We start from the raw sequence: 113,233 nt of genomic DNA on the forward strand, positions 1-113,233 counted from the left end.
AGCCTGTCGATGAAACCTGGAGTCGGCTGCGGCATCTGGGTGCCCGCCGCGAACAACTGCTGGTCGAGATGGTCGCACAGATCCAGCAGATCCGAGCCCTTCTCGAATGCGTGTGGCCGGCTGCGCTCGAGGCTGCCCAGCAGCCCTTCAAGTCACGGACCTGGATGGCAGCACTGCGAACGATCTGCGGCCGTGACGGCGGCGATTTCGCCCGCACTCGCCGGTTGGGCCGAGGCCGGCTCGAACGCCTCGTCCGCGGCGAGGTTACCCGTGGCGGCGCGAAGCGGCCGTGCTTTCGGATCACCGGAAAACTTTTTGCGGCACTGGACGATCCGGCCGGGGTGCTCGCCCACCGCCGCGGAGCCCTGGAACGGGTGCACCTGTTGCTCGAAGACTGGGCCGAAAGCAAACGGCGCCTGGCCGATACAGAGGCCCGAATGACCGGCGTGCTCGACGAGCTTCGGCTCACCGATCTGGTCACCTCGATCGTCGGGTTGTCCGCCGTCGGTGCCGCAGCGATCTTGGCCGAAACCGGCGACCCCACACGGTTTCCCACCGCCCGAGCGGTAGTCAAACACGCTGGTCTTGCGCCCCGGGAGAAGAAATCCGGTACCTTCACCGGCCGCGCCCGGCTCACCGGGGCGGGTCGCCCCGGACTGCGGCTAGTGCCGCGTCAAGCAACCTTCGGTAGGTAATCCGGCAGCCGGATCTTGGAGTTGACGGCGAACTCGCGCTTGGGCTGGGCGTGTTGGTTGTGCCAGCGGAGGTAGGCGCCGATCGCGGCGTCCTGTTCGCCGTGGCTGCAATGGTCGGTGCCGTTGAGAGCGAAGTAGCGCAACGCCGCGAATTCGGACTCGATCCAGTTCAACCACGACGAATAGGTCGGCAGGAACACCAGTTCCACGTCGTTGGCTGCGGCCCAGTCCCGGACCTCGGCTCGCTTGTGCGGGGAGAAGTTGTCGGCGATGACGTAGAGCTTGTCCCCGGGCCAGCGCTCCCGCAGCGACTTCAACAACGCCAGAAACTCCTGCCACCGCTTACGATCCCGGATCCGATAGTGGATCTTCCCGGTAGCCAGATCCAGAGCACCGAGTAGGTGCCGCACACCCTGGGTGCGGTGATAGGTCGCCCGCAACCGTTTCGGGCTTCGTCGCGGAAACCAGCCACGACCAGTGCGGGGTTGCAGGTTGAGCGGCCCGAACTCGTCCACGCAAACCACCCGCCCATCGGCCGGCGGATGATCGTAGAGGTCGAGGACGCGGTTCATCTTGGCAGTGAACTCCGGATCGGTACCGGCTTTCCAGGTCTTGGTGGTCTGCCACGACACCCCCTCGGCTTTGAGGATCTTGCGCAGAGTCTCGCGGCTGATATCGGCGATCTCGTTGGTGACCAGTACTTCTCGCAGTTTCGACAGACTCCACACCGAGAACGGCCAGCCCAGGTCCCGCGGACAGCACCGAGCGATGCAAGCGATGCGTTCACGCGCCGCCCGATCCACCTTCTTCGGCCTGCCCGCGCTCCATTTTGGGTCCAGAGCCTCGAACCCCCGTTCGTTGAACTCGTGGATCACTTGCCGCACATAAGCTTCGCTGACCTGCATCAACCTCGCGATCGCGGGGACCGGCTGCCGCTGCGCCGAGGCCATCACCACGATCGCACGTCGCGTCCTGATCGGTTGTCTGCTCGTCTTCGTGATCTTCTGCAACCGGCGCCCCTCTTCCGGGGTCACCGCTCGCACAAACACTTCCGGCCTCCGGGCCACCGGCACCACCTCCACCGGCAGCATCACCGGCCACGTGCCCACGATCAACTCGACACCCGGTTACCGGGGCAACCTACTTAGACGAGGCACTAGCTGCCTGGCGAGGCGTGTGGGGCACCCAACGCGCCAACCCGGTCTATGCCGCCCGCTATCAGCATCTGACCACCCGAGAGACGAACCGGCTCACTCCTACCCAGGCTCAGGCCGTGATCGCCGCGGCGATCCTGCGCCAACTCCACGCCGTGGTCACCACCCGCCAACCCTGGAACCCACACATCGCCACCCACGGAACCACAACAACAAGCACCGCCACGATCTCCAACGCCGCCTGACCAGGCGAACCATCGAGCGAGTCGGTCGGGGCGAGCCCTACGCGGCATCGAGACACACGCTGATCTCGTCGCACATCATGGGCAGCCCCGACCTGTCGTCACACAACCCGATTACACGCTGCCGGGAACCAATCCCATTACCGCTATGCCGGGACGACGACAGCCAAGGGCTGTCGCTTCCGTCTGAAGACTGGATCTGTCCCACTTTGCGTGATCTTCAGCCGGTCCAGCCACCTCACGCCGTGCGGTCGGTCAATGCAGTATCGCGGGCTCAGCACGGGTTTGTGATCATGGATCCGCGGGCATGGCGATGACCTGGTGTTGATCGTTGTAGATGATCTGTCCAAGTGAATTGGAGTCCAGGCGGACCCATCCGGTGCCGTGGGCGTCCAGGATTGCCAAGTAGCCACTGACGCCTGCAATCAGCTGGGTGGCCGACGCCTTGAACCAGGCGGTAGCACCCGGGTGACGACGCCGGTCGTAGATGGACGGATGTGCTTGTGCTGGATCGATCAGATTCGCTTGGTACCAGGCATTTTGGCGTTGGCGAAACTGTTCCTGCTGGTCAGTGAGACGCCCTGACCAGGACAAGCCGTTGACCAAGGCGAAGACGCCAGGGTAGCGACCGTGCCGATTCGGTGCTGCCGACTGGAATCGCACGAACAGTCGATTCGGCTCACCGGTGACGAAAGCGGGGTCCATGGAACTGATGCTCTCCGATGAGTTGTCGAAGTGCGAACGGGCACTTAATGATCGATGATGGTGCCGGTGTTCTGATCTTGGACCGCTGAGGGTCCTGTTCCCGCACCTGGACGGCCTGGAGATCGATGGCGTGCACGCGGTCGGGCGCCGGATGCGGATTAATGTCAGCACTCGAGACCAGCCTGCTGCCTGTCCCGGCTGCGGCACGTTGTCATACCGGGTCCACAGTCGCTACGAGCGACGGTTGTCCGACACGGCGATCACCGGTCGGGAGGTGCTGATCGGGCTGCGTGTACGTCGGTTGTTCTGCGATAACTCCGACTGCGGCAGAAGGACTTTCGCCGAGCAGGTGCCGGGCCTGGCCGCTCGGCATGCCCGACGTACAACCATGCTGCAGCGCCTGTTGTGTGCGGTCGCGCTGGCACTGGGAGGCCGCCCGGGCGCTCGGCTGACACGGCATCTGGCCGCCACGGTCAGCCGGATGACGCTGCTGCGGCAGATCCGGGCACTGCCCGATCCGGACCGAGGAACGCCTCGCGTGCTCGGCGTCGATGACTTCGCGCTGCGCCGGGGACATCACTACGGCACGATCCTGATCGACATCGAGACCAGGCGCCCGGTCGACGTGCTCGGCGACCGCACTGCCAACACACTGGCTGACTGGTTGCGGGTCCATCCCGGTGTCGAGATCGTCTGCCGTGACCGGGCCGGCGCCTATGCCGACGGCGTGGCGGCCGGAGCACCCGACGCCGTGCAGGTCGCGGATCGATGGCACATCTGGCACAACCTCGGTGAAGCGGTCGAGCGCACGGTGGCCCGATACCGAGATTGCCTGGACACGGCGAACGAAGGGGATTCCGACATCGAGCCAGCGATCATGGACCGAGAGGATGTCGGTATCGAGCAGCCGATGTCTGCCGTCTGCGAGCGACCGACGAGCAGGACGGACAAGACTGCCATCCGAACTCGCGAACGCCATGGCGCGGTCCACGCGCTCCTCGCCGACGGCGTGAGCCTCCGGGCCATCGGTGTCCAGCTCGGTCTCGCCCGGGGAACCGTTCGCCGCTTCGCCCGCGCCGCCACCGTCGAGGAGTTGCTGGTCAACAACGGCACCGGGCGGCGTCGGAGTCTGTTGGAGGAGTTCAAGCCCTACCTGCATCGGCGATGGAACGAAGGCTGCACCAACGCAACTCAGCTGTTCCGCGAAATCCGGGACCTCGGCTACTGTGGCGGCGCGAAGATCCTGCTCAACTACCTGCAGCCATTCCGTGCGGCCGGCTACATTCCCCGCACAGTCCGCAAGAAGCCGTCGGTCCGTCGCGTCGTCGGCTGGATCATGAGCGACCCAGCCGGCCTCGACTCCGACGATCAGCAGCGGCTCGATGCGATCCTCTCCGTGAGCCCCGAACTCACTGCCCTGGTCGGACATGTCCGGGCCTTCGCAACGATGATGGGTCAGTTACGTGGTCGGGAGCTGGAGCGATGGATCGCCGCCGTCGAAGCCGACGACCTACCCGCTCTGCATTCGTTCGTCCGTGGCCTGCGCCGCGACCAGGACGCCGTCACCGCCGGCTTGACGCTGCCCTGGAGCAGCGGGCCAGTCGAAGGGCACGTCAACCGGATCAAGATGATCAAGCGCCAGATGTTCGGGCGAGCAAAACCGGACCTCCTCCGGAAACGAATCCTGTTGAGCGACTGAGCAACCCGCCCGAAAAAATCACGAAGTTCGTGCCAGATCCACGATTCAACCGGAGTTGACAAAGGGCACCGACCGAACCGCTTGACACAAAACGACTTACGCTGATGTGCGGATGTTCGTTGTCAGACATCGCACCAAACGTCGGTCTACCCGCGACCGTTGACGCCTAATGTCCAAGCGCCTTCGCGGTCGGGAATCCCACGGAGTGCTAACTCGATCGCCAACGATCGCCACGCCATCTACCTTCAGCTGCATGATCTACCCAGGTGGGGATTCGGCGTCGCGGGTGGCGCAGCAGGCGAACATAGCGCACGAAGATTGGATGCAGGACTGGCCTATCGAGGTATCCGATCCGGCACGGCTCGATGAATTCGTTGATCTGTTGCTCGCGAACAAGGCGGATTGGGAGCTGAGCTTCTGGTTGCTGGATCTGGTCCTCGAATCGGCGGAGGACGATCTGCCCGAACGAACCGAGCCGTTGGTCGACGCTCTGGTCGCGGTTTGGGAGGCCACAGAAGCGCCAGGAATTGCGCAGAGGCTCGAGTACTGGGCGTGCCTGGACGCATCCGATCCTGACGAGATGTTCTTCGTGAGCCTGCTGGTACGGGAAGCGCGTCGGCGGATCGGCCACAACACTCGATGAGACGACGGGGTGAGCTTGTCGGCATGCGCGGCGTAGGCCGGCGGCGGACCGGCGGGCGGGTTCGGGCAGCGCTCGCAGCGGCATGACAGTGCGTTGGCATCCAGTGGATACTCACGGCCTCGTGAGAGCATCTGACCGTGAAAGCTTTGAAGGCCAACGTAATCCGATGGGAAGAGGACGGTTGCCTTCCCTTGGTTGAGATTCAGTTCCCTTGACCGACGGCAAGACGGCCACACTGATCGAGAAGACGGTGATGTTCGAGGGCGTGGACGACCTGACCGCCACGACGTGACGGGATCTCAGAATGAGTGGCGGTGACGTGGCTGATCCGCCATGGTTCTGAGATTCTTTACTTGTCGCTGCGACTACCGGCCGACCACCTGTACGCGACAGGCCCGATGAGCATCGCACGATCGAGCATTTCCGGTATGAACCGCACCTGGGTGAGCTTCGCGGCCAAGGCGAAAGCTCTCGGCAAGGCAGCAAAGTAGTCGTCGCCGTCATCCCCGTCATCCCCGTCGTCCCAGTCATGCGCGTCGTCCCGCATGTCCAGCGTCATGCCGAGTTCCCGCATGAACCCATTGAGCCGGTCGGGCTCGGAGCCGTATCGAATGTGGGGGCACTCCAAGGGTTTGTAGCCCGTGACAAGCGTGCCGTCGATCGCGTACGCGAAGCTGTCTTCGGCGTAGGCGTGCCGAGTGATGGCCAGTACCTCACAATCACGCGACAATTCGGCCAGGACATCGGGGAGCGTGGCCATCCACCCGAACGGCTCGATGGCCACGCTCCACTCACCGGCCTGCAAAACACCCACGGTGTCACCCTCGGATCCTCCGTCGGTTTTGAAGGAGAACTCGCTGGCCTGCTTTATAAGCCCATCGAAGCCCGATTCCTGGCCGTGGTCCTCGCCGCGGCTGAAGCGGCACACCACCTCCGACGGGTCGAGCCCGCGGAAGAAGGCTACGGTGAAGATCTCGCCCGGCCAGCGGTCATTGCCGTTGTGATCGATGAGCCACTGGAATGGGGCCAACGGGTCGGAAGTCGCCATACCGTGCATGATGGCAGGTGTTACCGACAATCGGCGGCCTCGTTTCTTCCTTCGCCAGAGGACAATTCGAGACACCGCGCTCATTACGGCTTTGCCTTGGCGTAGAGGCCGACGGCCCGTACCCGTTCTGTCGCGATTTGTGTCCTCCGTCGAGCCCTAGCTTCCGCAGGATTGTCGCTGGACACCGCCGCGCGGATGAATGGCGGCGGCGTCGTCGACGGCTTCACGCGCACCCCGGGCAGCGGCAGGGGCCGCGCGGCACTGACGCCACTCGGCCTACTTCGAACCGGATGTCCCCGGGGTTGCACGATCGCCCCTCAAAGGTATTGGTCCGGACGCTGGAGGTCAGATCGATGAAGATGTCACTCATGTGACGCGTGCGTCTCGGGACAGGGAGCGACCACCTCTGCCTGCGCGGTAATCGGCTACTTAACACTGGTGCCAGGGCCTGATCCCGGCCAGGATCGGGTCCAGGTACCCGGTGAGAAGCTCCCTAATCGGCTGCCCACCTGCCTCATTGGTGTGGCTCTCACATGGCTTGCGTCTCACCGGGTGCCGTGCCGGGAATGGCTGAAGAGGGGTTTGCCCAGCTCGAAGTAGCGGTGCCTTCCCGCACGGACCTCACACGCCGACACCGGAAGGACCCACTGGTGACAGTCATCATCGGAATGGACCCGCACAAACGCTCAGCCACGATCGAGATCATCGACCCCACCAGCACGATACTGGCCACAGGCCGATACGGCACCGACAACGCCGGCTACGCCGAAATGCTCACCACAGCAATGAAATATGTGGATCGGGTGTGGGCGATCGAGGGCTGCAACGGCATCGGCCGACACCTCGCCCACCGCCTGGTCCACGACGGGGAAACCGTGATCGACGTGCCGGCAAAACTCTCGGCACAGATTCGAGTGTTCGCGACCGGCAACGGCCGCAAAACCGACCCCGTCGATGCGCACTCGGTGGCGTTGGCGGCGTTGCGGTCACCGGATCTGCGCCGCGTGCAAGCGGATTCGGAGCTGATCGCGTTGGGCATGCTCGCCGATCGCCGCGACGAGCTCGGCCGTGCTCGCACCGACACCGTCAACCGGCTGCACCGGTTGCTGCTGGAACTGCTGCCTGGTGGGGCAAAGAAGTTCCTGACCGCGACCCAAGCCCGCAAACTGGTTGCGACCGTGAAGCCCCGCGATCCGGCGGGCAAGGTCCGGCGCCGCCTGGTCGTGGAGTTGATCGGCGAGTTGGAAACGATCGATCGCAAGATCAAGGCCGCAGACAAAGAACTGCGCCAGCTCGTCGCCGAGCATGGATCCACTCTGGTCGATCTGAACGGGATCGGTCCGGCCGGCGCGGCTCGGCTGCTCGCCGATGTCGGTGACATCCACCGATTCCGGGACCGGAATCGGTTCGCGTCCTGGAACGGCACTGCACCGTTGGACGCTTCCTCTGGTCAGCAGCAACGACATCGGCTCTCCCGCGCCGGGAACCGGAAGATCAACCGGGTCTTGCACATCATGGCCGTCGTTCAACTACGCCGTCCCAGCGCGGGGCGCACCTACTTCGATCGCCGCAGGGCCGGGGGCAAGACGTCGATGGAATCGATGCGGGCATTGAAACGACGCCTGTCGAATGTCGTCTACGCACGCATGCTCGCCGACCAGCAACGTCGGGAAACGGCAAGCCCGGGAGGGCAATCGGGGGCGACTACTGACTCCAGCGCGACCGGCTTGACCCCGCACACCGGCCCTTCGGACAAGCCACAACCCGGACTCACCACCAACCAGAATAGCCCCGAGCTCCAATCCGCGCCTTGACACGAGAGGGGAGCCATGTGCGCGCGTTCGCTGGTGAGTCGACCCTGAGCGCAGGCCGCAGCCGGGCTTCGGTGCGCGCCAGCGGCGTGAGCGGATGCCGCGGGTGTGTGAGTCTCGCGTGGTATCCAGGCATCGCTCAGCTGGTTTCGGGCCCGGCGAGGCCGGCGTAGGGCACGGTCCGGTCCCGAGGCCGGGACAGATGCAATGCGGCATGGTAGTAGCCCTCGGTCTCCTTTCCCGTGGGGTCGGCGCCGGTCGCGGCGACGGCCGCGACGGCGTAGCGCTGTTCGTCGGGATCGGTGAATCGACGTTGAACGACCGTGCGTTCCGAATCGACCTCGGTGACCAACCCATGCTCGGCCAGAGCGTCGGCGATGGGCTGGTAGGAGCCGGTGCGCAGCACGAACGCGGCGACCCACACCGGCTCCTTTGCGGCGTACAGCAACTGGTGGATGGTGCGGGCGGTCAGGAAGCTCGCGCCACCGGTCACGGTGATCAAACCGGCGGCTCCGGCCGCGCGCAGCAGGGCCGCGGAAGCGGTGTCGGTCTCCAGATTCTCGGAGAAGCCGGCGTCGAGCAGACCCACGGCCAGCGCGTAGTCGATCGCCGGAGCGGCGATATCCAGCCCGACCACCGGCACGGCATCATCACGGCGACGAGCGGCGTAGAAGTCTTTGTCGGACTCGATCAGTTCGGCCGTGTCCAGCGCGGCCACCCCCGGGCAGGTATAGCGGGCGTACAGGTCGGCGAGGGTCAGGTGGTGGTTGAGCAACGCCGCATTGATGCCGTACGAGCAGCACAGGTCCAGCACCGTCACCGGTCCCGATCGTGCGCGTGCCGCGGCCAGACGGCGGTATACCCGTTGGGCATGCTGCGGGGTCTGGTAGTCGAACCGGCCGAGACCGCCGAAGAACCCCCGCGGGTCCGGCTGGTCATAGATGTCGTCGAAAGGTGTTCTGCCTCCAGGGATTTGCGTCATACCTCGATGTTGGCACGGCATTCGGCAGCAGGTGATCGCAAATGGATTCGCCACACTCGAGCAGCAGACCGGCGTCACCTCCCGAATCCACACTCGCCGACCGGTCCCATCCTCGGCCTCGGCCCTGCTGCGGTGGCGGCCCAGCGTGCTCGCCGATCCGCACAATCAGCTCCCGGAGGTTGACCAATCTGTCGTCACGGGCGAACCCGCGAGCCGCACGGGCTCCGTCTATCGACGGCTCTGGCTGCTCGGACATCGGCATGAGCGCGCGATCGCGAGATCAACTGTTGGCCAACGTTTGTCCCTGATCGAACGCCCGATATGCGGCATAGAAAGACGTTCTGCGCTGCGGTGTGGACGGGTGAACGTCCTCCTGATGCGCTTGTCGGGCTTGGTGTCCCATCGCAGGAGGAGGACGTTCATGGGTAACGGTAATGGTTTGTCGCGGGGTGATCGCAACCGAAACGCTCGTTTGGCGCGGCTTCGAGCGCTGGTCCCGGTCAACAATGCCATCGTCGGGATCGATCTGGCCGACCGCAAACAAATGGTCGTGGTGACCGATCACGACTCGAAAGTATTGGCCCGCAAAATATTCCGATGCCGTGCGTGGGACCTAGGGGTTGCGTTGGACTGGGCTGGCCAACGCGCAACCGCGGCGGGGTTCGCGGGTGTGACAGTGGCGTGTGAGCCGACCGGACATCGGTGGCGGGTGTTGGGACAGCTGGCCGCCGATCGTGGCATGGCGTTTGTGTGTGTCCAGCCGTCTATGACTTCGTGGTCGCGCCGTGCTGAGGATTTGACCTGCGACAAAACCGATGAGAAAGACGCGGTGCTGATCGCCCGGTTGACCGCGCAGTTGCGCTGCTATATCCCCGAACCTGTCGATGAGACCTGGGGCAGGCTGCGGCATCTGGGTGCTCGCCGCGAGCAGTTACTTGTCGATATGGTCAGCCAAATCCAGCAGCTGCGCTCACTGCTGGAATGCGTATGGCCGGCCGCACTCGATACCGCGCGACAACCGTTTCGGTCCCGCACCTGGGTCGCGGCGATGAGCGTGATCTGCGACCGCGACAACGGCGACCTCACGCGCACTCGCCGCCTCGGCTCGACCCGCTTCGAGCATGCGGTGCGCCGCGAGATCACCCGCCGAGGCGGTCAGAAGCCATCGCTGCGCATCACTCGAAACCTGTTCACCGCCCTCGGCGATCCGGCCGGAGTGATCGCGCACCGGCGCGGCGCGCTGGAACGAGTACAACTACTGCTGGGCGACTGGGCCGAAAACCAACGACGACTCACCGACACCGAGACTCGAATGATCAACGTGCTCAACGATCTTCGACTCACCGACCTGGTCACCTCCATCACCGGGCTCTCCGGCGTGGGGGCGGCGGCGATCCTGGCCGAAACCGGCGACCCCACCCGCTTCGCGACGGCCCGAGCGCTGGTCAAACACGCCGGGCTGGCACCACGAGAGAAACTCTCCGGCGCGTTCACCGGCCGCACCAAACTCACCGGCCAAGGCCGACCCAGCCTGCGCCTAGCCGCCTGGCGAGCCGTGTGGGGCGCCCAACGCGCCAACCCTGTTTATGCCGCCCGCTACCAGCACCTGACCGGGCGCGAAACCAACAAACTCACCCCTACCCAAACCCAAGCCGCTATCGCCGCGACGATCCTGCGCCACCTCCACGCCGTCATCACCACCGGCCAACGCTGGGATCCACAGACCGCAACCCACGACACACGACCCCCAATCCCGGTGGCCGCCTGAACATTACGGCGACCACCGAAGGGTCGGTCAGGGCGAGCCCCACGCGGCATAGAGACACACCGTGATCTCGACGCACATCACGGGCAGCCCCGTCCGTCGTCACCTCAACCCGATTACACGCTGCCGGGCTCAACCCCATTACCGCTATGCAGGGACGACGACGGGCGAGGCACCGACCGAACCGCTTGACACAAAACCACTTACGCTGATGTGCGGACGTTCCACAAAGTGCTTTCGCGGGCCGCGAGGAATCTGCCGAGCAGATCGAACAGGCCCTCGAGAACGTGTAGTTCCTGCTTCGGTCGGCTTGCACGGCAACCTGATTCAGGGCGGCGCGTTCAGTAGCGCAGGCTGGGCCGCAGATCCAGCGCGGCGCGGTCAGCTCCCGCTCCAGCCGCCGGTGTACGCGCCGCCCAGCAGGCGACGCCGGCGGCGGCGCTTGGCTTCCTGGTCGGGCCGGGGCGGCGTCGCTGCAGGCTGCTGCTGGGGCGGCTGTTCGGGGTCACGTTTGGTCTTGCGGAAGATTCCCATGTCGAGCTCCTGTTAGGTAGGGCGATTCGAAGCGATCAGCGGCCTCCGCCGAGGTTTCGAATCAGGACGTTGTGGCCGGGTCCGCGGGTGTCGCTGCGGCGACGATTTCCTGTAGGGCGGCGATATGGCCGGTGAAGGCTGCCCTTCCGTGCTCGGTCAGCCGGGCACGGACCTTGCGGCGGCTGCCGTCCAGGCGGCGTTCGGTGGCGATATAACCGGCGTCTTCGAGGGTGGCGAGCTGCTTGGACAGGGCCGAATCCGACAGCCCCAGGTGGTCTTTGAGGAAGGCGAACTCGGCCCAGTCGGCGGCTGCGAGTGTCGCGACCAGCGAGAGACGCGTGCTCGGGTGGATGAGTTCGTCGAAGCGGGCCTGCGTCACGCGCGCAACCAATGCCGCAGGACGCGAAGGATTTCCGGGCCGCCGAAGCCGATGATCGCCGCCACCAGCACTCCCGCCCAGATTCCGGGGTTGCGGTCGCCGTCCGCGTCCAGAGCCATCGCCAGGCCGATGGTGAGGGCGACGAGCGCGAACAGCATGCCCACAACCACGATCGGGGTGCGGCGTCCGGCCACGGCCGCGCTGACCTGCACCTGATCGGTGCGGCGACGCCCGTTGAGCAGCCGCGAGGCGACGAACGAGTGCCCGGCGCCGAAGATCAGTGTCGCGGCGATGATCAGCCATTGCGGCCCGAGGTCCCCGATCGCGCCGAGCACGACCCAGCCGGCGGCCATTGCCCACCAGTATCCGCGCGGCAGCCCGACCTCCTCGGCCACACGGCGGCGCGCCCGCTCGACCGTGTCCAGCGCGGCGCTTGCCTGATCCGGAGCGACGTTTTCCATGGTGAACTCACTTTCCCAGTAGGAAAGTGAGTCTCCACTTTCCTACTGGGAAAGTCAAGGGTCGAGGGTCGACCTGCCGCCCGGAATGATCGCGATCAGGACTGTCGAAGGGCGGCGCAGCTATCTATTCGGCAGCGTCGAATGCCCGCCTCGGCAGTATTCGACAAACTTGAACCCTGCGTCGCATCGGGCCGCGCCGTGCAGCGAAGGCTGCGCCGAGCGGGCGGGTGAGCGCGCTTACCCGGTGGGACCACCGGCCGCCTCCCGCCGCACCGTCTCCGCGATGCCGGAAAGTGCGGCGCGGAGCTGGCGGCGCTGCACGGTGGTCAGCGGGTCGAACACGAGTCGGCGCACATGTGCGACATGTCCCGGCGCGCTGTCAATCAGTTTCTGCGATGCGGGCACTGAAACGGCGCCTCTCCAACGTCGTCTAAGCAGGCATGCTCGACGACTAGCGCAGACGGGAAACGGCAAGCCCGGGAGGGCAATCGGGGGCGACTACTGACTCCAGCGCGACCGGCTCAACCCCGCATACCGGCACTTCGGACAAGCCACAACCCGGACTTACCGCCAACCAGAATAGCCCCGACCTGGAACCCACGTCTTGACACGAGAGGGGAGCCATGTGCGGACGTTGGTTGGGCGGGATGCTCGTCGCAGCGCTCTGGCGGGACTGGACGGGCGATTCCGGCCGCCCTGGGTAGGTGTTCAAGAACCGATCGATTCGCGGCGGTCCTGCCTATGCAGGTGCCCCGGCGCGCCCACCTCCGTTGCGGTCGTAATCGAGACAGCCGCCGGATATAGGCATCAGACTGTCTTTGGCGGGTGAACTGCGCTCGCCAACGTTCAAGGGCCACGGGAGGACTGGATATGACTGAGTCGCAATCCGAACTGACAGGCGCCGAACTGATCGTGATCCCGGCAACAGAGGTGGCGCCGGAGGATGTGGGCGCGTTGTCGGTTCGATACACCGATGGCGTGCCCGAATTGGTGCTCACCGGTGGGCGCGTCGTCCCGACGCTTCTCCCGGTCACCGATGGGGCCGGCAACCTGCTTGCCACGTACACGGCTGGCGCTGCTGAACCGGCAACGCCGATCCCGATAGTCGCGGCCCGTAATGGCCTCTACACGGCCGACATGACGGTCACATTCGACGCTGTCCCACGACCGTAAGCCCGTAACGCGTCTCTTGGGTCGGACTGGCCGCTGCCGGTGTATCCGTTGTGTCCGGTCCGCGCGGACGAGCATGGGAACCGCCGCCCGCGCCTCGTGTCGAGAATCGTTCGGTTGTTGCACACCGACCCAACCAGCGAATCCCCTGCGCCGTCGTGCCAGACGCTGTCGATTAAACGTGTCGAACAGACAACCCGTCCGACAAGATGAGCCGACCGATTCTCGGACAGCCGCCTGGTCGAAGTGCGCGCTCATCGGCAATATGGTGTGTTGCTGAAGCCGAGATGAACTCTGCCCGTTGATCTTTCGCGAACCCACGCCTGGCAGCTCCGGACCGCGCGGGTCGCGGCATTATCGCGCACTCGCGCTGACTGAAGTCAGCACGGATCGTTCTCATCACGACACGTCGAGTCCCGGATTCAGGGCGATCTCCTCGAGCAGCGCTAACGGCAGAAGCTCGGCGGGGGCGCCGGCGAAGGAGATTTCGATCTGTGTCCCGGACGGGCGGGTGACGGTGACCGTACGGTCAGTTCGCGGCGTGGACGCCAGCGCCGCACTTCGCTCTTCGTGGGTCTCGACCACAGTCCCGTCCGGCAGCCGCCGCCTCGCGCCGCCGTAAGAGGAAGTATCGGGCTCCTGCAGCAGGGGTTGCTCGGTGCTGATCACGATGGCCAACCGCGATTGCCGGCCGTGCGTGGTTACTTGAACCGCCTGGCACACGCCGCCGCCCCTCTCTCCTTGCAGCAGCGCCCCCAATGGCCGGTCCAGGGTCACACCGTCGAGCGGGATCTGCGCCAGCACCGCATCCCATCGACGAGCCTGGGCCTGATCGATCACCGCGCCGGATTTCGAGAAGGGCAGGCAGACCTCGGGCGGGCTCGACGTTCCGGGCGGAACCGGCGCGCTGATGCGTAGTTCGGGATCGGTCACGAGCGCGACGAGTTCATCGATGGCCAAGGGGACGGCTCGGAGACGGCCGCTGCCCTCAGCGGCTTGATCGGTGGCGTTCGCGTGGGCGACGGATCCGTCGGGCAGATAAGCGGTGGCGTCGCGCGTAAGGGTGCGAACCCCGTTGATCTCATACCAGGTGTCATCGGTATCGACGATCGTGCCATCGGGAAGGTGGCGCCGTTCGTCGAGTTCACCTGCGACGCACGGTGGAATCGGCTTGGTGGCTTGGCGCACGGTCACCGACAGCGCGCCCTCTCGGTCACTGCGCAGCAGCGTGGCGTTCGCCCTGGTCCATCCGCCGAATCCCTTGTTCTGCGTGGCATCGCCGAGGATCGGCTGGAACACCAGCGAGCGCGTTACCGGGGCGAAGGCGATCTCGACATCACCGGGCAGCCCATCCTGCAGCGCCTGCGTCATCGCGCCCGCCTTGGGACCGGAGAACCACGGATAGGACGGATTATCGTATTCGTATGTGACCGAGTGAACCATCCCGAACGTTTGCCCTTCCCGCGGAGGTTCCACGACATCCATGTCCACTGTCATCAGCGGTCCATTCTTGCCGCAAGCCATCCATTTCCCAGAGCTGGAAATCCCGGAGTCAGGTCCCGCACGCTGTGATAGCAGCTCGCTCATCGGCATTACCGGACGTTCACTGAGGGGGCCGGGTCACGGTTGACCCGGAAGAAAAGGGTCACGTTTGGGGATCTGGCACAAATTTGGTGATTGCGGATCCCGGGTTGTTCACTCGCTCAACAGGATTCGCTTTCGGAGGAGGTCGGTATTCGCTCGGCCGAACATTTGCCGTTTGAGCATCTTGATGCGGTTGACGTGCCCTTCGACCGTTCCGCTACTCCATGCCATGGTTAGGCCCGCGGTGACTGCGTCCTGGTCGCGGCGCAGTCCTCGGACGAACGAGTGCAGTGCCGGTTGATCGTCGGAGTCGACGGCGACCATCCACCGCTCGAGATCTCGACCGCGCCGCTCGCCCATGATCTCTGCGAAGGCGCGGACGTGCCCGGTGAGAGCGGCAAGTTCCGGACTGATCGCCAGGACCCGATCGAGACTTTCCTGGTGCTCGGGAACAAGGGCGGCGGGGTTGGTCATGATCCAGCCGACGACCTTCCGGACCGCCGGCGGTTTGCGTGGCGGGGCCGGGATATGCGCGAGGGCGCGGAAGGGGTGCAGGTAGTTGCGCACCATCCTCTCGCTGCCTTGGTAGCCGAGGGCTTTGATCTCTGAATCGACGCGAACAGCATCGTCATCGAACACATCCACGGAACCTATGGCGCCACAGGCGAACTGAATCCCCCCGGTGAGTCCGGGGACTTCATCTTCTGTGAAGGATGGAGCTGTGTCGTCGAGGAAGAAGTACCCGGCCGAGCTGCGCGAGCGGGCCGTGCGGATGTATGCCGAGGTTCGGGAGCAGCACGAGTCGGAATGGGCGGCTATGCGTGCGGTCGCCGAGCTGCTGGGTGTCGGGACACCGGAAACGGTCCGCAAATGGGTGCGGCAAGGCCAAATCGACACCGGTGCCCGCCCGGGCATCACCACCGACGAGTCCGCCGAGTTGAAACGACTGCGGCGGGAGAACGCAGAACTCAAGCGCGCCAACGCAATTCTGAAATCTGCGTCGATTTTCTTCGCGGCCGAACTGGACCGGCCACAGCGCTGACCGTCAAATACATCAGCGAATATCAGGGCCATCGTGAGAACGGTGGCCTGCGATGGGGTGTCGAGTCGATCTGCGCCGTGCTCACCGAGTTAGGCGTCGAAATCGCCCCATCGACCTATTACGAACACCGCAACCGGATCCCGACCGCACGGGAGCAGCGCGACGAGGAACTGAAAGTAGAGATCACACGGGTGCACACGCAGAACTACGGTGTCTACGGCGCGAGAAAGGTGTGGCTGCAACTCAATCGGGAACGGATCCGGGTCGCCCGCTGCACCGTGGAGCGGTTGATGCGCGAGCTGGGACTGCGTGGGGCGGTGCGGGGGCGGGTCAAACGCACCACGATCGCCGATCCGGCCGCGCCGCGGCCGGCGGATCTGGTGCAACGAAGATTCGCGCCCACGGCACCGAATCGGTTGTGGGTGGCCGACATAACCTATGTCCGGACGTGGTCGGGGTGGGTGTATGTCGCGTTCGTTGTCGATGCCTATGCCCGACGCATCCTGGGCTGGCGCACCGGAACGTCGATGACCACCGCATTGGTGCTCGACGCGATCGAGCACGCCATCTGGACGCGCGAACGCGACGGCTGGGATGTGAAAGACGTTGTGCACCATACGGATAGGGGGTCGCGATACGCATCTATTGCGCTCAGTGAACGACTCGCCGACGCCGGGATCCACCCCTCGGTCGGAGCGGTCGGATCCTCCTATGACAACGCGCTCGCCGAGACGATCAACGGTCTCTACAAGACCGAACTGATCAAACCACGCGGCCCCTGGCGCACGGTCGATCACGTCGAGTTGGCCACCGCCGAATGGGTGGATTGGTTCAATCACCGGCGGCTCTATCAACACTGCGGTGACATGCCGCCTGCCGCGATGGAGACCGCCTACTACTGTCAACAACCAGCCCAGCAAACCGCTGAGCTGTCACACCCGTAAGTCTCCGGACTCGCCGGGGCGGTTCAGGGAATGTGTTGTACCAGACCGGCTCTCCGCCTGGGCCGGTCCATTTGAAACCGTCGCGGGGGAAGTCGACCCACGACATCACCGGGCCACCGGACAGCTTTTGACAGTGTGGACAACTACAAGTTTCCCTGTCAAGTGCTTCTGTTCAGCGCTAGAGCGCATGCCCGGGTCGCTGTTCAGGTGGCAACATCGGTGAACCTGGATGGATGTCGAATCAGAAGTCTGACCTTGTGAGCGTGGTTGGCGAGCGCCGCCGATCGCCGTCTCGGATCGCGCTCAACGTGGCATGGTCCGAAATCGTGCGCGTGCTGAACGCACTATTCTGCCGATGAGCGAGCTGTTATCAGGGCATGCGGGACCCGACCCCGGGGTTTCCAGCTCTGGGAAATGGATTGCCTCAAGCGAGAATGGACCGCTGATGGGAGCGGACATGGATATCGAGGAAATGCTGGACCGGCTCGGTTCGGTGATCGGGCCGCCACCCGCGGGTGGAGTGGTTCCGGTTCCGTGGGAGCTCGGGCCCGAGGCGATCGGGTTCCAGCTACCAGCGGACTATCGGGCGTTCGTCGACCGGTACGGGATGGTGAGCATCAGCAACGAGCTGCACATCTGTACGCCCTCGACGGCGCCCAGTTCCCGGATCGGGGCGCCGCCCGGTTTCGAGGGATTCCTCTCTGAAACGACGTATCCCTACGCATACTGCGCCATGCTGGCCCAGGCCTACGAGGGCGGGGACTACGACGAGTGTCCGTATCCGCTGTTCCCGGCCGAGGGCGGGCTTCTGAAGTGGGGCAACAACTGGAACTCCGACCACTTCTTCTGGCTGATGCGTGGCCCGGACCCGGACCGGTGGCCAGTCGCCGCCAAGTTCGACTCGATGCTGATGTGGGACCTGTTCGAGGGCGGCTTCCTCGAGTTCGTGCTGGCCGCGGTGACGGAGCAGTATCCGTACTATAGGGACGTTGTTCCCGGCGGGATGACGCAGGTCGGCGATGGCCGTAGCTATCGCTCTCGTGGTGACTGGTCCAAGCGGCTGTGACAGCTGAACCCGCGAACATGGTCAACAGCTATACCCGGGGCGGCTTCGGCACGGTAACTCGAGGGTCGAGTCTCCATCGGGGGTGACGTGCTTCGTTTTGCGAAACTCGCTGAAATTACACCAAACGCACTAATCTGCCGCATAGTGCGCGGTTCAAAACGGCCGCAGCGGATTCCAAATCCGATCGTGAGGTCAGGCAGGTCTGGATCTTTTCAGGGTGCGCATCATCAGAGTGGAATTGATCAGTCCTGCGCACCGACGATCGGAGGCCAGGGAACGGCGTTGGGGCGGAAGCTTTGCCGCTCGGGCACCAAACCCGTGTGGTCGTCGAGGCTCATCATTGTCACACCGACCAGCTTCGCGTCACCGTCGTCCTGGGCACCCACGGAACTCCCGCAAACACCGCAGAAGCCACGCTGGGAATCGGGGAAGGTGTTGTACCAGACCGGTTCCCCGCCGGGCCCGGTCCACTCGAACCCTTCACGGGGGAAGTCGACCCACGACATCACCGGTGCACCAGACAATTTCTGGCAATGTGTACAACTACAAAGGTGGGGAAACGACAGGTTGCCCGATGCTTGGTACCTGATGTTGCCGCTTCTCTGCACCATGCAAGCGGACTCGCCGTCGACTGTGTGACAGAGTGGCGGTGCCTGCTCGGTGCCGTTGACGGCGAAGGGCTTTCGGTGCCGAGCATCGGCGCCGTGGACCGACAGCGCGTGGGCCTCGGATGAACGACGCATGGTGCCTAACAATAAGGAGCGATGTGAACGGCGGCTGTCTCTGCGGCAATATTCGGTTTTCCGCGACCGGCGACCCGGATTTTCCGCATTTGTGCTCGTGTGTGCACTGCCAGCGGCTTTCAGGTGCGCCGGTGATGTCATGGGTGTCTTTCCCGGAAGAAGGATTCGAGTGGACCGGTCCAGGTGGGGAGCCGACCTGGTTCGAGACGTTCCCGCAGATCTGCCGCGGGTTCTGCCCCTCCTGCGGATCGACCATGGCGTCCAAAGGCGACGAGGCCGGTCTGGTCGGGGTCACGATAATGGCGTTGGACGATCACGCCGACCTGGTGCCGGTCAAGCAGAGCTTTGCTCACAACGCGGTCTCGTGGCTGCCCCCGCTGGGATGACCTGGAGCCGCGCGCGGGACGGACACGCCTGTGCCCGTCCCGCGCGGCCGTCCCGGCCCACGAGGGCCAGTAGCGCGAAAAGTCACGCTTAGCGCCCGCGGGCGGCCCTTTGATGCCGAGATACGTTGTGCAACAAACGGTTCCCTGTCGCTGGCCGACGCCATCGGTCCATCTTCGAGAAAAGTCACGCTAGGGATCTACCGCAGATAATGAACCAGTATGTGTCGGGGTCGCACAGCAGGGCCGGTGCGGCGGTGACGGCGCGCAGGTAGTGGTCGATCATCCGGCGATCGGGGATGACTGCGCATGCTGCTCGTCCCCGCCATCATGAAACTGCTCGGCGACGACTGCTGGTGGGCGCCCGCCTGGATGAAACGCATCCAGCTTTCCGGCGGTGAGCGCTACCCGACCTGATGTCGGACGCCTTCGGCTCGGTCCGCGTGCACCGCCGCGACAATGCGCGGTTCGGCGGTGGGAGTCAGCCCTCGGCGGGGATCGAGCGCTGTTTCGGGTGATCGTTTCGAGTACGTGGCGGCACCCTTCGAGGGCGGCGGCCAGGTCGCCGGGGGCGTCTGCGGCACGGAACATCCAATCGCAGCCGTACACAGGTGGCTCAGCGTTCCGGTCCGGCGTCCAGCGCTGCCAGGGCGTTGCGGATGCCTTGCTCCATCACATCGTCGGCGAGCCGTCGGTCGGCGAGGGTGCGGGCGAGCTGCAGGGTCCCGACCATCAGGGCGTAGACGCTGAGCACCTTGACCCGAGCGGACCGCGGATCGCGTGGCGCCAGCCGGGCGGCGATGTCGTCGATGATCCCGAGAACGCTGTCGGTGTAGGCCTGTTTGGTCGGATCCGAGCACCGGCTTATCTCGTCGAGTAGGGCGGCGGACGGGCAGCCGTCCTCGGGGTTGTCGCGATGTTCGGGTGAGAGGTAGGTGCGCACCATCAGTTCGATCCCGGCGAGACCGGGTTCGAACGAGGTGAGCCACTCTCGCTGGCCGCGCAGTTGCTCGGAGACCGCGGTGGCGACCAGGTCCTGTTTGGACTCGAAATGGGCGTAGAAGGCGCCGTTGGTCAGGCCCGCGTCCTTCATGAGCGTGGCGACACCGGAGCCGTCGATGCCATCGCGCTTGAACCGGCGGCCGGCCGTCTCGATGATCCGTTGCTTTGTCGCCAGCTTGTGCTCTTTTGCGTACCGCATCACGTGCTCCTCCACTCGCGGGCCGTGTCAGCCCGTCACCCATGCTAGTACGATCATAATTCAATCCGCTCGAACCCTTGCGCGCATGGTTCACTCCGGCTTATGGTATTACGATCGTAATCTGAAAGGACGGAAGCCATGAAGCCAACATCTCCGCAGGTGGCGCTGGTGACGGGCGCATCCTCCGGCATCGGTAAGGCCACCACGCTCACCCTCGCGCACGCCGGTTTCACTGTGATCGGAACGAGCCGCGACACCTCGCGCATCGCCCCCGGCAACGGCGTGGCGTTCCTGGACCTCGACGTGACCAGTGACGGGTCGGTCGCCAGCGTCGTCGAGCAGGTGCTCGAACGCTTCGGGCGGCTCGACGTGCTGGTCAACAACGCCGGGCTCGGTATCAACGGAGCCGCCGAGGAGATCTCGATGGCCCAGACACAGAGCCTGTTCGACGTCAACGTCTTCGGCCTCATACGCATGACGAAGGCCGTCCTGCCGCACATGCGCACCCGCGGCAGCGGGCGCATCATCAATGTCTCCTCCGTCGCCGGTTTCGTGCCCAACCCCTTCATGGCCAACTATGTGGCGACCAAGCACGCGGTCGAGGGGTATTCCGAGTCGCTGGACCACGAAGTCCGGGAATGCGGCGTGCGGGTGCTGCGGGTCCAGCCCGGCCCGGTCAACACTTCGTTCGACGCCAACCAGATACAGGCCGACACCCTGCTGGCGGTCTACGCGCACCGACGAGGCGTGTTCGAAGATGTCATGAGGGAGACGATGCGCGGCGGCGAGGATCCCGCCGACGTCGCCAAGGTGATCGCCACCGCAGCCACCGACCCGAAACCGAAACTGCGCTACACCGCGGGTTCGACGGCCGCCCGCGTCAGCGTGCTGCGCCGCATCGCCCCCGCACGGGCCTTCGACAAGGGCGTTCGCAAACTCAACCGGATGGTGGACTGACATGCGGGCGTTCACCGTCGATCACTACGGAAAAACCGGCAACGACCTGCAGGCCGCGGACGTGCCGCAGCCTGCGATGGGCGAACGCGATGTGCTGGTCGAGGTTCACGCCGCAGGGGTCAACGTGCTCGATGCCAAGGTCCGCAATGGGGAGTTCAAGCTGATCCTGCCCTATCGCCTGCCGTTGATCTTGGGCAACGACGTGGCCGGTGTTGTGGTCCAGGTCGGCGCCCTGGTGCGGAAGTACAAGGTCGGCGACGAGGTCTACGCGCGACCGGACAAAGACCGCATCGGCACATTCGCGGAGTTCATCGCCATCCACGAAGACGACCTGGCTGTGAAGCCGAAGCGTCTCACGATGACGGAAGCGGCCTCGGTCCCGCTGGTCGGCTTGACCGCCTGGCAGGCGTTGATCGAAATCGCCGACCTGAAGAAGGGGCAGAAGGTCTTCATCCACGCCGGCTCCGGCGGCGTCGGAACATTCGCGATCCAACTGGCGAAGCATCTCGGGGCGACCGTGGCCACGACTACCAGCGCGGGCAACATCCACCTGGTCACCAGACTCGGCGCGGATGTCGTGATCGACTATCGCAAGGACGACTTCGAAACCGTCCTCCACGACTACGACGTGGTGATCAACAGCCTCGACAACGCGACGTTGATGAAATCCCTGCACGTGCTGAAACCGGGCGGAAAACTCATCTCGATCTCCGGCCCACCGGATCCCGACTTCGCCCGGGAAATCGGGCAGCCATGGATTCTGCGGCCGGTAATGTGGGTGCTGAGCCGCCGGATCCGCAAAGCCGCCAAGCGGCGCGGAATCACCTATTCGTTCCTCTTCATGCGGGCAAGCGGAGACCAACTCGACGAGATCGGTTCGCTGATCGACTCCGGGATCATCCGACCGGTCATGGACCGCGTCTTCCCCTTCGAAGCGACCAACGAGGCCATGGCGTACGTCGAAAAGGGGCGCACCAGAGGCAAAGTCGTCATCAAAGTGAAATAAACCATCAGGCAGGAGCTGACCATGACTGTGCTCGACACTTACCAGGACGCACCGACCAAGACCGTCGACATCGGCGGGGCGAAGTTCGCCTATCGGGAACTGGGACCGGAAACCGGCACCCCGGTGATCTTCCTCAACCATCTGGCCGCGGTCCTGGACAACTGGGACCCCCCGGTCGTCGACGGCATCGCCGCGCGACACCACGTGATCACCTTCGACAACCGGGGTGTCGGCGCCTCACAAGGCAAGACACCGCGCACGGTGACCGCGATGGCTCGCGACGCCATCGCCTTCATCCGCGCACTGGGCTACCACCAGGTCGACCTCCTCGGATTCTCACTCGGCGGCTTCGTCGCCCAGGTGATCGCCGAACAGGAACCACGACTGGTCCGCAAGCTGATCCTCGCCGGCACCGGCCCGGCCGGCGGCGAAGGCATCGACAAGGTCACTGCGATCACCCTGCTCGACACCTTGAAAGCCACACTGACCTTCAAAGACCCGAAGGAATATCTTTTCTTCACCCGCACGCCCAACGGAAAGGTAGCGGCCCGGCAGTTCGTGAACCGACTCAAGGAACGCGCGGAAAACCGGGACACAGCGATTTCCGTCACCGCATTCCGCAACCAGCTCAAAGCCATCCACACGTGGGGAGGGCAGAACCCGTCCGACCTCAGCCTCATCCACCATCCGGTCCTGGTCGCCAACGGCGACCAGGACCGGATGGTGCCCAGCAGCAATTCCACCGACCTGGCCGGGCGCCTGCCCAATGCCCATCTCACGCTCTACCCCGATGCCGGGCACGGCGGCATCTTCCAATATCACGACAAGTTCGTCGACGAAGCTGTCAATTTCCTCGACTCGTGATGTCCGGGCTCACGCCTTCGCCCGATTACGAAGTGCTGCTCTGCCGTGTGACTGATGAATCGGCTGGCGCAACGCGGGATTCGAAAGGACCCCTCACGCTGCCTCATCAATGCATCGGCTCGGCAGGCTCATTTGAATGCGGTCGGCGACCGGGAACGCCCAACGCGGCCTGCCGCCGGGATACTGCGGCGGCGTAGCCCGCACGGGTGTTACCAGCGAAGTCATTCCATGCCGTGGCGGTCCCGGGGTGCAAGTTGAGCAGGTCTGACAGCACAGGATGAGACCACCTACCGACACATTTCGGAAAGCACTGAGTGTCCACCGATTTCAGTCCTCGTCCGGGGCGTCCGGATCACGCAGCGCCCCGCGACAACGCCGGGAACCGGCCGTACTCGATGGCACCCTCATCCTGCACAGCCGCACATGAAACCATCAGCGGCACAGGCCCGCTCGTCATTCCAACGAATCAATCGAACAATAACGATCGGTCCGTCGAAAGCGGCGCTAAGCGTGACTTTTCTCGTCACTGGACCTCATGGGCCGTCCCCTAGCCAGCTCTAGGCGGTGGAGCCAGGGTGATCAACACCGGTTCGGCTGGCGCCAGCCGTGCCAATCGTTCTGTCTCCGAGCGTTTTTGCCGTAAGAACAACAGTGTCAGATCGATCCCTTCGATCTCGCCGAGCCAGGATTCCTGGGTGGCGCGTGCTCGCCGCTCAACCAGGTCAGCTTCGATCTCGGCCAACCGCGGCAACATCTTCGGATTGATGTTGAGCATTGGGCATCGTATGCAGGCGTGTTCATGTTGGCAGGCGGTGCCGTATGGGCGGGCGCAGCCGCCGAGTTCGACTTTGCGTTTGTCGAAGTGTTCTTGGAAGCCGTCCCATTCCTCAGCTGTCGGTTCACGGTATTCGTCAGCCGGCCGCGTCCGCCGCCTGTTCTCGAGGTGAGCCTGGTAGTGCATGACGACATCCTCATCGAATACCGCCACGTAGCCGCGGAAAGTTTCGAGGTTGAGATGACCGAGCAGGGCTGCGCCGATGTGAATCGGAAGCCCGCTGTTGGCGAGATCTGTAGCGAAGAGACGTCGCAAATCGTGGGGCGTGAAGTGAAGATCCTTGAAAGCGGGGTTGATCGCCGAGAGTTCCTTGCAGGTGTCGATAAGCCAGTTGAGAACCCCGCCGCGACTCAGGACTATGCGGTTCGCGCCGCTTCGCCTTTGAAACAGGTAGGGCATGGGCTCGCTCCATACCTTTTCGTGGTCGTCATATCGAGGAAGCAGAGCGATGCTGTCCGTCACGAGTGAGGCGTCGAATGATCTGGGCGACAATGTGAAAGAGCTCGGCTGACATGGGAATCACTCTTTCCCTGTCGGATTTGGAAGGCGCGATGACCAGCAGTGGGATGACCTCGCCGTTAGGCCGCCGATATTGCCGGATGCTCAGCTGAGTGAGTTCGACCAGCTCCTCGATCCGGATGCCCGACAAGCGAAGAATTTCGAGCGATGCCCACCGCCAGAAACAGTAATCCTCGTGCAGGGTGATGTTGATCCGTTCGCCGGTTTCACCGTCGAGAAGGCGGACCGCGATATGGTCGGGACTCATCATGTCGTGAGTGGTGATAATCCGTGTGTATTCACGGCCACGGTGTGTGAAAGGGTGATCGCGCTCCACTTGCGCCCCCGCCTCTAGAAGTGCGTGAGCGTTCTCGTATGCGGTTTCGACGGATTCGGTCAAGATCGGCAGTAGTGGTTGCAGCACCCGGGTCCTGTTGTCCATCCGCTCTTTCAGGCGGCGACGACGCTTCTTGAATCCCCGCAACTCGCCGTAAGGGATCGGGCATGGTGCCGCCCACCGCGCCCACGTTGCGGGGTCCTCAGCGGCCCAGCTGTGGATGTCCGCGTAGAAACTCCGGACTATCACCAAGATGCCGTGAGGATCGGTGCGTGGTCGCCGATCTCCGCGTGCGGTCTCGACCCAGTTGATGGTCTCGCGCCACTGCTCGTAGACGTGCTGCTCGATATGGAGCGTCTCCTGGGATGGGGCAATCGACTCGATCCTCGACCAGAAGTGCCCGGCCAGGGCCAGGACGATGCCAGACAGGGACGTGTAGTCCGAGTCGACCTGACGGCGAGTGAGGTAGTCGATCAACAGCTGCCGGATGCCCTCGTTCTGGATCTCGTAGCGGTCGACGCGTTGTTCGATCGACGGCCGTCCCCTGCGGATCAGCGCGCGCATTGTGGGCGGTGTGGATGAGGGGAAGTTCCCGGTGTCATGCAGGATCTGCCAGGCGAGTCCGCCAGCGAAGGAGGTCGTGTCACCTTTGGCACCGACTTTGAGGCCGTGGCAGCGGGTTTCGTGAGCGTAGTGCAGCAGAGCGGGCGGGGTCAGTTCGGCAAGCGAAATTCCCTGGACAGTGATGGCGCAGCAGATATCGAACAGGGCATGCAAGCGGGGGCCTCGCGGCAGATCGGTGCGCGATTCGACGTAGGCGAAGAGCCTGTCCAGCGCCGGATCTCGTTGCAAGGAACGGAATCCCTCGGGGTAGCTCGTGAACCGATTGGCGCGGAAACCGAGGAGCGAGGGCTGAACAACCCGAAGTCCGAACAAGGTTCTAATGGCGTGGTTGGCCATTGCTCGACGCTTCGCGTCATCCGGAAACAGGAGGGAGCCGACTCGGTCGGTTCCCTCATTGAAACCCGCGCTCTCCCAACGCTCTTGCCATGATGCTCCAGAGAATTCGAGAAGCCGCCCGAGAAGACATCGCAACGCTCGGCCGTGATTTCCTTGTGTGATCTTGTTGACGTCTGGCCATGCCCGTCGCATAGCTGCGTCGATGTCCTCGATCGAGGCGTGAGTCAGGTCGCCGAACGGCCGCGGCGGGTTCGGTGATGGTGGAGCCGGCGCGGCCTTGATCGCGGCGTCGAATCTGGTGCCGCCCTCCGGGCCCGGGTCGAGGAGCATCGGCGAAGCAGCCGATGCCACCAGCTACCCGAGGATCGCGAGCGAACTGGACCAACTCGCGTGAAAACGATGAAACCCCCCACCCGTATGTGGGTGGAGGGTTCGCGATCCCTCAAAGGGACGATGATGCGGCAACGGTAACAGTCGACCAGGGAAGGAGCAGCCGTGCACGAAGGCATCCGCGCCGACCCACCGAAAAGGCCCGAAACCGAGCACATGAACCCTGCTCAGTTCCAGGTGATGCGCGAATTCCTTGGCCTCACAGGCGCCGACCCTCGCACATCGACCTGACCATCTGCTCCAACTACGGCGTCGACGAGGCGGTCCGCGACCACTGCACTTGCCACCCATCGATCTGTCGGCTTGGCCCGTCGCCGTCACCGATCTACTCTTCCCGTCACGGGAATGGCGTCGTGACCTGCACGCCCGCCGCAGATGACTCCCCTTGCCGCGTCCGGTCGGGTACCCTTCAAACCATGGCCGACCAGGACGACCACGTCGAAGTTACCGAGCTGCGCGACGAGCGCGGCCAGGTCGTGCGCGTCCCGACCGCATTGCTGCGCAGCGGCCCCCCGCCCGCCTTCTTCGATGACGACGTTCGCGCCCAGGAGGCCGCCGCCGCCGAAGCCGCCCTCAGCCAGTATTCCCCCGAGGACATCGCCAAAGCTCGCGCCTGGTCACGTTCGATCGCCGCCGGCCTCGACAACGCGATGGCCGCAGGCGCCGCGTAAGTGAGTGCGACCGCCGACCACACAATCCTCGCCCACATAGCTTCACTTCCCGTCTACGGGGAAGTCCTGCTCGACGACTTCCGCAAACAGCGGCGAATCCTGGTGGTACCCACCGAATCCATGGCGCTCGCATCACGGGTCGCGGGAGACGACAGCCCCAGTCTGTCGATGCTGTTGCAGCGTCCGGCCACTGTGAAGTGGAGTGAGCTCGATCCGACTACGGCCTTGCGGCTCGGGCAACATGTTCCGCTGCTCGACCGGCTCGCGGAGTGGTCCATGGTCGCGCCGGTCGTCTGGGCCTCGCAACGGCACGACATTCCAGTCCTGACTCGCCAGCCAGAGCTGTACGAGGGCCATCACGTCATGGTCGTTCAGGCACCGTAAACCGAGATCCCTTCAGCTGCAACAAGTTCCAGCTGGTGGTCTCGGTCGATCATTAGAGCTACCGCGGCCCAGAGCCTGCCCGGCTGTCGCAGCTCCCGCACAATCACCTTCCAGCCGCATAACGCACGCCCCGGTAGCGTCTGGTGCGGACGCCCGGCTCCAGCCCTGGCCATCCATCCCGCTATGGACGGCCGCTGGTCGGGTCATGAGGCGGCACCGCCCGCGCTGAGCGCCATTGCCGGGTTTCGATTCGGCCCTGCCCATTCCCTGTCGAGATGGCGAACCCGACCAAAACGATAGCGGGGCTTCAGTCCACAGCTCGTGGATCCAGGACTGGACGGTCATGACAATCAGACGGGTCAGCGCCACAAAACATAAAGATCGGCAGGTCAACGTCCGCGGTACTGCGCTGGTTCAGGCTCGGGGTGGGGCCGGCCGAGGTAGGTTGATCGCCGAACATCGCTACGCCGCACCGGACTTCGCCGGTGGGTGTGCTTCTCGTCGTTCGTTTCACGCTTGTCTCACCCAACCTACTCGGGAGATCGATATGCGTTTTGGACGGTTCTTGTCGCTCGGTGTCGCCGCGCTCATGGCTACCGCGGTCAGCGGGGTCGGCGCGGCTACCGCGCAGCCCAGCGCGACGTGCGGCGGTGTGTCGTTCGCCGAGGACATGCTCAACGCCCACAACCAGCGGCGGGCCAAGCATCAATCGCCACCGTTGGTGCTGGACCCGACGGTCACGAGCACCGCCCAGAGGTGGGCGGACAAGTTGCTCAAGAAGCGCGAACTTGCACACTCGGTCGGCACCGGCTACGGCGAGAACCTGTTCTACATGATGGGGGACCAAGTTACCGGCTTCGGAGTGACCAAGGCGTGGTACGACGAGATCAAGGACTACGACTTCAACAACCCCGGATACTCCCAGACCACCGGACACTTCACGCAGGTGGTCTGGAAGAACAGCCAGCGGCTTGGAGTCGGGATCGCGTGCGACGGCACCCGAAGCTATGCCGTCGCCAACTATGACCCGGCCGGCAACATGGGCGGCGTCTCGAGCAGTGACACCAGTCAGCATTACCGAGAGAACGTGGGGCGCCCGAGCTGATACCGCAACGGCGGCAGCACCAACCGACTGGGAATCGCCCCGAACCCGTGGGGTTCCGATCCGCGACATCGTCGCCCGGCACGGATCCGGGCCGTGGCCAACCGAGGATCTCGGCAGCATGGTCATCGATCGACCGGCGGGCGTACCGCGTCCCATGGCACCCAATGCCGCAACGTCACCGCGGTCACGCCCGCATGGACCGGTGGAGTGCACGTATTCGGTTCGTGCACTATTCCGTCGGCGAGAAGACCGCTGGTGTCGACGGAGGTGGGGTCGCCATGGGCGAGTCCTCCGCGCGCGTGCCTGTCCGGAATGCGCTGTAATGCCGAGAAGCGCGCATCCCAGGTGGACACGCGCTTCTGCCGAATGCAGGCAGCGGGCGTCGCTACTTGATGCGGGCGACGTACTTGCCCGCCCCGTGACCCGATGCCAGCAGGTCGTGTGCGCCAGTGACGTCGTCCAGTGAGGGCAGTTCGGTGACCGGGAGCGAGAGTTCGCCCTCGGCGAGGTAATCGAGCACACGGCGGGTAGCGGCGGCGACCTTCTCCGGTGCGCCGGTCACGAGACTACGATGACTGAAGCCGGTGAGGGTCAGATTGCCGCCCAGCAAACGGCCGAAGGGTGGCAGGGAAGCGGGTGCGCCGCCCCCGGCATTACCGAACAACACGATTCGGCCGGTAGGGCCGGTGACCGCGAGATCCAGGTCCAGGGCGTCGGTGCCGAGCGGGTCGAGCACGAGGTCGACGCCGCGGCCGTCGTTCGACGCGCGGATCTGCTCGGCCAGGTCGCTGCCACGGACAAAGACGGTGTCGTAGCCAGGCACTGGCCGGCCCGCCCGGCTGACGGTGCCCAGGAGACGGCCACCACCGAGTAGCGGCACCAACTGTGCCACCGCGCTACCGATGCCACCAGCGGCGGAGTGGACCAGCACTGTGTCACCGGGGGTGAAACGTCCGGCTTCGGTGAGAAGCAGTAACGCGGTGGCCAGGCCGAGGGGGGCGGCGGCGGCCAGCTGCAACGGGACCGCGGCTGGCACCGGGACGGTGAGTTCGGCTCGGGCTGTGGTGACTTCGGCGAATCCACCACCGCCGAGCGCAACCGCGGCGACCCGGTCACCAACGGTGAGATCGGTGACCCCGGCGCCCAGTTCGCGTACGGTGCCGGCGATTTCCAGCCCCGGGCGGTATGGCCAGGACGACGCGTAGCCCGCATCGCCGCGGCGGGCCATCACGTCCATGAAGTTCAGTCCCGCGCAGGTGACGTCGATGCTGACCTCGCCCGCAGCCGGTCGAGGCGTGTCCACCTCGCGGATCTCCGAGTTTTCCGCGCCGCCGGGGGCGGTCATCACCAGTGCACGCATCTTCACTCCACAAACTCACTGCCGTTGGTCGAATCGATCACCCGTGAGGGCTCCACCTTCATACACGATGGCTTGTGCTGGGATATCGATGGCGGTGATCACGCCAGCAATTCGAGGCGAGGTGTCCGGTTGCGCGGCAATGATTTCACCGCGAGCGAGGACATTCTCATTCCGACCAACCCTCGGCCGACGAGCATCTGAGCCAGGCGCGTCACCATCCGCTACTGCCGCATATCGCGCGTGGCGCTGGCGCGACGTCCCCCCCTTTTTGATATGCCACTCGCATGGCCACGCTCTGCGGGCGCCGGCGAGTTCCGGAGACGAGGTCTGGAACATATGTGTAACGAGTGGTGAGCGGTGCCAACAGGCCGGGCTGATCGAGTACACCGAGCCCGAGGCCAGCATGCTCAAGAGCTGGTCGGACTCCGGCACCCCGTCACGCTATGGGCGGCAGCGCATGTGGTCGTGGCCGGGTGCTGCTCAGTGCAGAAGTACCGGCAGGCGGTCGTGCCCTTGGGCGATGAATCCGTTGGCGATGCCGAGTTCGTCAGGCGCGACGGCGAGTTTCATGTGCGGGAACCTCTCGAAGAGCGCGGGAAGGGCCACCTTGGCTTCCAACCGTGCCAGGGGTGCGCCCACGCAGTGGTGGGCGCCGTACCCGAACGCGAGGTGGTCCTTGTTCGGCCGTGTGGGGTCGAACCGATTCGCGCTGTCGCCGTGGATTTTCGGGTCGCGGCCAGCTGCTGCATAGCCGGCGAGGATCGGATCACCTGCACTGATTGCCACGCCGCCGAGGCGGGAATCTTTCACCGCGTAACGCAGCGGGATGTGCACGGCCGGCGCCTTGTATCGCAGGGTTTCCTCGATCACACTCGTCCAGTTCAGACGGCCGTCGAGCACGGCGGCTTGGTGATCGGGGTGGGTGAGTAGCAGGAATGTCGCCTGGTCGATCAGGTTCGCCGACGTCTCGTGCCCGGCGTTGATCGTCAGATAGAGCGTATCGACCAGTTCCTGTTCAGTGAACTCCTCGTCCGGATTGTCGACGAAGTCGGTGATGAGGGTGCTGGTCATGTCCTCACCGGGATTGTCCCGGCGGTATGTGACGAGTTCTTGCAGGAGCTCGATCATCTGCTTGTAGTTGGCTCCGGCTTCCGTTTCGCTCAAGGTGATGTCGAAGATGCCGTCCACGCATGTGCGTAGTGGGGCGGCCAGGTGCTCGGGCACTCCCATCAGCTCGTTGATCACACCGAGCGGCAGCGGGTAGGCGTAATGCTTGCGGATGTCCACGGGGTCGCCCGTTGGCCCGGACTCCAATCCCGTCACCAGCTCCTCGGCGATCGCCTGGATGCGGGGCTCCAGCGCCGCGGTGCGCTTGTTGGTGAACGCCGCCGTCAAGGGTTTACGGATCCGACGGTGTTCGGGTCCGTAAGCGGTGAACGCCGAGAAGGTATTCACCCAGTTGAGCAGTGGAAAGTCCTTGCCGATCTCCCCGTTGCGGAACGCCGGCCAGTGTTGGCGCGGGTCCTTGGAAACATCACGGCCGGAGAGGATTTCCTTGAGCTCGCTCGGCCCGGTCACGTACCACGCCAGCACCCCTCCCGGGAGTGCGACCCGAGTGACCGGGCCCCGCGCCCGGATGCGGGCAATCGTCCTCTGGATGTCCCGGCTGTCGGGATCGAGGACGATGAGGTCGGTGTCTTGCATGGGATCTCCTGGGCTGAGGTGGATTTCGGATTGCTACTGGACTATCGATTGCCGGTCGGGGGGCTTGGGGGGAAGGTGACCGGCAGCGCGGCCATCGCCCGGTGGAACGGTCCCGGCCGCCACTCCACATCGGCCGCGTGCACCGCCAAATACATCTCCGGGATCCTGTCAAGCAGCTGATCGATCGCGTCCTGCGCAACCAGATAGCCCATCTCCCGCGCCGGGCAGGCGTGCGGGCCGACGCCCCACCCCAGATGTGAACGGTTGCCGGTGCGGTCGCCGGTCCGGATTTCCGGGTCGTTGTTACAGGCGGCCATGCTGATCACCACCGGCTGACGCGCTGGCAACCAGACACCATCGATGAGGATCGGCTGCCGTGGATAGGTGATGCAATAGTTCGCCATCGGCGGATCGTTGAACAGCACCTCATCGAGCGCGTCCTTGGTGGACAGCGAACCGCCGACCAGACCGGCGCCGAACCTTTCGTCGGTGAGCATCCGCAGCAGCGCGTTGGTGATGAGGTTCAGCGGCGGCGAGATTCCGGCCGCGAACAACAGCACCAGCTGGTCCAGCATCTCCCCGTCATCCAGCCCTGCCGAATGCTCGATGAGCCTGCTGGTGACGTCGTCACCGGGTTCGGCGCGTTTGACATCGATGAGTTCTTTTAGCGCCTTCACCAGGATCCGGTTGCCGTTCTCGGCGTCGGCGCCGCTGTCGAACATCTTCGCCGCCCCCACAGCCGCGCGCCCGCTGATCTCGGGAGAACAGCCGAGGAGTGTATCGAGCACGTTGAAGGCGATCGGCAGCGCGTACTGGCTCACCACATCGCAGCTCCCGGCCGCGCAGAACGCGTCGATCAGCGGCCCGGCGAGTCAGCGACGACCGTGTTCAGTCCATACAGATCAACGCCGTCGAGCGCATATGCGATCGCCGACCTGTACCGCTCGTGCTCACTGCCGGCACTGCGAATCGCATTGCGCCGCGGCTCCATCATCGGACGGACCGGGCAGTCGGCGGGCACCCCGCGTTCCCAGTCGCGCGGATCCGCCGGGAAGTGGTCCGGATCGCGGAGGATCCGCAGTGCCTGAAGATATCCGAGCGCGAGAGTCGCTGGCACATCCGGCGCTAGTAACACCGGTGCCAGCGAGCCGTGCTGCGCGCGCATATCCCGGTAATGGCCGTGGGGGTCGGCCGCGAATGCGTCCGTGTAGAGGGCAGTGCGGGGACTGTCTGTCTCCCCCGGCGCCGACCACCCCGAGAGTACTGTGCTTGTGCTGTCGCTCAATGTTGGTTCCTTCAGGGGTCCTTCGCGGACCGAACATCGGCGGGATTGCTGTCTGTGCCACCTCGTTGTGGCATGACAAAAACGTTAGACGCGATGCGCAGCGCATTTTCGGCAAGGGAAGCGGGTCGCCGACGGTCGCCGCACAGGCGGTGCCCACGGCCGATGTCACCTCAGGTGCGCTCAACGCGCCCTCGAGTACTCGGCGGCACGCACAGCAGCGCCGCCCCGCAGAGAAGGGCCAGCACCCGAACCGCGCCGACAGCGGCGCCGAGGTGACGCCTCCTGTCAGATACGGCTCACCGCACGAACAAGATCGCGCCGACAGCGAACGTGACCAGGGTGTCCTGCCCATCGGCCGAGACCGCTCCCCTGATTCACGGCATAACAACACCGCAGCGCCCCGGACCGGATCGGCCGGAGTAATGCCGCGGCACAAGCTTGTACCAGCCGTGCCCTGCTCCTACCAGGGATGTCGAACCGTGTTGGCCAGCAAAGCTTTCCACCACCTTCGGCATCTACCCGTGCCGCTGTTCGCGCACCTCACGCGGGGTCTTGCCGAACTGACGTCGAAAGGCCTCGGCGAACCGGCGAGAGTCAGAGTAGCCCGCCGCAGCGGCAATCTTTTTTATGGGGAAGTCCTTGGGATCACCCAGTCGGTCATGCGCGCGGTCCAGGCGGATCTTGCGCAGCAGCTCACCCGGCGTGATGTCCTCCGTGTGTTTCAGAGCGTTGTGCAGCGTCCGCGGGGAGACCCCGCACATCTGAGCGACCGCATTCGGCGTCAACCTGAGGTCGTCTACCAAGGTCTCCATTTTCGCCCGGGCTTTTGCAGCCACGTACGCATGCCCCTGCTGCGCGACGACTCCTGTTTCGCCGAGTACCCCATTGAGCAGGAAAAGCGTGCTCTGGTACGCGACGCTGAAAGCGTCCGAGGTCCACTTCCCATGGTTGGCGTGGAGCTGACCGATCTGGCTGACCAGCATCGGGACGAGGGGGTGACTTGTATCCAGCGCGAGCGGGGCGTCGTCAGCGAGGTCGTAATTGATCAAATGCCGTGGGACGGTCATGATCACCGCATCCACCGGTACGTACTGCCGCATCTCCACGTCCTCGAACCAGCGGATGAGCGCAGGCTCCCCAGGCCCGAAGATGTCGGCCTTGTCGCCCTGCCGGAGCTGGAACTCCCCGCCCACCAGCACCATCAGCCGAAAGCCGTCGTCACCGTCAACCTTGGCATCTTCGGGGGTTCGACCGTAATGCACAGGCTTGGACCAGAAATGCACGATCTGTTGGTTGCCGACTGCCTGAGCGACAGTGCCCCAGCCGAATTCGCTTTTGGAGTCGTTGTCGCTGAATGCCAGGCGGAATTCCGCTGACTGCCGTCGCAGCAGGTAGTCGCGCCAGTGCTCTCTCCGATCCGAGTTCGTCTCGGAATCTGCTGGCGAGTCCTTTTCCCGCCAATAGTCCGGTTTCATTGGGGTTTGGTCCCTTTCATGCACGCCTCAAAGGAACTCAACCTACCAAGATGCCCGCCACCATGCACCGCGTATATGCCCTGGTCTAGTGGCGTTTCACATTACAGAATGCTCGCTGGATGTCATGGTCGTCCCGCCGTTGTCAAGATCCCCGGATCGCCGCTGCGGTGCGGAAGCCGGTCGCTGCGGACCAAGGCCGCGCCATGGGCATTGTGGGAGTCTGGTCAGGTGGTGAGTGGTGGCAGACGTACCGATCCGGCAACCAGTCTCGAGACGAGAGTGTCGTAGAGGCTATCGGCTCCTATCAGATTGGTCGTCAACTGCAATCGGTTGTACGGGTTCATCCTCCCCAGGGCGGTTCCGGTGCGCGGCGAGTGGCAGTACAGATATGCCAGTCGGCTGATGTAGTCGCCGAAGCGTTCGGGGTGGACGGCGGCGTCGTTACGCGGCGTACGAATCCGAACCGCCACAGCGTGATCGATCTCCGCCTCGTACTCGGCGATCTCCGCGTGGGCGCGTCCAGGCCGCGATGATGTCGTCCGGGTCTGTGTGTGTTCCGGCGTCGCGGCTGTGGGCCACGACGAGACCGGCCGCGAAGCGGTGGATCGGGCCGGGGAAGTGCTTCTTGTCCCCGAAATGCTTGTATTCGTCGAACGTCATGTGCACCGCAGTTCCGGTCGGAAGCTGGCCACACCAGAAGCGCTCGCGCCCCGCGGTCTTCGCTCGCCTCTCGAGGTCTGCTGCGAACGTCACTCTAGTCCTTCCTCCCTGCACTGGATCAGGTGAAGGATGCGAGCCTAGCCCAGATCGTCCGTGCCGCTGAGGGCCTGGCGGCCGGTGGGCCGAGAACCGGAGGTGGGATCAGCGAGCGTTGCGCGCGATATCGCATGCGGCAGAGGACAACCGGAGTGGGAGCCGGTCGGGTTGCCGACGGGCGCGCAGGGTCATCTGGCAGCGCATCCGTCCGTGTCCACGCTGTGACTTCGCCTGCTAGGCAGGCGGTTTCGATGCGGACCCCCATTTGGTGCGAACCCCGCCGGGACTACGTTCAGGTCGGTGTCTTTCGCATTCCCGTTGTAGTCCTGGCAGCAGGTACGGCATCGCGGATGTTGTTGACGCACAGGATGCTTGCTCAGCGCTCTGGCAAGATGATCTCCTCGGCTGTCAGGACGGTTCGCAGGGCACAGCTCGGCAAGGAGGGCGGATATGGCGGGGCGGAAAGGTCTTCCAGTCATCGAATGCACGATCGGAGTCCCCACCGGCCCTTCCGGGTGGACGATCCCCAACCAGGTGCACACCCAGTTGCGTCTTGCGCACGATCTGCGCGAGGATCTGGTCACCGCCCAACACGATTTCGATCGAGCCGTCGATGAGGTGTGGTCGACCTATCCTGCTGTGGCTCAGGTTGACCGGTTGCTTGCCGTCGCCGAGCGCGCCTTCGCCGAGACGCGCGAGCAGATCCGCGCCGAACGCGCCCGCCAGCGCGCCATACGCCTCACCGGTGGCTTGCCCGACCAGTTGGCCGCCCAACGGGCCGAGGTCGAAAGGCTCCGCCAGCGTCGGCGCGAACAGATCGACACCGTTTGGAAGGACGCCAAACCCCGCATCGACGACCTGACCAGCCAGGTGAATGCCCGGCGCAACCAGCTGTACGCGCACTACTGTCAGGACGGGGACCTGTACCACGCGACCTTCAACGCCATCGCCCGAAAACACGTGGTTGCGGTGAAACAGGTTGTCGCTCTACGGCGCCAGGGACGATCCGCGGAACTGCGGCATCACCATTTCGACGGCACGGGCACCTTGGCGGTGGTTCTGCCGCGCAAGCCGGGGCAACCGCCGTGCACCCCTGCTGTGGTGGCCGACCCCACCGGCAGGCTCCGCGACCGGTTGCAGCTCCCGTGGATCGACCCCGCGATCTGGGCGACGATGTCGCGCCGAGCAACGTCATGCGGGGCGCGCCACCGCGCGGATGCGCTGCGGAAAGCGTGACGGCGTCGATCAATGGATAACCTTTCCGGTGCAGCTACACCGCATGCTGCCCGCCGATGTCGATATCGTCGACGCCGAACTCACCGTCACCCGCAGCGCCGATCAGTATCGGGCCCGTCTTACCCTCAGCGTCCGCGTCCTCTCCCGCCCGGCGCCGGTCACCGACGGCCCGACGATCGCCGTGCACATGGGATGGCGGCACACCGGACTCGGCACCCAGGTCGCCACCTGGCGGGCCACCGAACCGCTCGAGATCCCGCGTAAGTGGAGCGCTATCCTGCACGCGGGCCCGGATCGGACGACCGGCATCATCGTTCTGCCCGAGACGACCACGCAGCGTCTCGATGACGCCGACCGCATGCGCGCGGACCGCGATGGTGACTTCAACCGGGTGCGTGAACGTTTGGCCGCGTGGCTCACCGAGCGCGGGCCGCTGCCGAATCCCGCCGTCGGCGGGCAGGAGCTGACCGCCGACGAGGTGGGACGTTGGCGGTCCCGGGCCCCGCTGGCCGACGTCGCCCGCGCATGGACCGAGAAACCCCCGATCGGTGAGGACGCCACCGACATCGTCACCGCCGTGACCGTGTGGTGGCGCGCGGACCGGTTGGTGTGGCAGGAACAAGAGGATCTGCGGGGCCGAGCCCAGCGCCATCGCGACGACGTGTGGGCCAACATCGCCGCGGTACTGGCCGCCCAGTGCGGGCTAGTGGTCCTCGACGATGCCTCGATCGCCGACATCGCGCGCCGGGCGTCCGACCTGCCGCCGGAGGTCGCGACCATGGTCGCGCGCCGCCGCGTTCGCGCGTCACCCGGCCGGCTCCAGGCCGCGATCGCCGCGGCGTTCGCGCGTCGCGGTGTGCCGACCAAGGTTGTGCCGGCGGCCGAGCTGTCGCGCAAACACGAGGCGTGCGCGACGGTGAACCCTCCCGACAACCGGTACACGAAACGGCCTGTGCGATGCGATGGTTGCAAGAAAAGCTACGATCCGGACGAGTCCGCGACCGTGCTGATGCTGTCCGAGGCGCGGCAAGGGGCCGCGTGACCAACGAGACCGCACTCGCACGCCTGCTGATACTGCTAGAGTCGCGAATATGCCTGCGTGGGGGCTTCAAACCTGCGACGACTGGTCCGCAGTGCTGATGCCGGACCGCAAATTGCCCGTGTGGGGGCTAAAAACCCGCAACCAGCGGCTCCCCCGAGGGGGTCGCAGGCATCGATATCGCGAGTGCGCCGACGACAGCAGGTCCTCCCTTGGCGAACTTCTGCGCCACCTGCCGGACCAGCAGCCGGTGAAGAGCTGGTGATCACCGGACAAAATGCGTTGAGGCTGGCCGAAATTGCCCGCTATCGGCTCTCGACGCCGGGCAGTCCGCGCATCCTCGACCAGATCGCCGCCGACTTCGGTATCCACCCGATGACGTTGACGATTTGGCGGAATGCGTGTTCGTCCCGCATACGCAGGGATCGCTCGGGCAAGACGATTCTGATGTTGCTAGTGCTGCTGTCCGTCCCGCGTAGCGGGTGATCGCTCCAGGCACCTGCACGGCGACTTCCGGTGTCCCACCCAGGATCTCAAGCATCGTCATGCCCGAGCGATCCCTGCACCCGCGACAACTGCTGCTCTTCAGCAGCCAACCGCCCAGACAGCTCCGCGATCTCACGACGCAACCTCTCGGCACGCTTGGCAGCCGCGGCCTCCCGCCCGGTTGAGTTCCTCGATCACGACACCAGCGCCGACCAACCCCCACCCTGACGATGGGACCTCACACCATCACGACAGCCAAGCCCATCACCGCAGCTCAGCCTTGACGGCGACACGCTGTGCGCGCGATGCCCATCGGAGAAACTGTGCAAGATCACTAGCGCAAGCACTTTGTGGGAGAATATGTTTCGTGTCTCATCCGGCCCACAGCAACTTTGCGGCTCCAGCGGTGTCGCAGGTTGAAGTGATGGCAGGTCCGTTTGAGCTACGGACAGGCGATTCAGGTGTGGTGGTCGTCGGCGAACGCCCAGCAAGGGGCGGATTCGCCGAGTTTCACCAGCAGCACCGACAATGCTTGATGGTGCTGCGCCACACAAACTTCCGCCGCCCTGGCAACCGCGAGGTACATAGCTGCGGACAAGCTGGCGGAACACGACCGCCTGCGGCGCGACTTCATGCCCGTCGGAGCCACCAGCACCGACCCTCGCAGCCCGGACGACAACGACGGCGCCGGCGATACCCGCATTTTCGTCTTCACCGCACCTGGCAAAGACGCCTCCGTAATCCCTCGCCATGCTCACGCAGGACCGACCGTGGGATCCCGCACGGTCGGCCGACCAGTTGCCGGCGGCTTCTGCACGCCGTAAAAGCGCGGTCACATCCGCTGGCCCGTGAGCACCGAAAATTCGGTGCTCACGGGCCGTGTTATGCCAAGTGGCGCATGACAAGTCGCTTGGGTTCGGCAACGAGTGGAAGGCGAAGTAGTTATGGTTTCGCACGAGAATGCAAACAATCTCGCGGAAATGTTGTTCGGCGATCGACGCGTCGAAGCCCAGCAGTACAACAAGATGTTCGGTACGGCAGCGTTCGACGAAGACTGGTGGACTGTCACACAGAACCCGGGAAAACGAGCGTACGAACGGTACCTGGGGTTACTCCCTCACCTGTCGGCCACCGAGACCGTGTCCGATCTGCGTGACCTGGTGACCCTGCATGAGCAGGCCACTGTCGTCGATCCACACCTTGGCGCTTTGCTTACGGTTCAGATCAACCTCGTTCTGGGGACCTTGCTCGAGCAGCCCTCCCCCACCGTCGAGGTTGCCGAGGCTCTCACGGAGCTGTTGGCGGGCCGCGCTGTGGGCGCGTACGTGCTCACGGAGGTCGGTCACGGCTCTGATCTGAACAATCTGGAGACGACCGCGGTCTACGACCCAGCCGATGGTGGCGGGTACATCCTGAACACGCCGACCAAGACAGCGATCAAGCGCATGCCGACCACAGCGCCGCCGCCGCTGGAGGGCGTGGCACGGTTCGGCATCGTCTTCGCGCGGCTGATCGTGGACGGAGCCGATCGCGGCGCCTACCCGTTCCTGGTGTGGATGGCCGATGCGGACGGGCAGATGCGGCCAGGGATCACCGTGCGTCTCCTACCCGTGAAGCCCGATCTGGGGATGGACAATGCGCTGACCAGCTTCAACAATGTGCGCCTGTCACGCGGGTCCCAGTTGTCGCATACCGGGACTCGCATCGACGACGGCCAGCTGATCTCTCCGATACCCGCCGACAACCAGGTGTGGCGCGCCATCAGTCGAGTACGGGTGGGACGGCTGTGCATTTCGGCCATGGCTGCGGCCGTTTCCCGGGCCGCCTTGTCGATCGCTGTACGCCACGCTGCGCAACGAGACATCGCGAGCATGGCTGGCGGGCGCGTTCCGCTGTTCCATGTCCCGTCCCACTACGGTCCGCTGCTGGATACTGTGGCCGATACCTACGTCGCCACCACGGCGGTGGAAGTCGCCTTGGACGCTTTCGTTGACGCCACCGACAATCAGGCCGACGAGCAGGGACCACAGCTCACCGACCTTGTGGCGCTGACGAAGCACTTCGCCACCACCACGGCACTGCGCGTGTGCAACGAGGTGCGCGACCGGCTCGGTGCCGAAGGTATGTTCGCCCACAACAAGATCCCGGTGTATCACGGTCTGCGTAACGCGGCGGCCACCGCCGAGGGCGACAGCTACGTCATCGCGCTTCTCGCCGCCTACCGGCGTCTATCCCTCCCAGACGAGTGGACACCTGGATGCTGGGACAATCTCGAACCCTGCGATATCGACACTCCCCGGAGCTGGGTGGATTGGCTTGGTGCTCGCAAGATCTACTTGCATCACAGAACGCTGGAGGCATACGCAAACGCCACCGGCGACCGGCAAGCACAGTGGGACAGTGTCTATGACCTGGCCCTGGCCGCGGCTGAGGCGCATATCGTGCACCAGGCGGCCCAGACCATGGCTGAGCGGGCCAGTCGGCTTCCCGCGGGCCCCCGAATGGTGGCAGAGAATCTGCTCACGCTCTTCGCCATCCGCCAGTGCAAGGAGCACGGCGCGGACATGGCTCCCGACGGTCCATCCCCCAAGCTACGACGATCGTTGCGGGACATGCGCAGGCAACTGCATGACCTACTAGCCCCCCACCTGACCGAGCTGGTCGCGGCGTTCGAGCTCGACAGTGGATCCCTGCGCACGGCGTTCGACTCGGACAACTTCGTAGCGCAGTCTGCGAATGCGCTGAGCGCGGCCGCAGAGTAGACGAGCACCGTCGAGCTGGGTGCTCGCTCCCGTAGGTGTGACCCGGGCGGCGGCCGGCGAGCCGACTAGTTGGCCTCCGATGAGTGAAGGGGGCCAACAACCGGCGGCCGTGGCCATTCGCGGGTTCACGAGTGGCCGAGATCGTTGACAACGAACTCGAGACCAGGGCGGCCGGGCACCGGCGTCGACGTGACACGACCTCGGGATGTGGGATCGGCATCCCGAGGTCGTCGGCGGTCTCGTCAAAATGTGTTCCGCGACGGCGAAAAGACAACGGGCAGCTCGACCAAGGACCGATGGAAAGGCCCTGGACGCCATTTCAGGGGCTTGGCGACCCGGACGTCGGGCACGTGGTCGAGCAGCTGATCAATGGCGCAATGCGCGACCTGGAACGCAACGGTATTCGCCGGGCAGACGTGCGGCCCGGTGCCCCACGCGATATGTGACCGATTGGCGGTAACGTTAAGATCCCCCACGACCGCGGGGTCGTTGTTGCAGGCCGCCAGGCTGGTGACCACGGGCTGGTTGGCGGGCAACCACACATCATCGACCAGAATCGGCTGGCGCGGGTAGGTGATCAAGAAGTTCGCCAGCGGTGAGTCGCCGAACAGCTTCTCGTTCAACGCATCAGCCGTTGTCAGCGCTGCATGCCCGAAAAACCGGTCGTCAGTGAGCATCAGAAGGAGCGTGTTGGCGATCAGATTGGTCAACGGCTCGATCCCTGCACCATAGTCGGTAACCAGTTGGTGGACGAGCTCTTCGCCGTTCAGCTTGGCCGAATGGTTCAGTAGCCGGGTGGTCACGTCGTTGCCAGGAGCGACGCGCTTGAGCGCAACCAGTTCGGCCAGTGCACCAGCGAACATCGCGCTGCCCTCCCCGGCGTCGGTGGCCTCGAACATCTGGGCCATACCCTTTGCGACCCGCTCGCCGATATCGGGCGTGCACCCGACCATGGCGTTGAGATAGGCGAAAGTGACCGGAAAAGCGTACTGGCTGATCAGATCGGCCTGCCCGTCGAGGCAGAAGGTGTTGATCTGCGGGATCGCGATCTGCTCGATCTGCTTGGGGAGGTGGGTCAGGTCGATACCGTCAATGCTGTCTACGTTTGCCTTCCGGTAACGCGCATGCTCAGGCGGGCCGCTGCGCAGAGCGTTCGGGCGGTGCTCCAGCATTGGCAGCACCGGGCAATCGAGGGGGATGTTCTTCTGCCAGGCGCGCGGATCAGCCGGAAAACGCTCGGGATCGTTGTTGATCCGAATCGCGGTGCTGTAACCGATCACCAGCGTGGCTGGAATACCAGGCGACAGCTCCACCGGCACCAGCGAACCGTATTTCTTACGCCACTCGTCGTAGGCCCCATGTGGGTCGTCGGCGAACTCCTCCGTGTACAGCGGAATCGGAACCCGATCAGGGTCGGCAATAGTTGGCGACGATGCCTCGAACCAGCCGGCGGGGGATGCGGGTGGGGGTTCATGTGGTGTTGTAATGACTGACTCCAGGTATGGAACACGAATACGACGACTTGCTGAGTGATCTCGGGGCATGTGTCTACGGTGGCCCTGAGCGTGCAACTGAATGGAATCTGCTGTCGGTCATGCAACGGCGATCAGTACCGCCCTTGACCGCGTGCTCAATTCCCGCTCTCGTGCGTTGCCAGGGCAGCGCGATCATCGCCACCGACCGACACCTCACGCCGAGATGTTCGCGCACAACAGGCTCCACGTCGGCAGATCATACTCACTGCCTGTTTCCCTTGCGGGCCAAGCAGTTTGCGGACCAATCGGTCTGCTGCACTGTCGGTCAGATGCCCCGGCACGGATCCGCCCGCGTCGACCTAAAGTGCTGCTCGCGCCCTTAAAGCCACTGCTGCACTGGGGGATTCGAGCGGCTGTCGGGCCACTGCTGGGCTAGTCCCGTGCTACGTTTGAGCCGACTTCAGGCTTTCGGAAGGATACTGGTGATCGACCGGGGGTACCCGACCAGCAAAAGGGATCCGATTCGAGCGATCGGTCAGGTTATCGATGCCGTCTGCGGTCCATATCCAGTGGTTCTGCTGGACGGCGCCCCACTGTCGGGTGTGAGTCGCCGGATTTGTGAAGCGGCGGTAAACCTTCCGCCTGACTCCCGCGTGATCATTGGCAAGGCCGCCGAACTTCATCGAATCGTCGACTCGCTCAAGGCGGGTGAGCCTCTCCGTGGCAGCGACCTCTATGTGGTCGTGCTGGATGACCTCAGCCCAGCCGACCTGGTCCTCCTAGGCGCCGAGGTCCTGGAGGCGATCATCCCGCACGCAACTGTGCTGGCCGGCATCAATTCCGAGTTGTTGGAGCGCATCCTGGCGGATCGCTCTCCCATTACTGGCGCAGCGCGGACCGCGGTTCTGGAATACGGGTGGCGTATCTCGATGCCCTTCGCGATGACCCCGCTTGAGCGAGCGATGATCCGCGTGAACCACCCGGATCTGAAGCCTGGTCCCAGCATTGCTGCCACGATGGTGGGAGGCGAAGGCCTCCTGGAGCGTTATGTCGGTGCGGACCCGCAACATCGGGATGGCCAGTTGCTTGTCCAAGCCGCCGTCGACGCCCGTCGCTGCGGAGTCCACCGCAGCCTGTCAGAGACCGAGTTGTATCACCTGTTCGCTGCACGTGTGGACGACGACGGCAGCGACCTCGACGAGCGGTTTGCCATGGCCCTGGAGTGGGCGTGCACCACTCCACCTCACGCCGGATGCGGGTTGCTCTTCCGCGCAGCTGGCGAAGACGAAGGGTGGAAGGTCCTCAGCTACCTTGCCGCAGCGGATGACGGATTCCGTCGGCACCCAGTACGGGCTATCCCCGACCTCGCGTGGCCCGCCGCTCTCGCGGCACTATCTCCCGCGGATGCCTATGCGATCGGAATCAGTGCCCACCTCTACGGCCGCCAGCGCGAAGCGGTCGTCGCGTTCCAAAGGGCCGCCGCCGAGGACCAGGGACCAGCTATCAACACCGCAGCAACCGCGGCCCTTGCCCACATCAGCTGACCGCCCAACTGGCGGGCGCAGACGTGAAAGAAGCAGCGTGACTGCGGCTGCCTAGTGTTCTGAGTCGTAAATTCGCGGCCAGTTGACCCTCGCTGGCGCGGGCGCCGCAGACGTAGGCGGTTTCGAACAGCACCCGATCGCGCAGCACGTCGAGCGCCACGTCCTTGCGTGGGCGTCGTGCGCAGATCGCATCGAGCACTCGCGCGACGTCGGCGGCCGGGCGCTACAGTCGCTTGGGCACGGTGATCATGTCCACCCGGTCCATTCGACGTGGTCAGCTGACCGCTTCGGCTCGGCCGGGCTCAGCCGCAGCCCAGACCGGCGCTCGTGCTCGGGCGGCCGGTGCCGCCGGTCGGCGTGTCAGCGTCCCCGTTCCACGGCCACCAGCGTCTTCCGTTCGTGGTCGACCTGGAATACAGATCTGGAAGCGTTCCAGGCATTCGTGGTCCACGCGGCTATGCGGATTCGTCGGGCCAGCTGATGTGCTGTGGCACACTGAATTTCGTGTCCTCGCCGACTATGACAACTATGCCGCCCTGGTGGCGTCGTGGGCTGAGTGATCGCGCGGGTGGCCGAGCGGGGACGCACGGATCACCGAGTGGAAGGTTTGAAGCCCGTGGCTACAAATTCAAGCGAGATTGCAACTGCGAAGAAGACACTGTCGGAGGATCCACGGAATGGGTTGCGGGGCAAGCTGGACGCTGCACTTTTCGGCCTCCTTCGCAAGAGGCAGACAAAAGAGGGCACATCGCTGACCGAGCTGCTTCGGCATGGTAGCCCGGAGGTTCATCAGCATCTACAGAAGGCTCTGACCAACCCCGACTTCGTCATCACGGAGAAACAGAGCCCAGAGGAGCGGCGCCTCAACGCGTACAAACAGTTGCGCTACCTGGTTGGCGAGCTCGGCACCACCCGCGCAGTTGCGACCGATCTACCCAGCCTGTTCGCAGTGTTCGACGGTTGCGCAGTGCTGGCGACGGACCTGATCCCGCTGATCTCTGGACACTACAATTTGTCCGCGGGCAGTCTGGCTACCCTGACCGATCCAGACTCTGCGGCGCCGTATCTCCAGGACCTGGATGACGGTTCCAGCATCGGGAACATGCTGCTGACCGAGTACGGGTGCGGTTCCAATATCGGATTCATGGAGACCACCGCGACCTGGGACGGTGACGGGTTCGTGCTCAACACCCCGCATCCGCGGGCGCGGAAATTCATGCCCAGCGTCGGCATCCCGGTTGCACGGGTCTGTGTCATCGCCGCGCAGCTCATCGACGAGGCGGGCACCGGTCATGGCGTGCACCTGTTCACGGCGCGGCTGCGCGATGCCAACGGCGATGCGTGCCCCGGCGTTACGATCACCCAGCTCGGCCGTCAGCCTCTGGTCATCATGGACAACGCGATCATCAGCTTCGACCACCTCCGGGTCGAGCGCAGCGCCTGGCTGAGCAACGACCTGGCCACCATCGACGACAACGGTGTGCTGACCTGGCGCGACGAGAACAGTCGGCAACGGGCATTCCCATCGGTCACCAGCCAGCTCACCGTCGGGCGAATGGCGCTGTCGTCATGCCTGAACGCCGCGGCCCGCGCCGCGCTCTATATCGCCTTGCGCTATGCCGCCAACAGGGTAGTGCCGATGACACATGTCGACCGACCGCTCATGCTCGACATTCCGCATGTGCGAGACACCCTGCTCACCGACCTAGCAGGCACTGTGGCTCGCACCATCTACGGCAACGCGATCAAGACATCTCTTGCCAGCAGCGATCTCACCGACCGCGACACCGTCGTGACAGTGATGATGGCCAAGTACTTCATTCAGCTGCATGCACTGGACACCGTCACGCACTGTCGAATAAAAATGGGTGCACAAGGCATGTTCAGCGCGAACCGGGTCGCCGACTACCTCGGCGTCTGTCATGGCGCCATCACAGGTGAGGGCGACTGCGACGTCCTCGGTTCCGTAGCCGGCCGCATACTGACCAAACAACTCGCCGTCACCCCGCCACCAGAACCCGGCCTACACGACCCCACCGACCCCCACGACCGCGCCCGCTTGTTCACCGCCCGCGTTCTGACGATCGCGCAAGAGGCACAGCCACATCTGTCCACTCCCGGGCTTCCAGACAGGTTGGCAGTCATTCCGCACGCGCTCAGCCTCGTCGAGGCCCATTGCGCCAAGTATGCCTTGGACCTGCTTGACAAGCATTCCGAACACGCCGAGATTGCCGCCGTGCGTGACGTTTTCGCCCTGCACTATCTCGATCAGCATGCCGCGTGGTATCTCACCCACGGTCTACTCGACGCTCAGGGCGCCAACAGTACAAAGCAGCAACTCCACCAGGCAATCAACAGCCTTGCCGACAACCTGCCCGCACTGCTGGACGCTTTTGACCTTGACGACACGATCCTCGGCGCACCGGTATTGTCCGATGATCTACCCGCCGCGTGGGACTCCCACTATCAAGAGGTACGCCGGTAAACCGCCAGTTCCCCTGCCCGGATCGGCCGACATGCCGGCCGATCCGGGCAGGGGAACTAGGACGACGATTTCCATCGCCTTGTGGATCGTCATCCTAGATTTCAGTGCGGCGGGGCTCTGACCGGGGTTCCAGTAGAAATGGCGCGAAACCAACGACAATGGCTTGACCGCCCGATTTTCGGGCGACGCGACGGCGACCCCGGAACGGCGCGGCCGGACCTCGTGGAACGGCTCGCAGCCCGAAGCGGCCACGGCGCTGACGGCTCACCGGCCGGTCGCGGGTGTACCACGGCGTTCGGGAACCCGGACGAACATGACAAAGGCTGTACGTCTGTCATCGTCGACGGAATCGGATCGGGCCGATCAGCGCGATCGCGGCGGCGCTGGGCACCGATCGCGCCGTGCTGATCGTGGTGGGCTCGCTCAAGGTGGCCGCAACGATCATTCGGGCATCTGACATCGCTGAGGAACATCTCACCTCTGCCGGGGTGTCTATTGCGGCGCGTGTGCATGTCTCCGCCTTGGCTGAGAGCGCAGTCGCGTGGAAAGACCTGTCGGATTCAGCACAGGACGGGATCCTGTCCGCGGCTCAAAAGGGCCGCTCCAAGCGATTTGGGGCTCGAAGACCGATCGGCCACCCCGCACCGCAGCCCGACCGCGACACCGGCCGAAGTGGTCGCCCGGATCGAAAAGTTGCGCCGTGACCGGAAATGGTCGGCACGCCGCATCCACACCGAACTCACCGCCGAGGGTGTGCACATCTCGATCCGCACCATCGGCCGCCACCTGCTGCGGCTCGGACTCAACCGGCGCCGCTTCCTCGACCCGACAGGCGACACCAACCGGGCTCCACAGCGCATCCTCGCCCACCGGCCCGGGCACATGGTGCACGTCGATGTGAAGAAAGTCGGCCGCATCCGCGATGGCGGCGGCTGGCGCGTCCACGGCAAAGGCTCCGCCCAGGACAAAGCCAACAGCGCCGCATGCAAACGCGGAGAACGTGTCGGTTATGTGTTCCTGCACTCCGCGATCGATGGCTACTCCCGCCTGGCCTACACCGAAGCGCTGCCCGACGAAAAGGCCTCCACCGCAATCGGGTTCATGTTCCGCGCCCGAGCGTTCTTCGCCGTCCACGGCATCACACACATCGAGCGCATCGTCACCGACAACGGCTCCTGCTACCGAGCCCACGATTTCGCCAAGGTCCTGCTCGGGGCCAAACATCAACGCATCAGCCCCTACACACCACGCCACAACGGCAAAGTCGAGCGCTACAACCGGATCCTGGCCGAGGAATTTCTTTATGCCCGTGAATGGACGAGTGAACATCAGCGCAGCGACGCCCTCGCTGTCTGGAACATTCACTACAACTACCATCGACCACACACTGCCGCCGGAAACCTGCCACCAGCCAGCCGCCTCCGCACCGGCGTCACCAACATCATGACCTCATACAGCTAGACGACGCGCGCGCCCTGCTCGACCAAGCCGACCGGGTCAGCACACGGGTAGCCGCCGCCGCCGGAAATGCGAACATCACCATCGGCATCCTGGGTGACGCCACCGACCGCGGCATCACCAGGCTGGCCGCCGCCTACCGCCACAAGCACCCCGAGGTCGACATCCGCATCCGCGACACCGACCTCACCGACCCCACCTGCGGGCTGAAGGCGGGACTGGTCGACGTCGCGGTGACCCGTGCACCGTTCAACGACACCGCCCTGACCGCGCGTGAGCTGCGTGCCGACCCGGTCGGGGCGGTACTGCGTGCCGACGACACGCTGGCCCACCGTGACAACCTGAAGTTGGCCGACCTGGCCGGCCGCCGCTGGTTCCAGTTCCCCGACGGCACCGACCCCGTCTGGCAGACCTACTGGAACGGCGGCGAACCCGCGTGAAGGCCCGGTAGTTCGGGTCGTCCAGGAATGTGTGCAGGCCGTGCTCTGGAACGGCACCGTCGGCATCACCCCCCTCGGACACAAGGTGCCCGACGGACTGGTCACAGTCCCGCTGGTCGATATGGCACCGAGCAGTGTGGTGGTGGTGTGGAACGAGGGCGACACCAACCCTCTGATCCGATCGTTCGTGCAAATAGCAACGGCCGCATACGCAATTCCGAACCAACGGTAGCGAATCCCACCTGTCTCGAATATGCGCTTCCGATGCGGCTGAGAGATGCCCTGTCTATCTGATCGCCGTGTCACGACTGCCAACGCGGCGTTACCGTGTCTGCTGATCGGCCACCCAAGGATGTCCGGCCGCGCCCGCGATGGTCCGGTTCCCAGCGGAAATCCTCGCCACCAGCGCCGTCGGGTTAGCGACGCTGTGATGCGTCCTCTCCGTACTTCATCGGATACCTACGCCACGCGAACGCGGCGGCCCATGCGCTGCACCACACAATTCGCGCCGTCCATCACGACTATCCGCAGGTCCCTTACCTCTGGGCGGCCGTCTGCACGCGGGAATTCAAGGCGCGCTATGCAAGGAGTTAACAGGCTCATCGCAGAAGAGGGTGTAGTTGGAGCCTGTCGGTTTTCGAGGTCGTCTGCACGGATTTTCACGCTCGGCTGCAGTCCTACCCGGGCGCGACGAGACGTGCGCCGGGGAACGAGCTATGCACCGTCGTTGCCATCGCGTAGGGAATGGATCATGCTCTGCAGGATCCGGAACGCGCCTGCCTGCTCGGTCTCGGTCATGCCGGCCAGCATTCTGACCTCGACGGACCGGACCGCTACGGTCGCTTTCTCGAGGCTCCGTCGGCCGCGCGGCGTGAGCCGCGCGGGAAGAACCTTCCCGATGGGTGCCTCCGCAGGCCTGGTCACGTAGCCCTCTCGTTCCAGAGCGTGGAGCAGCACGTTCATCGACTGCCGTGTCACGAACGCGCCCCGCGCGAGCTCGGAGTTCGACAAGCCCGGTCGCTGAGCCAGCAGCTCGAGGCAGGAGTAGTGCGTCACGCTCATCCCGAGCGGCCGCAGCACCTCCTCCATGGCTGCGCGGAGGACGCTCGAGGCCTCTTTCAGCAGGTAGCCCAGTGACGTCTCCAGGTCGACGCCGACACCGTCTTGACTCATGTCAGAATTCTGACATAGATTGACCCGTGTCAGAAAGCTGACACGAAAGGAAGGAGCATCATCATGCCCGCCACCGGCCCCGACTTCATCTCGCTCCAAGCGCGCGACCTCGACGTTTCGAAGGCGTTTTACGAGCAGTACCTCGGCCTCGTCCGCTCGCAGGCCGGACCTCCGCATGCCGTCGTCTTCGAGACGAAGCCGATCGCGTTCGCACTCCGCGACATCGTTCCCGGCACCGATCTCGCATCCGTTGCCCAGCCCGGCATCGGTGCCGCGATCTGGCTCCACGCCACAGACGTCCAGGCCATTCACGATGCTCTCGTCGCCGACGGTCACACCATCGTCTCCGCACCGATCGACGGCCCCTTCGGTCGGACATTCACCTTCGCCGACCCCGACGGCTACCAGGTCACACTCCACGACCGCGCCTGACAGGCCAAACGCCACCGGACGATCACCTGCCCCCGCAGACCGCGGTTGCGTCCGAGACTCGAGAATTCGGGGGAAGTATTGGCGCAGAAGGCCATTGATGCTTCAGTGTTCCTAAAGCGTTGTCGTTTTCGATCACCGCCGCATGTCGGGGCCGGCAGCATGATTTTCGTCGCCTACCGGTGGAATGCGGAGAAGTCGCCCTGCCAGATCACCGATCTCGCGGGCACGGCCACTGGATTCAGCTGCGCTTTGGTCACTGTGTCCGCGTGCTTCACCGCCTGGCGTGAACCGGGCGGATCGCGTCCTGCGCACCCGCGCCGAACTGCTTGCTCAGCGAAACCTTATGCTCGGCGAGCGAACCGGCTGCCCCGTACACGATGGTCGCGGTCAGCCAGTTGTAGCCGTCGAACACCTTCTCACCGACGTTGATCAACTGAAACGTGAGAACGGTGACGGGCCCGTGGGATCGCGGCCGCTCGGTGAGCGTGCGAGACATGGCAGGTCAGGACGACCACGTGGAGACGGAGTTGCGCAACGAGCGCGGCCAGGTCGTGCGCCTCCCCCGGCCCTGCTGCGCTGCGGGCTACCGTCGGGGTACTTCGACGAAAATACGCGCGCCCAGGAGACTTCTGCCGCCGTGGTGGCTCTGACGCGCTACCCCTCCGAAGAGATCGTGGCCGCCCGGGCCTGGTCAGACACCATCACCGCTGGCCTGGATGAGGCGTGGTTCCAGCGGCTACGTGACCGCGCCGCGGACTGAGCACTCCCCCGGCGACGTCGTTACGAAAGCTCGCTCGAACAAGCTGTTCGGTGCTGCCACCTTCGGCCGGACTCGGCTGGCGGTGAACTCCGGTTGAGCGCATGCGAGACATGGACCCGATCGACATCGGGATCGCGAGCACGGTCTCTGCAGTTGCGCGAATGGGTTGTTCGCTGTGATCTGCAATTTTCCGAACGCTTTCGGATCCTGGGGTCCTGATGGTTCGATGCGTTCCCGTCGGCCAGTATCCACATCACGCCGCGTGCGAGGCTTCCGATGGACCTGCGTTCCGCCGCGATGCCGACCTGCGAGGGGGATGCGAACGTGCGTGCCAGGTCCCTTACCCGGACCGGGTACCACCTCTTCGCTGAGTAAGTCGGCCGACATCGCGCTGAAGGCACCCGATCAAGAAGAGCGCGTAGCAAAGCCGTGCGCAGGCACGCGGATTGTCGGAAGACCCTTCGTCAGTTCAGGTCGGGACTGCCTCGGAGTCGTCTTATCGAATCGCCGAACATTTGCAACCTGTTGATGTCATCCAACTGGATGATCTTGAACCATTGACAGGAGTATCGGCGTATAGCGATGCTGAAACTGTGTCAGGGCAGCATGATCCGGCTCCAACTAGCTGTAGGAGCAACACGGCATCGGCATTCGATCGCACATATGCGCTCCGGATCATGCACTCGATTCCTTCTGCGTTCGTACCTATGCACCAGCGATTGCCCGCTCGGTCCAACCGCGTTGCAGCACAGAGCGCTTCGTCGATACTCGTGGACATAGTCATAGGTCAACTTCAAGTCCGGCTGTTGATAGAGTTCGAGCTCGTCGTCCGGATCGGCCTTCTGAAGTATCGCGATCAGCCCGCCGAAAGAATCGACCAGTTGTTTGATTCCTTCCCCGCTCAGGCGCTGATGAGTGGTGGATTCGAGTGCGGCCTTCTGGGCAGCAACGATTTCTCGTTCCTTTTGAACCTCTCACGTCCAACCAGCCCTGGGTCGGCTCTCGCTTCGAGCGCAGGCCGATGCCGGACGAGTTTTGGTCGAATGCGGCCAGCGCTTACGTGCTGCTTCAAGTGTTGTCGGGTTGCGCGGCTTCGAGAAGCCCCCGGCATTCGCCTGGACATAGCCGCCGCCGACGCTGGACTGCTTGTCGTGGGTCCTTGTGCCGACGGAGCGGCGCGGATAGCCCCGAATGGGTACTTCCGATCCCCTATCGGCAGCGACGACGTGTGAGCCTCCGTACTCGACAATTACGAGAGCTTCGCCACCGGCCAACTCGACGCGATCAACCGCGGCAGCGCCGAAGCCCTCTTCCCCCCGCCTCACGGAAGCGTGATCCCGCGCCGGTGACGTCGGCGGGCTCGTCATGGACGGCCGAGTTCGGCGGGAGCGACATGAGACACGGTCTTAGATCGTGAGCTATTGCCGTCGAATGGGCGGGCGAGGGGAAGTGGTGTCGTCGCTGGCGGCGAGCTCGGCACACAGCGAAGCCGGTGACGGCCATGCACAAGCCTTACCTCGTTAATCGCGCTGTCGCGTCTCCACCAGAGTAGCCGAACGATAAATTCCGGCCGCATCCTCGGGGCTGATATACCAACGGGAACTTCGATTCAAATACATATACCCGGGGATGAAAACCGACTACACTTCGAAAATTCGGTATCCGAATACCCCATCGACATCGATCAATTCGACGGCGGATGATTATACCCATCCGGGGACCGTTCGTCGGGGAATGTGCAGAGAATCGGCAGAGGTAGGAGGGCAAATGTTCTTCAAAAAACTGACAGCAACCGCATTCATGGCCATCGCGGCGGCGAGCATAGCCACCGCGACAGCACATGGAGAGGCGACGCTGGGGAATGTCGACGTCACCGGCGTGGATGGCCCGGTCGCCTACACGGCGAGTCTCGTGGGCGATCACTCGAGCGCCCTGGTGACCCTCGCCTCCGGCAGGTTCGTCGTCACGCCCGACTCGGTCACAGTCCTCGCGAACGACGGTGCGGTAGTCGGCGCCATCCCGACGACACTGCGCACGGAGGCCGGACAGAATCTCGCGGTCACACCGCAGCTGGACAGCTCCGGCACACAGTTGACCCTGACACCGGTCGGCGGGCCGACACAAGAGGCTGTCGCGTACCAGGATATGCCCGGCGTGCAGCAGGCCATGGGACCGATGTCGGTCATGATGGGTGCAGCCCTCGGCTGCGCGATCGGCGTTATGATCGGGATCTGGTTCTTCCTGGTCGGAGCCATCATCGGATGCGCGATCGGCTGGACCATCGGCGCCATGTTCGGCTTGATGACACCATCCCCCTGATGGGTCACCCAGTGGAGGTAATCGAACACAATGACAGGCGGGCCGGGCGCCCATCGGCCGCCCCGGCTCACCGACGTCTCCACTCCGAGCAACCGTGACAGGAAAAGCCTTGGTGCGCCCGCCTATCCTGCTCTTCAACAGCGTCATGATCTACAACAGCTAGCCGATTTCGACAACTCGCGCCCACGCCGGTGGTCTGTCCGGAACGTAATCAGAATCGCGTTCGCTCCACGAAGGAGCCCGGCGGAACAACCCCACGACGGTGCGGCACCACGGCTTGGTCTCGGGCCAGGGCGTCTGACCGTCCGTGAGTACGACGACGACGTCCGGGCGGGGTTGGGCGCGAAGGGCTTTGGCGAAGCCTGTGCGTAGGTCGGTTCCGCCACCGCCCACCAGCGGTATACCCTCGGCCGCGCACAGCGGGTGCGCGATCCGGGCGGCCGCGTCGCAGGACAACACGGTGAGCAGGTCGCGGCGGCCGCCCGCCGCGCGGCTGATGGCAGTCACTTCGAGCAGGGCGCTGCCGAGTTCGGCGTCGCTGACCGAACCGGAGGTATCGATGATCACGCTGACGCGGGGTGGCGTGCGCCGCAGGCTAGGCAGGATGACGCCGGGCACGCCAGCCGAGCGTCGCGCGGGCCGGCCATAGGTGTAGTCCTCGCCGACCCCGGGCGCGGAGACGGCCGCGCGAAGTGCCGCGCCGAGCAGGTCGCGCCACGGCTGCGGTGGATGGAATGCTTCCTGCGCCCAGCGCCGCCATCCTTCGGGCACGTTGCCCGGGCGGCCGATGATGCCCTGCGCCACCCGGAAGCGCACGCCGTCGCGTTCCTGTTCGCTGAGGCCGTCCGCGCCGAGCGGCCCCAGCTCCCATTCGCGTTCCAGGCCGTCGGCGCCGCTGCCGCAATCGAGCCACGCCATGCCCGGCGTGTACGTTCCGAACCGGAACTCCCGCAGGTACTCCTCCATGAGTTTGCCTGCGGGCAAGTCGATGTCGGCGGGCAGGATCGCGCCCTCCGGGCGGACCAGTCCGTCGCCGAAGATGTCGTCGTTGATCTCGAAATCTGCGGCGATATTCATGCGCAGCCGTTCCCCAGGGCCGCTCAGCTCGTGCTCGCGGGCGAAGCGCTCACCACGGCCGTGATGATCGCGCAGCAGGTGCGAGACCTCGTGCACCAAGACCCCGGCCAATTCCTCGACGGGCATGCTGTCCACGAACGCGGGCGAAACGTAGCAGCGCCAGTACCGGTCCACACTCATCGTCGGGACGCGGCGCGATTCGACGATGTGCAGAGCGAAAAGGGCGGTCGCCAGGTAAGGCCGGACTCGGACGGCGTACAGCCGGGCGGCGAAAAGCTTTTCGAGATCCAGTTTCTGAACCGCTGCCGGCACAGTCATCGGCCCGCCCGCACGAGGTCGGCGGCGCGATCCGCGCGCTGCGACACCGACACCACGCCCGCGAGCTTCTCGATCGACGCCGGCACCTCCCAATTTCCCTGGCGCAGTGTGGCGAGCGTGGTCGCGGGGACGACCACCAGATCCGGCGCCCCGGTTTCGATCGCCTTGACCAGCAGCACCCACGCCGCATCCCAGCGGGATCGCTCCGGGCGCTTACGCACCGCCGCGACCACACCGTCGAGCGTGGCCTGGCGCAGATCCCCGCGCTCGGGCAGCTCAGCGCCCGCCGGATCGGCCAGTAGCGTCTCGGGGTCCGGGAGGTCCATCCGGTCCAGGCTGGTCAGCAGCTCGAAACCCGGGCCATCCCCGACCGCGCCCCGGACCAACAGCGACAGCACGTCCGTGGACGACCCCGCGGCGGTGGCGAATGCGATCAGCCGCAGCGTCATCTCCCAAGTGCGAGGCGAAGCCCAGGCGCCACCCCGGCGCGCTTCGCTGCTCGGCAGCTGATGCACGAGCTTCGGGCGCGCCGCGAGCAGCACGCATACCGCGCGACGCGCGAACGCCACTGCCTCCGTGAGCTTTTCTGGGTCGAGCTGCGGCAGTGTCGCGCGCGGCCAGGTGCCGCCGAGACCGCGCACGACCACATCGTGATCGTGTACCCAATGCAGGTGCACGAACCGATTAGCCAGCGGTGGGCTCAACTCCCAGCCATCGGCCGCCGACGAGCGCGGGTTGGCTGCCGCCACGATCCGGACGCCGGGCGGCAGCTTCAGTGAACCGATCCGCCGCTCCAGCACGAGCCGCAGCAGGGCAGCCTGCACGGCGGGTGGCGCGGTGGACAGCTCGTCGAGGAACAGCAGCCCCCGGCCCGCCCGGACCAATCGCACCGCCCAGTCCGGTGGAGCCATCGGAACACCGTGCTCCGCCGGGTCGTCGCCGACGATGGGCAGACCCGAAAAGTCCGATGGCTCATGCACACTCGCGATTACCGTGGTCAGCGGAAGATCCAGGGTTTGGGCGAGTTGCGTCAGGGCCGCGGTCTTGCCGATTCCCGGCTCACCCCACAGCAGCACCGGCAGATCAGCGGCTACTGCCAGGGTGAGGGCCTCCAGTTGGGTGTTGGGCCACGGTTCGGTGGTGGTCTCGCCGAGCAGGGTCAGTAGATCAGCGGCGATATCGAGCTGGGAAGCGTTATCCGCAGGGGTGTGAGCTGTGCAGCCAGTGACTGAAGAAGACATATGAATCACCTTGTGTTGTAGGAGGATTAACGGATACGACGCTGGGAAGTCGTCGCGCGGACGCGGGTCGTCAGGTGGTCGCGCGCAGCGGTCGCAAGATCGCCGAAGCAGTCGAGTCGCGCCGGAGGCACTGCTCCGGCAGGGTCAGTATCTCGTCGCGTTGCGCGGGTGCGCGCGGCGATCTCGTGGACGGCGAACGCCGGGGTAGTCGGGGGCGAGTTGCGGTTCGGACAGGCCGGATCGGTAGAGCCGATAGGTGATTCGCTGTTGCGCGGTGGCTGCCAGTTCGTCCTGGAGAGCGCCGTCACGCAGGATCGCTTCGGGACCGAGCAGGCCTTCGACGACGGTGAGTGCGCCGGCGGTGTCACCGTGTGCGAGACGTTCGCGAACGCCTGTGAGGCAGTCCGGCTGGCGATGTGCCTGATCGATGGCCTGCAGGCAGGGCAGCGGGGTGCCGGTCAAGGCGGCCAGGAGTTCCTCGCGCCGGATCTCGGCCGGGTCGTGGTCCAGCGCGGACAACGCACCGCCGACCAAGCCGATTCGGTGTTGCTCGCCGCCGCATTCCACCAGGTGTGTTCGCTCCGCCTGGGGTGGCCCCCAGGCGGACTCGCTCGGCGAATAGTCCGGCACCAGCGCCGCGGCGACCAACGGATGCAGTCGTTCGAGCGAGATCACGCCGGTGCGAAGCAGTTCCAGGTCGGGTGATTGCCAGGTCGCAGCGTCGGGCAGCACCGGAAGCGCGGAGACGGCTCCGGCCGGATATGCCGCCACGATCCGCAAGCCAGCAGGCCCCAGTTCGGCAATCACCCGCTGCCGGGCACCCAACCGCACCAGGAACGTATTCTCCTGTCGCCCTGCAGCATTGAGCAGGATTCGCGCCTCGGTACCCCAGCGATCAACGGCGTAGCCACGATCCCGCGGCGCAGTCTCCAGCAGAGCCGGGTCCAGTGCCGAGCGGTCGGCGCCCGGTTCGGCTCCACACCGCAGTCGCAGCTCATCGGCCCTGCGCGCATCCCAGAGGTGGCGGTGCAGGTCCATCCGGAAACGGCGGTCCGGCCGGGGACGCGGATGCAAGCCGACCGCGGTCCCGGACCCATCCCACAGCGCGAGGCCGACCCGCTGCCCGGCATCCGCCCAAGTCGGCGCGGTGCGAACCACCAAATGTAGGAAACCAGCTGCGCCCCAGGGGTAACGAGCAAGCGTGATCGTCAGCCCTGGCCGGAGCAAACCATCGGGAGCAACCCTCGGCAGGTGCCAGCGCAGCAGATCCGGGGCTAAATTCCGGAGATCGGATCGGACATCGGCCGCCAGCTCCTCGCCGTAAGTCCTTGCCACGGAACATAAATCGATATCGACATCGAAACGCGCTGCGGCACAGGAACCTGCCCAATCCCCGGCGCGACGCCGAGCGGTAGCGGTTTCGATCATGGAGGGCGGCACGGCGAACTCACGCACGCGCGGCCAGAAGGAAAGACGGGAATCGTCCGCATTCGTCTTCACAGTGAGCATCAGCACTCACCTTGGACGGACGGGACCCCCAATCTGCGATCAGAAGTAATCATCATCGCTTCGATCATAGAGCGCACCGCCGGAACTCGCCAAACACGGGCCGGGAACCAAGCCCACGACGGCCGCCGTCAGGCCGGCCCGGCAATGAGGTGGAGGTATGCGGTGTCGAGGGGGGATGTCGGCCGCGAACCAGGCGGCGGGTCGATCGTCGTCGCGCGGGCACCTGGCGGTTGTGATGCACAGCCGCGCCACCGCCGCAGCAGCCAGGCCGGGCAGGTGCCACGCGATCCCGGCCGGATCCGTGTATCGCACACCGTATTCGGCGGACCTGTCGTCCGTGCCGGTCGGCGGCAGGTGGGCATCAGCCGACCGTCCGCGGCTCGCATGGCGAAAGCCTTTGCCCCGCAATATCTCCGCTTCAGTGAAATCATCAAACGGACTGGTTCGGAGACTGCCCGCATCCAGGGGGAACCGCGACCGTTTGACAGGCTCTGGCCCTCCGGACACACTCGAACATCGTGTCGCACAGGGGTGGCCGTTCGGGGAGGGCTTCGCTCATGGGTATTCGTCACGGTCGCTCGGTGTCCGCATTGCTTGCCCTACTTCTGGTGATCGGGGTGGCCGGCTGTTCGCGGGGCACCATGCAACAGTACAAAGCGGGATTCTCTGAGCTACCCGCTCGCTGCTCCGGCGCGTTGAAACCCGCCGAACGGGCAATCAAGGCGTTCGCGGGCGAGGCGTACAGTTCCGTCGCCGAATCGCAGGACGCCAATCGTCGAGTCACGGACACCAGTCAGCATCTGACCTGTGCGATGAAGTTCGGTGGCTCGGTTCTGCGGGAACCCATCAAGCCGTACCGGACGCCGATGTGGCGAAACGTTTCGATCTCATACTTCCTGTCCCTGTATCCCATCAGGGCAAACGAGACCCCCAAAAACCTCATGGACTACGTCCCCCAAGCTCCGTCAGCACTCCCGAGAACAATGCTTACCCAGCCCTCGTTGACCAGCAGCGCCAGCACGCCCCCGACCACGAAGGCTTCCGGTCGAGTGTGGGATCCCTGCGAGATCCCGGAGGACAGCCTGACCGTTGCAGGACTCGATGTGAAATCGCAATTCCGCGGCGATAAGCAGACCAGCAGTGCGATGTGCATGTGGCGCGGCGGATGGTATCGACTCCGGGTGTTCTACCAGGATGCACCGTTCGAACGGTCGGTCTATGAGAGCTCCACCTATGTGCGTCCGAAGCCAGTGACCATCGGCGATCGCCACGCGGTCCAGGTGCACTGGGACAATTCCGACAACTGGTGTGTCCTGGCGTTCGAGGTACCCCTGGAAGCGAACCTTCCTGATGCCGGCGGCCCAACACTCACCTTCGAGGCCTCGTTGACCGAGGATCGATCCCAAACCGAGCTGTGCGACGAGCTGATCCGGGTGACGACCGCCGTAGCAGGAGCCATACCGCCGACCACGTGAGCGACCGACCGGGCGCCATCGTGCTCACCCTCGGGCAAGATCACCCTGCACGACAAGCCCAGGCCTACGAGTGATCGCTAGAGCGGGCATTCGGAGGGATCGACTACTACTGTTCGTTGATAGCCAGCAGTGTCCGCTGGTAAAACGTGTGGGCGTAGTGGTCGATACCCCTCCGGACACAGAACTGTGGCATTTATGCCTCAAAACCGCTGATCCTTTCCTTCTCCCCCATCGGGCTCGTCGCGGCGATGCCTCCGGAATCGGTGGCGGTCTGCCGATGGCGACCGTGGAGCAACCACCAGTACGCACCACGGTGTACAGCGTTGTGATCGTCACGGCCATGATCGCGGCCAAGCACGAAACCGTCCTCGGTAAGTCCCTGTGGCGCAACCACACCGCCGCGACCGAGCGGTATCTGCTTTTCCTCGCCGAGGCCGCCGCCGGACTCGACTTCGCCCTCGTGGACGTCGAGCCGGCCGCCGCGACGATACCGAATACCTCGACCTCGACCTCGCCGCCTGACACCACTTCTCTGAACTGTGAACCGGCTCGTCACCGGGAAGTCGTCACAGTCGATTGCGGCCGAAATCGGCAGTGGCCTGGAGGATCCTGTCCTGCATTGTGGGGCTGCCGGTGTGCCCGGAGTCATCGATGACGTGCAGTTCGGAGTCCGGCCATGCGTTGGCCAGTTCCCACGCAGCCTGGAGTGGGCCAGCAAGGTCAAGGCGCCCATGGATCAGCACTGCGGGGATCCCTGCAAGTTTGTGTGCGTCGCGGAGGAGCTGTCTGTCGTCGAGCCAGACAGCATTCGAGAAATAGTGGGTGCAGATCCGAACGAACGCCAGCATGGCATCGTCGGGTTCACCGCTGTATTGTCCTGGGTTTCCCAGGGTTTCGTGAGCAATGACTGCGTCCTCCCATGCGCACCAGTCCCTCGCGGCTTTGCGCCGGACCTGCGGGTCGGGGTCGTTAACCAGTCGTTGATAGGCGGCCACGAGGTTCCCGTTCCGCTCGGATTCCGGTACCCCGTCACGGAACGCTTCCCATGGGCCGGGCACTAGACGGGCGACGCCGTGGTAGAGCCAGTCGATCTCGTCGGGGGTGGTCGTGGTGACGCCGACGAGCACGATCTCAGTGACTCGCTCGGGGTAACGCTCGGCGTAGGCGAGTATCAGTGTGGATCCCCAAGAGCCTCCATAGAGGAGCCATCGATCGATGCCCAGGTGGGTGCGCAGCCGCTCGATGTCGGCGATCAGATGCTCGGTGGTGTTGTGGTCCAAGCTGACATTCGGGTCCGAGGCGTTCGGCAGGCTTTCACCACAGCCGCGCTGGTCGAACAGCACGATCCGGTATACGGCGGGGTCGAAGACTTTCCGTCCACCACGGTGCCCGCCGCTGCCCGGGCCGCCATGCACCACCAGCGCCGGTTTGCCGCCCGGGTTCCCGCTGGTCTCCCAATAGATCCTGTTGCCGTCCCCGACATCGAGCCTGCCGTGCGCATAGGGGTCAACATCCGGGAACGGTTGAGCCACTGCAGGATTTGAGTTCGGTATATTCATCTGCCCTCCTCGATATCGGGGTTCTCGCGGCTCGTCATTTTTGAACCAATTCTTCATGATGAGTCGTCATCGTCGGAACGCCGAGGTGGACGGGCTCGGTGGTCGATCTGAGCCGGCTTGTCCGAGCTGCCCGAGGGCGCCGGAGATGATACCGACTCGGGCCTGCCCAAGGGCGCCTTCCAACTGCCCAACGACGCCCGCGCAGCCCGATTCATCGGCGCGGCCCCGCCCGCCGGGCACGGCCGCCATCGCTACTTCGTCGCGGCGCACGCCCGTCGAGTCCATCGGCGTCCCGCCCACAGCCACCCCGGGCTTCCTCGGCTTCACCATGGCTTCACACATACTCGGCCGCGCGGTCCTGACCACCACTGCGGAAACCCCGCGCGTGGGCGAAGACCGCGCAGGCGACGACACCGCACGGGTCGAGGTTTCCCGACTGATCCCCGCCCCCGCCGCCGCTCAACTTCCCGGCGCCCGCGAAGGGATGGCGGCCTTCCGAGCGAAGCGCCCACCGTCTGGCGCGATTAGCGCCACCAGGGAACTCTTCAGAGCAGCGAAAATCCACGTGCGCCACGTCTACGTGGTTTCCGGCATCGGCACAGTGGATGCGCGCTAGCGCAAGTTGCATTTCATTGTCCTGCTTGGGTTTTCGTAGATATCTGGCTTGTCGGACGCGGGTTTGAGGAGGCGTCTGCAGTGTGCGGCGGCGAGGGTACGGGCTGGGTGAGGATGCGGCGGATCTCGGCGACTGCCGCAACAGAGCCACAAGGTATTCATGTCTGAAGTCCACTGGTCGTAGGATCGAGTTCGTAACGCTCTACCCATCCACAGCAGCATATTTGCCACCCGGACAAGAGGGCTCCCCTTCCTCGCTCGAACGCAAACCCGGATTCCGACTTGTCAGCTATGGCATTCAGGACACTTCGAGGACAGCATGATGCGTACCGAAGGCGATACCTGGGACATTGTGAGCAGCGTCGGCATGACCGCGCTCGGCGTCGCGGCCGCGCGCGCGATCGAGACGAAACAGCCGGATGCCCTCGTCCATGACGAGTACGCCGCCCTGTTCGTGGTGGCATCCGGCGATTCGGACATGAACCAACTGATCACCGATCCGACATTGTGGGCGCAGACCCCGTTCACCTCCGGGTTCATCGGATACCGAAGTCGGTTTTTCGACGATTTCTTCCTGTCCGCGGCGGCGGCAGGGGTGACCCAGGCAGTGATCCTGGCCGCCGGGCTCGATGCCAGGGCCTACCGGCTGGATTGGCCGGTAGGCGAGGTTGTGTTCGAGATCGACCAGCCCAAAGTGCTGGAGTTCAAACGTCAGGTGCTCACCGAGTCCGGCAGCGCGCCGAGGTCGGACCGGCGCGAGGTCGCCGTTGATCTGCGCGACGACTGGCCCGCGGCGCTCGTCGAGGCAGGCTTCGATCCGGCCTCGCCCACCGCATGGTCGGCAGAAGGGTTGCTGCCCTACCTGCCCGGCGCCGCACAGGATGCCTTGTTCGCGCGGATCGGTCGGCTTTCGGCACCCGGTAGCACAGTGGCGGCGGAGACCGTCGGCAATAACATCGATATGGGCCGCATCGCCGAGCAGGAGTCGGAATACTTGAAAGGCTTGAAAGGCATCCCGTTCGGCAAGGTCGACCTCGCGGCACTGTTCTACACCGACGAGCGCAGCGATCCGGCTGAATTGCTCACCGTCTACGGCTGGACCACCTCGAGCCTGCACCTGCAGGAACTGGCCGCACGCTACGACCGTCCCATGGCAACGGTCCCGGAGCCGCTGGCGCAAATTTTCGACAGCACGCAATACCTGACAGCTAGCAAGCCGTCCTGATTCGGTGCTGTTCAGCGAAACGCGAGCAGCTTCAAAGTGACGCGCCGCCGGAGCGGGATGCTCCTGCGCTGATCCCCTGGGACATTGGCGGCCCACAGCGGGTGGTCGCCTACGGCGCTGTGCGGGGCGAGGAGCTCGACCCCGGAACCGGCCCGGGACATCACGCGATCTACGACGGGTCCAAGGGCTACGCGGCCACCGGGGTCGACGCGTCGCCGGTGGCATCGGGCGCTCCGGCTCCTGCACCGTGCCACGCTTGACCTCAGTCGCCGAGCGCGGCCACACCGGTCCGCGCGAATTTCTCATCCAGGTCACCGCTGGGCGCACCCGCGACACCGATGCCGGCGATCGGTGCGCCGTCGGTGGCCACCGGGACACCGCCGCCCAGGAACAGGGTGCCGGGAATGTCGGCCAGATGCGGGGCCTTGTCCAGACGCCCGGCCAGCTGGGAGGTCGGCGCGTTCCAGGAGACGGCGGTGAAGGCCTTCCGCTCCGCGGCCTCGTAGGACTGTGGTCCCGCGCCGTCGCCACGCAGCAGCACGATGGTGTTGCCGTCACGGTCGACGATGGCGACGCTGACCCGCTGGTTCTCCCGGCTCGCGGCGGCGAGCGCGGCCTGCGCGGCCTCGGTGGCGGCGGCCACGGTGAGGTGATTGGTCTGCCGCAGGTCGGCCGGCTCGACCTTGCTGGCCAGCGCCGGTTGCGCAGCCGGGCCCGCGTCCTGACTGCCCCCCGCCCATACGCCGATGGCGCCAGCGGCGACGAGCGTTCCGCCGACGAGGGCGCCGGCGCGCTTGCCTGTTTTCTTGTGAATGTCCATGGTTGCGTTCTCCTGTGGTCGGGCATCGATGGCGGCCGGGCAGGTGCCGCGATGGCCATCTGCTGGTTGATACCGTCCGTCGCCATCGCCACACCGGCTGCTGTCGGCGGGCTGTTCGGGCGGCATGGGCAATGGGGTAGGTGAGGGTTAGGTGGCGGTGGGGGCGCCCGCGACGCGTCGCTCGCCGCCGTTGGCCACTTGCCAGAGGCGGTAGACGTCGACCGCTTGGTCGCGGGGTTCGTGGCGCATGGGTAGGCGTCGCTGGTCCCAGGGCTTGGCGAACTCGTCGTAGAAGGTGTTGAGTTCGAAGTACTTTCGGTCGTCGATGTAGTGCGGTTCGTAGGCATCGCGGGTGGTGAGGAAGACGACCTCGTCGGGTGAGCAGTAGTAGAGCGCGCCCAGGCACATCGGGCAGGGCAGGGCGAGGATGTAGATGGTGGTGCCGGTCAGGTGTTCGGTGCCGAGCTTGGCGCAGGCCTCGCGGATGGCGAGGATCTCCGCGTGCGCGGTGGGATCGTTGGTCTGGGCGACCCTGTTCGGGCTCTCCGCCAGGATCTGGCCGTCCTTGACGATGACGGTCGCGAAGGGGCGGCCGCCCTCGGCGACGTGGCGGCGCGCGAGGTCGATGGTGTGTCGTGCGAAATCCATGAGTTGTCCTTGCGGTGCGTTTCAGGCCACCGACTGCCCGCGGAGGTCCGACCAGGGAGGGGTGTCGGCCAACCGATGCGGCGCGGCTGCCCCTCCCTGGCGAAGGGCCCGGATCTTCGAGGTCGAGGGCTTGGCGACTGGTGTTATCAGAACGGCTTTGTCGGCAGGTACTTGCCATCCAGGGTGATGACGGCGCGCTCACCGCCCTCGGGGTCGGCGACTTTCTTCACATCGAGCTTGAAGTTGATCGCGCTGATGATGCCGTCCCCGAACTGCTCGTGGACCAGGGCCTTGAGGGTGGTGCCGTAGACCTGCAACATCTCGTAGAAGCGGTAGATCGTCGGATCGGTTGGGACCCCGCCGGGGATCGACCCGCGGGTCGGGATGGTCTGCAGCAGCATCGTCGCGTCGCCGCCCAGGCCGAGCAGGTCGGCGACCGCCGCGGCACTCTTCTCGGGCAGGGCGTGCTGGCCGAGAACAGCGGCGGTCACGAACGCCACCGACAGGCCGGCGGCGTCCGCGAGCTCCTGCCAGGTGAGGTCCTTCCTCGTCTTGGCGTCCACCGCTGCGGCGGCCAGTGCCTGGCGGGCGGTGGGGTCGAACTGTGCGTGCACCATGATGCGTGGGTTCCTTTCGGGATCGAACGTCGGCCGGGCCGGTGGTCGGGAGGTATCGGCGCTGTGGGGAGGTCCCGGGTGGCATGCGCGGGGGACCCGAGATGGGTGATCTGGGAGATCAGGCAGCGAGCACGCTGTCCGATCCGGCGGCGTCGATGACCGTGATCGCGCCGGTGCCGATGTCGAACACCCATCCCTCGACGGTCGCGGTGCCGGCGGCGACCGCGTGGGCAACCGAGGGGTGACTGGCCAGGTTGGCCAGCTGTGCGAGGACATTCACACGCACGAGCGTCGGGACGGCGTCGCCGGCAGCGGCGCCGGTGGCCCGGGCGGCGGAGGCGGCCGCGTGACGCAGCCACTCGGCGATCATCGGTGTTGCGCTCAGGTCGTGGCGTTCCGCCAGCGCGGTCATCGCCCCGCAGCCGGAGTGGCCGCACACCACGATGCGGGAAACCCCCAACACGGCAACGGCGTACTCGATGCTTGCCCCGACGCCGTCGGCTCCGGGTGGGCAGGCGGGGACGAGGTTTCCCGCGGTGCGGATCACGAACAACTCGCCCGGCTCGCTGTGGGTGATCAACTCCGGGACCACGCGCGCGTCCGAGCAGCCGATGAACAGTGTCTCGGGACGGTGGGTGGTGGCGAGGCGGGCGAACAGCTCCGTCTTGGCGGGGAAGACATCGCGTTGAAAGTGCGTGACGCCGGCGGCGAGGTCGTGCATGGATCGCTCCCTTCAGGGCGCTTGGCCGGGTTGGACCTGACAAGATCCACCATGCACAACCTGTCGCTATAGAGTCCAATACTTACTGTTCATAGCAATGATTGGTTGCATCTATAGTCGGTCTGGGGCGGGCCGATACCGCTAGGTCGACCGTGCGGCGGCCTGGGCGATCGCACTGAAGGCGCGGGCGGCCGCCGAATGGTAGGCGCTACTGCGACGCAGGAGTTCCACCGTCCGGGTGGGCAACGCGGGGGCTAGCGCGATGGGCAGTAGGTCGGGATGAGCACGCGTGATGGCGTCGGGCAGGACCGTGGCGAGCGATCCTCGCCGAACGAACTCGATCAGCGCGCCGATGGAGTTGGCTTCGACCCCGATGCTCGGCGCGATCTCGCAGTCATCGAAGTATTCGTCGATGTGAGACCGGGTCGCGAAGTCGCGACTGAGCAGCGCCAGTGGATGGTCCATGAGCTGCTGGACCGGCAGTGGCTCCGATCGCGCGGCGAGGGTGTGGGTCGATCCGACCACCAGGCTGAGATTCTCGGTGAACAGCCTGACGTTCTCGATCCCGGCGGCGTGGGTGCCGGTGAAGGCGATGCCGAGATCGACGCGGTCGGCGAGCAGGTCCGCCTCGATCCGGTCCTGGGTGGTCTCCACGACGGTGAGGGTTACGCCCGGGTGTGCGGCGTGGAACTGGTGCACCAGCGGGCCGATGAGGTAGGCGGTGATGGTCGGTGTCATCGCCACCCGCAGGTGCCCTCGGGAGAGGTCCTGCACGTCCTGTATCGCGCGCTCGCCGGCGTCGAGGTCGCGCAGCGCGAGACGCGCGTGATGCGCGTACGCCGCGCCGGCCTCGGTGAGGCGCACGGTGCGGCCGGACCGGTCGAGCAGCTGCACCCCCAGCGCTCGCTCGGCTTGCCTGACCTGCTGCGAGAGGGTGGGTTGAGACACGTGCAACGCCTCGGCCGCGCGGGTGAAGTTGCCGTGATCGGCGACCGCCAACAGATACCGGATATGGCGCAGCTCCATGACCGCCACTATAGATGCGCTCTATCGTGATGATGGGAAGTAGGTATTGGACTCTATCTTGCGCGCTGGGCACTCCGGAGATCAGCAACCAGTGAGGAGTTCTCAGGTGAACAAGCGTCCCCGCCGAAGCGTGTTGGCCGCGAGCGCATTCGCGGCGCTGTCCCTCGCAGCCGTGGCGTGCACGGCCAATCCTCCCGCCGCTCGGACAGCAGCGGAAACCTCGCCGGCGCCGACCACGGACACGCCGACTGCACCCGCCGCCGATCCGGCACCGACCCGAGTCCCTCGCGCCCCGGCCCTCAACCCCGCGCTCCTGCAGGCGGCAGCGAACAACGACGCCGCGACCGTGCGGGAGTTGATTGCCCGCGGGGCCGACATCGAGACCCGAGGCGATCACGATCGCACTCCGTTGATCGCGGCCACGAAGAACCGCGCTGCCGCCGCGGCGCAGGCGTTGATCGACGCCGGCGCCGACGTCAACGCCAAGGACGATCTCGAGGATTCGGCCTACCTGTATGCCGGGCGCCGAGGGCCTCGACGAGATCCTCGAGATGACGCTGCGCAACGGCGCCGACCTGCGCAGCGTGAACCGCTACAGGGGAACGGCCCTGATCCCGGCGAGTGAACACGGCTACCTCGCCACCGTCCGGAGGTTGATCGAGGCAGGCGTAGACGTCAACCACATCAACACACCGCGCTGGACCGCCCTGCACGAGGCGATCGTCTACGGAGACGGATCCGAGCGATACCGGCAGGTCGTGACGGCCCTGCTCGACGCCGGCGCCGACCCATCGATCCGCGACGGAGCCGGACGCACCGCGCTCGACAACGCGCAGCGCCGTGGTCAGACCGCGATCGTCTCGATTCTGCGCGGCCACCCATGAGAGAAGGAGTCGCGATGATCAAGGGTGAGGAAGCCTATCTGCGGCGGGCGATCTCGCTCGCCGAGCACACAGGTCGCGAGGGCAACCACCCGTTTGGTGCCGTCATCGTGGCCGCCGACAGGGCCGCGATCGCCGAGGGCCGCAACGAGGTGGCCAGTGCGGGCATCGTCACCGCCCACGCCGAGCTCGTCGCGATCACGGCCGGGCGCGCCGCGGAGCTTGCCGGGGCCACGATCTACGCCAGTGGTGAGCCCTGCCCGATGTGCGCCGCGGCCGTCGTCTGGGCCGGGATCGCCCGCGTTGTGTTCGGCGCCGCCGAGCCGGATTTCAGCGCGATCATCGGCGGGTACCCGCGATTTGGTCTGCGCTGCGCCGAGGTCATCGGGTCCAGCGACGCGGCAGTCACCGTCTGTGGCCCGAACCTGGGCGACGAGGCACTCGCGCCGTTCCTCCGTCACGCCGCGGCGAATCCATGACGCCAACGCACAGCACCGTCCGGCAGGCTCTCGCCATACTCTTCGACCGAGCCGACCGGATCCCGATCGTACGATCGAGATGTTCGGATCCGGAATCTGCCTGCCGATTTGGTCAACCTCGGTAGAAGGTTCGGTCGCCGGGAGCCCGGGAAGCTCAACGGTGTGGATAAATTCGACGGCGGCCGGATCGACGGCCAGTGAGATCGCCCGCCTGTACGTTGCCCGCCTTCGCCTTTGCGGCACCGAGCTCCGGGGCGCGCGCTGACTTCACGAACTTCAGACCGATCACGCTGGCGACGATACCGCCGAGGAACAGGACCTTCAGTGCGGAAACCGATTCCGCGCCGGTGAGCATCGCGTAGGTGATGGTGAGTGCGGCGCCGACGCCGATCCAGACCGCGTAGGCGACGCTGAGCGGAAGCTTGCGCAGCGCGATCGCGAGTCCGATCATGCTGAGCGCCAACCCGATCAGGAAGACCACCGTCGGGACCTGTTCGGAAAGACCATGGGAGCTACCGAGCGCGGTCGCCCATACGGCCTCGAACACCGCACTGACGAGCAGAATGATCCACGGCATGTCAGCTCACCGCCTTCAGGCCTGTGACGCAGCCGATCAGCCAGAGTAGTAAGAGGGTTCGCGCGGCAGTCGGTTTCTCTTTACCGCTGATAATCGCCCAGAACGCTGTCAGTACAGCGCCGATACCCACCCAGACCGCATATGCGGTACCAGTCGGCAGGGTATTCATAGCAATGGCGAGTCCGATCATGCTGCCCACCAACGCAACCGCGAAAACAAAGGTGGCGCCGACGCGCCGGAAACCGTGGGACGCGGCTAGCGCGGTGGCCCACACCGCCTCCAGCACACCCGACGCAATCAGAATTACCCAAGCCATGACGAGCTGACCTCCATGGTCAGTCTTGTCGCTGTCCGGGTACTGAACCCTCGTCCGGAGGCCCGATCAGGGCCTTGACAAGCAACGTAGCACGCGGGTCATTCCAGATTTCGAAGGTGTGAAGACTGCCTGTGGGCGGGGCGTATGGCGGATTCTTCGGGGAATTCCCACGAATCGAATACCGCATTGCAGGTTGGATATGACCGACCACACGACAATGCGCCGCGTGTCTTCGATCGCTTCTATCGAGCCGCTGAATCACATTCCTGCACTGGCGGATCCGGATTCGGACTGGCCATTGTCGCCGCCGTAGTCGGCGCACACGGCGCCAGAATCCAGGGACCAACAGCCGACTGATCCCACTGGTGGACCCGCGGCGCGCGGGACGATGATTGGAATCGACCTTGGACGTGTACGGACACTTCGCCGACCGGGCGTACGCGGTCGAGGTCCAGTGGCCCCCGCTCGACCCGACTACCGGTAGCAGTAGGAGTCGGAGGACGCGTCGCCGCCCTGGAGGCGCACCTGGTGCACCCGAAGACCTCGAAAGTCCTCGTCGTGCGGAAAGAACGACTCGTCGATGGTCATTCCGCCGTCGGGATCGGTATGCATCACGGCCATCCAGGCGCCAACCCCTTCCGGGTAGAACTGGTCGTCCCACGTGCTGTAGAGCGAGTTGGTGAGGTAGACCCGCCGGCCGTTTCGGCTGATCTCGACCATCTGGGGGCCGCCGGCAAGCGGCTGGTTCGGCGCGGCCGGGTGGGCGGTGCGGCCCACGATCCCGCCGAGCCGGACCGACCCGGTCTGTTTCGGGTTAGCCGGATCGCGCACGTCGAATTGCTTGAGCTCTCCGGTACCCCAGCACGAGACGTAGAGGTGTGCGTCGTCGACCGACAGGTCGATATCGCTGACCAGCGGCGGCACCGCGCCGAACGGTTTCAGTGCCGGCGGTAGCAGGTCGGGATCAGCTGGCTCGGCCGGGATGGTGATCACCTTGTCTACCGCCCACACGCCACCATCGCGGTGCCAACGCCACACGGAGGCCGACAAATCCTCGGTCGAGATCACCACGCCGACGAACCCCCAGGTGGCGTCCGGATCGTGCGAAGGGCGCAGCTCGAGTGGCATCTGGTACTGCTCGCCGAGATCGATCCGCTGCTGGTGCCGACCGGCGGTGAGGTCCCAGAAGTGGATCGCGTGGCCGTACTTGTTGGCCAGCAGCAGCTCCGGATTCAGTCCGTCCTCGATCATGGACGGGGTGCCCCACTCGCTGCTGATCAGCGTGTTCTGGTTGAGATGCCACCATGCGTCGTACGCGAGGTATTGCGGCCCACGGTCGGTCTCCCATTGCCGCAGCACATCGAACGTGCCGTGATCGAGCAGCGCGATCCCGCCCGGCCCGTCCGATCCGTCTGACCCGCCAAGGCAGGTCATGAACACACCGTCCGGCCCGCAGTGCAGCGTGTGTGGACGGGAGTAGCCGGCCTTGGCCGCGAGCTCGGAGCTGTCCACGATCTTGGACAGGGTGGGCTGGCGTGGGTCGGGCTGGGTGTCGAACACGTACAGGTGCGACGAGCGCAGACCCGGCACGATCAGGTACCGCCGAGCCAGTCCCGCAATGTGGTGGCCCTCGTGCTTCAGCGCGCTGCTGCAGGCGTTCCAGCCGAAATGGTGCAGCTCGTTGCCCAGGTGGGGTACCTCGGTCCAGCCCACCACCCGGCCGTAGGTGGCCGAGCCCGGATCCACATCAACTACTGACAGCGCATCCGGCTTCTGTGCCGCCCGGTCGAACGCAACGACGTATGCGAGCCGCTCCGGTGGCGCGGCAGCCGCCTCCGCTGCGCTCCGATAGAAGGTCGGGTCCATGTCTGAGTGATTCATTTCCAGCCTCCTTCATGTCGATGGGCGCAGACCCACGCACCTCGCCCGATCTGGCGGTTCCGAGATGGGCGCGACCCGTGGGTCGCGTGCCGCAATGGCGCGGGCAGACAGTAACCAGTCTCGGCCTTTCGACATAGATCCACCAGCTACCGCCAGTGCGGGGGCAGAGCGTTCGGTAGGACGCAGTCGTATTCCGGGAAGACCGGAAGGGTGAGTAGGTGACGGGAGTCGAACAGCAAGAGAAGAACGACAAGCCGAATTTCTTCGTGAAGATGCGCGTCAGCTGGTGGAAAAGGCAAACGATTCAGACTCGATTGCCCGAGAAAGGCGCTACCACGTATCAGACAAGCCGGGCCGCAACACGTTGCACATCAACCTACCGCTGTTCGAGGGCTTCGTGGAGAATGATATCGCCATGGAGATCACCGGTATCGAGATGGACACATTCGATACCTACGACAAACTGCGGCCGTGTCGGCGCGCTGTCACCGGCTTGCCGGCAGAATGGTTGGGTTCGATCGGACCGGGTGCTGACGCTACTGGCGATTGCGGTACCGCATCGAAAGAGCATGAGCAGAACCCGCCGCACGGCAGCCGGCGCCGCGCCTGCATGGACCGAAATAGCGGTCGTGTCAGCTCGCGATCGGTAGCGCCAGCAGCCGCGCCCATGGTGGCGTTCCGGGCACACGACGCCCACCGTTCGGCCGCAGTTGTCCTGCGCAACATCCGACTTCGCGACTCGTCGTAAATCGATCAGGTTCGGCAGCTTCCGCCGGCCCGACTACAGAGGGAGCATCAGATGACCGAATCCGGCCCCGCTGATCTCAAGACGCGACATCGAGCAATGTGGGCACTGGGCGACTACCCGGCCGTCGCCACCGAAGTCATCCCTGGGCTGGGCCGGCGTCTCGTCGAGGTCTGCCGTATCGGCCCCGGTCAGCGCGTGCTGGACATTGCGGCCGGATCTGGGAATGCAGCGATCCCGGCCGCGGAGACCGGCGCGGACGTCGTTGCGAGCGACCTCACGCCGGAGCTGTTCGACGCGGGCCGGCGTATCGCCGCCGCCCGGGGCGTCGACCTGCAGTGGCAGGAAGCCGACGCCGAGGCATTGCCCTACGCCGATGCCGAGTTCGACGCCGTGATCTCGTGCGTAGGCGTCATGTTCGCGCCGTTCCACCGGGCGGCCGCGGACGAACTGGTGCGCGTCACCAAGCCGGGCGGCACGATCGGGCTGATCAACTGGACACCCACTGGATTCATCGGGCAGATGTTCGCCACGATGAAACCGTTCGCTCCGCCGCCACCGCCCGGTGCGCTGCCGCCACCGATGTGGGGCGACGAGACGCATGTCCGGTCGCTCTTGGGCGACCGCGTTGCCGACCTGGAGCTGCGACGCGAAAACGCGGTCATCGATCGTTTCGCCGACGGCGCCGAGTTCCGCGACTTCTTCAAGGCCTACTACGGACCGACGGTCGCCGTGTACAAGGCCATTGCCGCAGAACCCGACCGGATCGCGCGGTTGGATCGGGAACTCGCGGAGCTCGCTTTCCAACACGACCTGGGCAACGGGCGGATGGAGTGGGAGTACCTCTTGATCACCGCACGCCGATTGGCCTGACCTGGTCGACAGGTGACACCGAAGCAGAGCGCCGCCTGGTTCCGCGATGTGATCGCGCGCAATGGCCTGACACCGCATTCCTGAGCGGCTGCACCCCAGCGCCTGCGGGCGCAGTGACGGTAGCGGCGGCGATGAGTGCCGCCCGGAAGATCGTTGCTCGCGAGTGCTCATCGCCACCAGCCCCTCGGCCGCCGTGACGGGCTTGTGGTGGTCATGGCTCTGCTCATCGTGCTGGCCCATCGTCTCACCGGACATGCCGTTGAGAGAGCCGCACAACGAATCGGAACGCCGCCGGCTGCTGCACCCTTTTCCAGGACCACGATCTCGGCTGAGCAGCGTGTTGAAGCGGGCTGTCGCCTTCTGATCTATACGCTCGTTCCCGGTTTTGACGGTGTCGGATCGGTTGGGAGGTGTTCGATGCGAGTTGTCCATACGTGTCAGCGAGCCGTCGCGGTGGTCACGTTGTCAGTCGGCGCCGCACTTCTGATGCACACCGTTGCGGCACATGCAGAAACCTCGGGAACCCTGATCGCGGAGTACCCGCTACCCGAAGGTACGCGCGGGATGTCCAATGCCGATGGCTCAGTGATCGAGTACTGGATGCGCGGCTCGCACGGGACGACACAGCCAGCTAGCGGAGCGCTGTACATCCCGGCCGGTACCCCGCCGCCGTCCGGCTGGCCGATCATCGCCTACGACCACGGCACCAGCGGGCTCGGACCAGGTTGCGGTGGCCAGTCCGATCCGCTCGCGCACCCCGCCCAGACGATTGCGGGAGATGAAGATGCACTGCTCCAGTACTTGGCGTCGCGGGGATTCGCCGTGGTCGCGCCCGACTATCTCGGCCTCGGCCTCTTCGACACCGGAACGCATCCATACCTGGGGATCGATACCGAGGCGACTGCCACGATCGACCTCGTGCGTGCCGTCCGGTCCGCCCACCCGGAACTGTCGCGGACATGGGCGGTTATCGGCGCGTCGCAAGGCGGGCAGGCCGCGCTCGGCACCGGCCACCTGCAGGTCACCGATGCCCCGGACCTGGACTTCCGCGGCACCATCGCGATCGACCCCGAGTCCGACGTGGAGAAGCTCGCGTCTCTGTTCGGACCCGGCACTCCCACCCCGCCCGCAATTGCGGACGGTTTCATGGACCTGTTCGTCAGCATATTGGCCGGACTCCGTGCCACTCGACCGGAGGTGAGCGTCGACCAATACCTGACCCCCGAGGGCCGCTCCGTGCTCGACAGCGTCGGCGCGATGTGCACGCCCCAGATCATGGACCGCGTCCGCGGCCTCAGCATCGGCAACGTGCTGGCGAAGCCCCTGTCCGTCGAGCCCATGCCTGCCGCCGTAGACGCTTACATGGCCGTTCCCACCGGTGGCTACAACGCCCCGATCCTGTTGTGCGTCAACGTCACCGACACCATCGTTCCCTCCCCACTGCACGGCGTCCTCGTCGCCCAGCTCGCCGCCGCTGGTGTCGACTTCCAGACCGTTTTGGGCACCGGCAAGCACACGCAACTCAACCCCCGGATGTGGACCGCCATCGAGCAGTTCGTGGCCCGCATCCAGTCCAGCCCGGCCAGCGATAACCCCTGAGCCCGCGCTGGATCATCTCACCCCGGTGAGAGTCGCCGTTGATTCCGTGCCGTGGAAGCTGCGGGATATGTTGCGTATCAATGGATCATCGGGATCCTTTGCGGCCTCCATGCCCGACACTGGCACCGTCAACAGGCGAGAGTCCTCGACACCATCGGCCTGCATCCCCGACACGTCGACACACTCATCGCCGCCGACGCGACAACACAGGCGTGACACACCGACAAGGCCGCCAATTCGAAACGGGCCATCCTCGATAGCTGAACCCGGGTCGCCCGGCCGGCCCGAATCGGTTGTGGCTATAGCGAATCCGACGGCCCGGCCGAATCATTGTCGTCGAGCCCGGATCTCGATCGGCGATGCGCGTCGCGCAACTGGAGCTCTGCCTTGATCGACATCGGATGATCCGAACCGAGGGCACGCAGGCAGCTGGCGTGGGTTGCCATGTACCAGTAGAGCGCTTCGTCCTGCTGCCCAGACGCCCAGCACGCATCGCCGAGTACTAGCTGGGCTCCAAGCGTGCGCGGATCCTCCGCACCGAACGCGTCGATATTCTGACCAACCTCCCACCGACACTGGGCAACGTCAGGATTCGCCATAGGCGCGCGCTCGACAGCCGCCGTTCGCACTCCCAGCCGGTGACCGAACCACCACGCAATGGCGCCGACCACGCCGGTTGCCGCATAGGCACGCCAGTAGCCGTTGTCGGAAAACCATGATCCGACCGCGAAGATCGTGCAGTACGCGGCCGCCCCCGCCCCAATCCTGCTACCCCAGAACCAGAACGCCGACCTGCGCATGGATCTCCTTTGCGACCGAAAATTGCGGTGTACTACGCATCTGTTCGTAGCCGAACGGGCTCGCGATTGGTGCGCCGTCACCGCTGCGCCGCAGAGCCGGCGGCTCCCAGCCCGATCAACCCCGGACCGCGCGGCGGTCCGCGATGGGGCGTCGCTGAGCTCGGTGAGCGCGGTTCAGATCGGCTAAGCCACCGGCAAGCTCGCCGCCCGCGCGGAACTGGACAAGCCGCTGCTGGTGGCCATCCGGCCCGGCGACCAGTTCCACCTCACGGCCGGCGAGATCCTTGGACAACTCGATCAGATGCCTCGAGGGTGCGGCCGAGCCGATCGAGCTCGGTGACCACTCCGTCGGGTTCTGGTCGGAGGTGGATACGCGTCCGTAGCCGATTCTCACGCCCGGCAATGTATTGCGAACCCCGACGGGTTGACATTGCCGTGTACACGGCCATCCATACACTCTTCTTCTGCGGAAACAGCCTGCCGCGCACGGTGTCTCGCGAACGTTCGTGATTGATTCAGGACCCCGGCCGCGCCATCTGGCTCCCATTCGAGAGGAAGACGATCCTGAGGTTCGCCGCGCAGCATCGGACAGACTGCGGTCTTTGCCGATCAGCTGGACGTCGCCGTGGTGCGCGGGATGCGCTGCTCCCATTTCGGTATCCATACCTCGGTGTCGGGTGCTTCTGCTCGTCTGGAGTCGAGGTGTTCGCGGAGTTTGATTAGCGCGGGATGCGGATTGTCGTTGCGCCAGATTATTGACATCGGGTAGACCGGTGTCGGGTGACGCACCGGTATGCGCCGCAGGTCGTAGCTGTCCGGCCACAGATACCGCGAGCCTTCGCCGATCAGGGTCGCCAGGTCCGATGAGTCGGCGATCTCGTCCAGCAGGGCCTCTTTTGCGAAGACAGGGCCGAGCACGTCGATGGTGAATCCGAAGGTGGTGGCGAGTTCGGAGTAGTAGTCGGTCACCTCGCCACGGGCAGCAAGGCCGGGCATCCAGATTCGGTGTCCGGCCAGTTGCGAGGGAGTGACGGCGTGGGCGTTGGCGAGTGGGTGGCGGGGGCCGACGAGCAGTTGGTGCGGTTCGTCGATCACTCGGGCAGCGTTGATCGGCTTGGGTAGCTGCTGCTGCGGGGGGACGGCGTGGAAGGTGGCATCGATCGTTCCAGCTTCGACAGCGGCGATCGCGGCGTCGACATCGGCATCGAGGGTGACGACGTCCAGCTCGATGTCGGGATGTGTGCGGTGGAAGTCCTGCAGGGCCACCGCCGTTACGACGCGCCGGGCGACGACATCCACGCGTAGCACGCGCCGGCCAGGGCGCACGGAGGCGTCGGCCCGCTCTGCTACCCGCAGTAGTTCACGGGCGTGGGGCAGGAATGCCTGGCCGTCGATCGTCAGCTGGGCGCCTCGGGCCGTGCGGGCGAACAAGCGCACATCCAGGTGTTTCTCCAGAGTCGCGATGCGTTTGGAGACGGCCTGCTGGGTGATCGACAGCGCAGCGGCGGCTTCCTGGAACTGGCCGGCGTCCGCAGCGGCGACGAAGGTGCGCACGGCGTTGAGATCCACGCAGCAAACCCTACTGGCACAACCTAAGGTTGTGGCTCGCCGTCGGCTCAGTTGTTTGATTCCGCCCCTTCGGCCTTGCTTTGATCACGGCGATCAACAGTGAGTTGTTCGAAGCGGGAGGTGCGGAGCTTGGTGGCCAGAGGATCCTTGGGTCGGCAGTTCGGATGGCTGTGGACGGCGTACGCAGTCAGCGCCTAAGGCTCGGGGGTGGGGTTCGGTGGGTTCCCGCTGATCGCCGTGCTGGTGTTGCACGCCAGCCCGCTGCTGCTACCCCGCCGCCAGGATCCCGCACTTGGAAGCCGGCAACAGCCCGTGCCCACCCACAGGCCGCAGACGTTTCGCATGACGCCAAGTAAGGGGCTGCCAACAGCTTTCAGATACAAGCCACGCGACTACAGCAAGAACTCGCACCGAGCCACACGTCAGACACCGCGGCTGAGCCGCCCATGCAGCAAAGGCACAATTCATGACTGTCACCGCACTCGACTCATCCAGCGCGCTGGTCATCATCGACTTGCAGAACGCCATCATCGACGCTCCCACGGTCCCCCATACCGGCCCCGAGGTGGTAGCCCGGGCGGTCGAGTTGGCCCACGCCTTCCGCGAACACAACGCCCCGGTCGTCCTGGTGCGGGTCACGGCCCGTGCGGACGGATCGGATACCGCTCCAGGTCGCAACGAGGTCCCGAGCCGGGCCGGTTCCCTGCCCGAAGGCTGGGATGTCATTGTCGATGACCTCGCCGGCCACCCCGACGACATCACAGTGACCAAACGCACCTGGAGTGCTTTCTACGGAACCGACCTCGACCTGCAACTGCGCCGCCGCGGCGTCACACAGATCGTGCTGGCCGGGCTCACCACCAGCATCGGCGTGGAGTCAACCGCCCGTGCCGCCCACGAACACGGCTATCACGTCACACTCGCGACGGATGCCATGGCCGATCTGGATGTGGAGGCGCACCGCAACAGTATTGAACGGATCTTCCCTCTCCTCGGCGAGACTGGTTGCACCACCGAGATCGTTGAAATGCTTGCCAAGACCTGCAACTGACACCCGGGACGCCGGGATCGGTCCTCCTCGTCAGGGTCGGTGTGGTCGGGTACGCGTAGCGGGCGACGTCTTCGTCCACCACTGGATAGCCTCTGCCGATAGGGCAGGGGCCTCCGGCGCTCGGGTGCCGACCGGCATTTCGGCCACATGCAGCTGCGCGAGTTACCGCGCGTCGGCCGCAGTCGGCACGCGACCGTCTCCGGCGTGGTCCACATGCGCGCCGACCTGCGGGTAGGTCGGATACTCGATGCCCGAGATGTACTGCACTGTCCGCACTACCTGGCACGAGTAGCCGAATTCGTTGTCGTACCAGAGATACAGAATCGCGGTGTCGCCATCGACGATGGTGGCATTGGCATCGACGATCGACGCCGCGCGTGATCCGATGAAATCGCTCGAAACCACATCGGTGGCCGCGGTGTAATCGAGGTTACGGCTCAACGGTCCGGCCAGGGACACCTGACGCAGGTACTCGAGCAGTTCACTCTTCGTGGTCTCCCGCTCGAGCTGCAGGTTCAGTATCGCGACCGAGACGTCCGGGGTGGGAACGCGAATCGAGTTGCCGGTGATCTTGGCCTTGAAGTCCGGCATCGCCTTCGCGACGGCGGACGCAGCGCCGGTTTCGGTGAGCACGAGGTTGAACGGCGCGGAGCGACCACGACGGTCGGCCTTGTGATAGTTGTCCAGCAGGTTCTGATCGTTGGTGAACGAATGCACTGTCTCCACGTGACCGCGGACAATGCCGTACTCGTCATCCATCGCCTTGAGCGGCGGAACGATCGCATTGGTCGTACACGAAGCGCACGAGACGATCCGCTCCGGCCGATCCAGCCCACGGTGGTTGACGCCGTGCACAATATTCGGAACGTCACCTTTGCCGGGCGCGGTGAGAACGACCTTCGCGATGCCGGGACACAGGTGCTGCGACAGGCCCTGACGGTCACGCCACTTACCGGTGTTGTCGATCAGGATCGCGTCGTTGATGCCGAACTCGGTGTAGTCGATCGTCGCCGGATCATCGCTGTAGATGAACTTGATCACGTTGCCGTTCGCGATGATCGTGTCATTGTCGGCATCGACCTTGATCGTTCCATTGAACTGGCCGTGCACCGAATCCCGCCGCAACAGCGACGCACGCTTGGCCAGATCACCCCCGCCGCCCTTGCGCACCACCACGGCCCGCAAGTTCAGCCCATTGCCGGACCCGGTCTTCTCGATCAGCAGACGAGCGACCAGACGACCGATACGTCCGAAGCCGTACAGGACCACGTCCCGGGGGCCCTGGGGCTCAGCCTTGTTGCTGTCGGTGACGTCGGCCAGAACCGCGGCGGTGAACTCGGGGATCGACAGTCCGCGATCGCCGGTGCGGTAGACCATGGCCAGTCGGCCGAGGTCGATCTTGCACGGCCCCAGATCCAACTCGCTGAGCACTTCGAGGAACGGCAGGGTCTCGTCGATCGACAGTTCCTCACCCTCGATCTGCCGAGCGAAGCGGTGCGTCCGCAGGATGCTGATCACCGATTTGTTCACCAGCGACCGGCTGTGCAGCAAGATGGTCACCCCCTTCTCGCGATACAACCTTCCAATGATCGGAATCATCGCCTCCGCGGAAGCTTCGTGAGCGTTCCAGCGGTCAAGATGGTCGGTAGTCAACGTAGATCCTCGGATTTCCTCGATTTGTTCGCCGTATCGATGCTAGTGAGGGCTGCGATATCACCGAGGCCGGATACCCACTCGTGAGATCGCCAGGTGGTGACGCCGATCGAGCATCATCCGCCACCAAGCGGTTGCGCGAAGAGTCAGCAATACCAACGAATCTCGTTCGAGGTCCACTCGTCAGCGAGTTGTGTGGACCTCGAATCGCAAATGGGCCCCTGCCCAAAGCAATCCGACCACTACTACATTGACGGGACCCCGTGGTTGAACCTGCCGACCGGAGCATCCGGTGTGGTCGATGTGGCAGATCGGGAAACGGCGCAGCAGCTGCGCGCCGGCTCCGGTGCCGATGTTCACCGGAGCCGGCTGGATTGTCGCCCTGGCGACCGCCGGCGGCCTCGCCATCACTCTTTCCTCAGGGTTCGGTACGTTTACGACTCTCTGAGCCCGGCTATCTCCGCGGACACTTGTACTACCGCAGTCGGCGCCGACTGCAGCAAGCTGATATCGGCGCCGAAACTGTAAGTGCAGTTGCAGGGCTTGATACAGCTCTACCTTGTCCGAACGCGCACCTGCGGTAACACTGCGGCGATGTCACCGAGTGAGTCGACGAGCTCGCGGATCTCGGTTTCGGTCAGCCGCGGCGTGCTGGGCAGATTCTGTAGTTCCGTGTGGGCTGCTGCTCTGTCAGCTTGTGCGGTGTTCATCGCGGAGACGAGGGCTGCCGGGTCCATTCCGGCTTCGATAGCAGCGAGGTGGCGTGCGAGCAGGGCCTCAGCGTCGGCAACAAGGTGGTGCAGGAGGCCACGCTGCGCGCGCGAGCGGCGTCCCCGTGGCGGGTCCGGTCACGGCCCCGGAATCCTGAAGCTGGCCCCAGCCCCAAAGTAAGGCCGCCTGAAGCCATCCAGGTCCGTTTGTCCTGGGCGGTAGCCGGGTTGGCTATCTGTTCCGCTTCCTTGGAAGTGGAACAACCCGACGCCGCGCCGAACCCGCCGCGGTCGGTGATCGGACACCAGGGCGAACCGGAACGGCATTCGTTCCGGAAATCGTTCCACCGAAGATGTTCCGAAAGGCGCGTACGGCAGCGAATTCCGGTACATTTCGGGTATGGCGAACGCGCCACAGCATCCGGTCGGCGGACTCGAACTCGGCTACGCCCGAGTCTCGGCCACCAAGCAAAGCCTGGAACGCCAACTCGACGCCCTCACCGCCGCAGGCCTGCCAGATGAGCGGATCTACCTCGACAAGAAGACCGGGGCGGCCGTCGACCGGCCCGGACTGGCCAAACTGCTCGAATACGCACGCCCCGGCGACACCATCGTGGCCTACACATTCGACCGGCTCGGCCGGAACCTGCGCGAGGTACTGAACCTCGTCCACGACCTCAGCGAAAAGGGAATCGGCGTGCGCACGCTGGCCGACCCCATCCCGATCAACACCGCCGACGAAGGCATGGCCCGCATCGCGTTCCTGCTGCTCGCCCTGTTCGCGGAGATGGAACGCACCTTCACCGCCGAACGCGCCGCCCACGCCCGCAGCGTCGCCGAATCCAAGGGCCGCCACATCGGCCGACCCACCGCCTGGCCCGACGACAAGATCGACTATGCCCGGCTGCTCCGCGAACAAGGAAACAGCCTCGGTGAAATCACGAGCAAGACCGGCATCCCGAAGACATCACTGCACCGCTACCTCACGCCGGCGACCGAACAAGAACAGTGATCGCGGTGGCTACCTGGCTGAACAGGGCTCATGTACCAGGTGACACGACCGTTAACGGCACTCCTACTAGGTCGATTCGGCCGCGCGGGTGCGGGTGGCGGTCGGTGTCTCGCCGGTGTGCCTGCGGTAGATGCGCCGGAAGGCCGCCGGATCGGCGTAACCCACCGCGCCCGCGATCACGTCGACGGGCTCGCGCGTGGTCGTGAGTAGGGTGGCCGCCTGCCCGACCCGGAGGCGATGAACGTACTGGGTGGGTGAGACGCCGACGCGGTCGCGGATGCGGCGGGTCAGAGTGCGCGGAGAAACCGCTGCGACACCGGCCAATTCGTCCAGCGATAGTTGCCGGTGCAGATTGGCGTGCACGTGCTGTTGCACGGCGCGCAGCACCGGGTCGGTGGCCCGTAGATGCTCGAGCACCATGTAGCGCGACTGCGACATGCGGGCATCGAGCACCAGGTAGTGAGCCACCTGCTCGGCCAGTGCACCGCCGCCGAGGCGGGCGACCAGCGCCAGCAGCAGATCTGTGTGGGCGAAAGCCGCACCGGCGGTGAGTACTGCGCCGCTGTCGACCACCATGCGATCGGAGTGCACGGTGACATCGGGGAAGCGGCGGGCCAACAGCGGCGCCAGCCACCAAGTAGTGGTGGCGGCCCGGCCCGACAGCAGCCCCGAGGCCGCGAGCACGAAGACAGCCGAGCAGGAGGCAGCTACCGTAGCGCCGGAATCAGCGGCACGCCGGATGATTTCGACGGCCTGCATGGTCTGGGGTCGGGTCAGCAGTTCCTCGACACGCGCTTCGCTGGACGCGGACGGCCCCGGCAGCACCAGAATATCGCCGGGTTCGAACTCCGCCGCGCCGAGCGGGGTTTCGGTATCGACGCTGATCAGTCGCCCACCGCTGGATCGGACCGGCAGCCCATCGAGTGATGCGACGCGCTGCCGCAGCCGCCCGCCCGTCGTGTCACCAGCGATCCCGGCTGCCGTGTCGACGATGTCGATACCGAGGCCGAGTGCACCTTCGAGCACACCGTCCAGCGCAAGGTGGGTAATCATGTGGCGAGACTAGACCGAAGAGTGGCGATCTTGCCAATGGCGGTGTGCTGACCTGCTGCGGCAGGGTTTGGGGTGTGCAGCAATCTCTCCCGCAGGATTCTCTCGACGACGACCTCGCCGATTTCGCACCCCGGTCGATCACGCTCGACGGAGTAGCCCGCACGGTGTACGTCAGCGGCAACGGACCGGCGGTCATCGTCATGGCGGAAATGCCCGGCATCAGTCCCGATGTGGCTCGCTTCGCCCGCTGGGTGCGCGACGCCGGGCTCACCGTCTACCTGCCGTCACTGTTCGGCCGCGACGGTGCCTATCCGGAGGCAGAGGCCGGCGTGGAAGTCTTCAAACGAGCCTGTGTCAGCGCGGAATTCCGGGCCTTCGGCGCGGGCAAGTCCAGCCCGGTCGCGGTGTGGCTGCGTGCGCTGGCGGCCTTGGCCCATCGCGAATGCGGCGGCCTCGGCGTCGGCGCGCTGGGTATGTGCTTCACCGGGAATTTCGCGCTCACCATGATGCTCGAGCCCGCGATGCTGGCGCCAGTGCTGTGCCAGCCGTCGCTGCCACTGGATGAGCCTGGCGGACTAGAGATTTCGCCCGGTGAGCTCGCGGCCGTGCGGGAGCGACTCGATCGCGATGATCTCGTGGTGCGCGCCTATCGCTTCGAGGGCGACCGCTTCTGCACCGCGCAGCGCTTCGCCGCCTACGCCGCAGCGCTGGGTCCGCGTTTCGAGCCGCGAGTGCTGCCCGCCGACGCGGCGAATCCCTCTCCGCCGCCGTTTTTCTCGCAGATCGTCGGCTGCCCGCACAGTGTGGTCACCGCGCATCTGGTCGATACGGCGGGGGAGCCGACCGCCGAGGCCCGCGACGAGATCCTCGCCTTTCTCGTGGATCGGCTGACTGCGGACGTCCCGTTGCAGTGACATAGCGTCCACTGCTGGTCCAGCTTCGCGGCCACTTCCGACGTACAGGAATTCTCTAGCCCGCAACACGTTCTCGGCTCAGGTCCAGGCGTGTGTCCATGTCGAGCCGGAATCGGCCATAAGGGTTGATATTCGACCAGAACAACGGCGACATCGCCCGGCGTTCGTTCTCGCCGACCAGGTCGTGGAATTCCGGATTCTCCAGGACGGCTTGGAGCAGAAGGGTATTGATGTGCACCATCGCCGATTACAGCAGGTGCAGCGCCAGCATCGAGACCTCGGCGTGTTCGCGGTCGGCGCCGGTGAGCTGGGAGTCCTTGCCGTAGAACACGAGGGTGTTGGCGGAGTTCCAGTTCTCCACCACCTGCAACCCGCTGTTGATCTCCCGTCTGAGCTCTTCGGGGGTCGAGACTGGTGAGGTCGCGTATTCAACTGTCGCAGGTTCTGGATGGACTTCATCCGTCGGGTATGGGCGTGGCCCCGAACGTTGAGGGTCTGGAGATCCCCCGGACGGTGTCGGAATCTGCGCAGGCCGAGGATAGGTGCCGCCCGAGAGGTCGTTCGATAGCAAGGAGTCGGTGCGATCGGCTAACTTCGATCACGCGCGGCCAGCATCCGGGGCCTCCAGCACCGAAAAGCGGCTGCATCCCTGGGTTTGTCCGGGGGTGACCTGAGGGCTGCTCAGGGTCTAACCGACGTCCAGGCTTTAGCTGATGGCCAAGAGCCAGCCCGTCAGCGCTGGCCGCGCATCCTCACGCAGGCTGCGTGAAGGGGTCAAGGCTGGTGAGGACTGTCGCGGGTTCTGGATGGGCTCCATCCGTCGGGTGATCGGAACCTGGGGGCGGTGACGTAACGGTTCCAGGTGGTGGCCGCTTCGGCGGCGAGCCTGGTGGCTGTGACGTGGTGATAGCCGAGAGCGTCGGCGACGACGGGGGCGGGCATCTGTTGGACGTGCTGACGCATGGCGGAGGTCCGGCCCGCGAGGTTGGCGACGCCGAGGGCTCTGAGCAACCCACCGAGTGTGGCTGCGTGCATGGGTTGTCCGGCTCGTCGGCCGGGGAACAGCCATCGTGAGTTGCGGTTGGTTGCGGTGTTCATGTTGGTGCGGTTGTCGATCCAGGCCAGGAGTAGGTCGGCGGCGGGTTGCGGGATCGGTGACGGAGGTTCTCCGAGGCGGAGCAGTACTTGGTCGCCGTCGTGGACGACGTCGTCGATCGTGAGCCGGACGATGCGGCTGAGTGGCTGGGCGTAGAGCAGGACGATGATGGCGGCGGCGCGTGAACGAAGCGGCTGATCGTCGTCGGTCAACACGCGCCCGATCAACGCGATGCGGTCCTCGGGCGGCATCGGTGAGCGTCTGCGGGATTCGAATGTCGGCAGGCGGAGACGGCGCAGGAGTTTGCTCTCGATGCACCAGAGCAGAAAGTCGCGCAGTGCGCGCCGCCGGTGTGTGGTGTTCTCGGCGTGCCAGAGATCGATCTCGGCTTGGCCGCAGGTTTCGAGGGTGATTCCCTGGGCGGCAAGCCATTCCAGGAATCGGGTTGCTTGCCGGACTTGGTCGTCGGCGAAGCTGCGGCTGGCTTGAGTGATCGGTTTCTGTTCGGCTGCGCCGCGGAGCCGGGGTAGGACGTGCCAGGTGGCGTAGCGGCGGATGGTCTGAGTGTGGTCGGCGTTGTCGATCGGTGCGAGGTGGTTGATCAGCCAGCGTTCGAACCCGCAGATCTGCTTGTCGATCACGGGTAGGACGCCGCAGGCCATGAGTAGTTCGCGCAGGTGGGCGGCTGCTCGCCAGGGCTCGGCGGTGTGGAACGCGGCATGGGTCAGTTCGATGTTCCCGCGGCCGAGGTCTCGCAGCAGGTCCGCTGGGCTGCGGCTCTGACCTTTGCGTGGGTTGAGCCATTTCAGGCCGGACAGCGGGTTGTTCATCGCGAGCATGTGCTCGGCGAACCGAACGAGTTCGGGCCGGATTCGGCCGGTGCCGTCGTCGAGGAGTTCTGCAAGCCTGTCGGAGAAGGTGCAGGGGGTGCAGAGTCGGCGAGCGTGGAGTTTGCCTTCGCGGTCGCAGCGTGCGCATCGGTAGCCGGTGCTGAATCCGGCGCAGTCGGTGCAGATAGGTTCCCGCGAGCCCGGATCGATGCCGGGCAGGATCCGTTCGTCGTTGCATCCGGGACAACGGCCTCGGACCTTGAGGGCCCGGTCGTGGCAGGTGCGGCAGACGTGCCCATCAGGCCAACCGGCCGCGAAGCATCCGAACCGGCCGCAGCGAGCGCAGGTCTTCTTGAACCAGCGCTCGAACTGCTCGTCGGTGCAGTAGGCCGGGCTCATTCCTCGGCGAGGATGCGCGCCGGCCGGGGCCGCAACTTGGCGACCACCGGCGGCTGCGCGGTCGTGTCGGCGGTTCCGGTCCGGCGGACTCCGGCGTTCTCGGCGGAGGTGACCACCAGGTCGGCCGGTGTGCAGGCGAGAATGTCGCAGAGCGCCGAGAGCACCTGTAGTGACAGCCGTTCCGGGGTGCCGGAGACCAGGCGGTGGACCTGGGAGGCGGACAGGTTGATGCCGCGTTCGTGTAGCAGCTGGACCAGCTCGGTCGCGGTGAAAACGCGCTGAACTGCCATGACCTCACGCAGTCGCCAGGTGTAGCCGACGGTTCGTTTCATGCCTGTTCACCTTTCTGGGAGCGCAGAGCCGCCACGACGGTGGCATCGAGTCGTCGCCGCAACGTGCGGGTGCGGAAGTCCGACGACACGCAGGTGTAGAGGGCGGTCGTGGATGCGTGCTCGTGGCCGACCTGTTCCTGGACGAACCGAGGATCCCAGCCGTCCTCGATCAAATGGGTGACATAGAACCGTCGCAGAGAATGGAAGTCCAGCCCATCGTCGAGGCCGAGTGCCTGCCGGTAGGCGACGAACCGCGAGTTCAGGCGTTGGCAGCCGATCCGAAGACCGCGTTCGGACGGCCAGGCCGCCGGATTGCCGTCGGCGCCGAACAGAGGCCGGATCTCGGTGAACCACTCGTCGAGGACCTCGACCGTCCAGCCCCAGACGGTCAGCACTCCGCGCCGTTTCGGCGGCGAACCCTTCTTGGCCTTCCCGAACCGGACCTGGCAGCGCCCGAACGACCCGAACTCCGGCCCGTGCGGGTTCGTCCCGAAGTCGGCGGCGTCCAGCATCCGGGTTTCGTTGCGGCGCAGACCGAATGCGTAGGCCGTTTTGAACAGGGTGGCGTCGCGGAACGCGGGCAGCCAGCCCTTGCGCCCGAACGATCGGATCCGGGCAACTTCGTCATCGCAGTGAGTGAAGAAGGCTTGCAGTTCCGCCTTGGTGAACGCCCGCTTCGCCGGATCGGACTCACCTTCCTGGACGTGCGTGGCGGTGTTCCATTCGTGCACCACCTGGATCGGGTGCGTACCGAATCGGCCCTCACAGGTCGCCGGCCACTTATAGAGCGGATCGGTGACGAAGTGGCAGAACACCCGGACCGCCTCGGAGTAGGAGCGGATCGTCGAGCGCTTCAGATCACGCAACGACCGCAGATCACCGAGCCACTCATCGACCATCGCCGGAGTCCACTGCCAGGGAAAAGCGTTCACGTAGGCGGCGAACGCCTTGACCGTGTTCTCCCGCCCCTCGACCGTGGTGCGAGCCAGGTTCCGCGCCAGCTGCTGGTTGGCGAACCCGGTCAGCATCGCCTCGAACACCTGCTCCTCGGGCCGCAACAGCGACACACCGTCGACCAGATGCAGCCGCGCGGCACCCGGCACCGAACCGCCCAGAAACGCCAAACCACCCACCCTCCACTCGTCGCATCTGATGCGAGAAAGTCGCATCGTATGCGAGTCGTGATCGAACCCGCAGGCAGTTGGACCGAACCTGGCCACGCCGAAGCGCGACAGGACTACGATTACGCATGCCGACCCGGATGAAAATGGCTGGTAGAACCCGAAAACGAGCTCCCGCTCCGGGCGATCTCCACACCGTCGCGAGTTCGCACCCGATGCAATTGGCGGCGAAAGGAACATCTTTGAGAAATCCGGCGCTTAAGGATCGGATTCGGCGAACGGGGTTGGCCGGTAGGTGATTTCATGTCGCGGTGACGGATGAGGGTTACGGCCGGTTCGGGTCGTATTCGCGGGTTGAGCTGGAGAGATTCTTCTATCTCGACGATGAGGACCGGCGACTGATCGCGGCCCGCCGCCGTGACTACAACCGCCTTGGATTCGCGCTCCAGATGGTCACGGTCCGTCACTTGGGGATGTTCCTGGCCGATCCCCTCGACGTGCCGGCGGAGGCGGTCGCCTACGTCGCCGAGCAGCTCGATATCGCCGATCCGGCGTGCGTGAAGAGCTATGTGGACCGGGAGAAGACCAAGCTCGAACACGCCTGGGAGATCCAGCGGGAGTACGGCCTTGTGGGGTTCGCCGAGGTCGAGGCGGAGTTGTCAGCGTGGATCGCGGACCAGTCGTGGATGACCGGCGACGGACCGAAAGTGATCTCCGACGGCGCGGTGGCGTGGCTGCGGGAACGCCAAGCGCTGCTGCCGGGAATCACGACGCTGGAACGTCTTGTCGGAGAAGGCCGTAAGACGGCTGATCGGCGGTTGTCGGCTCAGCTCACAGAACGGCTACCGGCGACGGCGAAGACAGCTCTGCGTGCATTGCTGAGCTCGCCTGTCGATGGCAAGGTGCGGATCAGCGAGCTGGAGCGGCTGCGCAAGGGCGTGTTCCGGCCCACCTCCAAGGGCATGGTCACCGCGGTGGATCGGTTGTCGGACCTGCTCGGGATCGGTGTCGATCTGGACGTGTCGCAGGTGCCGCCGCGTCGCCTGATCGGGTTGGCGACCTACGGGTTGTCGAGCAAGGCGGCGCAGCTACGGCGGCTCGAGCCGCCCGAGTATCGGCTGGCAGTGCTGGTGGCGACGGTGAAGGTGCTGATCGGGCGGGCCACCGATGACGTTCTCGAGTTGTTCGACCTGCTGATGGTCACCGACCTGTACTCCAAGGCCGAACGCGAATCCAAGGATGAGAAGCTGCGCCGCTACCCGCGGGTGTCGCGGCACGCGGGCAAGCTCGGGCCGCGGTGAAGGTGCTGCTGGAGATGACGGAGGTGGGACCGGAGCTGAGTTTGGAGATGATCTGGGACCACATCGAGAACGCCGTCACCAAGAGCGAGCTGCGCAGGGCGGTGGCCGCGATCAACGAGCTCGTGCCGGTCGACGACGCCGAGTTGAGCGGGCAGCGGCTCGAGGAGCTGGCCGGGCGGCTGGCGACAGTGCGCACGTTCCTGCCGCCGATGATGAGGGTCGTCGAGTTCGGCGCGAGTACCGAGGGCGCGGCGGTGCTGGCGGCGACGAAAACCCTCGGTGAGTTGATGACCACGAAAACGAAACTGCCCGCGACCTGGCTCGATGCCCGCAAAGTCGATCACGACCTGATCGGCGGGGCGTGGAAATGCCTCGTCTATCGGGAACCTCGTCCGGCCGCGACGGTGGACTGCGCCGCCTACACGTTGTGCCTGTTGGAGCAGTTCCATCGACATCTCAAACAGCGCAACATCTTCGCGCCACATTCCTCGCGGTGGCGCGACCCGCGCGCCCAGCTGCTGTCGGGCGTGGCGTGGGAACGGACCCGCGAGGTGGGCATGAACGCGCTGAACCTGCCGACGGACCCGGCGGCGCTGCTGGCCGATCACGCCGCCGCGGTGGACACCGCCTATCGGCAGGTCGCCGCCCGCCTGGACGGCGACGGCCCTGCCAGCGTCGACGAGGACGGCAAGCTGCACCTGGCCGCGCTCGAGGCAGTGCCGGATCCGCCATCGCTGACCGACCTGCGCCGGCGCGTCGAGCGGATGCTGCCGGAAGTCGATCTGCCGGAGATGGTCCTGGAAGTGATGTCGTGGGTGCCCGGGTTCACCGAGGCGTTCGTCCACGCCTCCGGCAACGACGCCCGTGTCGCCGACCTCGGATTGTCGGTGGCGGCCGTGCTCTGCGGGCATGCGATGAACGTGGGTTTCAAACCGGTGACCAGCCCTGGTGTGCCCGCGCTGACCCGGGACCGGCTCCATCGCGTCGACCAGCACTATGTGCGGTTGGAGACGATGAGCACCGCCAACGTCGCGCTGATCGAGGCCCAGGCGCGGGTGCGGTTGGCGCGGACCTGGGGTGGCGGGTTGTTGGCGTCGGTCGACGGTATCCGGTTCGTCACCCCGATCCGCACGATCCACGCTCGACCGAGCCCACGGTTCTTCGGCCGCCGGCGAGGCATCACCTGGTTGAACATGCTCAACGGTCAGGCCGCCGGCCTGGCTGCGAAGGTCGTGTCCGGGACGCCACGCGACTCGCTGCACATTGTCGATGTGTTGCAGAGCCAGCACGGCGGGCGGGTGCCCGATTCGGTCATTTCCGACACCGGATCGTATTCCGACATAGTCTTCGGTCTCCTGCATTTGACCGGCTACCAATATCGGCCGCAGCTGGCGAATCTGCCCGATCAGCGGCTGTGGCGGTTCGACACCCGCGCCGACTACGGGCCACTGGATCAAGCCGCCCGCGGCCGTATCGACGTCGACAAGATCGCCACGCATTGGCAAGACATGTGCCGGGTGGCGGTGTCGATCCACTCCGGTGAGGTCAGCGGTCACGACGTGACCCGCATGATTTCCCGCGATGAGCGTCCGACACCGCTGGGGAGGCCATCGCGCACTACGGGCGGATCTTCAAGACCCTGCACATCCTGCGCCTGGTCAACGACGAACCCTACCGGCGTGAAGGCAAGGCCCAAGCCAACCTCGTCGAAGGCCGCCACGACCTGGCGCGGCGGATCTACCACGGCCGTAAGGGCGAAATGGTACGCGCCGACTACGAAGGCATGGAAGACCAACTCTCAGCGCTCGGCTGGTGCTCAACTGTCTCGTGCTGTGGAACACCGTCTACAGCGACCGCGCCCTGGAACAGCTTCGCGCACAGGGCTATCCGGTGCGCGAGGAGGACGCCGCCCGGTTGTCGGCGTTCATCCGCGGCCACATCGGCCTGGACGGGCATTACGCCTTCCACCTGCCCGACCTCGACGGAACCCACCGGCCGCTGCGCGATCCCGATGCCCGCGACGATGAATGAGCCGCGTGTCGGTAGCCATGGCGACACTGGTCTAGACAGGCAAGGCAATCATCCAGCCGAAACCACCATCCAGCCCGGAGAAGGTGACGTGCACTGCGGCTGCCCCACCATTGCCTCATGGACAGCTCTGAACTTGCAAAGCTGGTCGCCCACGAACTGCGGAAAGTTGGCCTGCCGTTCGTGGACCGCGAACCGAAGCGCGACGCAGGAGGAATTGCGCTCGGCGCGGGATTCGACGACACACCTCACGTCTCGGTGGCGTGGGTTGTCTCCGGAGACCTTAATGACGAAGCACAGCAGTCGATGGAGAGTTTGCTCTCGCCGTCCGAGTATCGCCGGCCTGTGCAGGAACGACTGGATGAACTGTTCTCATCCTCCTCGCGCTATGGCTACCGCGATCAAGTCCGCCGCATCATGGCCACTGCGATCCACGAGATCCTCCTGTCAGGAGGGTTCGATGCTCGGGTGAGGATGGACGACACCCATCCCGGGATGACTGTGGACGTGTTCGACCGGGCCGAACCCAGCAAAACACGCGGTCCCCGCTGAACGTTTGATTGCCATAACAGGTTCGCCTGCGTGAGACGACGACCCCCAATGAGGGTTCTGGACTGGTGAGGACTCGTTCGGAAACAACGGATACGGCGTCATCGCATTTCGGGGTTCCGGTAGTAATCGCCGAAAAACCAACGGACATGGCGTAGGCCCTGGTCAGGGATGGATGCGGCGTTGAGGGTTCGGGCTGGCCACTGGTCGTCTGGACGCTGGAGGACCTGGGCCTGGAGGCGGTCGCGGAGGTCGGATTCCTCGGGTGTGAGCGGGTCGTCGGGGCGGCGGATGCTGGCGTGCTTGGGCCGGATCGCCACGCCATCGTCTGCGGCGGTGTGTTCGACTTCTTGGCGTCCTGCGGTTTCGTGGTCGCTGCGGGGGCTGTCGCACAACTCTCGCATCTGATCGTTTGTGAGAATCGCGAATCCGATTCCAGCGGGGAACTAGTGCCGCGTCAAGCAACCTTCGGTAGGTAATCCGGCAGCCGGATCTTGGAGTTGACGGCGAACTCGCGCTTGGGCTGGGCGTGTTGGTTGTGCCAGCGGAGGTAGGCGCCGATCGCGGCGTCCTGTTCGCCGTGGCTGCAATGGTCGGTGCCGTTGAGAGCGAAGTAGCGCAACGCCGCGAATTCGGACTCGATCCAGTTCAACCACGACGAATAGGTCGGCAGGAACACCAGTTCCACGTCGTTGGCTGCGGCCCAGTCCCGGACCTCGGCTCGCTTGTGCGGGGAGAAGTTGTCGGCGATGACGTAGAGCTTGTCCCCGGGCCAGCGCTCCCGCAGCGACTTCAACAACGCCAGAAACTCCTGCCACCGCTTACGATCCCGGATCCGATAGTGGATCTTCCCGGTAGCCAGATCCAGAGCACCGAGTAGGTGCCGCACACCCTGGGTGCGGTGATAGGTCGCCCGCAACCGTTTCGGGCTTCGTCGCGGAAACCAGCCACGACCAGTGCGGGGTTGCAGGTTGAGCGGCCCGAACTCGTCCACGCAAACCACCCGCCCATCGGCCGGCGGATGATCGTAGAGGTCGAGGACGCGGTTCATCTTGGCAGTGAACTCCGGATCGGTACCGGCTTTCCAGGTCTTGGTGGTCTGCCACGACACCCCCTCGGCTTTGAGGATCTTGCGCAGAGTCTCGCGGCTGATATCGGCGATCTCGTTGGTGACCAGTACTTCTCGCAGTTTCGACAGACTCCACACCGAGAACGGCCAGCCCAGGTCCCGCGGACAGCACCGAGCGATGCAAGCGATGCGTTCACGCGCCGCCCGATCCACCTTCTTCGGCCTGCCCGCGCTCCATTTTGGGTCCAGAGCCTCGAACCCCCGTTCGTTGAACTCGTGGATCACTTGCCGCACATAAGCTTCGCTGACCTGCATCAACCTCGCGATCGCGGGGACCGGCTGCCGCTGCGCCGAGGCCATCACCACGATCGCACGTCGCGTCCTGATCGGTTGTCTGCTCGTCTTCGTGATCTTCTGCAACCGGCGCCCCTCTTCCGGGGTCACCGCTCGCACAAACACTTCCGGCCTCCGGGCCACCGGCACCACCTCCACCGGCAGCATCACCGGCCACGTGCCCACGATCAACTCGACACCCGGTTACCGGGGCAACCTACTTAGACGAGGCACTAGCCGATCAGAAGATGGTCCGCCCGCGCTATTCGCAGACCTGGGTGTGGGAGAACATGAATTCAACGGTGACGGCCGCCCGTGCCGGGGCGAATCGGTTGTGCGGTATGCCGGGGGTGAAGGCGAAGACCGAGACGTTCTCGTTCTGGCGATCCAGCCACCAGCCCGCGGTGCGGCAGGCGCGCCACCGGGTACCGCTCCAGTCGGCGAGCCTTTCCTCGCCCGCGGAACCGAATGTCCAGCCGCCGGAATCACCCAGATGAGCGAGCAAGCGGCCGGCCACTTGATCATCGGGCGTGCCGTCGGCGGCGGCGATGGCGAAGGTGCGCATGCAGTAGCTCCTCGTGTTGGAGCAGCTGGTCGTGTGGTCGGCGACCGTCAGACCGGCTGGCAGGGGTAGCAGCAGTTCGGCGTCGGGGGTCGCGACGGCCTTGCCTCCGTAGGCTTGGTCCTCCGCGAAGACGCCGAGGTCGCCCAGCACGAAGTACAGCAGCACGAACAGGGCCAGTACGCCGTACAGCCCGCCGAGCACCCGGGCGATCCAGTGCTGGACCCCACCACCGTCGGTACCGGCCCAGTCCCAGATCAGTCCCGCCAGCAGCACCACGACACCGGCGGCGATCATCAGCACCTCGAGACTGTGCTGAAAGTGGCGCACTCTCCAGCCCCCGTACGCCACACCCAGTTCGGCCACGGTCAGCACCGCCAACACCGCACCCACGCGCCACCGGGTGCGGGGCGCTCGCGCCGCGAGCAGCCAGCAGACCAACGGCACCAACAAGATCAGCCAAAACACGTCGCCAGTCTAAAACGGGGGTCCGGGAACATCGGCGAGAAAAGTCACGCTGAGGAGGGCACCCCGAGCACCAAACAAGCTCGCCACCAACGAATTACGCAAATCCGTTGTTTTTTCGGCGATTACTACCGGAACCCCATTTCAGGGGTATGGGCTGGCTCAGTGACGTCGGTTGGCGCCGGGGCCGAGGAGGCTGGTGAGCCGGCGCATGGCCTTGGGGGATGGTTCGAAGTAGCGGCGCAGGTTCTCAGGTTTGCGGTGCCGGGATATGGCCATGAGTTCGAGGAGGCTCGCCCCGGACTGGCCGGGGCGGGTGAGCCGGGAATGGTGCAGGTCGTGGAGGTCCCACCACCCGTTCGGTCGCGGCGCCCACCACCCGTTCGGCGGTGCGGATAGCGATGTCGCTGCACCCAGCGGTGGGAGCAAGGCACAATCGCGGCATATCGGGGGGCGGATTCATAGTGCCGCGAACTCGCTGGGTTGTGTCGACCCCCAGCCGAGGGCGTGGCTCCCGCTCCAGACAGATTGAATGTGAAAGGACTGCGGCGTGCGGGAAGTGGCGAGCCACCGTATCGATGAGTGGCGAATGGCCTACGCGCTGGACGGAATCCCCGAGCGCACAAGGATCCACTGGGAGCACTGGTGCGACGGCCCGTCTCTCGGGATTCTGCAGGAGATGTGCGACATGCTCCTCGACCACCTCGCCGCGCGCATCGCGCAGGACCCCGAGCTGTGTTCGCCTCCTTCGGCCGTAGTCCTGCGCACTGCAGCGGAGTGCGCTCTCGGGGCTTTGAGCTATGGCGCGTCCCCCAACGGCGACCAAGAGGTGCCTCTCCCGCTCATCGGCGAGACGTTCAGTAGTGAGGTAGCCGGCTACGATCCTCCTGTCGACCAGGCACCGACCGCACGAACCTGGCGGCAAGTGTTCTCATTGTGCCTGATCAGCGGCCCATGGGAGCGAGACCGAGCGATCGGCGGGCTGCTGCGCGTCGACTTTGCGCCCACGATCCGTGAGGGAGTGCCGTACTCGCCGCTGGAATCACAGTCGGATCCAGCGGATATCGCGGAGATGGACGCGTTGTGCAGCTACCTGGTCGGGCCGTGGCGATCGAACTATTCCGAGTCCGGGCTGGTTCTGTGCAAGCCCGACGCGGACGAGCGCGCCGAGGCAGCACGACAGTTGGACGCAGTCGGTGCGCTGACATCGGATCAGCAGCTGCTCCGGACACTGCTGGAAGACGACCGGTCGACCTTTGAAGACGCATTGACCACCCGTCTCACTCAGTATCGCGATAACGCAGCAATCGACGCGCCTCCACGAACCCTGTTGCCGTTCGGCACGATCTCGCTGGTCAAGCTCGCCACCCAGGTTTACGGGTGGGAGTTGGGCATCCGATCCGACTACCTACCGGCGGGCCTACTGCACGGCGAATACAGCCTTCCCACGGAGCCGGAGGTCGAGGAAGATCTCTGCGAAAAGTGACGTTAAGGATTTATTGTTGGTGCCATCCCATATTTGACGTGCTCGTATGTTCACGATCGCCCGGATCCCCATGTTCGTCCCGAGCGCGAACAGGTCCAGCAGCAGCCGTCTTCGCAACGTGTCGCGGTCGATCACCTCACGAGAGGCGACCGAGGTGAACTCGGCGGTGAAGTCGGTGAGAAAGTCGGCGTCCTTGAGCACATCGAGGAGATCCAGGGTTCCCCAGCGGCGGGCGACCTCGGCCTTGATCTTCTCCAGGTTCTCCAGCTCCGGCTGTTTGTCCAACTTCGGCACACTGATCCACTGCTCACCACGCCGCCGCGTCAATCGCACACCGCCGGTAGCGTTCTGGGCCAGACCGGTATCGAGACGGGCCAGGGCCTGGCTCATCCGCTGCTTCAACCCCGCGATGAACTCGGTCGGATCCAGCGGCTGACGGATCACGGCGTAGCGCACCTCACGGGCGGTGTCGAAATCACCGGGCAGATCATCTTCAGGGTTGCGCCACCGGTTCCCGCTATCGACATAGATCTCGCGTCTTCGGATCGCGTCCCGCAACGCGACCAACACACACAATTCGTATGGGATGCGCCCGACGCGCCCCTTCTCATCGACCACCGCCTCCCGCCACGCTTTCGGCACCACACCATCGAGCGGGGCGAGCGCGTGTTTGTCGTAGAAGCGGACCTTCCCGTCGATGCTCGCGTAGCGCGCCAGCAACTCCATCGCCACCATGACCGGCCGGTAGGCGGTGTTGTTGCACCGAAAATCCAACGCCGCCAACAACGCCGGCAACATCCGCCGATAGTGATTCGAGTACGAGCTGCGCAGCACCGTGCGCACCCGCGCCTGGAACACCTGGTCGTTGGCCTTCGCCTCTTTCACCAACTCCCGCAGCGTCTTCTCCCCGACCACCGGATACAGGGCCTCACGCACGATGTCGTCGGGATGATCGACCGCCGCTTGGGCCAGCCGGAACAGAATGTTCTCCTTGCCCCGCACCCGCCGCAGATCCTCGGTCAGCTCCTTTCCACCCGCCGATCCGCCGGCGTATTGACCTTGTGCACCAGCTCGATCAGCAGATCCACCAGCGCGTCGGTGATCTCGGCCGACCGCGCCCAGCACAACGCCGCCAGCAAAGTCAGCATGATCGGCTCGGGCATATCCCGCAGATCTGACGGGAACGACCGCGCCGCTCGTGCCCGCCACGCGTCGACCAGGTTTTCACTCGTATCGTCGAACAAATCCGGTGGCAGCTCGAGCGCCCGCACCGCCGCCAGCTTGTCCACCTCGCGCAGCAACGTCTCCAAACTGACCTTGCCTGGATCGGACTTCAACTCCGCCAACAGATTCCGGCCACTAGCCAACGGAGCCGCACCAATCGCGACCGTTGTTCAGCCGGTCGATCGACAGCTCACTCAGCCGCGACACGGTGCGATCGCAGAACCGCTTCTCGAACGTCGTGCGAGCCGATCCGATGATCCGGTCGATACGTCCGGGTGGTTCGATCCGCTCGGCCCGGCAGCGTACCAGCAGCGCCTGAAGCAGTTGCTCGTCGCGCAGCTCGACCGGGCACACCTCCGTCGCCAGCCACGACCCGAGTTTGTCCTCGTCGCTGCGTGACGATTCCCGGAAGCCGAACGCATCCCGCACCTGTGCCCGGTGGTACTCGATCGTGCTGCCGCTCCAGCGATAGGTGTCCAGCAGCGCTGGATCGACCTTGACCTGATCGGCCATATACGCCACCGCGGCGGCCGGTAACTCCTCCGGCCCGGTTGGGAATCGGCCCCCGAGTTCGAAGAATTTCAGCAACAGGCTGAAGCCGAGGCCACGGGTCGCGCCCGACTTATTGCCCACCAGCCGCCAGTCTTCACCGACCAGCGTCCACGACCCGATCAAATCCTCGGTCGACCACTCCTGACGCACGCCCGGCAACCGTAGACGAATCACCCTGAGCGCGAAGCTACTTTGGGGCTGGGGCCAGCTTCAGGATTCCCGGGCCGTCATGAGCGTTCCGTAGTTCCCGCGCCGCTGTTGCGGGCTTCGACAGCCTTGACGGTCTTTCCGAACGCATGTCTCAAGACGCCCTGGCCGACGGTTCCGACCACAACGCCGAGCACCCGTCCCGTGAGGTTCTTGCCCTCGCGCACCACGACAACATCCACATCGGTCATCCCGTCGCGCCGGCGTGTGAAGGTGTAGGTGTGGCCGGAGTGACCGCCCCACAGGTTGGAGTCGGTGGTCGTCATGACGACGTGGTTGGGGTCCGACCAGTCGTAGTGCAGGCGTTCCCAGATACCGCGCGAGCCCTCGGTGACGTCGGCCTCACCGAGGCTCTGGGCGTGCACCTCGAGGTATTGGTCGGTGCTGTTGCCGAACAGCTGTGAGCGGCCGGGCCCGAAGTCGGTGAGTGCCGCGACGAACTGTTCGGGCGTCGAGGTCGTCGTCTCCTTGAAGTGAATGGTGGACATGTTTGCTCCTTGTGTTTCGGCGGTGATGGGTGTTGTTCCTTCGTCGACGACGTTCCCGCCGCAGAGCGACGGCGGCCGCTGCGATTAGACCGGGAACGTCACGCCGGTCAATTTCTCCGAGACCGTCCACAAGCGTTGCTGGATCGCTGTGTCATGCGATTGTGGACTCGATTCGACGATTTTCGGGTAGCCGCGGGTCTCCAAGAATCCACCTGGTCCGTAGTACTGACCGCCGAGCACGTCGGGGTCGGTGGCCGCGCGGAGTATCGACAAGGCACCCATCGCCGGGCTCTGCGTGGCGATGGGTGCAATAACAGGCACGAGCGCACGCAGCGCGGCCGGCATGTTGCGCATTAAGTCGGTGTTGGCGGCACCAGGGTGAGCCGCGACCGCGATCGTCTCGCCGGTGCCGGACAGGCGACGTTGCAGCTCGTAGGTGAACATCAGATTCGCCAGCTTGGACTGGCCGTACGCCGCCACCCGGTTATAGGACCGTTCCCCTTGCAAATCGTCGAAGTTGATCCGCGCCCGGATGCGATGGCCGACGCTGCTGACCGTGACCACCCGCGAGCCAGGTACCGGCAGCATTCTGTCGAGCAACAGCCCCGTGAGCGCGAAGTGTCCCAAATGATTCGTGCCGAATTGCAGCTCGAACCCGTCGCTGGTGATCTGCCTCGGCGTGTACATCACCCCAGCGTTGTTGACCAACAGATCGATCGTGGAATACGCGGACCTGAGCTGTTCGGCAGCATTGCGCACGGATTCCAACGAGGTTAGATCGAGCTGTTGAACGGTGGTGTCCGCGCCTGGGACTACAGCGGCAATACGGTCCGCGGCATATTTACCCTTGTCCACATCCCGCACTGCCAACACCACCGACGCGCCGTGCGCCGCAAGTGCCCGAGCGGCCTCGAACCCGAGTCCGCTATTGGCGCCGGTGACGATCGCCAGTCGGCCCTTCTGAACTGGTATGTCTTGCTCCGTCCACCTGTTCGCCATATTTTCCTCCCAAAGATCGGTCGGTCCGTCGGTTCACCCGACGAGCCCGGCGAGGGCGAGACTTATATCCCCACCGTCGCGCTCCCGGTGCAGTTGCGCAAGGGGCGACAACCGCCACGCACGCGTGCACGACACATCGTCGTGGTCATCGGTGTCCTGGCTCAGTTAGGAGCGGGACGATGTCGAGTGAGCTCAGATGTTCGGGATCGGCGACGATATCGATGGCCGTGATCCGTGTGCCGGTGACGGTGATGTCGAGTACCAGCGCCGCACGACCAGGCGGTGTGTTGAGGATGCCGATGCGGCCGTCGATGAGCGCGATCCGCGCGTATCTGGCCCGCTCGGCGAAGGCGCGCGCCCCCCGTGCGACAGCCGTCGCGCCTCGCACCTCCAGCGGGCGGTGTGTCGGGGCCACGGTGGCGTCGACGTGCAGCACGACGTCGGGGTCGAGGACCGTGAGTAGATCTTCGAAGTCACCGCTGCGTGCGGCGGCGAGGAAGGCTTCGACGATGCGCCTGCGGCGGGCTTGATCCGAGTCGAGGACAGGATCAGCTCCGCGGACCCGGCGGCGAGCACGGGAGGCCAGCTGGGCGGCCGCGTTCACCGAGCGGCCCAGAATCGGCGCGATCTCGGCCAACGGGACATCGAACAGGTCGTGGAGCACGAAGGTAACGCGCTCGGCCGGCGTGAGTGTCTCGATGACCGTGAGCAACGCCAACCCGACCGAATCGGCGACGATCGCCTCATACTCGGGGTCCGTGCCGGTGCCGGGTGCGGGCTGACCCGGTTCGGGTGTCTGCAGTCCCGACGGTTCTTCACGCCGGGTGCTGCGAGCGCGGAGCATGTCCAAGCACACCCGCCCGACGACGGTGGTCAGCCAGCCGGTCAGGTTGTCCACGTGGTCGGTGTCGGCGCGGTCGAGCCGCAACCAGGCTTGCTGGACGGCATCGTCGGCCTCGCTGAGCGAGCCCAGCATCCGGTAGGCGACCGACCGCAGGTGGCCGCGGTTGCGTTCGAACCGTTCGGCAAGCAAGTCCCTGTCGTCCATCTGTCACCTCCGACGCCACTGTCATCTTCCTCCGCCGTCATTCGTCATAGATATGACGGAAGTAATCGGCCTCGGATGTCATCGCCGAGGCAGATCACCGAGGAGGAACCGCTGCCATGCTCGAGAACTCGCGCCCGATGAAGCAGACAGCAGTCGTGGTGGGCGGCGAGCTCGACCGCGAGACGGCTGCGTCGGCGCTGGACCCGCGGCGCTGGCTCGCGCTGGTCGTGATGCTGGTCGCCGGGTTCATGGATCTGCTCGACGTCACCATCGTCAATGTGGCGATCCCGAGCACGCTCGAGGACCTGGAAGCCGCCTACGCCCAGATGGAATGGGTCCTCGCCGGCTACGTGCTCGGGTTCGCAGCGCTGTTGATCACCGGCGGCCGGCTCGGTGACATCTATGGCCGCAAACCCGTATTCCTGATCGGCGTCGCCGGGTTCACCCTCGCGTCGGGACTGTGCGGCGCCGCCGCCGACCCGGCCATGCTCATCTCGTCGCGGCTGTTGCAGGGCGCGATGGCAGGGCTGATGGTTCCGCAGATTTTGGCCATCGTGCACGTCAGCTTTCCCGCGAACGAGCGGGGCAAGGCGCTGGGCATTTGGGGTGGGGTGCTGGGCTCGGCGTCGGTGGCCGGACTGGTCCTGGGTGGCGCGCTGCTGCAGTGGGATCTTTTCGGTTGGGGGTGGCGCCCGATATTCCTTATCAACGTTCCGGTGGGCATCTGCGCGCTGGTCGCGGCGTGGTTGCTGGTCCGCGACTCGCGGTCACCGGCCGCGTCCCGGCTCGACTCGGTCGGGGTCGCGCTCGCCACGACTGCCGTCGTTATGGTCGTCTATCCCCTGACCGAGGGACGCAGTCTGGGCTGGCCCGCATGGACAATTGGGCTGATGGCCGCAGGGGTGATCCTGCTCGGCGTGTTCGTCGTCTACGAGGGCCGGCGCACCCGCACCGTCGGGTCACCGTTGATGGCGCTCGCCCTGTTCCGAATGCGGGCCTTCTCGACGGGCATGACGACGTGGGCGATCTTCTGGGTCGCGCTCGGTGGCTTCTTCTTCGTGTGGACGCTCTATATGCAGGTCGGCCTGGGCTGGACACCCCTGCGGGCCGGGCTGACCGCCGCCCCGTTCGCTGTGGCCGCGGCCGCCGGATCCGGGCTGTCGGTGCAAGTGTTCGTGCCCCGGGCCGGGCGCCGGGTCCTCGCGACCGGTGCCCTGGTCAACGCCGCCGGGTTCGCCGGCTACATCTGGGTGGCCATCCATTACGGACCCGCAATCACCTCCTGGCAGATGATCATCCCGCTGACGGTCTCCGGTTTCGGATTCGGTCTGGTCGTCGCCCCGATGGTCGACCTGATCCTCACCGGTGTCCCCGCACCCGACGCGGGATCGGCATCCGGAACGTTGAGCACCGTCCAACAGGTAGGGATGGCTCTCGGGATCGCCCTGGCAGGCATCGTGCTCTTCACGCAGCTCGCCGACGACTCCGGACGCGGCGTCGGCGCCGTCACCCCCGCCCTGCATCAGCAACTCACCTCGGCCGGTGTGCCGACTGCGGCTCAGGATGCCGTTATCGCGGGGTTCCGCGTCTGCGTCCGCGACAGGTCCGCCGCGACCGATCCCACCCAAATCCCCGACAGCTGCAGGGCCCGTCCTGACACGCCGGCTGCGGTGCAGCGCATCCTGATCATCGCCGGCCCGCAAGCCAACGCCCACAATTTCGCCCACGCGTTCGGCTACACCCTCTGGTACGGGGTGGGCACCATGATCGCGGTCTTCCTCGGCATCTTCGGGCTGCCGCATCGGATGCGGCGAACAAACCTCTCCGAACAACTGGCCTCGACCGCTGCATGACACGACCGTTGTCCGCCATGTCGGCCTTCCGAAGAACCTTGCTCAGCCCGCCAAGGGAATCGACGATGAGTTTCGACTCCCTGTGCGTTCAGGAGCAGCGGGGGCTACGCGATATCCCTCGTTCTTCAGCGGCTACTACTGGAACCTGTATCGGTGTTCTGAAGTCTCAGTAGGACGCGATGGGTCCCAGCGGACGCAACGACCAAGGCATCGCCTCGATCGGGACTGTAGCAACAGACCTGTCCATCCGGCTCGTCTTGGATCCGGTCGTGAATTCGGGATCGGTCCCCATAATGACGCGTCCTTCGCTGTTGACCAGCACTACTCGCTGACCGGATGCCTGGAATCGCGGAAGCAAGACCTCCTCGATCGCGGCGACCGGTACGTCGGCACCGGCAATTCCGAGGAATGTTCCCGATGTGGTCGTGACCGGTATCGAGAATGTGCAAACATACTGATCGGAGCACGCGTAATCGAGGTGCGGCCCCTGCACCCATCGCCGACCCTGCTCGCGCGGAATCGTGAACCAGTCCATTCCGGTGTAGTCGTAGAAGTATTCGCTATCGGGATTCAATTCCAGCAGCAGGCGTTGCGCGTCCGGAAGCCACCATTCCAGGTGCCGGGGGCGATCAGCGAGAACGCTGTCGGCCATCACTACGCCTGCGCCGGTGAACAGCTTTCCGCGCCGCTCGAGCTCACCGGCGATAGTCTCGCGCAGCGGTGCCAGGTCAGTCGACTGGGGAGCGGACCCCAGCTTCTCGGTGAGACCACCCCACAGGATTGTCAGTGCGGTTCCGATAGTTTCCAGCGACAGGTAGATCTCGTCGACCAGTTTTGCGACGGAACTAGCGAGCGACTCGACGGTCGCCGGGGCCGGAAAGCTATCGGTGTCCCTCATCAATCACTGAGCTCCAAGCGTAGGGCGACGAGACGGCGGATGCGTGATTCCGTATGCGATTCTGCCAGTTCTCTCGCCTGGGCATCGTCTTCTCGTTCGATCGCGTCCACCAGGTCACGATGGGCGGCCGCCTCAGCTGCCGGGGCCAGTTTCAGCCGCGGCAGCCAGAGCAAGGCGGAGAGTTCTGCTTGCAGACCGACCTCGGCACGGGTCAGCCGGGTGGACTGCGCGCAGACCGCCATCTCGATATGAAAGCGGCTGTCGGCTTGGCGTGCAGCGACGAGTTCGGTGCTGTCCTTCAGCCGGTCGGTCAGGGCGCGGAGCCGAACTATGTCGGCCCGCACCCCGCGGCGCGCGGCAAACACAGCAACCGCTCCGGTGATGGCGAAGTGCTCGTCCCCCAGATCACGCAGCTCCTGGATGCTCATCTGCTGCAACCGCGCCAGCGAGGTGCTCTCGAAAACCTCCGCCGAAGCGCTGATGAAGCTGCCACCCCCGCGCCCGCGCTTGGTGTGCACGATGCCCTGCTGTCGAAGCACCACCAGCGCCTCCCGCAGGGTCATCGTCGATACCCCCAACTGGTTGGCGAGATCGGCCTCGCTCGGCAACTGCTGGCCGTCGACCATCACGCCGAGGCTGATCGCAGCGGACAACCGCTGCGCCACGGCCTCGGTTTTCGGACCGCCGCCCTCGAGCGGCGAAAGCACGGCGCCGAGCGCGGTCAATCCGGCCCTCTTCTGATGGGGCAACGCGACTCCTCGGGTGGCGGGGACGTGACACGATTCTAGTCGACTAACACTTGAAATATGAACTCTAAAGTTAGATGTACATCACAGTGGGTCCCGCCCGCACCCGTGGTCACCCCGGCGGTATTCGCAATCGCCAGGCGGCGGGGCGATGGATGCCGAGCTGCCTGGCGACGAGGCGCGTCCTGGATGAGCGGCGGGACTTAATGCGATTTTTACTGAAGAACCTCTTGAACTATGAAATCTAATGTCTTATGTTCAAGGCATGTGAACTGCCCCACCCGGACAACTTGACGCGCCGACGTCACGATCGAAGCAGGAATTCCTCATGTCCGAGAACCCGACCTGTCCTAGCGGGCACCTCCAGTGGTGCATCCGTGGCCGTGCCGAGTTGCCAGCCGAGATGGTGGCGCATAGCCGAGTGCGGCCGGTCGATGGTGGTCGCCGAATACCCGAGGCAACGGTGCGACGGCGGGGTATCGAAGGTGGATGATATGTGGCGAACGGAAGTCGACGGACTGCGTGTGACGTGGCGCTTGGTTCAGCATCATCTGATCGCAATTATCGCGGTGGACAACGCATCCGACGCTTCGCCGGTAGCTTCCTTCTGCCCGAGCAACTACCCGGATCTCGCCCTGGCGCGAGAACTGCTTCCGGAACTGACGAGGCTGTGGGATGCGGTCCGCCATGAATTCTGGACGAAACTCATTCCGCCGATGTCTCTGGCGGCGAGGCAGCGGGTATTGGCATAACGTGCCGAACGCCGACCACTCCGGTGCGTGCTCAGCCCCGGACGTCGTGGCCCACCCCCGCGTGGACTCGGAGTCTCGCTCCGCGTGGGCTCGACTCTCCGTGAACGCGCCTCGCAGAATGCCGAGCGGGTCGTAGGGGCGGCGACAACCCACCCTGCTGTCCTTCATCGCGATCCCGGCACCGAATCGCTTGCTGCTCGTCCACGCAAACTGCGGGAAATGCCCTGCCCGCATCAAGATGCCGGGGTTGCCGACACGCCCCACAAGGTGGTGGGCTGTTTGGAAACGCCACATCACTCATATCCTGATCAGCTCGCAGTCCGGTCGGGAAAGAAGGCGGTTCACCAGGCAACCGCTTGGAATAGCCGGCCAGATATCAGCGCCGAGACGACCATGGAGCAACACATGGACGACGAGACTGAACGCACGCCGCGACTCACCGCGTTCCCGCGCATCGACGACTACGGTTTCATCTCCGATTGCGAGGTCACCGCACTTATCGCCCCCAGCGGAGCCATCGAGTGGATGTGCCTACCCCGCATGGACTCCCCCAGTGTCTTCGCAGCCATACTCGATCGTTCCGCCGGTTCGTTCCGGTTCGCCCCTGCCGACTTCATGGTGCCCACCGATCGCCGCTACGTCCCCGGCACGATGGTCATGGAGACGAGTTGGCGCAGTGGCGAAGGGTGGGCGACAGTTCGTGATGTGCTGCTGGTCGGGCCCTGGCGACACCAGACACCCGGCCATAGCGCCCATCGCCGAACGCCCACCGACTACGACGCCGAGCACATTCTGCTGCGGACGGTGCACTGTGAGACCGGGCAGATTCAGTTTGTGCTCGACTGCCAACCATCTTTCGACTACGGCAGGCATCGCGCTCATTGGGAGTACCTCGACAGTTACCACCTCGCGCAGGCCAGCGCTGACGGGATCGATCTGCAGCTGACACTGAGCACCGACATGCGCTTGGGGCTGGAAGGTACGCACGCGCTTGCCCGCACCCTGCTGAAGGCGGACGACACACGCTTCTGTGCGCTCTCCTGGGGTAGTCGCGACGCCCCCCGCGCCGTTGACGACGCCGATGAACGGCTGCTACGGACAATCCACCATTGGCGGCACTGGCTGGCCGGCGGGCGGTTTCCGGATCATCCGTGGACTGCCCAGCTCACCCGCAGCGCGCTGACCCTCAAGGGTCTGACCTTCGCCCCCACCGGTGCCATCAGTGCTGCGGCCACCACGTCATTACCCGAAACCCCAGGTGGACAACGCAATTGGGACTACCGCTACTCGTGGATACGCGACTCCGCCTTCGCGCTGTGGGGCCTGTACACACTGGGCTTCAGCTGGGAGGCGAACGAATTCTTCTCGTACATCATCAGCTTGACCGAAGATGTCCGCGACATGCAGATCGTCTACGGCATCGGCGGCGAAACCGACCTCACCGAGCGGACCCTCACCCACCTGCGCGGCTACGAAAATGCCGGCCCCGTGCGCATCGGCAACGGCGCGTACCAGCAACGCCAGCACGATGTGTGGGGCGCTGCACTGGACGCGGTCTATCTCTACGCACGCAACCAAGACCAAATCGACGCCCGAGCGTGGCCGCTGCTGGGCCGGGCGGTCAAGAGCGCCCTCACCTACTGGCGCGAACCGGACCATGGCATTTGGGAAGTACGCGGGGAGCCCCAACACTTCACCTCCAGCAAGGTCATGTGTTGGGTTGCCGCCGATCGCGGCGCCCGGCTGGCCCGCATCCACCAGGACTTCGAACGCGCACATCGCTGGCAACAGGCCGCAGACGAAATCCACGCCGACATATGCACCCATGCGGTCGACTCCCGGCAGGTGTTCACCCAGTACTACGGCAGCACGGCACTGGATGCTTCGACCTTGCTCATCCCGCTGGTTCGTTTCCTGCCACCCGACGACGACCGGGTACGCAACACGGTGTTGGCCATCGCCGACGAACTGACCGAGGACGGCCTCGTATTGCGGTACCGCGTCAGTGAAACCGACGATGGATGTGCGGGGGAAGAAGGCGCTTTCACGATCTGCTCGTTCTGGCTTGTCTCGGCACTGTCGGAGATCGGCGAAAAGAAGCGAGCCAAACAGCTGTGCGAGAAACTGCTTGCCTACGCCAGCCCTCTTGGCCTCTACGCGGAGGAGATCGACCCACGAACCGGCCGGCACTGGGGCAACTACCCCCAGGCGTTCACCCACCTCGCGCTGATCAACGCCGTAATGCACGTCATCCAGGACGAACAAGCCGTACTGCGGCAGGCACTGGGCGGGGAATCGATCGCCCCACGACTGGACGTTGCATCATCTACACCGGGATACATGCACCGCTAACCCTGACGCTCGGGATAACCACGACAGCTCGACCACCGGACGCGAGAGGGTGCGGTTCGCCGATCGGTAATGCCACCGCTGCAGTGGCTTCCGCGATCCAGGCGCAATGTAGGTGGTCTGGTCTTACCGCTCGAGCACCCCGCGTGTCGAGGCTTCGGACCTAAACGTGTCGGAGGTGGTGGCGATAGATGGGGCAATCCCACGGGTGTCCGTACTGCGTAGGGCCGAAATCGACCGTAGACCAACAACTCTCGGTACGGTCCGTGCGTGGTGAACCACGGTAAGACGTGTTTGCTCCTTGTCAGGGGAAGCGGCCTACCAAGGCCGGCGCTCGGACGCGCGGCTCACGACCTCGGCGGCACCCGTCACCCGCGCGACGCCCGCCCCGACGACAACCTCCTCGGTGACACCGACTACCCCGGCCACACCACCAGCGATCATCGCGCCCGCACCGCCGGCTGCGGCACCCGCGCCCGTCGCACCTCCAGCCGCGGCGGCCGCGACGACAACCCCCGCATCTCCCAGCGTCTACTACCCGAACTGCGCCGCAGCTCGCGCTGCGGGCGCCGCTACGACGCGGCGAACGTCGAACCAAAAGTCGGCCGCCGCGGCCACGCTGCCGACGCCGACGGGGCCGGGGGTGGTCAACCCGAGCAGCGCGCCGAGCTGGTCTGCAGAGCTGCGTCAGAATTGCGTCGCGGCCAACCCTGAGCAGTCAGACCGTGAGGACCATGCGGTATCGGGCCCGCCCCTGTTCCATTGCGGCATAGGCCTCGGCAGCTTGATCCAGTGGCCGTTCCTGGGTTCGCGCGCGCACACCGGATTGGACCGCGAATTGCATCGTTTCCTCGATATCGCGCGCGGTGCCGGAGGCGTGGCCGGTGACGCTGAGTCCGGTCATGATCAGCTGCGTCGGGGTGATCGGCAATGGCTCGGCGGTGACGCCGATGGCGATGAGTTCACCGCGCGGTAGCAGCCCACCAACCGTTTCGGCCATGGCTGTGGCGCTGCCGACGGTCCCCAGAACGACCGACACACCACCGAGTCCGCGCAATGCCTTGCTGACATCACCGGCGGTCGAGTCGATGTAGTGGTGGGCGCCGAGCGCGCGGGCGTCCTCGGCTTTGTCAGGGCCGCGGGCGATCGCAATCGTTTCAAAGCCCATCGCGCGCGCGAACTGCACGCCGAGGTGGCCCAGTCCGCCGATCCCCAGAATGGCCACACGGTGGCCGGGCACCGCCCTGGTTTCGCGAAGTGCGAGGAAGGTGGTGACTCCGGCGCAACCCATCGGCGCGGCCTCGGCCAGGGAAAGCTCGTCGGGGATGCGGGCCAGCGCATTGGCCGGTACGGTCACCGACTCGGCGTATCCACCGGGGTAGTGCCAGCTGGGGACCTGCAAGTTCTGGCAGTGGATGAAGTCGCCTTTCCGGCATGGAATGCACTTGCTGCAATGCCCACCGAACCAGCCCACAGCCACGCGGTCACCGACGACGTAATTGTCGACATCGGCGCCCAGTTCGGCGATCGTGCCGGCGATCTCATGCCCGGGTGTCAGCGGCCACGCCATGCCGGGGAACGCGCCGCTGATGAACGCACGGTCGGTGCCGCAGATCCCACACGCCGAGACCGCGATGCGGACATGGTTGTGAGGCGGTGAAGTCGTATCAACATCGACCAGTTTCAACGCCGCACCGGCGGACTGCACGTGAACAGCCTGATGAGTAGACATCGGTATCCTCGCTTTCCTCGGGGAGCGTCGGTGGCGGCGAGGGCCTCACCGCAGCATGATCGAGGCAGCGGCGCCGGCAATTCTCGAACGGCAATCGGGGCACCGGATGAAACATCAGTTCTCACGGTCTGTGGCACCCCTGGATGCGATGCCACCGACGCTACTATCGCCTTCAACGATGGTGCCAGCGGCACCCTGGTTGTGTCCGTAGAACTACCTGGTCGTGCCACCTTGTGCCGGCCGGCCACGGCTCGTCATCCGTCCTGCGCAGCGTCGCACGCTCGACAGAAGGCACCGACCCGATAAGGGTGCCTGGAGAATTATACGTTCGCCGAGGCGGTACTGAGGTGTAACGCGACAGGTGCGCGTGCGCGTGGGGCGTCGAGCAACCTTCGGTGGGTGGTCCGGATGTCGAATCTTTGAGCCGACTGCGAAGTCGCGGACCGGCATGGTGTGCTGGTTGTGCCAGCCGATGCATAGCGGACCGGAACTTTCCCGCGCCACCGGGGAAGACTCGAGCAGAAACCGTTGCAGTCGGTTGATCGTCGCAGTTCGCGCGCGACCGAGTTCGTCTCGGCGATCAGTGAGCATGCCCAGTATGACCAGCTCCGAATCGGGCTCGACAGGAAGCAGATTCGGCGAATACAGCGCCGCCATCGCCACTGAGCGTGCGTCGACCGGGCCGGTCTTGCGGCCGTTGACGGTGGCGAATACTCGCTGTCTGGCCATCAGGTGACAACCGCCGATGCCAGGTCCTGTATGAACGCATGCATGCCCGCCAGCGTGTGCGCGGGCATCATGATGTCGCAGTATGGCAGGGCTGCCGCCATCGCACCGGTGGCTGGCTGGAACCGGGAGTCGCCCGCACGAGGGTTGAGCCAGATGACGCGCCAAGCCCGGCGTCGGATCCGGGCCATCGCGCGGGCGAGAACATCGGGGGTGTCGCTGTCCCAGCCATCCGAGGCGATGACGACGACGGCGCCGCGCACCGCATTGCCGGACGGAGTGGCAAGTAGCGTGCCGAGGCATCTGCCGATGTGCGTGCCGCCGTGGCGGTCGACCACCTTGTCATTGGCCCGGGCCACCGCGACATCCGGCGAACGGTGCGCCAGCACCGAGGTCAGCCTGGTCAGCGAGGTGGAGAAGGCGAACACCTCGGGGCGATCGGGCGAACGGCGCTGCATCGCGGCCCGCATCAGGTGCAGGTAGATCGTCGAATACGGCTGCATCGAGCGGCTGACGTCGCAGATCATGACGATTCGGCGCGGGCGGCTACGGGGACGAGTGCGGACCAGCACCGCTGACTCCCAGCCGGTGCGGCGGGAGTTGTTCATCGTCGCCCGGAAGTCGATCCGCTTGCCGTGCGGATGGTTTTCGTAGCGCCTGCTGCTGCGCTGCGGCCAGTGCGCCGACACCTGCTCCAGCCAGGTTCCGACCGTTCGCAGATCGTCCGGATCGAAGTGATCGAACGGTTCCTGTGCTCGTGCCGCGAGCCGGCTCGGCAGTACGTCCGGCAGCGCCACACCCTGGTCGGTCGAGCGGTCGGCAACGACCGCCGATCGCGTTGTCGCCCAAGGGACTTCACCGCTTTGCCGAGATTGCCCCCGCCCGCTCACGCGCGGTGCCGACGGGCGTTCGGTCGGCAGACTGCGTGTTCGGCTCGGCGGGTCCACACCTAACACCGCGTCGGCGAACACCATCGCGAAGACCGCGTCGAAGGCAGCGAGATCCTGCATGCGATCGACGAGCGTGAGCCGCGCAGCCCAGTAGAACTCGGTGCGCGACCGCGGCGCCATGCGGCGCAAGGCTTGCACGAACAGCGCCGGCCCGCTCGGGGCCACCGCGATGCCACCACGCCGCAGCCGGGCGACCACCGCGACAGCGAAGGCAGCGAGATCGACACCACGTAACAGAACCGCCCGTGTCATCGCTTCCCGCGCATCAGCTTGCGTACCAGGACAATTGCGAGCACGGCAGCCAGCCCTGACGCGATCGCCGGCGCATATTTCTTGACTATCGCGGGCCCGACCAGATCGACGAGGTCGAGCGGTGCCGGCTCGGATTGTGCGACCGGTTGCGGCCGCATCCCTCGGCTGTCCGGCGCGACCACTGGCTGCGCGGCGGCCGAATCGCCCGCCGCGAGTTTCGCTTCCAGGGCTGCCACGAACTGACCAACCAGTTTCTCGGACACCTGCTGCAGTATCCCGCTGCCGAATTGGGCAAGCTTGCCGACGATCTTGAGGTCGGTGTCCACGGTGATGCGGGTCTTGTCGCCGTCTTCGTGCAGTTGCGTGGTGATGGTCGCCACTGCGTTTCCGGATCCGCGTGAATCCCGGCCGCTGCCGTTGATAACGGCGCGATGGTCGTGTTCGTCGCGCTCGACGAAATTCGCCTTCCCGGTGAATTCGCTGGTCACCGGGCCGACTTTGACCTCGAGTTTGCCGAGGAAGTCGGCTCCCTCCCAGCCGACCATCTGCGCTCCAGGCATCAGCGGGACCACCTGTTCGAGGTCGGTCAGCACCTCCCATGCCCGCTCGACGGGCGCATTGACGGTGAACTCGTTGGCAATCTTCATCGGAGTATCCCTCTCATCCGGTAGCCAAGCCTTGGGTGTACTCGACGAATGCCGTGTGCACGGTGGCGCGGTCGTCGGGTGTCTTCGCCAGTGCGCTCAGCGCGGTCACCGCCTCCGGCGCGGTGAGATCGGCGACGTCGAGCGTCGCCAGCGCGGCGATCCAGTCGATGGTCTCGGCGACGCCGGGCGGCTTGTCGAGATCGAGATCGCGGGCACGGCCGACGAATCGGGTGGCGTGATCGATCAGCGCGTCGGTTGCCCCGGGCACGGTGCGTCGCACGATCGCCACCGCGCGGGCGGGCTCCGGGTAGTCGATCCAGTGGTAGAGGCAGCGCCGGCGCAGCGCGTCGTGCAGGTCGCGACTGCGGTTCGAGGTCAGCACCGCGGTTGGCGGGTGTTCGGCAACAAAGGTCCCGAGTTCGGGAACTGTCACGGTGGCCTCACCGAGGAATTCGAGCAGCAGCGCTTCGAATTCGTCATCGGCACGGTCGATTTCGTCGATCAACAGCACCGGGGGCGTCGGACCGCGATATCGCACACAGCGCAGGATCGGGCGGTCCACCAGGAATGCCTCGGTGAACAGGTCGGCTTCGGTGAGATCGGTGCCGCGCGCCTCGGCGAGCCGGATGCTCAGCAGCTGACGCTGGTAGTTCCAGTCATACAGCGCTTCGCTCACGGTGAGGCCCTCGTAGCACTGCAGGCGGATCAGCGGTGCACCGAGCACGGTGGCCAGGGTCTTCGCCGCCGTCGTCTTGCCCACTCCCGGTTCGCCTTCCAGCAGCAGCGGCCGACCCAAAGTGGTGGCCAGATAGAAGGCGGCGGCGGTCCCGGTATCGAGTAGGTAGTCGTCGGCGTCGAATCGTCGCACCACGTCCTCGACATCGTCGAACGGCGACATCATGGCGACGCCGCGGCACGCAGGCGCTCGTAGTCGTCCCAGGTGTCCACGTCCAAGGGCATCGGTGCGTCGATGTCGAGTCGGGACACCATGACGCGGCCCGACTCGATGATCTTCCACACGGCCTTGTCGCCGTGCAATCGGGCCAACTCGCTGAATACGCTGCGGCTCAGCCAGAATGGATGCCCGATACCATCGTGGTAGCGGCAGACCGTGATCGCGGCCGACATTCCCTCTTCGATCAGTCGGTCGACGGTCGCCTCCGACAGACCCGGCTGATCACCGAGCATCAGCACGACTCCGGCGGCCCGGGGATGCACCGCGCTCAGTGCCGCACGCAACGACGACGAACAGCCCGACTCGAAGTTGTCGGCCATGGCCACCTCCATTCCGCTGAGATCGACCTGCTGCCGGACCGCCGCCGCTGCGCCGCCGAGGGTGACGATGATCTGATCGAAAGCGCAAGATCGCACCATGTCGAGAGTGGCGCCGAGAACTGTCGTATTCCGGTACGGCAGTAGCTGTTTTGCAGTGCCGAGACGCCGTGAGGTGCCCGCAGCGAGTACGACTCCGGTGACAAACCCGGTTGTCATGAGCCCGTCTTCGCCGCGGCGAAGGAGGTACGACAGCCGGAGCTGCAGAACCAGTAGTCGATATCGTCGATAGTGAGATGCGGTGTGTCCGGCCCGATCGTCACGGTCATGCCGCACACGGGATCGAGCGCCTCGACCGCGACATCCACCGGGCGGGGCGTGACGGCCAGGCCATCTTTGCGGATCGCCTGGATCACTTGCGCGACAATCGAGACGGCGATTTCCGCGGAGGTCTTGGCGCCGATCGGCAAACCCACCGGGGTGCGCACGCGCGCCCGCTCGGCGTCGCTCAACCCGAGCTCGTCGAGAATCGACGCACCCCGAATCTTGCTGGCCACCAACCCGATATACCCCACACCAGCGTCGAGCGCGGCGCGGATCATCTCGGCTTCCGGGCCACCGTGGCTCGCGATCACCATCGCCGTCGTGTCCGCCGGCGAGTCGGCGCCGGCAGCACTGCGCTGCACCCCGAATCCCACCAGTTCGCACATTTCGGCCAGCGCGTCCGCGATGGGTGTCGCGCCGCAGATGCGCACCAGCGGCGCCGGGATCTGCGGCTCGAGGAATATCTCCAGCGCTCCGCCGGACAGGCAGGGATTCACCACCACCGCCGCGCCGGGCGCTTCGGGAAACTGCAGATCGCCGTCGGGCAGCACGCGCAGCAGCACACTTTCGTGCGACTGCAGGGCACCCAGCGCCGCCTTGCGGACCGAGTTCTGGGCACACTGGCCGCCAACGAATCCTTCGATCGTCCCGTCTTGCAACAGGATCGCCTCGTCGCCGGCATGCGCCGAGGTCGGCTGTTGCGCGCGCACGACGGTCGCGTGCACGAACGGAGTCCGGGTGCGAACCAGCTGCTGTGCCCGCTCGGTCAACTTCATCGGTGATCTCATCGCTCGCTCTCACTCAGATAGGCGGTGTGGCCCGCCCCTGCATCGCTTCCCACACCCGCGACGGTGTCAGCGGCATGTCGGCGTGCCGAATTCCGAACGGCGCCAGCGCATCCACCACCGCATTGACCACCGCTGGCGGTGATCCGACCGTGGCCGATTCGCCGATGCCTTTTGCGCCGATCGGGTGGTGCGGCGAAGGGGTGACCGTGTACCCGGTCTCGAAATGCGGAACCTCTAGCGCCGTCGGGATGAGGTAGTCCATCAGGGATCCGCCGAGGCAATTGCCGTCCTCGTCGAAGGCGATGATCTCCATCAGCGCCATGCCGATGCCGTCGGCGATGCCGCCGTGCACCTGACCCTCGATGATCATCGGATTGATCCGGGTGCCGCAGTCGTCGACGGCGAGGAAGCGCCGGACCTTTACTACGGCCGTCCCCGGGTCGATGTCGACGACACAGAAGTACGCACCATAGGGGTAGGTGAGATTCTCCGGGTTGTAACAGATCTGCGCGTCGAGACCGCCCTCGATACCCTCGGGCAGATCACCGGCGCCGTGTGCTCGCATCGCGATCTGCTGGATCGTCACGGCCGCGGACGGATCGCCCTTGACATGGAACGATCCCTTCTCCCATTCGAGGTCTGCGACGGAGACTTCGAGCATGCCGGATGCGATGATCCGCGCCTTGTCGCGCACCTTCCGTGCTACCAGTGCGGCAGCGGCGCCCGAGACCGGTGTCGAACGGCTGCCGTAGGTGCCCAGGCCGAACGGAGTCTGATCGGTATCGCCGTGCACCACGTCGATGTCGTCCGGCGGGATGCCGAGTTCTTCGGCAACGATCTGGGCGAAGGTCGTCTCATGCCCCTGCCCCTGGGTCTGAACCGATATGCGCACAACAGCTTTGCCGGTCGGGTGGATGCGCAGCTCGCACCCGTCGGCCATCCCGAGTCCGAGGATGTCCATATCCTTGCGCGGACCCGCGCCGACGGCCTCGGTGAAGAAGGACATCCCGATGCCCATCAACTCGCCGCGGGCGCGCTTGTCCTGCTGCTCCTTTCGCAAGGCGTCGTAGCCGATCATCTCCATCGCCAGGCGCATGGTCTTCTCGTAGTCGCCGGAGTCGTAGACCCAGCCTGTTTTGCTGCGGTACGGGAACTGTTCGGGACGAAGGAGGTTCCGTAGCCGCAGCTCGGCCGGATCCATCTTCAGTTCGTAGGCCAGGCAATCCACCAACCGCTCGACGAAGTAGACGGCCTCGGTGATCCGGAACGAGCACGCGTAGGCGACGCCGCCAGGGGCCTTGTTGGTGTAGACCGCGGTCATCTTGCAGTAGGCCGCCTCGATGTCGTAGCTACCGGTGAAGACGCCGAAGAAGCCGGCCGGATACTTCAGCGGCGCGGCCTGGCCGTTGAAGGCGCCGTGATCGGCGAGCACGGTCGACCGGATGGCCAGGATCTTGCCCTCGGCGGTGGCGGCGATCTCGCCGACCATGATGTAGTCGCGGGCGAACCCGGTGCTGGTGAGGTTTTCGCTGCGATCCTCCATCCACTTCACCGGTTTGCCCAGCAACAGCGACCCGACGATGGCGCAGACGTATCCCGGATAGATGGGCACCTTGTTGCCGAACCCGCCGCCGATATCGGGTGAGATCACCCGGATCTTGTGCTCGGGCAATCCGGCCACCAACGCATAGAGCGTGCGGTGGGCATGCGGCGCCTGGCTCGTCGACCACAGCGTGAGCTTCCCGGTCACGGGATCGAGATCCGCGACGGCCCCGCAGGTCTCCATCGGGGCGGGATGCACTCGCGGATAGACGATCTCCTGTTCGACGACGACGTCGGCGCGCGCGAATACCGCCTCGGTCGCGGCGGCGTCGCCGGTCTCCCAGTCGAAGCAATGGTTGTCCTTCTTGCCCTCGAGATCGTCGCGGATCACCGGCATCTCGGGCGCCAGTGCAGTCCGGGCGTCGATCACCGGATCGAGCATCTCGTACTCGACATTGATGAGCTCCAACGCGTCACGTGCGGAGTAGCGATCCTCGGCGACGACGAAGGCCACCTCCTGGCCCTGGAATCGGACCTTATCCGTCGCCAGCACCGCCTGCACATCGTTGGAGAGCGTCGGCATCCAGGCCAGTCCCTTCGCCGCCAGATCCGCACCCGTGACAACCGCCCTGACCTTCGGATGTGCCTGTGCCGCAGAGACATCGACGCTCACGATCCGCGCGTGCGCGAACGGGGAACGCAGGATCGCCAAATGCAGCATGCCGGGCAGCGATACGTCGTCGACGTAATTGCCGCGTCCGCGAATGAACCGCGGATCCTCCTTGCGGAGCATCCTGCCGTGACCGCACGGCTTGTGGTCGTTGTCGACACGGTCTTCGGGCCGGGACTCGACGGCGGTCATGACGCGCTCCCTACCGGCGCCGGCGCGGCAACGGGTTCGG

Annotated in this window: 111 protein-coding genes, 7 pseudogenes and 1 riboswitch (2 of these 119 running past the window's edge); of the genes and pseudogenes, 52 read left to right on the plus strand and 66 right to left on the minus strand. The window is 65.1% G+C overall.

The window, feature by feature from the left end:
- A protein-coding gene (locus OHQ90_RS23830; protein WP_328400985.1) for an IS110 family transposase crosses the window boundary here: on the plus strand, nt 1–695 show its 3' portion. Its footprint begins 454 nt before the window's first position; the window shows 695 of its 1,149 coding nt (coding positions 455–1,149); its start codon lies off the left edge, out of view; the stop codon is at nt 693–695.
- Here the strand turns inward: OHQ90_RS23830 and OHQ90_RS23835 are convergent.
- Nucleotides 674–1,804 carry an IS630 family transposase gene (locus OHQ90_RS23835; protein WP_328400886.1) on the minus strand — a complete coding sequence of 377 codons (1,131 nt, stop codon included), beginning with the start codon at nt 1,802–1,804 and terminating at the stop codon, nt 674–676. The two genes, OHQ90_RS23830 and OHQ90_RS23835, sit on opposite strands and share 22 nt — an antisense overlap.
- Before the next feature lie 65 nt (nt 1,805–1,869).
- Between OHQ90_RS23835 and OHQ90_RS23840 the strand changes: the two genes are divergently transcribed.
- Nucleotides 1,870–2,094: a hypothetical protein gene (locus tag OHQ90_RS23840; RefSeq protein WP_328400987.1), complete on the plus strand. Its 225-nt coding sequence runs from the start codon at nt 1,870–1,872 to the stop codon at nt 2,092–2,094.
- Nucleotides 2,095–2,382: 288 nt separating this feature from the next.
- Here the strand turns inward: OHQ90_RS23840 and OHQ90_RS23845 are convergent, their stop codons facing one another.
- Entirely contained in the window at nt 2,383–2,796 is a 414-nt protein-coding gene (locus OHQ90_RS23845; protein ID WP_328400989.1) for a hypothetical protein, read from the minus strand.
- Between the two features lie 85 nt (nt 2,797–2,881).
- Here OHQ90_RS23845 and OHQ90_RS23850 point away from each other — a divergent pair, with 85 nt between their 5' ends.
- Entirely contained in the window at nt 2,882–4,495 is a 1,614-nt protein-coding gene (locus tag OHQ90_RS23850) for an ISL3 family transposase (RefSeq protein WP_442941490.1), read from the plus strand.
- A gap of 253 nt (nt 4,496–4,748) precedes the next feature.
- Nucleotides 4,749–5,138: a hypothetical protein gene (locus tag OHQ90_RS23855; protein WP_328400993.1), complete on the plus strand. Its 390-nt coding sequence runs from the start codon at nt 4,749–4,751 to the stop codon at nt 5,136–5,138.
- 349 nt (nt 5,139–5,487) lie between these two features.
- On the opposite strand, the gene OHQ90_RS23860 is transcribed toward OHQ90_RS23855, so the two are convergent.
- Nucleotides 5,488–6,186 carry a DUF6461 domain-containing protein gene (locus OHQ90_RS23860; RefSeq protein WP_328400995.1) on the minus strand — a complete coding sequence of 233 codons (699 nt, stop codon included), beginning with the start codon at nt 6,184–6,186 and terminating at the stop codon, nt 5,488–5,490.
- A gap of 650 nt (nt 6,187–6,836) precedes the next feature.
- Here OHQ90_RS23860 and OHQ90_RS23865 point away from each other — a divergent pair.
- Nucleotides 6,837–8,000 (plus strand): IS110 family transposase, encoded by a 1,164-nt coding sequence (locus OHQ90_RS23865; protein WP_328400997.1) that lies wholly within the window; start codon nt 6,837–6,839, stop codon nt 7,998–8,000.
- A 136-nt stretch (nt 8,001–8,136) separates the two neighbouring features.
- Here OHQ90_RS23865 and OHQ90_RS23870 read toward each other — a convergent pair whose 3' ends face one another.
- Entirely contained in the window at nt 8,137–8,979 is an 843-nt protein-coding gene (locus OHQ90_RS23870) for a hypothetical protein (RefSeq protein WP_328400999.1), read from the minus strand.
- Nucleotides 8,980–9,400: 421 nt separating this feature from the next.
- Between OHQ90_RS23870 and OHQ90_RS23875 the strand changes: the two genes are divergently transcribed.
- Entirely contained in the window at nt 9,401–10,747 is a 1,347-nt protein-coding gene (locus OHQ90_RS23875; protein WP_328401001.1) for an IS110 family transposase, read from the plus strand.
- Between the two features lie 378 nt (nt 10,748–11,125).
- Here OHQ90_RS23875 and OHQ90_RS23880 read toward each other — a convergent pair whose 3' ends face one another.
- The 4 genes from OHQ90_RS23880 to OHQ90_RS23895 all read right to left on the minus strand — a co-directional run bounded on the left by OHQ90_RS23880 (nt 11,126) and on the right by OHQ90_RS23895 (nt 12,523).
- Nucleotides 11,126–11,278: a hypothetical protein gene (locus OHQ90_RS23880; protein ID WP_328401003.1), complete on the minus strand. Its 153-nt coding sequence runs from the start codon at nt 11,276–11,278 to the stop codon at nt 11,126–11,128.
- A 61-nt stretch (nt 11,279–11,339) separates the two neighbouring features.
- Nucleotides 11,340–11,657 carry a transcriptional regulator gene (locus tag OHQ90_RS23885; protein ID WP_328401005.1) on the minus strand — a complete coding sequence of 106 codons (318 nt, stop codon included), beginning with the start codon at nt 11,655–11,657 and terminating at the stop codon, nt 11,340–11,342.
- Complete coding sequence (locus tag OHQ90_RS23890) at nt 11,654–12,118, minus strand: hypothetical protein (RefSeq protein ID WP_328401007.1); 465 nt, start codon at nt 12,116–12,118, stop codon at nt 11,654–11,656. Before OHQ90_RS23890 ends, OHQ90_RS23885 begins: the two co-directional genes overlap by 4 nt.
- Nucleotides 12,119–12,355: 237 nt before the next feature.
- Nucleotides 12,356–12,523, minus strand: a complete 168-nt coding sequence (locus tag OHQ90_RS23895; protein ID WP_328401009.1) for a hypothetical protein — start codon at nt 12,521–12,523, stop codon at nt 12,356–12,358.
- 465 nt (nt 12,524–12,988) lie between these two features.
- Here OHQ90_RS23895 and OHQ90_RS23900 point away from each other — a divergent pair, with 465 nt between their 5' ends.
- Complete coding sequence (locus tag OHQ90_RS23900) at nt 12,989–13,291, plus strand: hypothetical protein (protein ID WP_328401011.1); 303 nt, start codon at nt 12,989–12,991, stop codon at nt 13,289–13,291.
- 396 nt (nt 13,292–13,687) lie between these two features.
- Here the strand turns inward: OHQ90_RS23900 and OHQ90_RS23905 are convergent, their stop codons facing one another.
- Entirely contained in the window at nt 13,688–14,659 is a 972-nt protein-coding gene (locus tag OHQ90_RS23905; protein ID WP_328401013.1) for a hypothetical protein, read from the minus strand.
- Between the two features lie 324 nt (nt 14,660–14,983).
- Nucleotides 14,984–15,442: an ISL3 family transposase gene (locus OHQ90_RS23910; protein ID WP_442941491.1), complete on the minus strand. Its 459-nt coding sequence runs from the start codon at nt 15,440–15,442 to the stop codon at nt 14,984–14,986.
- A 151-nt stretch (nt 15,443–15,593) separates the two neighbouring features.
- Between OHQ90_RS23910 and OHQ90_RS23915 the strand changes: the two genes are divergently transcribed.
- Both OHQ90_RS23915 and OHQ90_RS23920 read left to right on the plus strand, forming a co-directional pair.
- A protein-coding gene (locus OHQ90_RS23915; protein ID WP_442941159.1) for an IS3 family transposase occupies nt 15,594–16,858 on the plus strand; the annotation gives its coding sequence in 2 pieces (ribosomal slippage) (nt 15,594–15,912 and nt 15,912–16,858; 1,266 coding nt in all).
- Nucleotides 16,859–17,315: 457 nt separating this feature from the next.
- Nucleotides 17,316–17,924 (plus strand): hypothetical protein, encoded by a 609-nt coding sequence (locus tag OHQ90_RS23920; protein WP_328401017.1) that lies wholly within the window; start codon nt 17,316–17,318, stop codon nt 17,922–17,924.
- Nucleotides 17,925–18,166: 242 nt separating this feature from the next.
- On the opposite strand, the gene OHQ90_RS39510 is transcribed toward OHQ90_RS23920, so the two are convergent.
- On the minus strand, nt 18,167–18,667 hold the full coding sequence (locus tag OHQ90_RS39510; protein ID WP_442941163.1) for a GFA family protein: 501 nt from the start codon (nt 18,665–18,667) through the stop codon (nt 18,167–18,169).
- On the opposite strand from OHQ90_RS39510, the gene OHQ90_RS39515 reads away from it, so the two are divergent.
- Nucleotides 18,655–19,053, plus strand: a complete 399-nt coding sequence (locus tag OHQ90_RS39515) for a GFA family protein (protein ID WP_442941164.1) — start codon at nt 18,655–18,657, stop codon at nt 19,051–19,053. The two genes, OHQ90_RS39510 and OHQ90_RS39515, sit on opposite strands and share 13 nt — an antisense overlap.
- A 613-nt stretch (nt 19,054–19,666) precedes the next feature.
- Here the strand turns inward: OHQ90_RS39515 and OHQ90_RS23935 are convergent.
- Nucleotides 19,667–20,251 carry a TetR/AcrR family transcriptional regulator gene (locus OHQ90_RS23935; protein ID WP_328401019.1) on the minus strand — a complete coding sequence of 195 codons (585 nt, stop codon included), beginning with the start codon at nt 20,249–20,251 and terminating at the stop codon, nt 19,667–19,669.
- A gap of 138 nt (nt 20,252–20,389) precedes the next feature.
- Between OHQ90_RS23935 and OHQ90_RS23940 the strand changes: the two genes are divergently transcribed.
- Genes OHQ90_RS23940 through OHQ90_RS23950 form a run of 3 tightly spaced genes read left to right on the plus strand, consistent with a single transcriptional unit; the run spans nt 20,390 to nt 23,078 of the window.
- Nucleotides 20,390–21,208 (plus strand): oxidoreductase, encoded by an 819-nt coding sequence (locus OHQ90_RS23940; RefSeq protein ID WP_328401021.1) that lies wholly within the window; start codon nt 20,390–20,392, stop codon nt 21,206–21,208.
- Between the two features lies 1 nt (nt 21,209).
- Nucleotides 21,210–22,214 carry an NADP-dependent oxidoreductase gene (locus tag OHQ90_RS23945; RefSeq protein ID WP_328401023.1) on the plus strand — a complete coding sequence of 335 codons (1,005 nt, stop codon included), beginning with the start codon at nt 21,210–21,212 and terminating at the stop codon, nt 22,212–22,214.
- Between the two features lie 21 nt (nt 22,215–22,235).
- Nucleotides 22,236–23,078: an alpha/beta fold hydrolase gene (locus OHQ90_RS23950; RefSeq protein WP_328401025.1), complete on the plus strand. Its 843-nt coding sequence runs from the start codon at nt 22,236–22,238 to the stop codon at nt 23,076–23,078.
- A 547-nt stretch (nt 23,079–23,625) separates the two neighbouring features.
- Here the strand turns inward: OHQ90_RS23950 and OHQ90_RS23955 are convergent.
- Nucleotides 23,626–24,312, minus strand: coding sequence for a tyrosine-type recombinase/integrase (locus OHQ90_RS23955; protein WP_328401027.1), 687 nt, complete (start codon nt 24,310–24,312; stop codon nt 23,626–23,628).
- A 28-nt stretch (nt 24,313–24,340) separates the two neighbouring features.
- On the minus strand, nt 24,341–26,038 hold the full coding sequence (locus OHQ90_RS23960; protein ID WP_328401029.1) for a hypothetical protein: 1,698 nt from the start codon (nt 26,036–26,038) through the stop codon (nt 24,341–24,343).
- A gap of 476 nt (nt 26,039–26,514) precedes the next feature.
- On the opposite strand from OHQ90_RS23960, the gene OHQ90_RS23965 reads away from it, so the two are divergent.
- From OHQ90_RS23965 to OHQ90_RS23975, 3 genes are all read left to right on the plus strand, one after another.
- A complete protein-coding gene (locus OHQ90_RS23965; protein ID WP_328401031.1) occupies nt 26,515–26,769 on the plus strand; it encodes a hypothetical protein in 255 nt (84 codons plus the stop codon).
- Complete coding sequence (locus tag OHQ90_RS23970) at nt 26,770–27,153, plus strand: hypothetical protein (protein ID WP_328401033.1); 384 nt, start codon at nt 26,770–26,772, stop codon at nt 27,151–27,153.
- A 547-nt stretch (nt 27,154–27,700) separates the two neighbouring features.
- A complete protein-coding gene (locus OHQ90_RS23975; protein ID WP_328401035.1) occupies nt 27,701–28,258 on the plus strand; it encodes a CAP family protein in 558 nt (185 codons plus the stop codon).
- A gap of 122 nt (nt 28,259–28,380) precedes the next feature.
- Here OHQ90_RS23975 and OHQ90_RS23980 read toward each other — a convergent pair whose 3' ends face one another.
- The 7 genes from OHQ90_RS23980 to OHQ90_RS24010 form a co-directional block, all read right to left on the minus strand.
- Entirely contained in the window at nt 28,381–28,611 is a 231-nt protein-coding gene (locus tag OHQ90_RS23980; protein WP_328401037.1) for a hypothetical protein, read from the minus strand.
- 32 nt (nt 28,612–28,643) lie between these two features.
- A complete protein-coding gene (locus OHQ90_RS23985; protein ID WP_328401039.1) occupies nt 28,644–29,618 on the minus strand; it encodes a quinone oxidoreductase family protein in 975 nt (324 codons plus the stop codon).
- A 480-nt stretch (nt 29,619–30,098) separates the two neighbouring features.
- Nucleotides 30,099–31,322 (minus strand): cytochrome P450 family protein, encoded by a 1,224-nt coding sequence (locus tag OHQ90_RS23990; RefSeq protein ID WP_328401041.1) that lies wholly within the window; start codon nt 31,320–31,322, stop codon nt 30,099–30,101.
- A gap of 41 nt (nt 31,323–31,363) precedes the next feature.
- Complete coding sequence (locus OHQ90_RS23995) at nt 31,364–32,146, minus strand: hypothetical protein (protein WP_328401043.1); 783 nt, start codon at nt 32,144–32,146, stop codon at nt 31,364–31,366.
- 32 nt (nt 32,147–32,178) lie between these two features.
- On the minus strand, nt 32,179–32,607 hold the full coding sequence (locus tag OHQ90_RS24000) for a hypothetical protein (RefSeq protein WP_328401045.1): 429 nt from the start codon (nt 32,605–32,607) through the stop codon (nt 32,179–32,181).
- A 515-nt stretch (nt 32,608–33,122) separates the two neighbouring features.
- On the minus strand, nt 33,123–34,082 hold the full coding sequence (locus tag OHQ90_RS24005) for an AraC family transcriptional regulator (protein WP_328401047.1): 960 nt from the start codon (nt 34,080–34,082) through the stop codon (nt 33,123–33,125).
- Between the two features lie 224 nt (nt 34,083–34,306).
- The gene (locus OHQ90_RS24010; RefSeq protein ID WP_328401049.1) at nt 34,307–34,552 is read right to left on the minus strand and encodes a hypothetical protein; all 246 of its coding nucleotides are present in this window, start codon (nt 34,550–34,552) and stop codon (nt 34,307–34,309) included.
- A gap of 736 nt (nt 34,553–35,288) precedes the next feature.
- On the opposite strand from OHQ90_RS24010, the gene OHQ90_RS24015 reads away from it, so the two are divergent.
- The 4 genes from OHQ90_RS24015 (at nt 35,289) to OHQ90_RS24030 (ending at nt 40,361) form a co-directional block, all read left to right on the plus strand.
- Nucleotides 35,289–36,074: a hypothetical protein gene (locus OHQ90_RS24015; protein WP_328401051.1), complete on the plus strand. Its 786-nt coding sequence runs from the start codon at nt 35,289–35,291 to the stop codon at nt 36,072–36,074.
- 28 nt (nt 36,075–36,102) lie between these two features.
- A complete protein-coding gene (locus tag OHQ90_RS24020; RefSeq protein WP_328401053.1) occupies nt 36,103–37,116 on the plus strand; it encodes a hypothetical protein in 1,014 nt (337 codons plus the stop codon).
- Nucleotides 37,117–37,374: 258 nt separating this feature from the next.
- Nucleotides 37,375–37,599, plus strand: a complete 225-nt coding sequence (locus OHQ90_RS24025; protein ID WP_328401055.1) for a hypothetical protein — start codon at nt 37,375–37,377, stop codon at nt 37,597–37,599.
- 944 nt (nt 37,600–38,543) lie between these two features.
- Nucleotides 38,544–40,361, plus strand: coding sequence for an acyl-CoA dehydrogenase family protein (locus tag OHQ90_RS24030; RefSeq protein ID WP_328401057.1), 1,818 nt, complete (start codon nt 38,544–38,546; stop codon nt 40,359–40,361).
- A gap of 242 nt (nt 40,362–40,603) precedes the next feature.
- Here OHQ90_RS24030 and OHQ90_RS24035 read toward each other — a convergent pair whose 3' ends face one another.
- Nucleotides 40,604–41,680 carry a cytochrome P450 gene (locus OHQ90_RS24035; RefSeq protein WP_328401059.1) on the minus strand — a complete coding sequence of 359 codons (1,077 nt, stop codon included), beginning with the start codon at nt 41,678–41,680 and terminating at the stop codon, nt 40,604–40,606.
- A 638-nt stretch (nt 41,681–42,318) separates the two neighbouring features.
- On the opposite strand from OHQ90_RS24035, the gene OHQ90_RS24040 reads away from it, so the two are divergent.
- The 3 genes and pseudogenes from OHQ90_RS24040 to OHQ90_RS24050 form a co-directional block, all read left to right on the plus strand.
- Nucleotides 42,319–43,380 carry a hypothetical protein gene (locus tag OHQ90_RS24040; RefSeq protein ID WP_328401061.1) on the plus strand — a complete coding sequence of 354 codons (1,062 nt, stop codon included), beginning with the start codon at nt 42,319–42,321 and terminating at the stop codon, nt 43,378–43,380.
- A 616-nt stretch (nt 43,381–43,996) separates the two neighbouring features.
- Entirely contained in the window at nt 43,997–45,865 is a 1,869-nt protein-coding gene (locus OHQ90_RS24045; RefSeq protein ID WP_328401063.1) for an acyl-CoA dehydrogenase family protein, read from the plus strand.
- Nucleotides 45,866–46,474: 609 nt separating this feature from the next.
- Nucleotides 46,475–47,326 (plus strand): annotated as a pseudogene (locus OHQ90_RS24050) (IS481 family transposase); the annotation flags it as partial.
- On the opposite strand, the gene OHQ90_RS24055 reads toward OHQ90_RS24050, so the two are convergent.
- Complete coding sequence (locus OHQ90_RS24055; protein WP_328401065.1) at nt 47,323–47,475, minus strand: hypothetical protein; 153 nt, start codon at nt 47,473–47,475, stop codon at nt 47,323–47,325. The pseudogene OHQ90_RS24050 and the gene OHQ90_RS24055 overlap by 4 nt on opposite strands.
- Between OHQ90_RS24055 and OHQ90_RS24060 the strand changes: the two genes are divergently transcribed.
- Together OHQ90_RS24060 and OHQ90_RS24065 are read left to right on the plus strand one after the other, a co-directional pair.
- Nucleotides 47,449–47,763: a LysR substrate-binding domain-containing protein gene (locus OHQ90_RS24060; RefSeq protein ID WP_328413070.1), complete on the plus strand. Its 315-nt coding sequence runs from the start codon at nt 47,449–47,451 to the stop codon at nt 47,761–47,763. The two genes, OHQ90_RS24055 and OHQ90_RS24060, sit on opposite strands and share 27 nt — an antisense overlap.
- 31 nt (nt 47,764–47,794) lie before the next feature.
- Nucleotides 47,795–47,995, plus strand: a complete 201-nt coding sequence (locus OHQ90_RS24065; RefSeq protein WP_328401067.1) for a hypothetical protein — start codon at nt 47,795–47,797, stop codon at nt 47,993–47,995.
- A gap of 482 nt (nt 47,996–48,477) precedes the next feature.
- Here the strand turns inward: OHQ90_RS24065 and OHQ90_RS24070 are convergent, their stop codons facing one another.
- Nucleotides 48,478–48,936, minus strand: a complete 459-nt coding sequence (locus tag OHQ90_RS24070; protein ID WP_328401069.1) for a MarR family winged helix-turn-helix transcriptional regulator — start codon at nt 48,934–48,936, stop codon at nt 48,478–48,480.
- Between the two features lie 63 nt (nt 48,937–48,999).
- On the opposite strand from OHQ90_RS24070, the gene OHQ90_RS24075 reads away from it, so the two are divergent.
- Nucleotides 49,000–49,368: a VOC family protein gene (locus tag OHQ90_RS24075; RefSeq protein ID WP_328401071.1), complete on the plus strand. Its 369-nt coding sequence runs from the start codon at nt 49,000–49,002 to the stop codon at nt 49,366–49,368.
- Between the two features lie 271 nt (nt 49,369–49,639).
- On the opposite strand, the gene OHQ90_RS24080 is transcribed toward OHQ90_RS24075, so the two are convergent.
- Nucleotides 49,640–49,864 carry a hypothetical protein gene (locus tag OHQ90_RS24080; protein WP_328401073.1) on the minus strand — a complete coding sequence of 75 codons (225 nt, stop codon included), beginning with the start codon at nt 49,862–49,864 and terminating at the stop codon, nt 49,640–49,642.
- 141 nt (nt 49,865–50,005) lie between these two features.
- On the opposite strand from OHQ90_RS24080, the gene OHQ90_RS24085 reads away from it, so the two are divergent.
- Together OHQ90_RS24085 and OHQ90_RS24090 are read left to right on the plus strand one after the other, a co-directional pair.
- Nucleotides 50,006–50,128 carry a hypothetical protein gene (locus OHQ90_RS24085; RefSeq protein ID WP_328401075.1) on the plus strand — a complete coding sequence of 41 codons (123 nt, stop codon included), beginning with the start codon at nt 50,006–50,008 and terminating at the stop codon, nt 50,126–50,128.
- A gap of 1,629 nt (nt 50,129–51,757) precedes the next feature.
- Nucleotides 51,758–52,447: a hypothetical protein gene (locus OHQ90_RS24090; RefSeq protein ID WP_328401077.1), complete on the plus strand. Its 690-nt coding sequence runs from the start codon at nt 51,758–51,760 to the stop codon at nt 52,445–52,447.
- Nucleotides 52,448–52,606: 159 nt separating this feature from the next.
- On the opposite strand, the gene OHQ90_RS24095 is transcribed toward OHQ90_RS24090, so the two are convergent.
- From OHQ90_RS24095 to OHQ90_RS24105, 3 genes are all read right to left on the minus strand, one after another.
- Nucleotides 52,607–53,842, minus strand: coding sequence for a vWA domain-containing protein (locus OHQ90_RS24095; protein WP_328401079.1), 1,236 nt, complete (start codon nt 53,840–53,842; stop codon nt 52,607–52,609).
- Nucleotides 53,839–55,083 (minus strand): AAA family ATPase, encoded by a 1,245-nt coding sequence (locus tag OHQ90_RS24100; protein WP_328401081.1) that lies wholly within the window; start codon nt 55,081–55,083, stop codon nt 53,839–53,841. Before OHQ90_RS24100 ends, OHQ90_RS24095 begins: the two co-directional genes overlap by 4 nt.
- Before the next feature lie 144 nt (nt 55,084–55,227).
- Nucleotides 55,228–56,592 (minus strand): hypothetical protein, encoded by a 1,365-nt coding sequence (locus OHQ90_RS24105; RefSeq protein WP_328401084.1) that lies wholly within the window; start codon nt 56,590–56,592, stop codon nt 55,228–55,230.
- Between the two features lie 557 nt (nt 56,593–57,149).
- Here OHQ90_RS24105 and OHQ90_RS24110 point away from each other — a divergent pair.
- Nucleotides 57,150–58,067 carry a DUF3558 family protein gene (locus OHQ90_RS24110; RefSeq protein ID WP_328401086.1) on the plus strand — a complete coding sequence of 306 codons (918 nt, stop codon included), beginning with the start codon at nt 57,150–57,152 and terminating at the stop codon, nt 58,065–58,067.
- 566 nt (nt 58,068–58,633) lie between these two features.
- On the opposite strand, the gene pip is transcribed toward OHQ90_RS24110, so the two are convergent.
- Nucleotides 58,634–59,626, minus strand: a complete 993-nt coding sequence (gene pip / locus OHQ90_RS24115) for a prolyl aminopeptidase (protein ID WP_442941165.1) — start codon at nt 59,624–59,626, stop codon at nt 58,634–58,636.
- A 117-nt stretch (nt 59,627–59,743) separates the two neighbouring features.
- Between pip and OHQ90_RS24120 the strand changes: the two are divergent.
- The 4 genes and pseudogenes from OHQ90_RS24120 to OHQ90_RS24135 form a co-directional block, all read left to right on the plus strand.
- Nucleotides 59,744–59,863: pseudogene (locus OHQ90_RS24120) on the plus strand (YbhB/YbcL family Raf kinase inhibitor-like protein); the annotation flags it as partial.
- A 91-nt stretch (nt 59,864–59,954) separates the two neighbouring features.
- Entirely contained in the window at nt 59,955–60,242 is a 288-nt protein-coding gene (locus OHQ90_RS24125; protein WP_328413451.1) for a hypothetical protein, read from the plus strand.
- Between the two features lie 318 nt (nt 60,243–60,560).
- Nucleotides 60,561–61,466 (plus strand): class I SAM-dependent methyltransferase, encoded by a 906-nt coding sequence (locus tag OHQ90_RS24130; protein WP_328401090.1) that lies wholly within the window; start codon nt 60,561–60,563, stop codon nt 61,464–61,466.
- A pseudogene (locus OHQ90_RS24135) lies at nt 61,463–61,690 on the plus strand (class I SAM-dependent methyltransferase); the annotation flags it as partial. The gene OHQ90_RS24130 and the pseudogene OHQ90_RS24135, both read left to right, overlap by 4 nt.
- Nucleotides 61,691–61,728: 38 nt before the next feature.
- Here OHQ90_RS24135 and OHQ90_RS24140 read toward each other — a convergent pair.
- From OHQ90_RS24140 to cynR, 5 genes are all read right to left on the minus strand, one after another.
- Nucleotides 61,729–62,286, minus strand: a complete 558-nt coding sequence (locus OHQ90_RS24140; protein WP_328401092.1) for a GlcG/HbpS family heme-binding protein — start codon at nt 62,284–62,286, stop codon at nt 61,729–61,731.
- A 147-nt stretch (nt 62,287–62,433) separates the two neighbouring features.
- The gene (locus OHQ90_RS24145) at nt 62,434–62,934 is read right to left on the minus strand and encodes a nucleoside deaminase (protein ID WP_328401094.1); all 501 of its coding nucleotides are present in this window, start codon (nt 62,932–62,934) and stop codon (nt 62,434–62,436) included.
- Nucleotides 62,935–63,080: 146 nt separating this feature from the next.
- Nucleotides 63,081–63,551: a cyanase gene (cynS, locus tag OHQ90_RS24150; RefSeq protein ID WP_328401096.1), complete on the minus strand. Its 471-nt coding sequence runs from the start codon at nt 63,549–63,551 to the stop codon at nt 63,081–63,083.
- Nucleotides 63,552–63,669: 118 nt separating this feature from the next.
- Nucleotides 63,670–64,272: a carbonic anhydrase gene (locus OHQ90_RS24155; RefSeq protein ID WP_328401098.1), complete on the minus strand. Its 603-nt coding sequence runs from the start codon at nt 64,270–64,272 to the stop codon at nt 63,670–63,672.
- A gap of 141 nt (nt 64,273–64,413) precedes the next feature.
- On the minus strand, nt 64,414–65,298 hold the full coding sequence (gene cynR / locus OHQ90_RS24160; RefSeq protein WP_328401100.1) for a transcriptional regulator CynR: 885 nt from the start codon (nt 65,296–65,298) through the stop codon (nt 64,414–64,416).
- A gap of 346 nt (nt 65,299–65,644) precedes the next feature.
- Between cynR and OHQ90_RS24165 the strand changes: the two genes are divergently transcribed.
- Genes OHQ90_RS24165 through OHQ90_RS24175 form a run of 3 tightly spaced genes read left to right on the plus strand, consistent with a single transcriptional unit; the run spans nt 65,645 to nt 66,658 of the window.
- Nucleotides 65,645–65,923 (plus strand): hypothetical protein, encoded by a 279-nt coding sequence (locus OHQ90_RS24165; protein WP_328413072.1) that lies wholly within the window; start codon nt 65,645–65,647, stop codon nt 65,921–65,923.
- Entirely contained in the window at nt 65,814–66,182 is a 369-nt protein-coding gene (locus OHQ90_RS24170; protein ID WP_328401102.1) for an ankyrin repeat domain-containing protein, read from the plus strand. The genes OHQ90_RS24165 and OHQ90_RS24170 overlap by 110 nt, the downstream gene beginning before the upstream one ends.
- 14 nt (nt 66,183–66,196) lie before the next feature.
- Nucleotides 66,197–66,658, plus strand: a complete 462-nt coding sequence (locus tag OHQ90_RS24175) for a nucleoside deaminase (protein ID WP_328401104.1) — start codon at nt 66,197–66,199, stop codon at nt 66,656–66,658.
- Nucleotides 66,659–66,932: 274 nt separating this feature from the next.
- Here the strand turns inward: OHQ90_RS24175 and OHQ90_RS24180 are convergent.
- Both OHQ90_RS24180 and OHQ90_RS24185 read right to left on the minus strand, forming a co-directional pair.
- A pseudogene (locus OHQ90_RS24180) lies at nt 66,933–67,235 on the minus strand (DMT family transporter); the annotation flags it as partial.
- A gap of 1 nt (nt 67,236) precedes the next feature.
- Nucleotides 67,237–67,551, minus strand: a complete 315-nt coding sequence (locus tag OHQ90_RS24185) for a DMT family transporter (RefSeq protein WP_328401106.1) — start codon at nt 67,549–67,551, stop codon at nt 67,237–67,239.
- Nucleotides 67,552–67,565: 14 nt separating this feature from the next.
- Nucleotides 67,566–67,630: riboswitch (guanidine-III (ykkC-III) riboswitch) on the minus strand.
- Between the two features lie 65 nt (nt 67,631–67,695).
- On the opposite strand from OHQ90_RS24185, the gene OHQ90_RS24190 reads away from it, so the two are divergent.
- Nucleotides 67,696–67,908 carry an ATP-binding protein gene (locus OHQ90_RS24190; RefSeq protein ID WP_328401108.1) on the plus strand — a complete coding sequence of 71 codons (213 nt, stop codon included), beginning with the start codon at nt 67,696–67,698 and terminating at the stop codon, nt 67,906–67,908.
- A gap of 117 nt (nt 67,909–68,025) precedes the next feature.
- Here the strand turns inward: OHQ90_RS24190 and OHQ90_RS24195 are convergent, their stop codons facing one another.
- A complete protein-coding gene (locus tag OHQ90_RS24195) occupies nt 68,026–69,432 on the minus strand; it encodes a selenium-binding protein SBP56-related protein (RefSeq protein ID WP_328401110.1) in 1,407 nt (468 codons plus the stop codon).
- Nucleotides 69,433–69,718: 286 nt separating this feature from the next.
- Here OHQ90_RS24195 and OHQ90_RS24200 point away from each other — a divergent pair, with 286 nt between their 5' ends.
- From OHQ90_RS24200 to OHQ90_RS24210, 3 genes are all read left to right on the plus strand, one after another.
- Complete coding sequence (locus OHQ90_RS24200; protein ID WP_328401112.1) at nt 69,719–70,180, plus strand: hypothetical protein; 462 nt, start codon at nt 69,719–69,721, stop codon at nt 70,178–70,180.
- Nucleotides 70,181–70,231: 51 nt separating this feature from the next.
- Nucleotides 70,232–71,050 carry a class I SAM-dependent methyltransferase gene (locus OHQ90_RS24205; RefSeq protein ID WP_328401114.1) on the plus strand — a complete coding sequence of 273 codons (819 nt, stop codon included), beginning with the start codon at nt 70,232–70,234 and terminating at the stop codon, nt 71,048–71,050.
- Between the two features lie 417 nt (nt 71,051–71,467).
- Nucleotides 71,468–72,649 carry a lipase family protein gene (locus tag OHQ90_RS24210; RefSeq protein ID WP_328401116.1) on the plus strand — a complete coding sequence of 394 codons (1,182 nt, stop codon included), beginning with the start codon at nt 71,468–71,470 and terminating at the stop codon, nt 72,647–72,649.
- 299 nt (nt 72,650–72,948) lie between these two features.
- Here the strand turns inward: OHQ90_RS24210 and OHQ90_RS24215 are convergent, their stop codons facing one another.
- From OHQ90_RS24215 to OHQ90_RS24225, 3 genes are all read right to left on the minus strand, one after another.
- Nucleotides 72,949–73,449 (minus strand): tetratricopeptide repeat protein, encoded by a 501-nt coding sequence (locus tag OHQ90_RS24215; protein ID WP_328401118.1) that lies wholly within the window; start codon nt 73,447–73,449, stop codon nt 72,949–72,951.
- A 115-nt stretch (nt 73,450–73,564) separates the two neighbouring features.
- Nucleotides 73,565–73,843 (minus strand): hypothetical protein, encoded by a 279-nt coding sequence (locus OHQ90_RS24220; RefSeq protein ID WP_328401120.1) that lies wholly within the window; start codon nt 73,841–73,843, stop codon nt 73,565–73,567.
- A 215-nt stretch (nt 73,844–74,058) separates the two neighbouring features.
- On the minus strand, nt 74,059–75,018 hold the full coding sequence (locus OHQ90_RS24225) for a LysR family transcriptional regulator (RefSeq protein WP_328401122.1): 960 nt from the start codon (nt 75,016–75,018) through the stop codon (nt 74,059–74,061).
- Between the two features lie 466 nt (nt 75,019–75,484).
- On the opposite strand from OHQ90_RS24225, the gene OHQ90_RS24230 reads away from it, so the two are divergent.
- Nucleotides 75,485–76,069 carry an isochorismatase family protein gene (locus OHQ90_RS24230; protein WP_328401124.1) on the plus strand — a complete coding sequence of 195 codons (585 nt, stop codon included), beginning with the start codon at nt 75,485–75,487 and terminating at the stop codon, nt 76,067–76,069.
- A 162-nt stretch (nt 76,070–76,231) separates the two neighbouring features.
- Here the strand turns inward: OHQ90_RS24230 and OHQ90_RS24235 are convergent, their stop codons facing one another.
- Together OHQ90_RS24235 and OHQ90_RS24240 are read right to left on the minus strand one after the other, a co-directional pair.
- A complete protein-coding gene (locus OHQ90_RS24235; RefSeq protein WP_442941492.1) occupies nt 76,232–77,668 on the minus strand; it encodes a glyceraldehyde-3-phosphate dehydrogenase in 1,437 nt (478 codons plus the stop codon).
- Nucleotides 77,669–78,276: 608 nt separating this feature from the next.
- Nucleotides 78,277–78,459: a hypothetical protein gene (locus OHQ90_RS24240; RefSeq protein WP_328401128.1), complete on the minus strand. Its 183-nt coding sequence runs from the start codon at nt 78,457–78,459 to the stop codon at nt 78,277–78,279.
- 373 nt (nt 78,460–78,832) lie between these two features.
- On the opposite strand from OHQ90_RS24240, the gene OHQ90_RS24245 reads away from it, so the two are divergent.
- A complete protein-coding gene (locus OHQ90_RS24245) occupies nt 78,833–79,444 on the plus strand; it encodes a recombinase family protein (protein ID WP_328401130.1) in 612 nt (203 codons plus the stop codon).
- 66 nt (nt 79,445–79,510) lie between these two features.
- Here OHQ90_RS24245 and OHQ90_RS24250 read toward each other — a convergent pair whose 3' ends face one another.
- On the minus strand, nt 79,511–80,497 hold the full coding sequence (locus OHQ90_RS24250; RefSeq protein ID WP_328401132.1) for a GlxA family transcriptional regulator: 987 nt from the start codon (nt 80,495–80,497) through the stop codon (nt 79,511–79,513).
- Between the two features lie 74 nt (nt 80,498–80,571).
- Here OHQ90_RS24250 and OHQ90_RS24255 point away from each other — a divergent pair, with 74 nt between their 5' ends.
- Nucleotides 80,572–81,411, plus strand: a complete 840-nt coding sequence (locus OHQ90_RS24255; protein ID WP_328401134.1) for a dienelactone hydrolase family protein — start codon at nt 80,572–80,574, stop codon at nt 81,409–81,411.
- A 55-nt stretch (nt 81,412–81,466) separates the two neighbouring features.
- Here OHQ90_RS24255 and OHQ90_RS24260 read toward each other — a convergent pair.
- The 4 genes and pseudogenes from OHQ90_RS24260 to OHQ90_RS24275 form a co-directional block, all read right to left on the minus strand.
- A pseudogene (locus OHQ90_RS24260) lies at nt 81,467–81,775 on the minus strand (Tn3 family transposase).
- A gap of 410 nt (nt 81,776–82,185) precedes the next feature.
- Nucleotides 82,186–83,736 carry a tyrosine-type recombinase/integrase gene (locus OHQ90_RS24265; RefSeq protein ID WP_328401136.1) on the minus strand — a complete coding sequence of 517 codons (1,551 nt, stop codon included), beginning with the start codon at nt 83,734–83,736 and terminating at the stop codon, nt 82,186–82,188.
- The gene (locus OHQ90_RS24270) at nt 83,733–84,068 is read right to left on the minus strand and encodes a helix-turn-helix domain-containing protein (protein ID WP_328401138.1); all 336 of its coding nucleotides are present in this window, start codon (nt 84,066–84,068) and stop codon (nt 83,733–83,735) included. Before OHQ90_RS24270 ends, OHQ90_RS24265 begins: the two co-directional genes overlap by 4 nt.
- Nucleotides 84,065–85,192 (minus strand): tyrosine-type recombinase/integrase, encoded by a 1,128-nt coding sequence (locus OHQ90_RS24275; RefSeq protein ID WP_328401140.1) that lies wholly within the window; start codon nt 85,190–85,192, stop codon nt 84,065–84,067. Before OHQ90_RS24275 ends, OHQ90_RS24270 begins: the two co-directional genes overlap by 4 nt.
- 308 nt (nt 85,193–85,500) lie before the next feature.
- Here OHQ90_RS24275 and OHQ90_RS24280 point away from each other — a divergent pair, with 308 nt between their 5' ends.
- From OHQ90_RS24280 to OHQ90_RS24295, 4 genes and pseudogenes are all read left to right on the plus strand, one after another.
- A complete protein-coding gene (locus OHQ90_RS24280; protein ID WP_328401142.1) occupies nt 85,501–86,490 on the plus strand; it encodes a DUF4158 domain-containing protein in 990 nt (329 codons plus the stop codon).
- 806 nt (nt 86,491–87,296) lie between these two features.
- A pseudogene (locus OHQ90_RS24285) lies at nt 87,297–88,027 on the plus strand (Tn3 family transposase); the annotation flags it as partial.
- 117 nt (nt 88,028–88,144) lie between these two features.
- Nucleotides 88,145–88,521 (plus strand): annotated as a pseudogene (locus OHQ90_RS24290) (Tn3 family transposase).
- 117 nt (nt 88,522–88,638) lie between these two features.
- Nucleotides 88,639–89,070: a hypothetical protein gene (locus OHQ90_RS24295; protein ID WP_328413453.1), complete on the plus strand. Its 432-nt coding sequence runs from the start codon at nt 88,639–88,641 to the stop codon at nt 89,068–89,070.
- Nucleotides 89,071–89,168: 98 nt separating this feature from the next.
- Here OHQ90_RS24295 and OHQ90_RS24300 read toward each other — a convergent pair whose 3' ends face one another.
- The 3 genes from OHQ90_RS24300 to OHQ90_RS24310 all read right to left on the minus strand — a co-directional run bounded on the left by OHQ90_RS24300 (nt 89,169) and on the right by OHQ90_RS24310 (nt 91,499).
- Entirely contained in the window at nt 89,169–89,471 is a 303-nt protein-coding gene (locus tag OHQ90_RS24300; protein WP_328401144.1) for a hypothetical protein, read from the minus strand.
- Between the two features lie 53 nt (nt 89,472–89,524).
- Entirely contained in the window at nt 89,525–90,655 is a 1,131-nt protein-coding gene (locus tag OHQ90_RS24305) for an IS630 family transposase (RefSeq protein WP_328400886.1), read from the minus strand.
- Between the two features lie 76 nt (nt 90,656–90,731).
- Nucleotides 90,732–91,499, minus strand: coding sequence for a hypothetical protein (locus OHQ90_RS24310; RefSeq protein ID WP_328401146.1), 768 nt, complete (start codon nt 91,497–91,499; stop codon nt 90,732–90,734).
- Between the two features lie 547 nt (nt 91,500–92,046).
- On the opposite strand from OHQ90_RS24310, the gene OHQ90_RS24315 reads away from it, so the two are divergent.
- A complete protein-coding gene (locus tag OHQ90_RS24315; RefSeq protein WP_328401148.1) occupies nt 92,047–92,982 on the plus strand; it encodes an immunity 49 family protein in 936 nt (311 codons plus the stop codon).
- Here the strand turns inward: OHQ90_RS24315 and OHQ90_RS24320 are convergent.
- The 6 genes from OHQ90_RS24320 to OHQ90_RS24345 form a co-directional block, all read right to left on the minus strand.
- A complete protein-coding gene (locus OHQ90_RS24320) occupies nt 92,917–93,984 on the minus strand; it encodes a Tn3 family transposase (RefSeq protein WP_328401150.1) in 1,068 nt (355 codons plus the stop codon). The genes OHQ90_RS24315 and OHQ90_RS24320 overlap by 66 nt on opposite strands.
- 17 nt (nt 93,985–94,001) lie before the next feature.
- A complete protein-coding gene (locus tag OHQ90_RS24325; RefSeq protein ID WP_328413455.1) occupies nt 94,002–94,349 on the minus strand; it encodes a hypothetical protein in 348 nt (115 codons plus the stop codon).
- Nucleotides 94,342–94,932, minus strand: coding sequence for a DUF4158 domain-containing protein (locus OHQ90_RS24330; protein WP_328401152.1), 591 nt, complete (start codon nt 94,930–94,932; stop codon nt 94,342–94,344). The genes OHQ90_RS24325 and OHQ90_RS24330 overlap by 8 nt, the downstream gene beginning before the upstream one ends.
- Before the next feature lie 53 nt (nt 94,933–94,985).
- Entirely contained in the window at nt 94,986–95,453 is a 468-nt protein-coding gene (locus OHQ90_RS24335) for a hypothetical protein (RefSeq protein WP_328401154.1), read from the minus strand.
- An 84-nt stretch (nt 95,454–95,537) separates the two neighbouring features.
- The gene (locus tag OHQ90_RS24340) at nt 95,538–96,452 is read right to left on the minus strand and encodes an SDR family NAD(P)-dependent oxidoreductase (protein ID WP_328401155.1); all 915 of its coding nucleotides are present in this window, start codon (nt 96,450–96,452) and stop codon (nt 95,538–95,540) included.
- A 145-nt stretch (nt 96,453–96,597) separates the two neighbouring features.
- On the minus strand, nt 96,598–97,500 hold the full coding sequence (locus OHQ90_RS24345; protein ID WP_328401157.1) for a sigma-70 family RNA polymerase sigma factor: 903 nt from the start codon (nt 97,498–97,500) through the stop codon (nt 96,598–96,600).
- Between the two features lie 116 nt (nt 97,501–97,616).
- Between OHQ90_RS24345 and OHQ90_RS24350 the strand changes: the two genes are divergently transcribed.
- Nucleotides 97,617–99,353 carry an MFS transporter gene (locus OHQ90_RS24350; RefSeq protein WP_328401159.1) on the plus strand — a complete coding sequence of 579 codons (1,737 nt, stop codon included), beginning with the start codon at nt 97,617–97,619 and terminating at the stop codon, nt 99,351–99,353.
- A 166-nt stretch (nt 99,354–99,519) separates the two neighbouring features.
- Here the strand turns inward: OHQ90_RS24350 and OHQ90_RS24355 are convergent, their stop codons facing one another.
- Complete coding sequence (locus OHQ90_RS24355) at nt 99,520–100,251, minus strand: PDC sensor domain-containing protein (RefSeq protein WP_328401161.1); 732 nt, start codon at nt 100,249–100,251, stop codon at nt 99,520–99,522.
- Complete coding sequence (locus OHQ90_RS24360; protein WP_328401163.1) at nt 100,251–100,976, minus strand: FadR/GntR family transcriptional regulator; 726 nt, start codon at nt 100,974–100,976, stop codon at nt 100,251–100,253. The genes OHQ90_RS24355 and OHQ90_RS24360 overlap by 1 nt, the downstream gene beginning before the upstream one ends.
- Before the next feature lie 515 nt (nt 100,977–101,491).
- On the opposite strand from OHQ90_RS24360, the gene OHQ90_RS24365 reads away from it, so the two are divergent.
- From OHQ90_RS24365 to OHQ90_RS24375, 3 genes are all read left to right on the plus strand, one after another.
- The gene (locus tag OHQ90_RS24365) at nt 101,492–101,749 is read left to right on the plus strand and encodes a hypothetical protein (RefSeq protein ID WP_328401165.1); all 258 of its coding nucleotides are present in this window, start codon (nt 101,492–101,494) and stop codon (nt 101,747–101,749) included.
- A gap of 405 nt (nt 101,750–102,154) precedes the next feature.
- Nucleotides 102,155–104,101 carry a glycoside hydrolase family 15 protein gene (locus tag OHQ90_RS24370; RefSeq protein ID WP_328401167.1) on the plus strand — a complete coding sequence of 649 codons (1,947 nt, stop codon included), beginning with the start codon at nt 102,155–102,157 and terminating at the stop codon, nt 104,099–104,101.
- Nucleotides 104,102–104,368: 267 nt separating this feature from the next.
- Nucleotides 104,369–104,812: a hypothetical protein gene (locus OHQ90_RS24375; RefSeq protein ID WP_328401169.1), complete on the plus strand. Its 444-nt coding sequence runs from the start codon at nt 104,369–104,371 to the stop codon at nt 104,810–104,812.
- 4 nt (nt 104,813–104,816) lie between these two features.
- Here the strand turns inward: OHQ90_RS24375 and OHQ90_RS24380 are convergent, their stop codons facing one another.
- From OHQ90_RS24380 to OHQ90_RS24415, 8 genes are all read right to left on the minus strand, one after another.
- Nucleotides 104,817–105,830: an alcohol dehydrogenase catalytic domain-containing protein gene (locus OHQ90_RS24380; RefSeq protein WP_328401171.1), complete on the minus strand. Its 1,014-nt coding sequence runs from the start codon at nt 105,828–105,830 to the stop codon at nt 104,817–104,819.
- Between the two features lie 728 nt (nt 105,831–106,558).
- Entirely contained in the window at nt 106,559–107,758 is a 1,200-nt protein-coding gene (locus tag OHQ90_RS24385; RefSeq protein WP_328401173.1) for a vWA domain-containing protein, read from the minus strand.
- Nucleotides 107,755–108,405, minus strand: a complete 651-nt coding sequence (locus OHQ90_RS24390) for an SRPBCC family protein (protein WP_328401175.1) — start codon at nt 108,403–108,405, stop codon at nt 107,755–107,757. Before OHQ90_RS24390 ends, OHQ90_RS24385 begins: the two co-directional genes overlap by 4 nt.
- A 13-nt stretch (nt 108,406–108,418) precedes the next feature.
- Nucleotides 108,419–109,306 (minus strand): AAA family ATPase, encoded by an 888-nt coding sequence (locus OHQ90_RS24395; RefSeq protein ID WP_328401177.1) that lies wholly within the window; start codon nt 109,304–109,306, stop codon nt 108,419–108,421.
- Complete coding sequence (locus tag OHQ90_RS24400; protein ID WP_328401179.1) at nt 109,303–109,896, minus strand: nucleotidyltransferase family protein; 594 nt, start codon at nt 109,894–109,896, stop codon at nt 109,303–109,305. Before OHQ90_RS24400 ends, OHQ90_RS24395 begins: the two co-directional genes overlap by 4 nt.
- Complete coding sequence (locus OHQ90_RS24405) at nt 109,893–110,777, minus strand: XdhC family protein (RefSeq protein ID WP_328401181.1); 885 nt, start codon at nt 110,775–110,777, stop codon at nt 109,893–109,895. Before OHQ90_RS24405 ends, OHQ90_RS24400 begins: the two co-directional genes overlap by 4 nt.
- 25 nt (nt 110,778–110,802) lie before the next feature.
- A complete protein-coding gene (locus OHQ90_RS24410; RefSeq protein WP_328401183.1) occupies nt 110,803–113,193 on the minus strand; it encodes an aerobic carbon-monoxide dehydrogenase large subunit in 2,391 nt (796 codons plus the stop codon).
- Nucleotides 113,190–113,233, minus strand: partial view of a (2Fe-2S)-binding protein gene (locus tag OHQ90_RS24415; protein ID WP_328401185.1) — the final stretch only. 475 nt of this gene lie beyond the right edge of the window; only the last 44 of its 519 coding nucleotides appear in the window; its start codon lies beyond the right edge, outside the window; the stop codon is at nt 113,190–113,192. Before OHQ90_RS24415 ends, OHQ90_RS24410 begins: the two co-directional genes overlap by 4 nt.

Source organism: Nocardia sp. NBC_00403, assembly GCF_036046055.1.
In the GTDB taxonomy this organism is placed as follows: domain Bacteria; phylum Actinomycetota; class Actinomycetes; order Mycobacteriales; family Mycobacteriaceae; genus Nocardia.

Bases quoted from the DNA above. Each gene is read 5' to 3' on its own strand.
- OHQ90_RS24140 (WP_328401092.1), bottom strand. From the start codon at position 62,286: ATGGACATTCACAAGAAAACAGGCAAGCGCGCCGGCGCCCTCGTCGGC.
- OHQ90_RS23960 (WP_328401029.1), bottom strand. From the start codon at position 26,038: ATGCTCCTCGACCCGGGCCCGGAGGGCGGCACCAGATTCGACGCCGCG.
- OHQ90_RS24080 (WP_328401073.1), bottom strand. From the start codon at position 49,864: ATGTCTCGCACGCTCACCGAGCGGCCGCGATCCCACGGGCCCGTCACC.
- OHQ90_RS24245 (WP_328401130.1), top strand. From the start codon at position 78,833: ATGGCGAACGCGCCACAGCATCCGGTCGGCGGACTCGAACTCGGCTAC.
- pip (WP_442941165.1), bottom strand. From the start codon at position 59,626: ATGAATATACCGAACTCAAATCCTGCAGTGGCTCAACCGTTCCCGGAT.
- OHQ90_RS23860 (WP_328400995.1), bottom strand. From the start codon at position 6,186: ATGGCGACTTCCGACCCGTTGGCCCCATTCCAGTGGCTCATCGATCAC.
- OHQ90_RS24210 (WP_328401116.1), top strand. From the start codon at position 71,468: ATGCGAGTTGTCCATACGTGTCAGCGAGCCGTCGCGGTGGTCACGTTG.
- OHQ90_RS24335 (WP_328401154.1), bottom strand. From the start codon at position 95,453: ATGTCCACCATTCACTTCAAGGAGACGACGACCTCGACGCCCGAACAG.
- OHQ90_RS24215 (WP_328401118.1), bottom strand. From the start codon at position 73,449: ATGCGCAGGTCGGCGTTCTGGTTCTGGGGTAGCAGGATTGGGGCGGGG.
- OHQ90_RS24265 (WP_328401136.1), bottom strand. From the start codon at position 83,736: ATGAGCCCGGCCTACTGCACCGACGAGCAGTTCGAGCGCTGGTTCAAG.
- OHQ90_RS24370 (WP_328401167.1), top strand. From the start codon at position 102,155: ATGGACGACGAGACTGAACGCACGCCGCGACTCACCGCGTTCCCGCGC.
- OHQ90_RS24300 (WP_328401144.1), bottom strand. From the start codon at position 89,471: ATGCGAGAGTTGTGCGACAGCCCCCGCAGCGACCACGAAACCGCAGGA.
- OHQ90_RS24340 (WP_328401155.1), bottom strand. From the start codon at position 96,452: ATGGCGAACAGGTGGACGGAGCAAGACATACCAGTTCAGAAGGGCCGA.
- OHQ90_RS24175 (WP_328401104.1), top strand. From the start codon at position 66,197: ATGATCAAGGGTGAGGAAGCCTATCTGCGGCGGGCGATCTCGCTCGCC.
- OHQ90_RS24395 (WP_328401177.1), bottom strand. From the start codon at position 109,306: ATGATGTCGCCGTTCGACGATGTCGAGGACGTGGTGCGACGATTCGAC.
- cynR (WP_328401100.1), bottom strand. From the start codon at position 65,298: ATGGAGCTGCGCCATATCCGGTATCTGTTGGCGGTCGCCGATCACGGC.
- OHQ90_RS23940 (WP_328401021.1), top strand. From the start codon at position 20,390: ATGAAGCCAACATCTCCGCAGGTGGCGCTGGTGACGGGCGCATCCTCC.
- OHQ90_RS23910 (WP_442941491.1), bottom strand. From the start codon at position 15,442: ATGGTGCGCAACTACCTGCACCCCTTCCGCGCCCTCGCGCATATCCCG.
- OHQ90_RS24185 (WP_328401106.1), bottom strand. From the start codon at position 67,551: ATGGCTTGGGTAATTCTGATTGCGTCGGGTGTGCTGGAGGCGGTGTGG.
- OHQ90_RS23875 (WP_328401001.1), top strand. From the start codon at position 9,401: ATGGGTAACGGTAATGGTTTGTCGCGGGGTGATCGCAACCGAAACGCT.
- OHQ90_RS24345 (WP_328401157.1), bottom strand. From the start codon at position 97,500: ATGGACGACAGGGACTTGCTTGCCGAACGGTTCGAACGCAACCGCGGC.
- OHQ90_RS24195 (WP_328401110.1), bottom strand. From the start codon at position 69,432: ATGAATCACTCAGACATGGACCCGACCTTCTATCGGAGCGCAGCGGAG.
- OHQ90_RS23985 (WP_328401039.1), bottom strand. From the start codon at position 29,618: ATGCGTGCACTGGTGATGACCGCCCCCGGCGGCGCGGAAAACTCGGAG.
- OHQ90_RS24235 (WP_442941492.1), bottom strand. From the start codon at position 77,668: ATGATTCCGATCATTGGAAGGTTGTATCGCGAGAAGGGGGTGACCATC.
- OHQ90_RS23905 (WP_328401013.1), bottom strand. From the start codon at position 14,659: ATGACGCAGGCGCTGCAGGATGGGCTGCCCGGTGATGTCGAGATCGCC.
- OHQ90_RS39515 (WP_442941164.1), top strand. From the start codon at position 18,655: ATGAACGACGCATGGTGCCTAACAATAAGGAGCGATGTGAACGGCGGC.
- OHQ90_RS24365 (WP_328401165.1), top strand. From the start codon at position 101,492: ATGTGGCGAACGGAAGTCGACGGACTGCGTGTGACGTGGCGCTTGGTT.
- OHQ90_RS24355 (WP_328401161.1), bottom strand. From the start codon at position 100,251: ATGAGGGACACCGATAGCTTTCCGGCCCCGGCGACCGTCGAGTCGCTC.
- OHQ90_RS24070 (WP_328401069.1), bottom strand. From the start codon at position 48,936: ATGAGTCAAGACGGTGTCGGCGTCGACCTGGAGACGTCACTGGGCTAC.
- OHQ90_RS24005 (WP_328401047.1), bottom strand. From the start codon at position 34,082: ATGAAACCGGACTATTGGCGGGAAAAGGACTCGCCAGCAGATTCCGAG.
- OHQ90_RS24380 (WP_328401171.1), bottom strand. From the start codon at position 105,830: ATGTCTACTCATCAGGCTGTTCACGTGCAGTCCGCCGGTGCGGCGTTG.
- OHQ90_RS24030 (WP_328401057.1), top strand. From the start codon at position 38,544: ATGGTTTCGCACGAGAATGCAAACAATCTCGCGGAAATGTTGTTCGGC.
- OHQ90_RS39510 (WP_442941163.1), bottom strand. From the start codon at position 18,667: ATGCGTCGTTCATCCGAGGCCCACGCGCTGTCGGTCCACGGCGCCGAT.
- OHQ90_RS24100 (WP_328401081.1), bottom strand. From the start codon at position 55,083: ATGTCTTCTTCAGTCACTGGCTGCACAGCTCACACCCCTGCGGATAAC.
- OHQ90_RS24125 (WP_328413451.1), top strand. From the start codon at position 59,955: ATGGCTTCACACATACTCGGCCGCGCGGTCCTGACCACCACTGCGGAA.
- OHQ90_RS24230 (WP_328401124.1), top strand. From the start codon at position 75,485: ATGACTGTCACCGCACTCGACTCATCCAGCGCGCTGGTCATCATCGAC.
- OHQ90_RS24105 (WP_328401084.1), bottom strand. From the start codon at position 56,592: ATGCTCACTGTGAAGACGAATGCGGACGATTCCCGTCTTTCCTTCTGG.
- OHQ90_RS24405 (WP_328401181.1), bottom strand. From the start codon at position 110,777: ATGAAGTTGACCGAGCGGGCACAGCAGCTGGTTCGCACCCGGACTCCG.
- OHQ90_RS24270 (WP_328401138.1), bottom strand. From the start codon at position 84,068: ATGAAACGAACCGTCGGCTACACCTGGCGACTGCGTGAGGTCATGGCA.
- OHQ90_RS24250 (WP_328401132.1), bottom strand. From the start codon at position 80,497: ATGATTACCCACCTTGCGCTGGACGGTGTGCTCGAAGGTGCACTCGGC.
- OHQ90_RS24170 (WP_328401102.1), top strand. From the start codon at position 65,814: ATGCCGGGCGCCGAGGGCCTCGACGAGATCCTCGAGATGACGCTGCGC.
- OHQ90_RS23990 (WP_328401041.1), bottom strand. From the start codon at position 31,322: ATGCAAGACACCGACCTCATCGTCCTCGATCCCGACAGCCGGGACATC.
- OHQ90_RS24205 (WP_328401114.1), top strand. From the start codon at position 70,232: ATGACCGAATCCGGCCCCGCTGATCTCAAGACGCGACATCGAGCAATG.
- OHQ90_RS24190 (WP_328401108.1), top strand. From the start codon at position 67,696: ATGGCGGATTCTTCGGGGAATTCCCACGAATCGAATACCGCATTGCAG.
- OHQ90_RS23965 (WP_328401031.1), top strand. From the start codon at position 26,515: ATGGCCGACCAGGACGACCACGTCGAAGTTACCGAGCTGCGCGACGAG.
- OHQ90_RS24410 (WP_328401183.1), bottom strand. From the start codon at position 113,193: ATGACCGCCGTCGAGTCCCGGCCCGAAGACCGTGTCGACAACGACCAC.
- OHQ90_RS23870 (WP_328400999.1), bottom strand. From the start codon at position 8,979: ATGACGCAAATCCCTGGAGGCAGAACACCTTTCGACGACATCTATGAC.
- OHQ90_RS23900 (WP_328401011.1), top strand. From the start codon at position 12,989: ATGACTGAGTCGCAATCCGAACTGACAGGCGCCGAACTGATCGTGATC.
- OHQ90_RS23950 (WP_328401025.1), top strand. From the start codon at position 22,236: ATGACTGTGCTCGACACTTACCAGGACGCACCGACCAAGACCGTCGAC.
- OHQ90_RS24350 (WP_328401159.1), top strand. From the start codon at position 97,617: ATGCTCGAGAACTCGCGCCCGATGAAGCAGACAGCAGTCGTGGTGGGC.
- OHQ90_RS24015 (WP_328401051.1), top strand. From the start codon at position 35,289: ATGGCGGGGCGGAAAGGTCTTCCAGTCATCGAATGCACGATCGGAGTC.
- OHQ90_RS23935 (WP_328401019.1), bottom strand. From the start codon at position 20,251: ATGCGGTACGCAAAAGAGCACAAGCTGGCGACAAAGCAACGGATCATC.
- OHQ90_RS23945 (WP_328401023.1), top strand. From the start codon at position 21,210: ATGCGGGCGTTCACCGTCGATCACTACGGAAAAACCGGCAACGACCTG.
- cynS (WP_328401096.1), bottom strand. From the start codon at position 63,551: ATGGTGCACGCACAGTTCGACCCCACCGCCCGCCAGGCACTGGCCGCC.
- OHQ90_RS23975 (WP_328401035.1), top strand. From the start codon at position 27,701: ATGCGTTTTGGACGGTTCTTGTCGCTCGGTGTCGCCGCGCTCATGGCT.
- OHQ90_RS23845 (WP_328400989.1), bottom strand. From the start codon at position 2,796: ATGGACCCCGCTTTCGTCACCGGTGAGCCGAATCGACTGTTCGTGCGA.
- OHQ90_RS24090 (WP_328401077.1), top strand. From the start codon at position 51,758: ATGAAAACCGACTACACTTCGAAAATTCGGTATCCGAATACCCCATCG.
- OHQ90_RS24075 (WP_328401071.1), top strand. From the start codon at position 49,000: ATGCCCGCCACCGGCCCCGACTTCATCTCGCTCCAAGCGCGCGACCTC.
- OHQ90_RS24095 (WP_328401079.1), bottom strand. From the start codon at position 53,842: ATGACTGTGCCGGCAGCGGTTCAGAAACTGGATCTCGAAAAGCTTTTC.
- OHQ90_RS24385 (WP_328401173.1), bottom strand. From the start codon at position 107,758: ATGACACGGGCGGTTCTGTTACGTGGTGTCGATCTCGCTGCCTTCGCT.
- OHQ90_RS24295 (WP_328413453.1), top strand. From the start codon at position 88,639: ATGGACAGCTCTGAACTTGCAAAGCTGGTCGCCCACGAACTGCGGAAA.
- OHQ90_RS24110 (WP_328401086.1), top strand. From the start codon at position 57,150: ATGGGTATTCGTCACGGTCGCTCGGTGTCCGCATTGCTTGCCCTACTT.
- OHQ90_RS23880 (WP_328401003.1), bottom strand. From the start codon at position 11,278: ATGGGAATCTTCCGCAAGACCAAACGTGACCCCGAACAGCCGCCCCAG.
- OHQ90_RS24155 (WP_328401098.1), bottom strand. From the start codon at position 64,272: ATGCACGACCTCGCCGCCGGCGTCACGCACTTTCAACGCGATGTCTTC.
- OHQ90_RS24240 (WP_328401128.1), bottom strand. From the start codon at position 78,459: ATGGACCCGGCAGCCCTCGTCTCCGCGATGAACACCGCACAAGCTGAC.
- OHQ90_RS24130 (WP_328401090.1), top strand. From the start codon at position 60,561: ATGATGCGTACCGAAGGCGATACCTGGGACATTGTGAGCAGCGTCGGC.
- OHQ90_RS23890 (WP_328401007.1), bottom strand. From the start codon at position 12,118: ATGGAAAACGTCGCTCCGGATCAGGCAAGCGCCGCGCTGGACACGGTC.
- OHQ90_RS24400 (WP_328401179.1), bottom strand. From the start codon at position 109,896: ATGACAACCGGGTTTGTCACCGGAGTCGTACTCGCTGCGGGCACCTCA.
- OHQ90_RS24145 (WP_328401094.1), bottom strand. From the start codon at position 62,934: ATGGATTTCGCACGACACACCATCGACCTCGCGCGCCGCCACGTCGCC.
- OHQ90_RS23920 (WP_328401017.1), top strand. From the start codon at position 17,316: ATGGATATCGAGGAAATGCTGGACCGGCTCGGTTCGGTGATCGGGCCG.
- OHQ90_RS23955 (WP_328401027.1), bottom strand. From the start codon at position 24,312: ATGCCCTACCTGTTTCAAAGGCGAAGCGGCGCGAACCGCATAGTCCTG.
- OHQ90_RS24390 (WP_328401175.1), bottom strand. From the start codon at position 108,405: ATGAAGATTGCCAACGAGTTCACCGTCAATGCGCCCGTCGAGCGGGCA.
- OHQ90_RS23855 (WP_328400993.1), top strand. From the start codon at position 4,749: ATGATCTACCCAGGTGGGGATTCGGCGTCGCGGGTGGCGCAGCAGGCG.